Genomic DNA, 96692 nt, shown 5'->3' with positions numbered 1-96692 from the left:
GAACTGATCGGCCTGGCGGCCCTGAGTCAGATTGAGCAGTTGATCGCGCGTCAGCACCCGCTGCGGATGATCGAGGAACACGCGCAGCAAGCGATATTCGGCGCCGCTCAACGCGACCATCGTGCCTTCCGCATCGAGCAGATGGCGCGCGGTGGTATCGAGCCGCCAGTCGCCGAAGCACAGCATTTGCGCCGATTCAGTCACCTCCATGCCAGGCGGCAGCATCCGCGCGCGGCGCAGCACCGAGCGAATCCGCGCGAGCAGTTCACGCGCGGCAAACGGCTTGGGCAGGTAGTCGTCGGCGCCCATTTCCAGACCGAGGATCCGGTCCGCTTCTTCGTTGCGCGCCGTGAGCATCAGCACGGGCACGGCGCGGAATTTGCCGGCGCGCAGTTCACGGCACAGCACGAGACCGTCCTCGCCCGGCAGCATCAGGTCGAGCACGATCAGATCGGGTGCGCCCTGTTCCAGCGCGGCGCGCATCTGGCGTCCGTTGGCCGCGAGCGACACGCGCATGCCGTTTTTCTCCAGGTAGCCGGCGAGCAGTTCGCGGATGCCGCGGTCGTCGTCGACGATCAATACGTGGTCGGTCGTTTCCATTACTCGGGTCTCGTACAGGATGGTTGCTAGCGTTTTCAACTGCACCCGGCTCCTACGAGGAAGCGAATCACGCACCGGCTGCACCATATTTCTGGCGATGCCCGCTTTATAGCCTGCCTCGTACGGCGAATTGTGTCGCAGTGTATCCCGAGCTTCGCCAGACACAAAACATTGCAGGCGCGCGGTATTGCCGACATAAGCCAGATACGTGCGGACGTTCCAATATGGCCATACCAGCTCACGGAGTGTCCACCATGCACAGCCCCTTCGAAACACCGCTCGCCTTGCTGGCCGGGCTGCTGACCATCGCGTCGCCCTGCATTCTGCCGGTGATGCCGATTCTGCTCGGCACCTCGGTCGAACGGCCGAGCCGCGTGCGTCCGCTCTTCATTATCGCCGGCTTCATTCTGACCTTCGCGTCCTTCGCGATGCTGCTGGGGGCGGTGTCCAGCACCGTGCATGTCGCCCAGCAAGCACTGCGCAATACCGGCATCGCGTTGCTCGCGCTGTCGGGTCTGCTGCGCCTGTGGCCGCGCCCTTACGACTGGCTCGTCGCGCAATTGGAGGCGCCGCTCGCGCGCATCGGCGCGGTGATGGCGCCGGGCGGGCAGCCCGGCAGCGGCAACGCCGGCGGCTTCCTGCTCGGCATGTCGCTGGGCGCGGTCTGGACCCCATGCGCGGGGCCCGTGCTGGCATCGATCCTCGTGCTGGTGGTCAAGGCGCAGGACCTCGGATGGTCGGCGCTGCTGCTCACCTCGTATGCGATCGGCGCCGCCATTCCGATGCTCGCGATCATTTACGGCGGCCATTACGTGACGCAACGCGTGCGCGTGGTGGCGCGCCATGCCCAACTGCTGCAACAGATATTCGGCGTACTAGTGATGCTGACCGCTCTCGCCATCTATCTGCAATACGACGTTCTGGTCTACGCCCGCATCGCTGCGATTTTCCCTTCTCTCAAAGGACTCTGACATGCTCTCTCAACTCAAGACACTCGCTATCGCCGCGACTTTCGCCGCTACGGCCGCCACCGGCACCGCCGCCCTCGCCGCGCCGTTGCAGAGCGGGCCGCCCGCACCGGAATTCACCGGCATCAACCAATGGCTCAACAGCGAGCCGCTCACGCTTCAGCAATTGAAGGGCAAGGTGGTGCTCGTCGATTTCTGGACTTACACCTGTATCAACTGCATCAACACGCTGCCGTACGTGAAAAGCTGGAACCAGAAATACAAGGATCAAGGACTGACGGTAGTTGGCGTACACACGCCCGAATACCCGTTCGAGCGCAACACCGATAACGTCAAGACCGCGATCAAGCGCTTCGGTATCACCTATCCGGTCGCGCAGGACAATCAGTACGCGACGTGGAGCGCTTACAACAACCAGTACTGGCCCGCGTTTTATCTGCTCAACAAGAAGGGGCAGGTCGTGTACACGCACTTCGGTGAAGGCGATTATGCGAAGACGGAAGCGGCGATTCAGGCGCTGCTCGCGCAGAAGGATTGATGGGGTACTTTCTGGTGGATCACCTGCACCGGCCGCGGCAATGCGAAGACATTGCCGCGGCCTTTGTTCTGTATGACGAAGGATGCGACCTTACGTGTACACGCATGCGATCCCTCAAGTGACTACGGGACGCCCGTCATAGTTTTGTATCGCAATGTATATGTCGATCGGGTTGATACATAGCATTGCAATAGTCCGATCTCCCGACACAAGCCAGATACCTCCGCCAGTTCTAATACATCAACGACGGACGCTGATGAAGATCTTGCCGCAGACCTCAACCCGAGTGCGGCGCTTCCCCAGATCAACCGACGGATTCTCTTCACCAATCCAGCTTCAGGAGAACGACATGAAAGTATCGATGATCGCTTTGGCCTTCGCCGCATTCGCCACGACGGCTACCGCGTACGCAGTCCCTTCGGCCGACGCCAACGCAGTCAGCAACGACGCCCAGCAAACACAGCAGTGGACACCCGGCCAGGCCAACGCGACGGGCAAGACCCGCCAGGAAGTTCGTCAGGAACTGGTGCGCGCGCAGCACGACGGTCAGCTTGCCGCGCTCAACAAGTTCTATCAGGGAAGCTGATCGCTACGCGAGCGTATCGCGCCGCTGCTGCGGTGAAGGCGCAGACGGTTCGCACCGCGCAGGCGCAGGCCATCGCCAACGTCAACGCCGAGACCGCGACGCAGTCTTACGGCGGCGTGCGCGATACGGCTTCCGAATCGGGAGCACGCGTCGCACTGAACGCATCGCTTTCCACCTACTCGCATCACTAAACCCATCACGCAAGGATATCGATCATGACCCGCATAGAAAAAGTGCTTTACACCGCCAACACCCACACCACCGGCGGCCGCGACGGCGCGTCGCGCAGCAACGATGGCCGGTTGGACGTCAAGCTGTCGCCTCCGGGCAGTTCCGCCGCTGGCACGAATCCGGAGCAGATGCTGGCCGCGGGCTGGTCGGCGTGCTTCATCGGCGCAATGGGACTCGCCGCGAAACAGTTGAAAGTGGCGCTACCCGCCGATACCGCCGTCGACGCAGAAGTCGATCTGGGCATGAACGGCGATGCTTACCTCCTGCAGGCTCGCCTGAACGTCAGCCTCCCGGGTCTCGACCGCGAAGTCGCGCAGGAACTGGCGAACAGGGCTCATCAAACGTGTCCGTATTCGAAAGCGACGCGCGGCAATATCGACGTCGTCATTACCGTTGTCTAAGCTGCGCTGCCTCGCGCTATTGCCTGACGCCGACTGCATGGTCACGCGCCCGGCGCGATAGCGCTTGATCTTCGCAAGCAGGCCGGCGCATTCCGATAGGGTGCGCCGGCTTTTTTCGCTGGGCTGTGATCGTCGCCGCCAAGCTTAGCGAGTGCGTGCTGATGCGAATGACGGATAGCTTTATCTTCCCGACCGAATTCGACCGACGTCATACATACCGATCTTTGTCGCGCGGCAAAGCCAGGTAGACGACATCAAACAAGGAACAACGTCGATGACTGGAGCAGACTTAGCCAAAGCCGTACGATCATGAGCCGGCTCTCGCGGGCTCGCGGGGCCATCGGCGCCCTGTTCAAAGACTAGATCAAGAAACGCGCCGGCAACGATCCTGCTCCACGCTTGCGCCATCGTGACATCGCCGCCCGCTTGAGCCACACTTCGTGTTCCCACCGTTTCAGGAGAAATCGCAGATGGACGCCGCACAGCGACGCACGGAAACGAGCCTGCGCACCGATCCCGGCTTTTTCAATCTACTGTCGAACAGCTACTCGCGTCTGCTCGGCAAGCCGCTTGTCCCCGAGCACGTGTCGATCGAAGACGCGCCACGCTGGCTTTACGAGAGCGCGCCGTTCGGCCTGCTCGCCCACAACACCATGGCAGACCCGGTGTTCGTGTACGGCAACATGACGGCGCAAAAACTGTTCGAATACGATTGGGACGAACTGACCGGGTTACCTTCCCGCTTGTCGGCGCAAGCGCCCGATCGCGACGAACGCCGGGCCTTCCTGGAGCAGGTGGAACGCGACGGTTTTGTCTGCGCGTATCGCGGCATGCGTGTGACGAAGTCGGGCAAGCGCTTCTGGATCGATAACGTGGTGGTCTGGCAATTGCACGATGACGCAGGCGTTTATTGCGGCCAGGCGGCGCTCATTCCGTGGACGTCCGGCGTGTGAGATCGCGTCATAGCCGGCACGAACAGAAGCGTGATGATCGAAGGTATCGATCATCACGCTCAGTTCCCGCCAACCTCATGTAGCCGTGTGCGCCCCTGCAATCAAACGCAACATCACGCCGCGAAATGCGTGAAAACGTAGTCGCGGCTTTTCACGCGTGCTTCGTGACACGCAAAACACGTTTGATGCTGCGCCAGATCGGCGGGCTGTCCGTTAATGAAGCGGCCATAACCCCAGCCGCCCGTCGACGCGTATCGGCGCGAGTCCTTCACCATCACCTGCACCGTCGTCGCCTGGTCCGGGATAGTCGCCGTTTCGAAGTCGGGGGACTGTTTCCGCTTATAAGCGAGCTTGACCAGAATAGCCCCGTCCGGAAACGGCACCGTCGAGTTCTCGATCGCCTTCACGGCCGCAGGATTGCCGAGGACAACGCGAAGTTCGTCGAGTGGCGCGGCTTCTTCGGCTGGCGCGATCATTTCCCACTTCCGATAGCCTTCGGGAATCGTCACGCCATAAATTGGCGAGCGCGCGCGTGAGCATCCTGCGCCATGACCTCGCTGGGTAGTGCATAAAGCAGGAGTGCCATTTGCGCTACCGCGCATGCTGTCCGGATCGTTCGCATCCAGATTCCTCGAGGTCTAGAGACGCACGACGTCGATGATCGCGTCGGCGAAGGCCTTGGGCGCCTCCTGCGGCAGGTTGTGCCCGATGCCGCCCGTGATGTTCCGGTGCTGGTACTTGCCCGTGAACTTCTTCGCGTAAGCCGCCGGGGCCGGATGCGCCGCACCGTTCGCGTCGCCTTCGAGCGTGATGGTCGGCACCGAAATGGGCGGCGCCAGCGCCAGACGCCTTTCCAGGTCGTCGTATTGCGGCTCGCCCTTGACCAGCCCCAGGCGCCAGCGGTAGTTGTGAATCACCACCGCTACGTGGTCCGGATTGTTGAACGATTCCGCCGAACGCTCGAACGTCGCATCGTCGAAATTCCATTTCGGCGACGCCGTATGCCAGATCAGCTTGTTGAAGTCGTGACGGTTTGCGTCGTAACCGGCCTGGCCGCGCTCGGTGGCGAAATAGAACTGATACCACCACGTCAGCTCCGCCTTCGGCGGCAGCGGTGCACGGTTGGCCTCCTGGCTGCCGATCAGATAGCCGCTCACCGACACCATCGCCTTGCAGCGCTGCGGCCACAGCGCCGCCATGATGTTCACCGTGCGCGCGCCCCAGTCGAAACCGCCTAGCACCGCCTTGTCGATTTTCAGCGCATCCATCAGCGCGATGATGTCGACCGCGACCACCGCCTGCTGACCATTGCGCGGCGTGTCCGCGGACAGGAAGCGCGTCGAGCCATAGCCGCGCAGATACGGCACGATCACGCGGTAGCCCGCGGCGACCAGCAGCGGCGTGACGTCGGCGAAGGCGTAGATGTCGTACGGCCAGCCGTGCAGCAGAATGACGACCGGGCCGTTCTGCGGGCCTGCCTCCGCATAGCCGATGCTCAGCGTTCCGGCGTTGATCTGCCGAAGATTCTCGAACGATGCAACGCGCGTGGCCGTCTTCGCGCCGCCCGTGGTTTCGGCGGACTGCGCATGCGCGAGTCCGCTCAGTCCGAACTCCAGCAAACTGAAACCCGCAACCGTGGTACCTAGCAAACGGCGACGCCGCGTATTAATCTGGTCCGACATGATCATTCTCCTTATTCTGGGTCAGGCGAGCTTGACTGAGTTCGCGCGAAGGGGGAGCGGGCTCGCATCGCGAAGCCCGGCATGGCGCACGGCGGTCAGTACCGCGATGCGCATGGACAGGGCCGACTGGCGCCTCGATTGAGGCAATCAACCGGCTCACTGCTTAGGGCTTTGCGTAAATCGGACCGAGGCCGATAACGTCCGCTGGCGTACCACGTGACCCCGCGGCCGACGTACCGGCAGTCGAAGGACCATACGACGACGCCGACAGGCTCTTCTGTGCATTCAGGCGCGCCTCGGCTGCTTCGATATTCTTCGGATATTGCGTTTCATCACTGGCGGGGTTGTAGCCGACGCTTTGCAACTCGACCAGTTGTGCGCGCACGTCGGCGCGAGTCAGCGGCTGGTTCGATTGCGCGAACGACAAAGCCGGCACGGCGAGGACAGCGGCAACGACGAGCGATTGGATCAGTTTCATGATGTCCACCTCAAAGAGAATTTGATTTGCGCAAACACGTGTCTGCGTTCTGGTCTGCTAGCCAGGTCATCTGGCTTGGAAGTATTAGACTTCGCTGACGTATCTGGCGTGTGTCGGCGAATACCGGCGGTGCAACGTTATGTACCCATGCAGGGCGCAGATACATTGCGATACAAAAGAGCGCGCCGCCGCTTCGAGATCATCGAAGCATTGCTCCGTGACCGGCGCATGGGCAAGACCTATCTGCAAAGTGTGCGCGCACGTTATGGCGACGACACGGCTCAGCAGCCTGTCTTTCAGGCGTTGAGCCGCACCTTCCTGATGATGAATCCGCCTTTGCATACGCGCCTGAGAGCGCTGCTGATGACGGCCTTCAATGGAAGGCGGATCGGCAAGTTGCGGGAGATCGTCGAGCCGACGGCGCGCGAACGGGTCGAACGCATCGGGGCAAAGACCGAATTCGACCTGGTCAGTGAATCTGCATTGCCGCTGCCAGTCGAGATCATCTGCCGTCTGCCGGATAAATCCGGCCTTGATCCCGCAGGCGGTGACGGAATGCATGCGCTATGAAGGTTCGGTGCAGATGGTCGTGCACACGGTGCTCGAACAAGTGGTGATCGATGGCGAGACGCCTTCAATTCGAAGAGAACGAGAACCTCGGACTGCTTTCGCTGAAGTGACAGGCGGCAACGTAAGTCGCGCGCCGTCAATTAGCGCCGCGCAACGGCTTCTGACAAGCGGCCAACACCGCACCGAGCCCGAGCAGCAACGCGGAATAAACCAGCCCGCGCGCCAGCCCCGCTCCATCCGATACCCACCCGATCACCATGGGCCCGACGATCTGCCCAAACGCGAACACGATCGTGAATGCGCTGATCCCCTTGGCCCAGTGACTCGCGGGCAGATTGTGGCGCACGAAGGCCGTCGTCGAAGCCACCGCCGACAGAAACGTCGCGCCAAACAGCACGCCCGACACGAACGCCACCCACGGCTGCGCGAACAGCGCGGGCAGCAGCGTCGCCACCGCGAGCAAGGCGTTGAGCACCGCGAGCGCCTGGCCCCCGCGCATCCGGTCGAGCAGCCCGGACCACACGCGAGCCGACACCACCGTCGCCACGCCGAGCAGCAGATAGAAACCCGTCACAACCGCCGCGCTCATGCCCGCGTTGCGCAGCAGCGCAACGATGAAAGTCATGTAGCCGATATAACCGACGCCGAACAATCCGTAGCCCGTCAGCGCCGCGCTGAAACGCGGCCAACGCGGCGCGTCGGCGGCGGCGCCCGCGCGTGCGGCCGAGGCTCCGCTCGCATGCACGCTCTCGATTTTGCGCGCTGCGCCGATCGCCACCGCCGAGAATGCCGCGCACGCCGCCGCCAGCGCGAACCACGCGAATTGCCAGCCGTGCGCGACGTTGAAGATGGTCAACGGCACCAGCACCGACGATGCCACGATGCCCCATCCCGTGCCGCCGTAGTACAGGCCGAGCACGAGCCCTGCGTCGTGCGGCCTCGCCGACGCCAGCCGCGCGGCCAGCACGCCGCCGCTAATGAAGATCGCCGCGCTGCTCGCACCCGTGATGACGCGCAAGACGAGCAGGGAATTCGTGTCGGCGAGCAGTCCGCTGCCGGCCATCAGCAGCGCAGTGGCGGCACAGCCGCCGCCGAACAGCGCACCGGCGGACCAGCGGCGTGCGAGTCGCGGGAACGCCAGCGCGCCGAGCAGATAACCGAGCGCATTGGCGGTGTTCATTGCGCCGGCTTGCGCGAAGCTCCAACCGAGATCGAGTTTCATCGACGGCAACAGCAGCGCGTATGCGAAGCGCGCGAGCCCCAACGCAATCGCGCTTCCTAGCGACAGCGCAGCGGCAAGCATCAAGGTGGGCAGGCGTTGCGCCGCGTCGGTGGAAGCGGGGTGCGAGGCGGTGTCGAGTGAACTGGGCGGCATTGGCTGACGTGAGTGGGCAGACATCCTGCGAGACGGTTTGGCGGTGAGGCTTCATGCGGCACGTCGTCATCATATCCGGGAGTGGCTCGCGCGACTGACCGTTAGTTGCTTTATTGATCACGGATGCGCGCTCAGGCCAAGACGGCCGGCATCTCGCGACCTCGGCTGACGAACATCCGGGCGAAGTGCGACGCGGCGCCCCGCCGCCAGGCCAAAGGTCAAAAAGTAACCATGCCCATCTAAATGAGAATGATTTGCATTCACGAACGATTTGGCTCATGATTCACCCCATGCCATTCGCCGAACAAGAAATCATGACGATGCTCGACCTCAGCCGCGCCGAAACTGAAACCACCCGCTCAACGACAGCGGCGCCCGCCATCACGACCTCGTCCGATGCGTCCGCAGCGCTCGACGTATTGCTCTCGCGCCGATCCCATTGGCCGCTCGCCGAACCCGGCCCGCGCGACGCCGAGCTCGACCTGATCGTCGATGCCGCCTTGCGCGCGCCCGATCACGGCAATCTGCGGCCATGGCGATTCGTGACGATTCGCGGCGACGCGCGCGGTCCTCTCGGTGATCTGCTGGTCGACCTCGCGTGCGCCCGCGCGCCTGGCGAGCCGCGCTCCGCGCACGCGCATCGTCGGCAGAAGGCGTTCGCGGCGCCGCTGGTGATCGCGCTCGGCGCGGCGCTGAAGCCGCATCCGAAAGTGCCCGAGATCGAGCAGCTGCTGTCGGCGGGCGCGGCGGCGATGAACATGCTGAACGCCATTCACGCGCTCGGCTATGGCGGTTTCTGGGCCACAGGGCCGGACAGCTACGAAGCGCGTCTGCACGACGCGCTGGGCTTCGCGTCGAACGAGCGCCTGCTGGGCTTTCTGTTCGTCGGCACGCCGAAATCGCCGGGACAAGCTTCCGCGCGAGCGTCACGCAGCGACCATGTGCGTGAATGGCGGCCGCCGCAGCCGGCCTGACTGAAAAACGCCTCGACCGCACCGGCATCGCGCCGATGCCGGCCGTGCGCCCCACGCATCCGATATGACGCACGCATGCGTCATCGCCGATCCGTCGCACGCGACATGCGCTGGCCTGCGACGCGGCACCGTTCCATCTGGCCGGCGCGACTCTTTGGACTGTGTCCATTCAGGAGCATCGATGAACTTTCGCTCTCAATACAGCAGCCGTCCCGAATTGATCGACGATCATCAGCCCGACACCACCGATGCGCCCGAGCGCACCGTGCTGAGCGCCGTGCGCACCTGGCTGCGGCCGGCGTGCGAGAGCGCGCGCGGCGGCGTGCACTGGCGCGACATTCTGCGCGGCGCCGGCTTGCGTCAGGACGGCATCGAACATTTCGATCTGCTGATGCGTTCGCTGATGCACGTGTCGTACCGGCCGCTCGACATGCGTTGCCGTTGCGCGAGCGATCTCGGCAAGGACGAAGCGGTGATTCTGCAAACCATCGCCTTGCTGCAGAAAACGCATAGCGGCGCGGCGTTGCGCATGCTGGCTGAATGGCTGCCCGCGCCCGCGGTGAGCGGCGTGTTGAAGCTGATTCGCTGGTTCGCCATCGATCTGCTCGACGCCGGTGTCGAACTCGACGTGCAAGCACGCCGCGTCACGTATATGCATTGAGGACGCACGCCCATGTCATTGGAACTGGATCTGGGTGAACCGGCGACTTCGTCCGCGCCGGTGCGTGGGAGCGGCGACGCATGCGCGTTTGAAGGCACGGTTCAATCCGCAGCGGCACGCGCGTTCGCCGAACACGTTCAGCAGCCTGCTCGCGTCGAGCACGCCATCGTCGATGCAGCCGCCCCCACCTTCCTGTCGCATCCGCTGACGCGCCACTATCCGCGCAATGTCGCCGCGCCGCGTGCGGGCGAACTGCATCTATGGCGCTTTCGTTGCGAATGGTTGCCCGTACCGGTACAGGAAGGCGATAGCTGGCTGTCGACGACAGAGCGCGAGCGCGCGCGGCTGCATCCGAGCGCCGCACTGCGCAAGCGCTTTATCGGCGCGCGCGTGGTAGTGCGCTGGATCGTCGGCCATCTGTTCGACTGCGAGCCGCATGCGGTCGACCTGCAAGACGACGGCAACGAGAAACTGCAAGCGCGCCATCCTTGCGATGGTCGCGGCGTCACCATCGATATCGCGTATGTCGGCATCTGGATCGTGATCGGGATGGCGTCCGCGACGCTCGGCCTGAGCGTCGTCGTGCCATCGCCCGGCGCCGCGTCCGACGAGACGCCGGACAAATCGCGCCGCCGCGCTCGCTATGGCAGCCTTTGCAATGCGCTGCGTTATGCGCCCGTCGATATCGACGGCGATCTGCTATCGAGCGATATCGCGAGTTGCGCATTCGATCTCGCGGAACACGGCCGTTGGCATGTGCTCGATCTACCGATGAGCGGCAAGATTCGCGCGGCGGTCGCGCTCGCGCAGCCGCTCATGCTAGTACGCACGTTCGGGTGGCCGAAGGGTTTGGCATTGGGCAATTGACGCATTAGCGCATGGCGAGCGCTTGCCGCTGATTAGGGATGCAAACGTGTTGGCGGCCTGCCGGACATCGAAAGCAAAATCGAGGCGCCACAGAATGAAATGCCGAACGGACCGTCGTGCCGCAGTGGTGCTGATTCGATCGAGTACAGCTTCAAGGCGCGGACGGCCTGGGCGGATTCGCTGAAGAATAGGCGCGGCTCGGCTGCCAGGCGTGCTGCTTTCATCGCGTAGATTCAAGCCGCCAGCGAATGCGCCTGCGCGCCTCGCACAGAAACATCCGCCGCGCCTTCACGCGCATGTTGCATCGCTTCGATCAGCGTCGCGTGATCGCCGATATGATTGGCGAGCAGCAGGATCAATTGCGCATTGGCCGACTGGCTCTGCGCGTCATCCAGATCGCGATGCATGTCGATCAGCGCCTCGTAGAAATCATCGGGGCGAGCGAGGTTCGGTTGCGTATTCAGTGCCATGTCTGTCTCCTGCTTTTCTTCGCTGATGCGTTCAGGCCGTGCCTTCGATACACAGCGCTCGCCTTAACGCATGTCCCACGGCGTCCACGTCGACTTGCCGCCAACGCGCGCACACATGCTGGTCCGGCCGGACCAGATAGAACGTGCCGTGCATCGCGTCGTAGCGCGCGCTAGCGAGGCCCTCGGTGTCGTGGACCACATCCATGCCCGGCCACGCCGCGACTTGCGCATCGCTGCGCGTCACGATGACGAGCTTCAACGGTATCGGCCCCGCACGCAGCGCATCCAACGCGGCCAGCGTCGCTGGATCGATGCCCTGCTCGCCGCAAAACAGCGCGCCGGTGAATTGCTGTCCGAGGTGCTGCAGCAGCCAGGCCGGCTGTCCGCCCGCCTGCACCGGCGCATCGACGCACGACGCGCCCGGCACCATCGCGCCGTCGAAGCTGTCACGGTCCGCTGTATTCAACGGGGAATCGCGCAACACCGCCGGCACCGAGAGACGCCCGCTATTGGCCAACTGACGCGCGAAAGGATGATGCCGCGACAGCTTCAGCACGGCATCGCGAAACACGCGGCTTACCGGGCTCTTCGGCGTAATGAAATCGGTGGAGCGGGTCGAGTTGCGGATGTTTTCATCGGCGGCGAATTCGCGTTCGCTTGCATACGTGTCGAGCAATCCATCGGACGCTTGGCCTGCGAGCACCATCGCCAGCTTCCACGCGAGGTTTTCCGCATCCTGCACGCCACTATTCGCGCCACGCGCGCCGAACGGCGACACGCCATGCGCGGAGTCGCCGGCAAACAATACGTTACCGTGACGGAAGCGCTCCATCCGCGAACACGAGAACGTATAGACGCTGACCCATTCCAGCTCGAACTTCGCGTCCTGCCCGAGCAGTGCGCGCACTCGCGGAATGACGCGCTCCGGCGTTTTTTCCAGCACGGGATCGGCGTCCCATCCCAACTGGAAATCGATCCGCCACACGTTGTCCGGCTGACGATGCAGCAACACGGATTGATTCGGATGAAACGGCGGATCGAACCAGAACCAGCGCTCGGTCGGAAAGTCCGCTTCCATCTTCACGTCGGCGATCAGGAAGCGGTCCTTGAACGTCACGCCCTTGCTGTCGAGTCCCATCAGCTTGCGCATCGGACTGCGCGAGCCGTCGGCGGCGACCACGTAACGGCCGTACAGCGGATACTGTCCGGTGGGCGTTTCGACCGTCAGCGTCACGCCGGCCTCGCCCGTGCCGGCCGTGCCGTTCTGCTCGACGCCGACCACCTTGCTCTTCCAGCGAATCTCGAGGTTCGGCATTTCCTGCGCGCGTTCGAGCAGAAAGCCTTCGACGTAGTACTGCTGAAGATTGATGAACGCGGGCCGGTGGTGCCCCGCTTCTGGTTGCAGGTTGAACGTGTACACCAGCTCGTCTTTCAGGAATACCTTGCCGACGTTCCAGCTAATGCCCTTGTCGACCATCCGCTGGCCGCATCCCAGGCGGTCGAAGATATCGAGCGAGCGCTTTGAAAAGCAGATCGCCCGCGATCCCGTGGACAACGAACAATCGTCGTCGACCAGCACGACCGGCACGCCCTGCTGCGCGACATCGATCGCGGTAGCAAGGCCCACCGGCCCGGCGCCAACCACGATGACAGGATGGAGCGCCTGCTGCGCAGCAGATGGTTCGCGCTGTTCGCGGCACGGCTGATACTCGAACGACAGCGTCTGATAGTTGATGCTCATGTCATGTCTCCGTCCATCTCTGCGTTGCCGTCAGGCTTGCAGCGCGTCCCACATCTCCTTGTCGCGCTGCGCGGTCCAGATGCGCGGATGCGTGATGCCGCTCGCTTCGTCGAAAGCACGCGATACATCGAACGGCAGGCAATGCTCGTAGATGAAGACGTGGCCGAACTTCGGATCCATGGCCTGACGCGTGAGGGCCATCGCGGCCTTCAGATCCAGTTTCTGCGCGACAGCTTCCCGGCCCTGTTGCAAGAGCGTGGTGACGAAGTCCTTCGTGTAATCAAGACCCTTGTCGACATCCTCAGGCGTGGTCAGCGCGGGGCCGCGTCCCGGCACCAGCTTGTCGGCCTTCAGCGCGCGCAATGCTTCGAGCGTCGCCGGCCATTGTTCGAGCTGTGCGTCGCCGCAATAGCAGGCTGCGTCGTACTCGACGAGGTCGCCGGAAAACAGCACCTTCTGCGACGGCAGCCACACCACGGTGTCGCCCTTCGTGTGACCCGCGCCGAGGTGCGCGATGCGCACTTCGAGCTTGCCGAGGAACAGCGTGATTTCCTTTTCGAACACGAGCGTCGGCCAGGTCAGGCCCGGCACCGTTTCGACGCCGGCGAACAGACGCGGGAAGCGTTCGATCTCCGACTTCATATCGGCCTCGCCGCGCTCGACGATCATCTCGTATGTGCCGCGGCTCGCGATCACCTGCTGCGCGCCCTCCGCGAAATACGCCGACGCGCCGAGCACGCGCACCGCGTGGTAGTGCGACAGCACGACGTATTTGATCGGCTTGTCGGTCACGCTGCGAATCTTGGCGATGAGGTCTTGCGCCATGGCGGGGGTCGCGGTGGTGTCGACGATCAGCACGCCGTCGTCGCCGATGATCACGCCCGAGTTCGGGTCGCCCTCCGCGGTGTACGCGTAGGCGTTGTCGGACAGCTTGGTCCACGTGACCTGCTTGACTTCCAGGTCGGCCTGCGATGCGAATGCCTTTGCCATGCTCGTCTCCCTCAAAAGTTGGATGTGAGGCGAGACGACGGCCGGCTGCGCACGGAAAGCGCGCGCTGACGGTATTGGAAGATTGTCTCGCCCCGTTTTTGGCTCTATGACTGCGTCGGTGTATCGGGGGTGAATGCATCTTATGGCTCGCCGCGATTTTTTGTCAATAGCGAAATGTATCGCTATACGCAAATCGCAAGACGCCTAAGATGAAAGCTGGCAGGAACGGCCATTCGATTAAGATGGACGCTTTTTACGGACGAGCGCAGGAGTGAGCAAAGCAGCAGACCCGGCCACAGGCAAAGGCGCGCGCGGCGACGAGCCAGCGCACGGCGGTAAAACGCAGCGTGGCATTCAGAGCGTCGAGGTGGGCGGCCGGGTGTTGCTCGCGCTTGCCCAGGCACGCACGCCACTGGCGCTCTCCGATCTCGCCGGCGCCGCGCAAATCGCACCGGGACAGGCGCATGCCTATCTGGTGAGCCTGAGTCGCCTGGGTCTCATCAAGCGCGATGAACTGTCGGGCCGTTATGAACCCGGACCGCTGTCGCTGCGGCTAGGCTTGCTGCACCTCGACAACCAGCCGGCGTTTCGCGCCGCCGTGCCGCGCGCCGCGGCGCTGGCGGAAACGATCGGATTCAGCGTCGCAATCTGCATTGCCGGGCCACAGGGGCCGACCATCGTCCGCTATGAGCATGCGGGCTTTCCGCTGCACGTCAATCTGCATGTGGGCACCGTGATGTCACTGCCGGCCACGTCGACGGGGCGCGTATTTTGCGCGTTTTTGCCGCGCGACAAGCTGGCCGGGATGTGGGCGAATCAATCAGGCGCGGCGGATGACGCGATGACACCACCCGACGAAAGCGCCGCTTTCGCGGCAGCGTTGAACGGGATTCGCCAGCGCGGATTGGAGGCGAGCGTGGATGCGCCGAGCCCTGGCATCAGCAGCCTGAGTGCGCCGGTCCTGGACGGCGACGGCCGTTTGCTGCTCGCGCTGACGGTGATCGGCTCGACCGGCGTGATCGATGTCACCGCCGACGGCCCGACCGCTCGCGCACTGCTTGCCGCAGCCCACGACATCGGCGCCGAGCTGGCGGCCGCACCTTCTCTGACAGTTTCTTCCGCATCGTGACCGACTCTCCCGACCGATCTCCCCCTTCAGGCACCGATGCGAAGCCGCAGCGCGGCATCCAGTCGCTCGATAGCACGGGCGAATTGCTGACCGCACTGGTCACCGCGGCGCGCCCCTTGAGCTTGCGCGATCTGGCGGCGGCAGCCGGCATGCCGCCGGCGAAGGCATTCCCGCACCTGGTGAGTCTGCTGAAAATCGGCCTGCTCAATCGCAATGCGGCCGGCTGTTTCGAAGCCGGGCCGCTCGCGCTGGAACTAGGTTTGATCGGCTTGCAAAGACTGTCGCCGACGCGTGAAGCAGAGCCCGAAGTGGTCGAACTGGCGGCATCGACGGCAATGAGCGTGGCGATGGCGGTGCTCGGGCCGCTCGGGCCGACCGTCGTGCGGCTGGAGGAATCGGCGCGACCGTTGCATGTGAGCCTGCGGGTCGGCACGGTGCTGTCGTTGGTGAACACCGCGATCGGCCGCGTGTTCGCGGCCTATGTCGCGGATGATGTTCGCGCGGGTCTGCTCGCCCAGGATCACTTGCGGCTGGCGGGGGCGGGGACCGGAGCCCCCGTTGCGGACAAGCCGGAATTCGCGCCGGCGAGCCCACCCTACGCGCAACGGCTCGCGCGGATCCGGGCGAACGGCATCGATACGGCATTGAGCCGCCCCGTGCCCGGCATCAGCACCCTGGCTGCGCCGGTGTTCGACCATACCGGCAGCATCTGCCTCGTGCTGGCGTTAATGGGGCCGAGCGGGAGTTTCGATAGCGAACTGGCGGGCGACCCTGCGCAGACGTTGCGTGCGGCGGTGTCGAGGCTGTCGCGCAGGTTTGGCTGGATGCCCGCAACCGACGGGAGTTGAAGAAGAATGGGCCGGCGCAAGGCCACCGGCTTCCGAACAAACCACACAACAGCACTCAATCGCCCGCGTCCTGGGGCCCATGCGATGCCAGCCTCGCCTTCGCATGCCGCATCTTCTCGAGTGTCTTCGGCCCGGCCTTCAGCGCGACGCCAATCGCTAGTGCATCCATGATGCACAGATGCACGAGCCGCGACACGCCCGGCGTATTCGGATCGACCGGACTCGGCACGCGCAGCAGCAGCGCAATATCGACGAGCCATGCGAGCCGGGAACCGACATTGGTCAATGCAATCGTGGTCGCGCCGCGCTCCTTGGCAATCTGAATGCTCTCGTTCACTTCGACGCTGCGGCCCGAATGCGAAATCGCAAAGGCTACGTCGCCCGGTTCCATCAGGCCCGCGTACAGCCGCTGCAAATGACCGTCGGTAAACGCCGTGGACGCAATATCGATTCGCAAGAACCGCAACGCCGCATCTTGCGCGACGAGCCCCGAGCCGGAACCCACGCCGAAGAAAAACACCCGCCCTGCGCTCGACAACGCCGCAATCGCACTTTCGACCACCGCCGGGTCCAGCGCGCCGCACGCATGCGTTATGCCGTCGATCGCCGCCTCGCCGACCTTGCCCATCAAGGTTTGCACGTCGTCGTCGCGCGCCACCGCCGTCGATGCGTACGGCATTCCGCCCGCGACGCTCTGCGCCAGTTGCATCTTGAAGTCGCGCAGCCCATGCGCGCCGATCGCGCGGCAAAAGCGCGTGACGGAAGGCTCGGACACCTCCGCGCGCTGCGCCAGTTCGGTGATGCTCGCGCGCATCGCGAAGTCGACGTCGCTCAACACCATGTCGGCGACCTTGCGTTCGGCGGGCCGCAAACTGGCAAGTGCGCTGCGGATGTGGGGAATCAAGTTCGGTGCGGACACCCGGTGTTCCTCGAGGGTTAAATGAATCCGCGTCGCTCGCAGCTTCGATCAGCTTGAATGGAGTTCAAGCGGCAACACGCGGTTCAGACCAGCCTGCGTCCACTCTCCGTATCGAACAGATGAATATGCTCGGCCGGCAAGCGCAGCGTTACGCGCTGGCCAGGCTCGACTTTCGAGCGCTGGCGCGTCGTCACGCACCACGTATTGCCGCCTATTTTCCCGTACAAGTGCGTCTCCGCACCGGTCGGCTCGACCACTTCGACTTCGAGCACGGCGTCCGGCGTCTGCGTGACGGTTTCGATATGTTCCGGCCGCACGCCGAGCGTGACCTTCGCGCCGGCCGTGGCCGTGGCGGGCACGCTCTCCAGCACGATCTCGGCGCCGTCCGCGAGTTTCAATGCAAGGCCCTGCCCTTGTGCGCGATTCACGATCACGCCCTCGGCAAAATTCATCGACGGCGAGCCAAGGAAGCTCGCGACGAACAGGTTCGCCGGATGATCGTACAGCTCCAGCGGACGCCCGATCTGCTCGATGCGCCCCGCGTTCATCACGACGATGCGGTCGGCCATCGTCATCGCTTCGATCTGATCGTGCGTGACGTAGATCACCGTATTCTTCAGCCGCTGATGCAGCGCCTTGATCTCCGTGCGCATCTGCACGCGCAGCTTGGCGTCGAGATTTGACAGCGGTTCGTCGAATAGAAACAGCGACGGCTCACGCACCACCGCGCGCCCCATCGCCACGCGTTGCCGCTGACCGCCCGACAGCGCGCGCGGCAAGCGGTCCAGATAGCCGCTGAGGTTCAGCATCTTCGCGGCGGCTTCGATGCGCGGCTTGAAACTCGCCGAGGATTCCTTACGAATACGCGGACCGAACGCAATGTTCTCGTAGACGGACAGATGCGGATAGAGTGCGTAACTCTGGAACACCATCGAAATATTGCGCTGCTGCGGCGCGAGCGAATTCGCCCGCGTGCCGCCGATCATCAGATCGCCGCCGCTGATCTCTTCGAGTCCGGCCACCATCCGCATCAGCGTGCTCTTGCCGCAGCCCGACGGCCCGACCAGTACGACGAACTCGCCGTCGTCGATGTCGAGATCGATGCCGTGCACCACTTGCGTGTCGCCGTAGCGTTTGAAGATGCCGCTCAGTTGCACTGCTGCCATGCTGTCCTCATTGTCTTGCTGCGTTGATGCGGAGTGTGTAGCGGTTCAAAGCGATTCGAGCGTCAGTTCTTCCGCCATCAGACGATTGCCCGCCATCAGACCGCCGTCGACCGGCAACGCAACGCCGGTAATCACGCGCGCCATCGGCGACGCGAGAAACAGCACCGCGTCGGCGATGTCGTCGGGTGTCGCGAAGTCGCGCAACGGGTACCACTTCTTCAGATCCTCGAAGACCTGCGGATTCTTGTCGACACGCGCCTGCCAGGCCTGCGTCTTCACGGTGCCCGGACACACGATGTTGGCGCGAATGCCATAACGGCCCAGTTCGATCGCGAGCGCCTTCGTGTAGCTGATCAGTCCGGCCTTCGCCGCGCTGTACGCCGGATGACCGAGCGCGGCCATGCCGTTCACCGAACCGATCAGCACCAGCGCGCCGCGCTGCCGCTCGATCATCGACGTCCGTACCGCCTCCACCGTGTGATACGTGCCGTTCAGATTCAGATGAATATCGCGCTGCCAGCTCGCGGCATCGGTGGTGGCGAGCGTCGTGCCCAACGCCGCGCCGGCGTTCGCGACCAGCACGTCCACGGGACCGCGTGTCTCGACGGCGGCGACCACCGCTTGCTGCACCGCGGCGGCGTCGCCGAGATCGACGGCGATCGGCGTGACGTGCGCCGCGCCGAGTTGCGCGGCCAACGCGCTCAGCGCGGCCGCGTCGATGTCGAGCGCGAACACCGTATCGCCCTCTTCCACGAAGCGCTTGCACAACACGCTGCCGATACCGCCGCAAGCGCCCGTTACCAACACCACACGATTCATGTCCGCCTCGCTCCTCGATCGCCGCCCGCCAGCTTCGCAGCGTGTAAATTTCCTACAAAACTAACGGCAAGACAGTTGACTAGTCATCCCGAAGATTGGGTATCCATGACATCGCGTGATAAGAATACCCCTGTTTTAAAGCATCATATGCACAAAACCAGCTTGGAAAAATATCGCAGACCCTACGTGACAAGCAATTTTGCGTCATGTAGGATTTTTTCAAACAATTCATCCCAAGCGGCCGGCGACGGCAGCAGACCACCCCACCATCGTTGGATGGGACCGGAGCAAACGCGAAAGCGCCCACTCCGTTCGACACAGGAGAGAGAAATGTCGTTGCATGCCCGTGCTTCCCTCGCGCTCGGCAAAGTTGCCGTGGCGCTCGCGTTTGCAGGTATCGCCGTCGCGGCTCACGCCGACACGGTCCGCGTCACCGTCGCCCACTACAGCGACGCGACTGCGCCGTACTTCGAAAAAATGGCCCGCAACTTCGAGAAGGCCAACCCCGGCACGACCATCAAGATCGAAGACGTGAACTGGGACACGCTGCAACAGAAGCTGCAAACGGACATCTCGGGCAACGCCAACGCCGACCTCGCGATCGTCGGCACGCGCTGGCTGCTCGACTTCGTGAAGGACGACGTGGCCGAGCCGCTCGACGGTTATATGGACGCGAACTTCAAGGGCCGCTTCATCGGTCCGTTCCTGGCGCCTGGTCAGATTAACGGCAAGACCTACGGCCTGCCGATCGCCGCGTCCGCACGCGCGTTGTACTACAACAAGGATCTGCTCGCGAAGGTCGGCTACCCCGACGGTCCGAAGACCTGGGACGACGTGATCAATGCGTCGAAGAAACTGAAAGCGCAAGGCATCGCCGGCTTCGGTCTGCAAGGCAAGGAAATCGAAACCGACGTCTACTATTACTACGCGCTATGGACCAACGGCGGCGACGTGGTCGGCAAGGACGGCAAGGCGGCGTTCAATTCGCCGGCCGGCATCAAGGCGGCCACGCTGTACAAGACCATGATCGATCAGGGCCTCACGCAACCGGGCGTGACCGGCTACAGCCGCGAAGACGTGCAGAACCTGTTCAAGCAGGGCCGCGTCGCGATGATGATTTCTGCGCCGTTCCTCGCGAAGCAGATCAAGAAGGAAGCGCCGAATCTGAAGTACGGTATCGATCCGATTCCGATGGGCACCACGCACGCCACCTATGCCGTCACCGATTCGATCGTGATGTTCAAGAACTCGAAAGTGAAGAAGTCGGCATGGAAGTTCCTCGACTATCTGTTCACGAAGGAACCGCGCGTCGAGTTCACGACGACCGAAGGCTTCCTGCCGACCACGAAGGCCGAAGCGACCGATCCGGCGTTCAACGATCCGGATACCAAAGCATTCGTCGCGCTGCTGCCGACGGCCCACTTCGCACCGACCGTGACCGGCTGGGAAGACACCGCGAAGGCCGTAACCGACGCGATGCAGTCGATCTACCTCGGCAAGGCGCAGCCGGCTGCTGCGCTCAATGCGGCGGCCGCGCAAGCGAACAAGTCGCTCGGTCATTGATCGCGTCGTCGCTTCGCGGTGGGATTTGTTGAACCCGGAACGCGCGCCGCCGTTGCCAAAGGCGGCGCGCGTTCCGGCTGTGACGCACCTGATTGCACCTGATCGCACCTGATGTTTTCGGCCCATCCCGTCGCGCCCGCTGCATAACGCGGGCGCGTCTCACGATCGAGCACGCATGAGCCGTTCCGCTTCTTCGCGCTTGCAAGCGCCCTGGTTGCTGATTGCGCCGAGTCTGATACTGGCGCTTTTCATCATCAGCTATCCGATTTTCAACATCGTGTGGCAATCGCTGCACGAAGTCTCACGCTTCGGCGCGATTCGCGATTTCACCGGCCTGCAGAATTTCTATGCGGTTTTCAACGACCCCGTGTTCATCGCGTCGACCCAGCGCACGATCATCTGGACCGTCTGCGTGGTGGGCGGCACGGTGCTGATTTCGGTGCCGGTCGCCCTGGTGCTGAATCAGGATTTTCATGGGCGCGGCGTGGCGCGCACCATCGTGATGCTGCCGTGGTCCGTCTCGCTGACAATGACCGCCGTGGTCTGGCGCTGGGCCTTCAACGACGACTACGGCATGGTCAATGTCACGTTGCAGCGGCTCGGCTTGATAGGCGGACCCATCCATTGGCTCGCGACGCCGGAGCTCGCGTTCCCGGTGGAGATCGCCGTCGGCATTCTGGTGTCGATTCCCTTTACTGTGACGATCCTGCTGGGCGGCCTGTCGTCGGTGCCCGGCGACATCTACGAAGCCGCGCGAATCGACGGCGCGAGCGCGTGGCAACAGTTCCGCAAGCTGACGATGCCGCTGCTGCGCCCGTTCATCAACATGACAATCCTGCTGAACGTGATCTACGTGTTCAACTCGTTCCCGATTATCTGGGTGATGACGCAAGGCGGCCCCGACAACAGCACGCACATTCTCGTCACGTACCTGTATGAGCTGGGGTTCCGGCTCGGCCGTCCCGGCGAAGCCGCCGCCGTCTCGCTGATCATGCTCGTCATGCTGTTTCTTTTCTCGATTGCCTATCTGCGCCTGCAGCCCGCGAAAGAAGGAGAGCCGTCATGAGTTTCGACGCGAAGATGAAGCGCTCGCTGTGGTGCTGGCTCGCGCTGTCGCCGCTGGTGGTGGTCGTGCTGTTTCCGTTCGCCGTCATGTTCTTCACGGCGTTGAAGCCGGCTTCCGAGATCTTTGTCTATCCGGCGCGCTGGCTGCCTGTGCAGTGGCAGTGGCGCAATTTCATCGACATGTGGGAAGCGGCCAACTTCGGCGTGGCCCTGCGCAATAGCACGATCATCAGCTTGCTGTCGACGATGCTCGCCCTGGCTGTGAGCTTGCCTGCCGCTTATGCGCTCGCCCGCTTTCCGTTTCGCGGACGTGGCCTGTATCGCCAGTTTCTGCTCGTCACGCAGATGCTGTCGCCCATTCTGCTCGTGGTCGGTCTGTTCCGGCTCGCCGCGATGATTCCGTTCGGCGATGGCAACCTGGTCGACTCCAAGATCGGCGTGATCGTTTCGTACGCGGCCTTCAACATCGCGTTTGCGGTGTGGATGCTGTCTTCGTACTTCCAGACGGTGCCGCGCGATCTGGAAGAGTCGGCCTGGCTCGAAGGATGTGGGCGCACCAAGGCGGTGTTCAAGGTGTTCCTGCCGCTGGCGGTGCCGGCGATCGTCGTGACGGCGATCTTCACGTTCATCAACGCGTGGAACGAGTTCGCCGTGGTTTATACGTTGATCCGGTCGCCGGAGAACAAGACGCTCACCGTGCAGGTGACGGATATGGTCGCAGGGAAATACGTCGTCCAGTGGCACCTGGTGATGGCCGCTACGCTCTGCGCGACACTGCCGGTTTCGATCGTGTTCGCGTGGTTGCAGAGGTATCTGGTGAAGGGGCTGGCGTTGGGGGCGGTGAAGTGAGCTGGCGCGGGCCGAAAACCGGTGGTGGCTTGCTCTCGCGGCGAGCCGTCAATCCAGTTCTGTATTGACGGCCCAACGCCTCACTACTGCATATCAGTGCGATAGGGCATTGGCTTGCCCACTGCATCCACTGCGTTAGTCCGTGCCGCGAACAATGCGCAAATCGCGCTCGACGCCGTCACCCAGCGCTTCGAGCGCTTTCTTGTAGGCTTCGCTTTCGTAAGCGGCGACCGCCTGCTCGTAACTCGCAAACTCGATGACGACAGTGCGCTCCTTCAGGCCCTGCTCGCGCGCCTCATCAGCCACACCGCGCACGATGAACTTGCCGCCGGCAGCCGCCACGGCAGGCGCGGCGAGTTGCGCGTAAGCGGCCAGCTTCGACGCGTCGTTGGTCTTGCGGTAACTCGTTACCCAATATCCTTTGCTCATTTGCCTCTCCTTTCTACGGTTCAAAAGCGGTCGCGGGCTACATAGTAGCAAAGACAGATCGTTGCGTTGGTCGGCGGGTCGAGCGTCCAAGGAAAGTGACCGGGTGGCGGAAAACGCTTTTCGCGCGCTAACCAATATAGTCACGCAGCAAAGTGATTAGCTCCGCTTGACCCCAACACGGCTACATCCCCTTCTGTTGTCGGTCCGTTTCTTTCACATACATTACTCGCTTGTACGCTGCAACCGCCCGCAAGGGGTGCCTGGTGCGCGCCCTCATCGGCAATTGCCGGCATGTCCCTCATTTCAGCGGAATGTAAGACTCGTCAATACGCCTTCGCTTGAAAAAAGTTTGGAATAAGCGGCGGCTCGACGTGTTTGCCTCTACAAGAACGGCTGTTGATACCTGCGACGCGAATGCCCAAGGAAGTACCTGTGCCTAGCTTCAATCACAAACGATTTGCCAGGGCAGGCAGGTAGACCGAGACGTATCTTTTATCACTCGGACAGGTTTTCTCATTCACCTTTACTTAGCCATCCAGATTAAATAGCCGTTTCGTTGAACGTCCCTGCATCGACCGGCGGCGGCACTCAGGTCTCTACCGGCAAGTACAGAATCGCAACCATGACCTGTCATGGTCATCACATTTATTAAAAGGATTTTCATCATGAACAAGACTCTTGCTGGCATCGCTCTCGTTATCGGCACATTGGCCGTCCCCGCACTGAGCTTCGCACAATCGAATGCTCCGTTGACTCGCGCCGAGGTGCGCGCCGATCTGGTTCGCGTCGAGCAGGCTGGCTTTAGCCCCTCCGCTGGCAGCGACACCACCTACCCGGCCAATATTCAGGCTGCCGAAGCGAAGATCGCCGCAGAAACTACTTCGCAAACGACCCAATCAGGGTACGGCGGCGTGCCGCAGAACGGCAGTACTTCATCGGGCGCACACGCGCGCAAGTCGATGGGCTCCGACTGTGTAGGTCCGGTCAGCTTTTGCAACCTCTTTTTCGGTAGTTAAACAGTGCGTGCACGGATGCCAATCCGAGCTTCCATGAGGAGCGGCTTCCGACTGTTACTGGTTAATCACCTGGATCTGTTCAAAAGTAATCTCTATTCGCATATCGGAGTTGTCATGAAGTTTCTGCCCCTCGTCGCCACGGCCCTGTCATTGTCGGCGTCGCTCTTTGCATCGACTGCCGCGATGGCGCAGGACACCCAGTCACACAACGCGCCTGTGCGCAACATCGTTCTCGTTCATGGCGCATGGGTGGACGGATCGGGTTGGCAGCCGGTCTATAACCGGCTGACCAAAGACGGCTACCACGTCACCATCGTGCAGGAACCGCTGAGTTCGCTCGACGACGACGTCGCCGCGACCAAACGCGTTCTCGACCAGCAGAGCGGTCCCACGATTCTCGTCGCGCACAGTTACGGCGGCTCCGTGATTACCGAGGCCGGCGTGCATCCGAACGTCGTCGGCCTCGTGTACGTGGCCGCGCATGCGCCCGCCGTCGGCGAAGATGAAAGCGACCTCGGCAAGCGCATGCCGAGTTATACGTCGAAGCAGTCAGGCGCAATCATGAAGACAGCCGATGGCTACACCTCGCTGAATCCCGCAGACTTCCCAAAGGATTTCGCCGCCGACCTGCCACTCAAGCAGGCCCAATTCGAATCACACGCGCAGATTCTGACCGCGGCAAAGGTCTTCTCGACACCGCTCACGGCTGCCGCGTGGACCAGCAAGCCGAGCTGGGGCATCGTCGCGGCGGAGGACAGGATCATCAATCCTGATCTCGAGCGCTGGTACTACACGCGGGCGCACAGTCACACGACCGTGCTTGCAGGTGCGAGCCATTCAGTCTACGAATCGCGCCCGAAAGAAGTAGTGGCTGTGATCGAAGATGCGGCTAAGCATGCCGAACAGTGATCAACCGGCATCGCGCGCGCGAGCGAGCGATGCCGGCACAACACAGAGCCCCACTCTCCTGACACAGAACGACGACTTAGCTATTAAGCGTTTTGTGCACTACGATTGCCTGTGCACGTTTAGAGCTTGACGACGTGACTATCAGGCCGATCAAACAGGAGACACCAAATGAGCGAGCAATATGGGGCGTTTTGTCCGTGCTGTGGCAGCGCGGAGCATCGGGCAATGAGTCGTCGAACGTTCATGAGTCTTATCGCCGGCACCGCGGCCGGATTCGCGATGCCTGCGGCATTCGCGGACACGCAAGACGTGCCGGCCATCGCTTACGATTCGGTTGCCAATCCCGTTCAGTTACCTAAAGACACCTATTTCGGCGAATGCTCCGGCGTCGCGCTCAACTCGCACGGACACATCTTCGTGCTGTCGCGCGGCAACACCAACGGCCCCGCGTATGGCGCGGCCGCCGCGCAGCTGTTGGAGTTCGCGCCCGACGGACGCTTCGTGCGCGAGATCGGCCATCACCTTTATGCGTGGTCGTTCGCGCACACGGTCAAGGTGGACCGGCAGGACAACATCTGGGTGACGGACAAAGGCTCCGACATGGTGATCAAGTTCACACCGGATGGACGGGTTGCGATGGTATTCGGCCGCAAGCAGGAAGCCGCCGACGAGGAAACCGGCCCGCTCAAGCATCCCAATCCGCCGCTGCCCTCCGAGCCCGGGCGTTTTCGTCAGGTCACGGACGTCGCGTGGGACGCCGCGGGCAACACGTACATCAGCGACGGCTATATCAACTCACGCGTGGCGAAAGTCGATCCCGACGGCAACTGGATCAAGTCGTGGGGCGACCGCGGCACGGGTCCGGGCCAGTTTCATACGCCGCACAGCATCGCTGTGGATGCGCACGAAAACGTCTATGTCGCCGACCGCAGCAACCGCCGCATTCAGGTGTTCGACACCGAAGGCACTTTCCTGCGGCAATTCACCATCGACGTGCCGGTGCCACCGGATGCGCGTCCGGCGATCGGCAACATGCCCGACGAAGCGGCGATCGCAGCCGGCACGTTCGCGCCCGGTTCGCCGTGGGCCATCTGCATTTCGCCGGGGCCGAACCCGGTGCTTTATAGCGCCGATGCTTTTCCGGGGCGCATCTACAAGATGACGCTCGATGGGAAAGTGCTCGGCGTGCTCGGCAAGGCGGGCAAACAACCGAAGCAGTTCGGCTGGATTCATCAGATGGCGTGCCCATCGGAGAATGTGCTGTTCGTCGCGGAACTGCTGAACTGGCGCGTGCAGAAACTGATTCTGCATGCGTGAGCGACGACCGTAACATCACATGCACGCGAGTGTCTCACTGAAACGCGGCCAGCGTGACAGCAGACACCGCGTGCCAACCCGCTACGATTCGACACTCACCCTTCCCGGCGGCATCCCCCCACATCACCGATATCATTGACGACATCGGCCACGGCCCATTCGCCGCCGCCCATTCCACCGCGCCCATCCCTTCGAACAAGACACAGTCTGGAGTTCGTTTTGAAATTCGACACGACAACCGTTCGGCTGGTCCTCGCTATCGTCGAGGAAGGCAGCATCTCGCGCGCCGCCGACAAGCTCAATCTGGCCGTGGCCGCCGCATCGCGACGCGTGTCGGACCTCGAAGAGCAACTCGGCGCGAAGCTCTTCAACCGTGTGCCGCACGGCGTCGAGATCACTGAATCAGGCGCCAAGCTGCTGCAATACGTCCGGCAGATCGACAACCTCATCGACCGGCTCGAAGGCGACGCGCTGGCGCTTAATCATGGGCTCGACGGCCGCATCATCATCGGCGCGCCGAAGGCGGTCGTGATCCAGTTCCTCGCTCGTGAGATTGCCGGCATCCAGCGCAAATATCCGGGCATCACGCTGAAGATCGTCGAAGAGAACAGCAAGATCGTCCAACAGCTGCTGCGCGACAAAGTGATCGACGTAGGCATCTATGAGAAGAAGAGCGGCTTTCTCGATCTCGCCAAGTCGCCGTACCGCGACGACCGGCTCGTGCTTGTCTATAGCCGCGCGCATTTCCGGTTTCGTGACGAACCGGTTGGGATCGACGACATTCTCGATCTGCCCATCGTGAGTCTCGGCAAGGGCTCCGCAGTGCTCTCGGCCGTGCAGCGCGCGTATCGCAGCCGCGGACGCCTGTTCGCCAACAACTTCACCGCCAGCGGCTTCGACACCATGCTCGCAATGGTGCGCCATGGGCTCGGGGTCGGTCTGATGCCACCCGACGTACTGCGCAGTTTTCATCCGGAGAAAGCGCTCGCGTCGGCCGAGTTGCAAGGGGACTGGCATCAGCGCAGCTATGTGCTCTCGTGTGTCGAAGGACACGCGCAGGAACAGACGCTGCGCAACGTGGTGGTCGAATTGCTCGGCCACCCGGCGTAATCGTTCAACTCCCTCCGGTTTCGCCGCTCGCGAAACCAGACATGACGCGGTCATTCTTGCGGCGGCCTTTGCAGTCGGCGACAGTGGGGCATAACGATTAGCCGGAGACAAATCATGCCCCGTGGCCCTTGCGCGACCGACAGCATCGCGCGATGCACTCCTACGAAAAGCGGTCAATGCACCGCCTCGCGGACTCCCCAAACGTTCTCATTCGCGCTGGCGCATTCCAGGCAACCTTCGGCAGCCATGCGTCTCAGCGTCTCGCGCTGACAGCCGCCCACCCCACACGCCTCGTTGCCCATTGACGCGAGCAGGCAATCCTCCCGCCACCTCGAAACGACGAATCAACGTACCAAAGGAACCTCGATATGACCGAATCGAAACATCTGCCGCTGCAAGGCATCCGCGTGCTGGACGTGAGCCAGGTCATGGCGGGCCCGTTCGCCTGCATGCTGCTGGCCGACCTGGGCGCGGACGTGATCAAGGTCGAGCCGCTGGAAGGCGATCAGACCCGCGGCGCGATGGGCTTCAAGATGAAGGGCCCCGACAGCATGGGCTTCCTGAACATGAACCGCAACAAGCGTTCTCTGACGCTAGACCTCAAGAGCGACGAAGGCCGCGAGTTCTTCTACAAACTCGCGAAGACCGCCGACGTGATCGTTGAAAACTACCGTCCCGGCGTGGTGCAGCGCCTGCATATCGACTACGAGTCGATCAAGGCAATCAATCCGAAGATCGTCTACGTGAGCATCTCCGGCTTCGGGCAAAGCGGCCCCTGGGCCTCGCGCCCGGGCTTCGATCTGATGGCGCAGGCGATGTCCGGCGTCATGAGCGTGACCGGCTACAAGGGTGGCAAGCCCGTGAAGGCAGGCGTGCCGGTGGCCGATATCGGCTGCGCGCTGTTCGCGGTGTATGGCCTGCTGTCGGCCTACATCGGCGCGCAGAAAACCGGCGAGGGTCAGCACATCGACGCGTCGCTGTTCGATTCCGTGATGGCCTTTTCGATCTGGGACATGTCGGAGTACTGGGGCACAGGCGTGCCGCCGACGCCGCTCGGCACCAGCAACAAGATGAGCGCGCCCTATCAGGCAGTGAAAGCGCGCGACGGCTACTTCGTCATGGGCGCAACCAATCAGAAGCTGTGGACGAAGCTGTGCGAATTGCTACAGCGGCCGGACCTCGTCGCGCACGCCGACTATGCAACTGTCTCGCTGCGCCTGAAGAATCGCGAAGCGATGATCGAAGTACTGGAGCAGGAATTTGCGAAGCGCGACAGCGCCGAGTGGGTCGAGGCGATGCTCGCGACTGGCATTCCGGCCGGCCCGATCCTGTCCTATCCGGAAGCGTTCGAAAGCGAGCATGCCACGCACCGGCACATGTGCATGGAGATCGACCATCCACTTGAAGGCAAGGTCAGGAACATCGGCTTTCCGGTCAAGATGCTCGGCACGCCGCAAACGGTGCGCCGCCACCCGCCGCTGCTCGGTGAACACAACGATGAAATCTTCGCCGAAATCAACGGGACGGCATCATGAACGAACCCGTCACCCTCACAGTGCATGCTTCGGGCGCAGCGGAGATCGTGATCGATCGGCCCGAGCGGCACAATGCCATGACGCTCGCCATGTACGAGTCGTTGCTTGCGCTCATCGGCCAGTGTGAACGCACCAGCGGCGTGCGCTGCATCCTGTTTCGCGGCGCGGGCGGAAAATCGTTCATTGCCGGCACGGACATCGCGTATTTCAAGGACTTTCATGACGGCCGCGATGGCGTGGCCTACGAGGCCTTCGTGGAACGCGTCATCGATACGGTCGAACGTATAGCGATGCCCACCATCGCCGTGATCGACGGCTGGGCGGTGGGCGGCGGCCTCGCGCTCGCGACAGCGTGCGACTTCAGACTGTGCAGCGATGCATCGCGCTTCGGCGCGCCGATCGCGAAGACGCTGTCGAACACGCTGTCCTCGCGCAACATCGCGCGGCTTCAGGCTGCCCTCGGCGTGCCGCGCGTCAAGAAGATGCTGATGCTCGCCGACTATCTGAGTGCCTCGGACATGCTGGAATGCGGGTACGTCCACGACGTTTGCTCGCCCGGCGCGTTGCAGGAGGCGGCGCATGCGCTCGCGCAACGGCTCATGGCGTTGTCGCCGGTCACGCAGAAAGCGGTGAAGGAGAGCTTACGCCGCATCGTCGTCGAACAGCGGCTCGACGACGAAGACCTGATCGACGAGGTGTACGGCAGCACCCGCTTCAAGGACGCCGTGATCGCCTTCACCTCGGGTGCGTCGAAATAACAATAAACGAACAACGTGGAGTGAGACATGAAACGATTGCAATTCAAGGCGACCACCACCGTCCTGCTGATGTTGTGCCTGATGTACTTCATCACTTACGTCGATCGCGTCAACATCAGCACCGCCGCCGGGCAATTCAAATCGGAACTCGGACTGAGCAACACACAGCTCGGCTTCATCTTCTCGGCGTTTGCGTATCCGTACGTGGTGTTCCAGTTCATCGGCGGCTGGGTGAGCGACCGCTTCGGCGCGAAGCGCACGCTGATCGCCTGCGCGTTCATCTGGGCCGTGGCGACCACGCTGACGGGACTCGCGGGCGGTTTCGCGACGCTCGTCGCGGCGCGCCTGCTGCTGGGTCTCGGCGAAGGCGCGACCTTCCCCGCCTCTACCAGCGCGATGGCGTCGTGGGTGAAGAAGGACCGGCGCGGTTTCGCACAAGGCATCACGCATTCGTCGGCGCGGCTTGGCAACGCCATCGCGCCGATACTCGTGCTGGCGCTGATGACCGCGTTCGACTGGCGCTTTGCGTTCTATCTGCTCGGTGCGCTGAGTTTCGGCTGGCTCGTGTTGTGGTACATCACGTACACCGAGAAACCCGCGGATCATCCGCGTATCACCGCCGAAGAAATTCATAGCCTGCCGCCGCCGAGAGTTCGTCCGGTGGAAGCGCCCGGCACCTGGGCGCGGCTTTATCGGCGCCTGTTGCCGGTCTCCGCCGTGTATTTCTGCTACAACTGGATTCTCTGGCTGATGCTGGACTGGATGCCGCTCTACTTCATGCACAGCTTCCATCTGAACATCAAGAAGGCGGTCATTTTCACGTCGGGTGTGTTCATTGCCGGCGTGTTCGGCGATCTGGCCGGCGGACTGATCAGCGATCGGCTGTTGCGCCGCACCGGCAATCTGAGACTCGCGCGCAGCGCCCTCGTTGCGTTCTGCATGACGATGACCGGCCTCTCGCTGATCCCCGTCGTGCTGATTCACGACCCGATGTACTCGCTGGTCTTCCTCGCCGCCGCGATGTTCTTCAATGAAATGAATATCGGCCCGATGTGGGCCATTCCGATGGACATCGCCTATGACCGCTCGGGCACGGCGAGCGGCATCATGAGCGGCACGGGCTTCACGGCGGCGATCGTGAGCCCGGTGTTGGCCGGTTATCTGATCGATCGTCTGGGCAACTGGAACGTCACCTTTCTGTTGTCGATCGGCGTGATGGCTTGCGGGGTGCTGCTGACTTTCGTCATGAAGCCGGATGCGCCGTTTATCGGCAGTCTGAAGCCTGCGACGCCTTCGCCGCGTGCGGGTCGCGACGCTGCGTTTCCACTCGCGGACAAGTAGTAAAGCGCCTTATCGGATCTCCGCCCCGCGAGCGCGGCCGGATCAACGCCGTGCTCGCGACCTTACGCTATCGAACGCGATAGTCAATTCCCGCGCGAGCGGCCGAGCACCTTGTCGAAATCGACATCCAGCTTCGCCAGCGATCCGTCGATATGCGCCCGGCTCTCCTTGATCCACCGATCCTGCTGCGCCACGCGCGCGTTCGCTTCCTTCAGCATGCGCGCCATTTCAGCCGGTTGCGGACCGCCCGTCGTCGCGCGATTGTTCACGATCGACACCGGATTGAGCGTCGCACGGAACTCGGCTTCGCTCATCGGCAGATCACCGGCATACGGCGTGCCTGCCACCGTCTCCCGATAGATGCGTTGCGCGTCGGCGTATGGAAAGTCGAGCGGTTTGATGTCCTTCTGCCGCGCGTACTCCACGACATTCGACGCAAAATGATGGCCGACCCGGAACGGCAATTTGTATTTGCGCATCAGGACATCGGCGACTTCCTGCGACGCGGTCCAGTCGCTATTCAGTTCTTCGAGCGCGCGTTCGGGGTTGATCACGAGCGCGTTCATTACCGTCTGCCAGCCTTTGAGCGCGGCTATGCCGCTGTCGATCATCTCCGTGTTCGCCTTCACGTCCTTGGGATCGCTCATGCCGGGCGGCAGATTGTGCGCCTCCAGCACGACACCCTCGGCCTGCGCCAACGCAGTGGACGCGTCCGTGCGCGTGCGGATCAGCAGGCCGGGGTTGCGCTTTTGCGGCATCGCGCTCGACACGTACGTGTTGACGCCGCCTTCCTGCAGCAGAATCCACGGCCGAGACTCGGCGTATTGCGTCATCACGTCCTGAATGAAACTGCCGGTGTGCAGCGCCACGCTCGTGACGATCGCGCTGGTTTCGACCGGTTCGTCGACAGAGGAGATTTGTGAAGCGTCATACGCGTTATCGACGATCGCGTTGAAGCCGAGATAATGCGCCATCCGCTCGCGGTTCAACGGCCAGCTCGTGCCATTGAGCACCGTCGTGCCCATCGACGAACGGTCGACACGCTTATACGCTTCACGAATGCGCTGCGCGTCGCGATCCAGTCCCGCGGCAAAGCCCAGCAAGTAGTGGCCGTAGCTGTTCGGCTGCGCCGCCACACCGTTCGTGTAGTTGGGCACGATGGTCGCCGAATATTGGCCGGCAAGACGCACCAGCGTCGCGGTCGTGCGGTTCAGCTGATCGGCGAGGTTCAGCAGGTCGCCACGCAGAATCGCCGAGCGATACGTGGCGTGCATATCCTGGCTGGAGCGCCCTGCGTGCAACAGCGTCACGTCTTCGCCGGCCGCTTTGATCAGCAGCGGCTCGAACGTGATTACCGTGGCCGGACGTTTCGCGCCGGGCTGATTGCCGTCGGCAATGACCTTCGCCACACCCGCGGCGAGACGCGGGGCCATCGCCTTGTCGAGCAGCCCTTCGTCGGTGTTGATGACGACCGTGGCCTTGTTGATTTCGCCGAGCCAGAAGAATTCGTCGCGCGGCGGCGCCGATTGGGCGAAGGCGGGAGAGGCGGTAACAAGAACGACAGCGGGGATAGTCCAGGCGAGTAGTCTCATGTCGGGCGCGCGTGAGTTCAAATGCGCCTGATTATATGATCGCCGTGGATTCGGTATGAATCGGAAACCTGGGCTCCGATTCACGCATCCTGATGAACGCAACGTCTGCTCGCGGCCTATGTGAATTCAAGCGCGAGCGTGACGCGTTCAGTCGTAGTGACGATGCTTGTGATGACGCTTGCCGGAGCGGTAGCCGCGCGAATAATCGTCGGCGTACGAGTTGGAGCGCGAGACGTTGCCGCCGAGCGCCGAGCCCGCGCCACCGCCCACTGCCGCGCCGATGAGGCCGCCCGAGCGGCCGCCCATCGCATTGCCGGCTGCCGTGCCCGCACCGCCGCCGAGCGCGCCGCCAATGATCGCGCCCGTGCGCTCGCGGCGATTCGACGTCACTGCACCGCCGGCGCCACCGCCCACCGCACCGCCAATAACCGCGCCCGTGCTGCCGCCCACTGCGCCACCGAGCGCCGCGCCGGCCACACCGCCGAGCGCGCCGCCGAGCATGTTGTTCATATCGCCGGCCACTGCCGACAAAGACGCAGCAGCGGTCAACACAGCAACCGCAACCACCTGGATGATTTTCTTCGACATAACTGGTGTTTTGTTTTCTTGAGACGGCGCCGAGTATAACCGGCCTGACGAAAGGCGTTTGTAACCACGCCGGACCAACCCGGTAAGACGTGTAACAAAATGACCGGGCGATTTGAGCGCAGTGGGTTACGCAGTAGGAGAGTGATCGAAGCCGGCGGCTGCAACGTGCGTGGAAATGCCCGGCACTGCATGCGGCATACTCGAGAAGAGCGAAGCGAAGAGGCGAAGACTGGCCCGCTGAAGTTATCCGGTTGACCGGGTCATATGTTGTGCAACCCGGTGGCGGGTCGACGAATCACGGTACTCCGTTGTCTCGCCGACCCGCCGCTCATGCTCATTCAGCGCTCAACCACGGCGCTTCTTCTTCAACTCGATCGTCTCGAACAACTCGTAGTTCGGCGTCGGCGTCTGGTCCGCACCGGGCGCGTGATAGTAGTTCATCGTGATCGTCGTTTCGCCGCCGCGATGTCCCGGGTCATGATCGAACACCGCGATACCGTAGCCCGTGCCGGTGTCGCGTTGCGCCGACCAGATCGCGTCCTCGACGGCGTCCGCGCTGGCGCGTGCGAACGTCCCTGCCGTCGTCCCCGCAACCGGGCGATTGGGTCGCGTGAAAATCCGCGCTTGCGGCAGCCCCGTGCCGATATCCACACCGTACACATCGAGCGGCGCGCTCGTGCCGCCGCCGCCGAGAATCAGGTGAATCGTGCCGTGGCTCGTGTCGAACGTCGACGCGCCCGACGATACCGCCGACATCACCGGCTTCGGCTGCAATGTATCGACTGGCCGGCCAGTCGCGATGTCGGTGCCCTTGTGATGATTGCAGCCGCGCACGGGATAGCTGCGCTCGTAGTCGTGATCGTGGCCGCACAACACCAGGTCGACACCGTAGCGGTCGAACAGCGGCAGCCAGGCCTCGCGGATGCCCTTATCGGAACCGTTGCCGGTCTGCGACGAACTCAGCGCGTCCTGATGCATCTGGACGATGATCCAGTCCACTTCGTCGTCCTGCGCCGCGTGGTGCAGGACTTTTTCCAGCCAGCGGGTCTGCTCGCCATTGCTATATCCGCGCACGTATAACGAGGTGCCCGGTTGAATCGGCGGATTGCCGGTGCTCGCGACCGGTACTAGCGGCGCCGGCCCGGCCACGAATGCTGCCGCGTCCTGATAGACGACGTCGTCCGCATCGAGCGAGATGAAGAGCACGGAGCTCACGCGGAAGCTGTACCAGCGGCCCTGGAAGCGCGAATGATTATCCGGCAGCGTATAGCGCGCGAGATACGACGCCAGTCCCTGTTCGCCGTTATTGAATTCGAGTTCGTGATTGCCGGGACAGGGCATCCAGGGCCGGTTCGACGCCGACGTCTGCGCGTTGTTGCCGAAGTCGCGCCACACCGCCGGCTGTTGCAGCGGATTCAGGTTGGCATAGCAAAGGTCGCCGTTGAGCAGGTGGAACAGCGGCTGGAAGCGCTCGACCGCCTGCACCGCGAAGCGGCTTTGCGGCGACGACAACACCCAGCCGGTATTCGGCGTCGCGAGGTCGCCGTAGCTCGTCCAGCGAAACGGCGCGCGTCCGCGCGGCGCCGTGCGAAAGCTCGCGGAAAAAGGCTGGGCCGCATTGCCGTCGTTCTCGGCCGTCACCTCGTACTGGTAATTCGTATCGGCCTTCAGATCGCGCAGACGCGCGTGATAGGCAAACACGACCTCGCCGTTAATGCCGTCGGTGTACGTGCTTTGCACCGCGTGCACGGTGTGCCGCTTCGAATCCGCGCCGCTGAAACGCACCTGTGGATTCACCGCCGGCGCAAGCGACGCCCACGACACCGTGACTTCGCTCGTCGGATCGTTGCCCCAGGTCAGGTGAACCTGCTCCGGCGTGCCGTCCGGCGGATTGCCGTTGGCGGCCCGCGCCGCCGACGCCAGCGTGCCCGCCGCCGTGGCGAGGCTGGAGGCGCCGGCAAACTTCAGGAACCCGCGACGCGAGACGATGGAAGCGCCCTGATCATCGGGCGGTGATGCCTTGACGATTTTTTTGTTCGACATGTCCGGTGGTGTTGTATGGGGGATCGAGGAACGCCAGCGCCGATGCCGGGCGCGTGTGGCTACTCGCGCTGAAGTGCGCGCTGCCGGCGCAGTGTGTGACGGCTACGAGCATCGATCCTAGCCGTGAAGGTGTGACACCCGGATGAAAGGATGGGCCGTGCGTGGGCGGCGTCGCGGTCGTTGCGCGTGACGCCAAGAAGATAACGTGGAAAAGGGATGAGAACGGCGCGTGGCAGAAAGGCCTGCCATGTGCGGATTGATTGCAGCGGGGTTACTTTCTCTGCCGCCTCGGCGGCGGCTAAGCGCAACCGCTAGCGCACAGGCGGCTGCGGATTGTTCGCCGGATTCGTATCGAACCTTGAAACGCGGCTAACGCCATCTGCATCGACCAGTTTCAATAATTCGGCTTCCATCGAATCCGCGACGTCCTTGCCATAGACCTCGTCGCCGTTCACATAGATCGTGAACGACTGCAGATACTTCGCTTTCTTCTCCGGGTTCTCGATGGTGTCCCGCGTCCATTGATAGAGTGGATAGTTCTCGGTCCCGAGTCTCTCCGCCTCGCTAACGTATTCGGCGAATGCATCGAACTGGCACTTCAACGACGCGCCGTGCCTGCGCAAAATGTCACGAAGCGCGGCGTGCGAGGCATTCGTCGGGTCGCTGCGCAATGCATCCGCGAGTTCAGGCGAGACGGTAATCCGCAGCTGGAATTGCAGTGTAGAGTCCATTGCCACCTCGATGCCGGTCTTCAGGAACGCGCGCTCACGGTCAGTTGCCCGTCGATCTGCTCGATCTCACTGCCGCGCAGCGGCTTGCCCAACAAAAAGCCCTGCGCGTGCCTGCAGCCGCACACACGCACGAAATCCAGCTGCTCCTGCGTTTCGATACCTTCTGCCGTGGTCGGCATGCCGATTTCGCGAGCCAGCGCGACGATCCCGCGCACCACCGCCGCGGATTCGCGCCCGTGCACGGACTCCTTGACGAACGAGCTGTCGATCTTCAGCTTGTCGAACGAAAAACGCACGAGCGTCGACATGGTCGAGAAGCCGGTGCCGAAATCGTCCAGCGCCATGCCGATGCCTAGCGCACGCAGCCTCGCGACGTTGCGCTGCGTGACGGCATCGTCGTTCAATAGCACCGTTTCCGTGACTTCCAGGTTCAGGCGCGTCGGCGGCAGCCTCGTTTTCCGAAGAATCGCCGCAACCGTCGACGCAAACGACTCCTCCCGCAACTGCACGGGTGAGACATTGACGGCGACGGTGACCTTGTCCCGCCACGTCGCAGCTTCCGTGCACGACCGCAACAACGCCCATTCGCCGAGAGCGAGAATCAGGCCGGTGCGTTCGGCGGTCGGAATGAACGCGGACGGAGGCAGTTCGCCGCGGTTCGGATGAGTCCAGCGAATCAGCGCCTCGCGGCCGGAAATTGTGCCGTCGCTGAGATCGATGATCGGCTGATACTCCATGCGCAGGCCGTTGAACGACTTCAGCGCTCCTTCCAGGTCGCTACGCAGCAGGCTCAGGCTTTCATCGGAAACGTGCTTGTCGGTATCAAAGATGACAAACGCGCTTTTTCCGCTGCGTTTGACCGCATATAACGCCCGGTCAGCACAGATTAGCAATTGCGGCCCCGTCTTCGCGTGCTCCGGATAAAGCGAAACCCCCACGCTCGCGCCGATATGCACGAGCGCCTCGCTCAACACGAACGGGCGCGCGAGCGTCTTGACGATGCGGTCGGCCAGCACGCGAATGTCGCGGATCTCGCTGATACCGTCGGAAATCGCGACGAATTCGTCACCCGCGAGGCGTCCGACCTGATCACCGCCCGGCAGGATTTCACGCAAGCGGATCGCCGCCTCCTGAAGGATCTGATCGCCCGCGGCATGGCCGAGGCTGTCGTTGATCGCCTTGAAGCCGTCCAGATCGATCAATAGAACAGCGAACGACTGTTTCTCACGCGACGCGCCCTGCCCGGTGCGCTCGAGCAGCAATTCGCTGATACGCGCGCGATTGGGCAGGCCGGTGAGGCTGTCCTGACGCGCGAGGCGATGGGCATTTTCACGCGTCAGCAACAGGGCGACGGTGTCGCGATTGCTGCGCAACGCCACAGTGAAGAAACCGGCGGCACAGAAAGGCGCCTGAAACAGCAGCACGAGCTTGCCGTTGCCTGGCGACATCGCCGCGCCGAGACCCAACAGGCTCAGGATGAAGGAGATCTGCAGCATCGCGAGCTTGGGCGTGCCGGCATTGCGGCCGGCCAATCCGCCGATCACACCGACCGCGCAAACGTTGCCGAGCAGGAATAGCGTTGGATCTCCGCTGATATTGCACAACAACGTGCCGAAACCGAACAGCACGCTCCACAGCAGACTCGCCAGCAAAAACGCGGAGGTCGGCGTTGGCCGATGTTGCGCGCTGCGCTTGCGGCACAACCAGATCAGCGCAAGGCGCGCGAGCAGGAGCGCGACGACAGCGATGCCCCACGCTGCATAGAGCGGGATCGGGTAAAGATAGAAGGCGGTGGCGCAGACGCTGATTTCGCAGATCGACGCGAATATGATCGACGACGTTCGCGTGAATAGATGAGCGAGCAGGATTTGGCGATTTTCCGGACTGAGTTCCTGAGCGGAAGACACGACCCACCTGAAAAATGGAGACCTTGGTTCGCTAAAAGCCATGACCTGCACATTTGACGGTTGGTGGAATTCAAACGGGGCGTGCGCAGCAATTATTACGTAAACTTCAATTACATAGCCTCAAAAATCTCAGCTTATTGCGGAAAAAAGCGCTATGCACGACGATTCCGCCTGTTGACTGCATGAGCAAATAACCAATATGGATTTGTGCGGCCCAAAGGTCCGGCGTACGATGGCGCCTTTTTGCCGGTCGTCTTTGTATGTCAACTACCTTTGCGCCCACCGCGTCCGCTGCGTCGGCTGCGTCCACAACCGGGCCCGCAAAGCCTGTCATCCGTTCGGCTTCTGATGTTTCCGACCTCGTCAACCGCGGCGCAGCGGCCGGCAGCGACGCCCGCATCGTCGTTGCCATCGCGCTCGGTGGCGTTTTTCTCGATGCCTATGATCTCGGCGCACTCGCGTTCGGCCTCAAGGACGTCTCGCGCGAATTTTCGCTAACGCCTGCGGGCACCGGGCTCGTCGCGTCGGCGATCACGTTCGGCGCGATTTTCGGCGCTTTTTTCGGGGGCTTTCTCACCGACAAGATCGGCCGTTATCGCGTGTTCATGGCCGACATGTTTTTCTTCGTGGTCGCGGCGCTGGCATGCGCATTTGCGCCCAACGCCTGGGTGCTCGGAGGCGCGCGCTTCGTCATGGGGCTCGGCGTGGGTATCGATCTGCCTGTCGCGATGGCTTTTCTGGCCGAGTTCTCACGCCTGTCGGGACGCGGCAACAAGGCTGCGCGTATCGCCACGTGGTGCCCCGTCTGGTATGCGGCGATCAGCATCTCATACCTGCTCGTGCTGGGCTTCTATTCGACATTGCCGGCCAGCCACTCGGGCTTGCTATGGCGTCTGATTCTCGGCTTCGGCGCGGTGCCGGCGATCATCATCATTGCCGTTCGCAGCCGATACATTAGCGAATCGCCCGTTTGGGCCGCCAATCAGGGCGACCTTGAAGGTGCAGCGCGCATTCTGAAGCGTTCGTACGGAATCGATGCGGAGCTCGCGCCGGAAGTCGGAACTCTCGCCGATCGTGCGCCCGTGCGCACAGGTTCGTGGCGCAATTACGGCGCGCTGCTGCGCGGCGTCTATTTGCGGCGAACAGTTCTCGCGACCGTCATCGGCATTGCTTCGGCTTTCGCCTATAACGCCGTCGCGTTCGGATTGCCTGTCATCATTTCGAGCTTCCTTGCACAGTCGATGCTCACGACGATTCTCGCCTCGCTCGCGCTGAATCTCTGCTTCGCTTTCGTCGGCGGGCTGATCGCGGTGCGCATCGTGCCGGCGGTCGGCGCGTGGAAGTTGACGGTACTGGGCTATGCACTCCAGTTGATCTCGCTGCTGGGTCTTGCCGTCGTGGGGCGTCCGTCGTCGGTACCCGAGGTGGTCGCGGCCGTTGCGTTGCTCGCCTTGTTCCTGCTGGGCCAGGGCATCGGACCCGGATCGCACAGCATGACCTTCGCGTCGTTGAGCTACCCGACGTCGCTGCGCGGGGTCGGCGTGGGCTTCAACCAGACGCTGATGCGCGCCAGTTCGGCCGCGTCGCTCTTTCTCTTTCCGGTGCTGGCAGCTGCGCTGAGCACGCGCGTTTTCTGGGTCATCGCGTTCGCACCGTTGTGCGGATTGCTGGCGTTGCTCGCAATTCGCTGGGAGCCGTCGGGGTATGACGTCGATGCGGAGGATTTCCGCCGCGGCGTGTGACTCCGGGACGGGTGCTGAGTACTTCAACGCCTCGTCCCATCATCCACCTCCACCGCATCGACCTGAACCGCAGGCAGCCCGGAAGGCACGGCGGTCTGTCCTACCCGGCCCGTCACATGAACGCGCCGGCCCTGCAAGCGAAGCGCCGTCGCGCGCTCCACGCCCACGAGTTGCCACATCGTCTTGCCGTCGGAAACGACGGCATACGTAAACGGCTCATTGCCGCGAAGCACCAGCGTACCGCGCAGATCGACCGGATCGCCGGGACGCGCTACGCCCGCGCACGCAACACCGGCACAAAGAACGAATGCAGACAGCAGAAGTTTTCGAAGCATAGCGGCAGCCGAGTCAAACCGTACGTGTGCAGTGGTGATCAACTTCGATCAGCCAGCAGCATGCGCGAAGAAATCCGTCCAGGGAAGGGGACGGCTTCTTCAATCAAGTCCACGCGATGCCGCCGCGCGACCAGGTCACTGCACGATGACCGACAGCGTCACGCCAGGCGGCAAGGTCACCGTTTCCTGGTAAGTATTCGCGACGTGCGAACGCACTACCGGGAAACTCGCGTAGCCCAATAGAATGCCCGGCAAGGCCGACGGCAGCAAACGGACCATCTTCGAAGGATCGATGGACGGCAGCGCGAAGCCACCTTCCGCCCGCGACGGGAAGCTGTACTGCGCCATGTTCGCCGTGAGCGGCACCTGAGCGCTTGCGGCAGCGGTGAAGTGGCGCAACTCCTGAGCGACGCTCGAATCCGGACGAACCTGCTTGATGGCGTCGTTCAGAATAGCCGTCGACGTCGTCGCATTCTTGTCGTTCAATAGGGCCTTGTAAAACGCGAGGCCGAGTTGCCGGTTCAGGAAGCCGCCAAACGAGCCGTTGGTCGTGTAGCTGTCGCACGTCGTGTCGCCCACGTCCCACGTCGTCAGACCGCAGCTATAGCTGCCCTGGTTGTTGTACGTCAGATAGCTGATGAAGCGGTTGTCGCGAACGGCGTTGTAGGTGGAGTCGATGTTGAAACTGACCCAGTCCTCCATCATCATCGCGGTCGTTTCTTCGAGCCACGTGTCGTACGCGTACTGCGCCCCCATCAGCATGTCACGTCGGTAGAAGTTCTGCATGTGGGTACTTTCGTGCGCCATCACGGTCTGCATCGACTTCATGCCGGCCGAGCCGGCCAGATACAGCGTCTCCGAATCCAGATACAGCGACAGGTCCGCATTGCTGTAAGCCGTCAGGCCGCTGCCCTGGTTGACGAAATTGTTCAGCGACCAGAAGTAGCCCACCATGCCGTACGGCTGCGCATCGTGATCGAAGTTCGCGACGACGAGGTCGACCGGTTGCGATGCGCCAATCATGCCGGCCGTGCCGACCGTGCCCCAGAAGGGCCCACCCACGCCCGTGACCATGTCGTATACGCCGCCCGTGCCCGCATAGTTCTGCAAAAGGCTACTGACGATTGCCGGCGTGATCTTGCCCGTGCCGTATTCGGAGGTCTCGACCCAGATATTGACCTTCGTGCCGTCTGTGGTCGTGCCCACAGCCTGAAGCGTCATGTGGCGCTGCGTGTAGTCCGCGAGCCAGAAGTCGCGCGTATCGCCGATGTTGTAGGTCACCAACGAGCGCTGCACGCGGCCGACGATGTCAGCGGAGAAACTCGAAGCCGCCGACGAAGCCGCGCTCTGCTGCACGAGCGTCTTCCAGCCGGTCGAGTTGAATTCGTGAATCCGTTGCACGAGCGCGTCTTCTCCGCCTGTCGATGTCCCCGAAGCCTGCGCTTTCACTGAAACGACATCGGCCGCCGAAGCCGCCACGCTCGCGTTGAAGGCAACCGGGGTTGCCAGCTCATTGGTGAAAACGAGCGTGACGTTGCGGCCCGTCGTGCCTTTGAGCGACACATTGACGGTGTCGGGCTGCGCGCCCGCGTTGAGCGCTTGCCACAGGCCGACGCCGCTACCCGTGTAGGTCGAGTCGTCGGCCGCGCCGCAGTTCGAGCAGGCCACGTGCAGTTGGCCGTCGTCAGTCGGTGTCTGGGTGATGATTGGTGTGTTGCCGGCGGTGTTCGTGCCTGTGTTGGTGTTGGTGCCGCTGTTCGTGCCGTTGCCCGTGTTCGTGCCGGTGCTGGCCGTGCTGTTCGTGCCGACGTCACCGCCGCCACCCCCGCCGCATGCAGCCAGACTCGCTGCCAGAGAGAGCGCAACGATTAACCCGAAAGCCGATTTCTCTCGCTTGATACGCATATTCTTTTTCTCCACCACCGGTTTTGGTGCCGAGTAAAACTCGTTGGCTGTATTGTGCGCCGGCTTGAGATGACCTCCAGGCACGCATAAAAACACACCGCCTGTTATCGGCAAAAAGGTTTGTAAATTTAGGGGTATTGAATTCCGTTCAATCAAACATAAATCAGAAAACCGCACGAACGAATCCCAATGCTTTCGCGATACCCTCGAGCAATGGCTTGCGCGGGTCGCGGAGGCGACAGGTTCTAACCGGGAGAATGCATTGGCATAAGCGCCCGCGCTTGTTCCTCGCTTCACAAAGGCAACGCTGGTCACAGACGGTATGTCCGCTGATTGCCCGGTATCCGAAATCATGCCCGATTCCCGATCGATACCGAAGACATTCACTTTGCCGCTACGTTGATTAGCAACCAGCAGCCATTTGCCTGATGAGTCGATAGCGAATCCCCATGGCTTCTCGCCGCCCGAGGCAATGCGCTGAACGAAAGCAAGCTCGTCCGATTGCGGGTCGACGCGATAGACGACCAGCGCATTCTCTCCGCGGTCCTCGACGTAGACAAAGCGCCCGTCATGGCTGAGCGCAAGTTCGGCTCCGCTCTCCACGCTCTGAAAGTCCTGACTGCTCGTCCGCAGCGATTGCACCAGCGTCAATTGCCCTTTCGACGCATCCCCGCGCAGAACCACGATCTCCGCGCCGTCTGTTCGACGTGCCACAGCAGCACGCCTTCCGCCCGGTCTCCACGCAACTTTACTTGACATCTAAACTATCTAGACCTAAATTACCCCAAAGCAGAGTCCACATTGGGGGAGCAAGCATGCGCATTGTCTGTATCGGCGGCGGCCCGGCCGGGTTGTACTTCGGCCTGTTGATGAAGAGCCGCAACCCCGATTACGAAGTCACGGTCGTCGAGCGCAACCGTCCCTATGACACTTTCGGCTGGGGCGTCGTGTTCTCCGACCGGACGCTCGGCAACCTGCGCGCCGCCGACGCCCCGAGCGCGGACGCGATCCTCGACGCGTTCAACCACTGGGACGACATCGAGATCCATTTCCGCGGCCGGCAAATCCGTTCGTCGGGTCATGGCTTCTGCGGCATCGGCCGCAAGCGCCTGCTCAACATCCTGCAGGCACGCTGCGAAGAACTCGGCGTCAAGTTGGTATTCGAAACTCAGGTGACGGACGACAACGTCTACGAAGCCGACCTGATCATCGCCTGCGACGGCCTGAACAGCGCGATCCGGCAAAAATACGCGGCCACCTATCAGCCCGACATTGACACGCGCGACTGCCGCTTCGTCTGGCTCGGCACCAAAAAACTCTTCGACGCGTTCACCTTCGCGTTCGAAGAAACCGAATTCGGCTGGTTCCAGGCGCACGCCTACCGTTTCGACGATCAGACTTCCACCTTCATCGTCGAGACGCCCGAGCGCGTGTGGCGCGCCGCCGGGCTCGACGAAATGAGCAAGGAAGACAGCATCGCCTTCTGCGAAAAGCTGTTCGCGAAGTACCTCGACGGCCACGCGCTGATGTCGAACGCCGCGCACTTGCGCGGCTCGTCGCAGTGGATCCGTTTTCCGCGCGTGGTCAACGGCGAATGGGTGCATTGGCGCCGCAACGCCGACGGTTCGCAAACGCCGATCGTGCTGATGGGCGACGCCGCGCATACCGCGCACTTCTCGATCGGCTCGGGCACCAAGCTCGCGCTCGAAGACGCGATCGAACTCGCCAACAGCATCGGCGCCCATCCCGGCGATCTGCCCGCCGCGCTGCGGCACTATACGCAAGTGCGCAGCATCGGCGTGCTGCGCATCCAGAACGCCGCGCGCAATTCGACGGAATGGTTCGAGCACGTCGATCGCTATACATCGTTCGAGCCGGAACAGTTCGCGTATTCGCTGCTCACGCGCTCGCAGCGCATTTCGCACGAAAATCTGCGCGAGCGCGACGCGCGCTATCTGTCGGGTTTCGAAGACTGGCTCGCGCAGCGCTCAGGTGTGCAGCGCGCGCCGGACAAGCACTCGGTCCCGCCGATGTTCACGCCGTTCACGCTGCGCGGCGTGACGCTGAAAAATCGCGTAGTGGTCTCACCGATGGCGCAATACTCGGCGGTGGATGGCATCGCTGGCGACTATCACCTGATGCACCTCGGCGCGCGCGCGATGGGCGGCGCCGGGCTCGTGATGACCGAGATGACCTGCGTGTCGCCCGAAGCACGCATCACACCCGCGTGTCCCGGCATGTATGCGCCCGAGCATCTGAGTGCATGGAAGCGCATCGTCGATCTCGTGCATCGTCAGTCGGACGCGAAGATCGGCATTCAACTCGGCCATTCGGGCGCCAAAGGATCGACGCGCGTCGCGTGGGAAGGCATCGACCAGCCGCTCGCCGAAGGGAATTGGCCGCTCGTTTCGGCTTCGCCGCAACAATATGTGCGCGGCGTCAGCCAGCACTCGCGTGAAGCCACGCATGAAGAGCTGCGCGAAATCGAAGCGCAATTCGTCGACGCGACGCGCATGTCGGCGCAAGCCGGCTTCGACTGGCTCGAACTGCACTGCGCGCACGGCTATTTCCTGTCGAGCTTCCTGTCGCCGCTGACCAATCAACGCACCGACGAATACGGCGGCTCGCTCGAAAACCGTTTGCGCTATCCGCTGCAGGTTTTCAAGGCGATCCGCGCGACATGGCCACAAGACAAGCCGATTTCCGTGCGTATCTCCGCGAACGATTGGGTCGAAGGCGGCACCACGCCGGACGACGCCGTGCAGATCGCCCGTGCCTTCAAGGCAGTTGGCGCGGACATGATCGACGTATCGTCGGGTCAGGTCAGCAAGGAAGAGAAGCCCGTGTACGGCCGCATGTTCCAGACGCCGTTCGCGGACCGCGTGCGCAACGAAGCCGGCATCGCGACGATCGCTGTCGGCGCGATTTCGGAAGCGGATCACGTGAACAGCATCATCGCGGCAGGCCGTGCGGATCTATGCGCGATTGCGCGCCCGCATCTGGCGAATCCGTCGTGGACGCTGAACGAAGCGGCGAAGATCGGCTACTTCGATGTCGCGTGGCCGAAGCCCTACACCGCCGCGAAGTCGCAGCTCGAACGCAACCTCGAACGCGAGCGCGCACAGGCCATCGCGAACGCGGGGCTGTCGCCGCAAGAACGCGCGCAACGCGCAGAAGGAACCACGTGAGCCACGTGCATACCCCCCTCTCCCCGCTCGCGGGCCAGCACGCCGTCGTCACCGGTGGCGGCAGCGGCATCGGCGCAGCCATCGCGCAAGCGCTGTTGCGCGCTGGCGCACGTGTCACCTTGGCGGGCCGCAACGTGCAGCGACTCGCCGCGCAGCAGGAAAAATGCAACGCGCTGGGCGACGTGACGTATCTCGGCGTGGACGTGACGCAGGAAGAGTCGGTCGCGAACGCGTTCAGCCAGGCGGGCGCGGTCGATATCCTCGTCAATAACGCGGGCCAGGCGCAAGCTGCGCCGTTCATGCACACCGACATGGCGCTGTGGCAGCGCATGCTCGACGTGAACCTCACCGGTGTCTTTCTTGGCACGCGCGCGGTGTTGCCCGGCATGCTCGAACGCGGACGCGGTCGCATCGTCAACGTCGCGAGCACGGCGGGGCAAATCGGCTACGCGTACGTCGCCGCGTATTGCGCGGCGAAACACGGCGTGATCGGTCTCACGCGCTCGCTCGCGCTCGAAGTCGCGACGAAGGGCATCACGGTCAACGCCGTGTGCCCCGGCTACACGGAAACCGAACTACTGCGCGCGTCGCTCGAACAGATCACCAGCAAGACCTCGCGCACCGAACAGCAGGCGCGCGAAACCTTGCTGCGCTCGAATCCGCAACATCGCTTCGTGAGTCCCGAGCAGGTGGCCAACAGCGTGCTGTGGCTGTGCCAACCGGGCTCGGAGGCCATTACGGGGCAATCCATTTCCATCTCCGGTGGAGAAGTGATGTGACCAAGTCATCGAACGTCAAGAAGCCCGCTGCGGCGGGCGAAACGAAGCCGACGCGCAAAGGCGTGGCCCAACCCGCGGAGAACGTCGTGGACCTCGAAATGAGCACTGGCGTGGACAGTCACATGGGCTTGCGCCTGTGGCTGCGCATGCTGACCACGACGAACCTCGTGCAAGCCGAGTTGCGCAAGCGTCTGCGTAGCGAATTCGACACGACGTTGCCGCGTTTCGATCTGATGGCGCAGCTCGAACGTCATCCGGAAGGACTAAAGATGACCGAGCTGTCGCGCCGGTTGATGGTGACGGGCGGCAATGTCACCGGCATTACGGATCAGCTCGAAAAAGAAGGGCTGGTGTCGCGCGATACGGACCCGAACGATCGCCGTTCGATCAGCGTGTGTTTGACGCCTGTCGGCCGCAAGGCGTTCGACAAGATGGCGGCCGCGCACGAGCAATGGGTCGTCGAACTGTTCGGCGGGTTGAGCCTCGACGAAAAGTCGCGCACGCATCAACGGCTTGGGAAACTCAAGCAGCATTTGCTCGACAGTCTGAAAGATTGAACCAGTCCGAAATATCGAAACGTACCGAACCGTGGGAGACACCATGACACGATCCAACGCCGACGCACTGCTGGCCGGCAACCGCCTGACACTCGCCGGCTATGAAGCGCGTCACTTCGGCTGGTCAGTGACCAGCAAGGTCGCGACCATCACGCTGAACCGCCCCGAGCGCAAGAATCCGCTCACCTTCGAATCGTACGCGGAGCTGCGCGACCTGTTCCGGCAACTGGCCTATGCGACCGATGTGAAAGCGGTCGTGATCCACGGCGCGGGCGACAACTTCTGTTCGGGCGGCGACGTGCACGACATCATCGCGCCGCTGATCGATCTGCCGATGCCGGAACTGCTGCTGTTCACGCGCATGACCGGCGATCTCGTCAAGGCGATGCGCCATTGCCCGCAACCCGTCATTGCAGCCGTCGACGGCGTCTGCGCCGGCGCCGGCGCAATTCTCGCGATGTCCTCGGACATGCGCCTCGGCACCGCGCGCAGCAAGCTCGCCTTCCTGTTCTCGCGCGTGGGTCTCGCTGGCTGCGACATGGGCGCTTGCGCGATCCTGCCGCGCATCATCGGCCAGGGCCGCGCCGCCGAACTGCTCTTCACGGGCCGCTCGGCAAGCGGCGATGAAGGCCACGCGTGGGGCTTCTACAACCGCCTGTGCGAACCGGCCGCCCTCGTCGAAGACGCGCAGAAGCTCGCCGCCGATCTCGTCGCCGGTCCGACGTTCGCGCACGGCATCACGAAGAAAATGCTGCACCAGGAATGGAGCATGAGCATCGACGAAGCGATCGAATCGGAAGCGCAGGCGCAGGCGATCTGCATGAGCACACGCGATTTCGAGCGCGCATACAGCGCGTTCGCCGCGAAGTCGCGTCCCGTGTTCGAAGGAGACTGAGTTGAGCGTCGATAACGCAATGGATTGGCATAGCGCACTCGCGTGGCCGTTCTTCGAGCCGCGTCATCGCGAACTGGCCGCCGGCATCGAAGCATGGTGCAGCGCGAATCTCGGACACGAAGATCACGCGGACACCGACGCGACGTGCCGGCGCCTCGTGCGTGAACTCGGTACCGCGGGCTGGTTGAAATACGGCGTAGGCGGTGTCGCCTACGGCGGCCACGGGGACACGATCGATACGCGCGCCGTGTGCTTGCTGCGCGAAACGCTCGCCAAACATTCGGGCCTTGCCGACTTCGCGCTGGCGATGCAGGGCCTCGGCTCGGGCGCGATCTCGCTCGGCGGCACGCATGAACAGAAGGCCCGCTATCTGCCGCGCGTCGCGAACGGCACGGCGCTCGCCGCGTTCGCGCTGTCGGAACCGGAAGCGGGCTCCGACGTCGCCGCGATGGCGCTCTGCGCCCGTGAAGACGGCGACGCCTACGTGCTCGACGGCGACAAGACGTGGATCTCCAACGGCGGCATCGCCGACTTCTACGTGGTGTTCGCGAGAACCGGCGAAGCGCCGGGCGCGCGCGGCATCAGCGCATTCATCGTCGATGCCGACACACCGGGGCTCGAGATTGCCGAGCGCATCGACGTGATCGCGCCGCACCCGCTCGCGCGTCTGCATTTTGCAGGCGCTCGCGTGCCGCGCAGCCAGATGCTCGGCGCGCCCGGCGAAGGCTTCAAGCTCGCCATGCGCACGCTGGATATTTTCCGCACGTCGGTCGCCGCCGCATCGCTGGGATTCGCGCGTCACGCAATGGTCGAAGGTCTCGCGCGCGCCGCGTCGCGCAAGATGTTCGGGCAGACGCTCGGCGATTTCCAGCTCACGCAGGCCAAACTCGCGCAGATGGCGTTGACCATCGACAGCAGCGCGTTGCTCGTTTATCGCGCCGCATGGCTGCGTGATCAGGGCCAAAGCGTCACGCGCGAAGCGGCGATGGCGAAGTGGCACGCGAGCGAAGGCGCGCAGCAGGTGATCGACGCCGCCGTGCAGCTGTTCGGCGGCATGGGCGTGCAAAGCGGCACTGCCGTCGAGATGCTGTATCGCGAGATTCGCGCGCTGCGCATTTACGAAGGCGCGACTGAAGTGCAGCAGTTGATCATCGGCCGCGATCTGCTGAAGGCGCATGCTGCCGCCGCGGAGCAACGATGATGACCGCAACCTTCGAGAGGCCCGTGCGCATCCGCTTCTCGCACTGCGACCCGGCGGGCATCGTGTTCTTTCCGCAGTATCTGGTGATGACCAACGCCCTGGTCGAAGACTGGTTCAACGAAGGCCTGCATGTCGACTACGCGCACATGATCGCGCAGCGCCGCGTCGGCTTGCCGATCGTCAAACTCGACTGCGAGTTCTCGCGGCCGAGCCAGATGGGCGAAACGATCACACTGACCCTTAGTGTGAGCGCGCTCGGCCGGCGCTCGATCAGCATCGACATCGTCGGCCATTGCGGCGGCGAGACCCGCTTTCGCGCGAAGCAGGTGCTTGTGACCACGTCGTTCGACAGCGGCAAATCCATCGACATTCCCGCCGACATCGCGAGTGCGCTCGCGAAGTTCGCGCCCCAAACCGAATCCATCGAGGCGCATCGCTCATGAAACAGGCTCTCCTTCCCGCTGGCTGGATCAAACCGCGCGGCTACGCGAACGGTGTCGCGGCTCGCGGCACGCAGGTCTTCATCGCCGGACAGATCGGCTGGGACGAACAGGCGACATTCCAGACCACCGACTTCGCCGCGCAAGCCGTTCAGGCGCTCAAGAACGTGGTGGCCGTGCTGCACGAAGCGGGCGGCAAGCCTGAGCACCTCGTGCGAATGACGTGGTACGTCACCGACAAACGCGAGTATCTCGCGGCGCTGAAAGATATCGGCCGCGCGTTTCGCGAGCTGATCGGCGACTACGACATCGCGATGAGCGCGGTGCAGGTCGTCGCGCTGATCGAAGACGAAGCGAAAGTCGAGATCGAAGCGACCGCCGTGATTGCGCAGTAAGCATCGAGCGAAAGCAGCCCACGCCACCACTCACGCCAACCGAAGCGCATTTAGCCGGCTCAACGCCCGGGAGACCCAGATGGAACCGTCAGCACACGTCGATACTTTCGCGCGCGACAATCTTCCACCGCAGGACCAATGGCCCGTCTTCCTGCTCGACAACCCGGACGTGGCCTACCCGGCGCGCCTGAACTGCGCGACCGAGCTGCTCGAGCGCACCATCGAAGCGGGCCATCGCGACCGTCCGGCGATCTGGTCCGATGTCGATGGCGTAGCGCGCGCCACCACCTATGGCGAACTGCTTGGGCTGGTCAACCGCAGCGCGCACGTGCTGGTCGATGAAATGGGTTTGCGGCCCGGCAACCGCGTGCTGCTGCGCGGGCCCAACACGCTGCAGATGGCCGTCACCGCGCTCGCCGCGCTGAAGGCCGGCCTGGTCGTGGTACCGACCATGCCCTTGCTGCGTGCGAAGGAACTGAAGCAGATCATCGACAAGGCGCAGATCAGCGCGGCGTTGTGCGACGCGCGCCTGACCGAAGAGCTTGCGCGCTGCGCGAATCCTCAGGAGGAGTTCTACTGCGCGAACCTGAAGCAAACGCGCCTCTTTCACGATGCGGCCGCCGATTCGCTCGACACCCTCGCGATCAACAAGCCCGAGCACTTCGTCGCATGCGACACCGCCGCCGACGACGTCTGCCTGATCGCCTTCACCAGCGGCACGACCGGCGCGCCGAAAGGGTGCATGCACTTTCACCGCGATGTGCTGGCGATGTGCGATCTGTTTCCGCGTCACGTGCTCAAGCCGTCGTCGAGCGATGTGTTTTGCGGCACGCCGCCGCTCGCGTTCACGTTCGGCCTCGGCGGCCTGCTGTGCTTTCCGCTGCGGGTGGGGGCGTCCACGGTGCTGATCGAGAAGCTCACGCCCGAGACCCTGCTGCAAACGGTCGAACGATTTCACGCGACCATCATGTTCACCGCGCCCACCTTCTATCGGCAAATGGCGCCGCTCGTTGCGCGTCATGACTTGTCGAGCTTGAAGAAGACCGTGTCGGCAGGCGAAGCGCTGCCTGATTCCACGCGGCGTCTGTGGCGCGACGCGAGCGGCATCGACATGATCGACGGCATCGGTGGCACCGAGCTAATCCACATTTTCGTTGCCGCGCAGGGCGATGAGATTCGTGCGCACGCAATCGGCCGCGCGGTGCCGGGCTACGTCGTTCAGGCCGTGGATGACGCCATGCAACCGGTGCCGCCCGGCACGATCGGCAAACTCGCGGTGCGCGGCCCGACCGGCTGCCGCTATCTCGCCGACGAGCGGCAAGCGAAGTTCGTGCGCGATGGCTGGAATCTGCCGGGCGATTCGGTGTATCTCGACGCGGACGGCTACGTGTTCTACCAGGCACGCGCCGACGACATGATCGTCTCGGCCGGCTACAACATCTCCGGTCCGGAAGTGGAAAGCGTGCTGCTGCAACACGAGGCGGTGGCCGAATGCGGCGTCATCGGCCTGCCGGACGAAACACGCGGACAGATCGTCAAGGCATTCGTCGTGCTCAACCCGGGCTACGCCCCGGATGACAAACTGGTCGCGCAATTGCAGGATTTCGTGAAAAATAGCGTGGCGCCGTATAAATACCCACGCGTCATCACGTTCGTCGATGCGTTGCCGCGTACCGAAACCGGCAAGCTCAAACGCTTCGAGTTGCGCACGATGACGTGACCCACCTGACAGGACTGGAGGCATACCGCATGGCTGACTCTTTCATCGAAGTCGTCGCCAAGGATGGCGGCCGTTTCAACGCCTATGTCGCGCGTCCGGCGCAAGGGTCGGGCCCGGGGCTCGTCCTGTTGCAGGAGATCTTCGGCGTCAACGACTCGATGAAGGCCACCGCCGAGCGCTACGCCGAAGAAGGCTACGTAGTGCTGGTGCCCGATCTGTTCTGGCGCATCAAGCCGGGCATCGACCTCGGTTACGGTGAAGCCGATATGCAACAGGCGCTCGCCTATCTCGGTCAGTTCAACGTCGACCTCGCTGTCGACGACATCGCCGCGACCATCGCCGCATTGCGCGCGCTGCCCGAGCAGGCCGGCAAGGTCGGCGCGGTGGGCTACTGCCTCGGCGGCAAGCTCGCGTTCCTGAGCGCGGCGCGCACCGATGTCGACTGCGCGGTCAGCTACTACGGCGTAGGCCTCGACGCGCATCTGGACGAAGTGTCCGCCGTGCGCTGCCCGATGGTGTTCCACTTCCCCGAGAACGACGCGCACTGCCCGCCGCAAACGCGCGAGCAGATCAGCGCCGCCTTGCGCACGCGAGCGCAAATTGAGCAATACGTGTACCCCGGTTGCGATCACGCGTTCGCGGCGCCCGCGCGTGCGCAGTACGACAAACCCGCCGCGATGATGGCGTATTCGCGCACGCTCGCGCTGCTGCGCAAAGTGCTCGGCCCGGTCTACGATCTGAACGCGTTGTGGGAAGCGCACTGCTACCACGAGTTCGCCACGCGCGACGTGGACGCGGTCATGCCGACCATGGTCGCCGAGCCCTACGTCAACCACGTGCCGACCATGACCGGCGGCGTCGGCCATGAGCGGCTCAAGCGCTTCTACACCCATCACTTCGTCAACTCGAATCCAGCCGACACGAAGCTGATTCCGATTTCGCGCACGATCGGCGCGGACCGCATCGTCGACGAGTTCATTTTCAGTTGCACGCATAGCTGCGAAATCGACTGGCTGTTGCCGGGCGTCGCGCCGACCGGCAAGTATTTCGAAGTGCCGATGCTGGCGGTGGTGTGCTTCCGTGGCGACAAGCTCTATAACGAGCACATCTATTGGGATCAGGCATCGGTGCTGGTGCAGGTGGGCCTGCTGAATCCCGAGGGACTGCCGGTGGCCGGGATCGAAAGCGCTCGCAAGCTGCTCGACGAAACCTTGCCGTCGAATCGACTGATGGGCAGCAAGGCGCGGGTCTGATTCGTGCGGGGTGGGCATGGGCCACGAGGTGCGGCTAGAGTCACACCTCGGCACAACATCCCTATGATCTGATGCTCCACTGTCCAACGCCCATCGACCCATGCTGACCGTCCATCATCTGAACAACTCCCGCTCGCAACGCGTGTTATGGCTGCTCGAAGAACTTGGCGTGCCGTACGAGATCAAGCGTTACGAGCGCGATCCGAAAACGATGCTGGCGCCGCCCGAACTGCGCGCGGTCCATCCGCTCGGCAAGTCGCCGGTGATTACCGATGACGGCTTCACGATCGCCGAGTCGGGTGCGATCGTCGAGTATCTGATCGGCAAATACGGTGAGGGGCGTTTCGCTCCGGCGCCCGGTACGCCCGAACGACTGCGTTACACCTACTGGCTGCACTATGCGGAAGGCTCGGCGATGCCGCCGCTGCTGCTGAAGCTGGTGGCGCTGCGCATTGCCAGTGCGCCGATGCCGTTCTTCGCCAGGCCGATTGCGCGCAAGATCGCGGCGACGCTGCAAGCGGGTTTCATCGAACCACAACTGAAATTGCATCTCGGCTATATCGACAAGGAACTGAGTGCAACCGGCTGGTTCGCTGGCAACGACTTCACGGCTGCTGACGTGCAGATGAGCTTCCCCCTCGAAGCCGCGACGGCGCGCGGCGGCTTGAGCGGCCAGATTCCCGCGATAGCCGGCTTCCTGAAGCGCATTCACGCGCGGCCGGCCTATCAGCGCGCGCTCGAACGCGGCGGCAGGTACGACATACTCGGCGGCCACTGACGCAACTCGCGGTTTGCAGACCCGGGGTTTCGTAGTGTGCCGCGAAACGCCCGAGTGCTAGACTCAAAAGCTCATTGCCTTCGACGAATTCGTGCCGCCGGTGTCCACCCGGCGGCGGCATATCCGGCAACGGCTCACATCCCTCGAATCCGCTGGATTCCGCCCGAAGCGAACCCGCACGATCGCGGCACAGGAGCGCCCGCATGACTCATCATTCCATTCACGGCAAGCAACGCTGGCTGGCGCTGATCGTGCTTTGCATGGGCGTGTTGATGATCGTGCTCGACACCACCATCGTGAACGTCGCGCTACCGTCCATCGCGGCGGACCTCGGCTTTACCGAAACTTCACTGGTCTGGGTCGTCAACGCCTACATGCTCACGTTCGGCGGCTGCCTGCTGCTCGGCGGACGGCTCGGCGATCTGTATGGACACCGAAAGCTGTTTCTCGGCGGCATTACGCTCTTCATCCTGCTTGTCGCCGCGCGCGCCGTGCAGGGTTTGGGCGGCGCCATCGTTTCGGCGGTGTCGTTGTCGCTGATCATGAATCTGTTCACCGAGCCCGGCGAGCGCGCGAAAGCCATGGGCGTGTACGGCTTCGTCTGCGCCGGCGGCGGCAGCATCGGCGTGCTGCTCGGCGGCCTGCTCACCAACCTGTTGAGCTGGCATTGGATCTTTCTCGTCAATCTGCCGATCGGCATCGCCGTGTACGCACTGTGTGTCGCGCTACTGCCGTCCGCGCGCGGGCATGCTCACGGCGAGCGGCTCGACGTGGCCGGCGCGGTCACGGTCACCGCGTCGCTGATGCTCGCCGTCTACGCGGTCGTCAACGGCAACGAAGCAGGCTGGACCTCGGCGCAGACGCTCGGCTTGCTGTTCACCGCGCTCGCGTTGATGGGCGCGTTCCTGACGATCGAAGCGCGGGTCCAACATCCGCTGATGCCGCTCGGCCTGTTCCGCCTGCGCAATGTCGCGACAGCGAACATAGTCGGCGTGCTGTGGGCCGCCGCGATGTTCGCGTGGTTCTTCATCTCCGCGCTGTACCTGCAGCGCGTGCTCGGCTACCGGCCGTTGCAGGTCGGGCTCGCGTTTCTGCCCGCCAATCTGATCATGGGATTCTTTTCGCTCGGTCTGTCGGCACGCGTGGTGATGCGTTTCGGTCTGCGTCGTCCGTTGGCTATGGGTCTGCTGGTCGCCGCGTGCGGTCTCGCGTGGTTCGCGCGCGCGCCGGTCGACGGCAGCTTCGTGCCCGACGTGCTGCCCGGCATGATCCTGCTCGGCTTCGGTGCAGGCATCGCGTTCAATCCGATGCTGCTCGCCGCCATGAGCGACGTCGATCCGGCCGATTCGGGCCTCGCGTCCGGCATCGTCAACACGTCCTTCATGATGGGCGGCGCACTCGGCCTCGCGGTGCTCGCGAGTCTCGCGGCCGCGCGCAGCGACGCACTGCAAGCCTCGGCCGGCGCGATAGCGGCGCTCAACAGCGGCTATCACGTGGCGTTTCTGTGCGGGGCGATTTTCGCGGCGGCGGCCGGCGTACTCGGCGGCTTGCTGCTGCGGCCGGGCCAAGCCGGCGGCGCGGGCGCTCAGGCCGCGCCGGCATCGGCGCCTTCGGGCGCGGCGGGCAACGAGGCGGCGACAGAAAACTACTGAGCCGCGCGCTGCAACGCTGGATCACACTCCGCGCCGCCAATGCCCCTATTACCTACTATGCCAGTTTGCCGTCACTGCCGGCATTGCCAGATGTCTATAAGAATCAGATAACACGGCAACTATTTTCAGGCGGCGGGCTTGAGGGACAACCGAAACGGACTGTTGCCAATGCGCACGTTTGGGCGAGGCAACCTGGCTCGGATTCGCGTTGGTGGTATATGCGTGCGACCTCGGTACACACAGGCCAAGATATTCACATCGGCCAAGGCACGCCGATGGTCCGTGCTCGACGAGCTTGCGCGACTGGACGGCATTCTGAATCGTGCGCTCGATGCACTAAGCTAGCGTCGCCGCTCCCAAGCCATTGCAACCCAGGAGCGCCCCGATCACAAGCCTACGGGTCAGCCGATCACACGCCGTCCTTCGACAGGATAGTTCGGGTCTGTATAGCCGGGCGTCGACGCATGACCCGGGGGCACCAGACTGTCGACGAACTTTTCGTCGTCCGGTCCAAGTTGCAGCGTCAGCGCTTCGAGATAGCTGTCCCAGTGCGCTTCCGTACGCGGGCCTGCGATGGCGGAACTCACGAGCCTGTTCTGCAGCACCCACGCAATCGCGAACGCAATCGACGTCGTACCGCGTTCAGCAGCATGCGCCGCCACTTTCTGCGCAATGGCCAGCGACTCGGGACGCCACTCGGTCTGCTGGATACGCTTGTCGCCGCGTCCGGCGCGGGAGTCGGCGGGCGGCGCGCCGTCGAGCGCATATTTACCCGTGAGCACCCCACGCGCGAGCGGGCTGTAAGGCACCACGCCGATGCCATAGTGTCCGGCTGCGGGCATCAACTCGACCTCAGCCGTGCGATCGACCATGTTGTACACCGGCTCGATCGCCACGGGGCGATCAATCCCAAGCTGATCGGCAAGGCGCACGACCTCCGCGATGCGCCAGGCGCGGAAGTTGGACAGACCGAAATAACGCACCTTGCCCTCGCGGATCAAATCGCCGACAGCACGCACGCCTTCCTCGAGCGGCGCATCGATGAGCGAGCGATGGAAGTAAAGGACATCGATGTAGTCGGTGGCAAGCCGCTTCAGGCTGGCATCGACCGTCTGGAAGATCCACTTGCGCGATTGGCCCTGCTGGTTCGGACGCGCGTCAGCCGAAGCGGGATAGCCGAACTTCGTCGCGACGACCCAGTCGTCACGTCGTTGCGCAATCGCACGGCCGACGATTTCTTCGGAGCGCCCGGCGTGATAAACGTCGGCGGTATCCAGGAAGTTCACGCCCTGCTCGTACGCCTTGTCGATCATCCGGCGGGACGTGGCTTCATCCGTTTCGCCGCCGAACATCATCGCGCCGATGCACAGCGGCGAAACCTTGAGGGCGCTACGGCCGAGATATCGATAGTCCATCATCTTCTCCATGCAGGCCGGGCCTGCGGTTGCTATCGAAGAGATGATAGGCAGTTGGCATCTAGCGATAAAGCCCCTCAAACCGCTAGGCTTTATGAATCGTGTTCATGAATGAAACAGGCCTTACGGTTTGGTGTCCTCCGGGCGGTAACGCAATGCGTCGATGACAACGGTCATCGCTCGCGAAAACTCCCGCCGGTTGGCGTAATACGCATGCAAGCCGGGGAAAGTCGGACACCAGTCCTCCAGCACCCGGACGAGGCGCCCCGCCGCGACATGAGCCTGCACCAGATCAGCCGGCACATACGCGAGACCGTATCCCGACAGGGCTGCATCGAGCATCTGATAGGTTCCATTGAAGGCAAACTGACCTTCCACCCGCGCCTGAACCGCACGACTGCCCTTTTTCAGTTCCCATGGATAAAAGCCACCGAGAGTTGGCAAACGGAGATTGATGCAGTTATGCGCGGTCAGGTCTTGCGGCTTCCTCGGCAATTCCCGCTCTGCCAGATACCCCGGCGAGCCGACGATCGCCATGCGCATATCCGGCGCAATGCGGACTGCGATCATGTCCTTGGCGACCTGATCGCCGGTGCGAACGCCGATGTCATAACGCTCGGCCACGATATCGGACAGGCCGTAGTCCGTCATGATTTCGACCTTGATCTCAGGATACTTGCGCAGGACTTTCGACAAGCGCGGCCATAGGATGGTTTTGGTCGCGTAGTCGGTGGCGGTGATGCGAATGGTGCCCGCGGGTTTGTCACGAAATTCGGTCACAGCCGCCAGTTCGGATTCGATCTCTTCGAAACGCGGCGCGACAGTGAGCAGAAGACGCTCGCCCGCCTCGGTCGGCGCGACGCTACGTGTGGTGCGGGTCAGCAGGCGCAGCCCGAGCCGGGATTCGAGTGAGCGAATGGTGTGGCTCAAAGCGGATTGCGACACGCCCAGCTGCGCCGAGGCCCGCGTAAAACTGCGCTCGCGCGCGACGGCGATGAAGGCGAGCAGGTCGTTATAGTTTTCGCGGCGCATTAATGAACTCGTTTCATAGGTGTTTGCCGATTCTAGCGTCTAGTCGCGACGGGGTGCCAGAGTTAGATTGGTCAATGTCGCGAAACATCGCTCGCGCCAACGTCGCTCACAAGCGGCTCGTGGCGCGACGGAGCTTCGCAGGCCTGTCAAAAGAGACCTTCGGGCAGAAGGTCGTTTAGCGCCGCCCGCGCTCCGCTGAGGAAATGTTCCATGAAAACTGTCGCTCTGGCGATGCTGGTGCTTTCTCTCGGTTTCGCGGGCTGCTCGCCAATCGAAAGGAAACCAGCTATGCAATCCGATTCCCGTTCCCCCGCCAATTTGCTCGACGGCATGCGTGCGGTGTCGCCCGCCCTCGAACGCTACACGGCCGAGGTCGTGCTGGGCGATCTGTGGAAGCGTCCCCAACTGTCCGCGCGAGACCGCAGTATCGTCACGCTTTCGGTCCTGATTGCACGCAATCAGAGCGCGGAGATGCCCTATTACCTCGACCTGGCGCTCGACAGCGGCCTCAAACCCAGCGAGATTTCCGAGATCATCACGCATCTGGCGTTCTACTCGGGCTGGGCGAATGCGACGTCGGCGGTGAAGGTGACGAATGCTGTCTTCGAGCGACGCGGCATCACGGCAGCGCAACTTCCGCCCGCCTCCGGCGAGCTTCTCCCGCTCGACGAAGCTGCCGAAGCGCAGCGCGATAAAACGGTCGCGCAGAACTTCGGCGCCGTGGCGCCGGGGGTCGTCCAGTTCACGCGAGACGCGCTGTTCCTGGACCTCTGGCTAAGGCCCGAACTCGCGCCGCGAGATCGCAGTCTCGTGACCGTCAGCGCGCTCGTTGCCGCAGGTCAGGTTGCGCAACTGACCTATCACCTCAACCGGGCCATGGATAACGGCCTGACCCCGGCGCAGGCTTCGGAAGCCATGACGCAACTGGCGTTCTATACGGGTTGGCCCAACGTCTTTACCGCACTGCCTGTCGTCAAGGACGTCCTGGAAAAGCGGCCCGGTTAGGAGTTAATACGGGAACCTGACCAATTGCTCGATGGCGAGCTTTGCCTCGCAGATTCAGCACCGGCTCGCACTTCGTCAAAGTGGACACACTCCGCCGTTGGGACTTTCCGGCGGCATCAACCCGATCTCATGACGTGCGCGTAGCGCCGACGGGATCAGCAGCATGCGCAGGATGTGCACGGTGTTGGTCAGCGGCGTCGGGTTTTCGAACGGATGCGGCGTTCATGCCGAAGAAGCCACCGCCGTCCGCGCCGAGGTGAATAAAAACGACATGCGAATGTCAAACCGGAGCGCGGGCTCCGCAAAAGGCGTGGTCGCCGTCGCCCATAAAAGCATCGTTATCGGGCTCGCATCTGCATCGGCACACACTACACTTGGAGACGGATCAACCGGTTGATCGTCGGCGCGCCGCGTCGAGTCGAGCTTATTCACCCGTCACGGAGGAAGAATATGTGCCCGGTATTCGTCGATGTAGCGGAGCAAAAGCGCCTGAACGACTCGCGTGAGTCGCACGTACCGTGGAAGAAATGGGGCCCCTATCTCAGCGAGCGGCAATGGGGAACGGTGCGCGAGGACTACAGTGACAACGGCGATGCCTGGAACTACTTCACCCATGACCATTCGCGCTCCCGCGCCTACAAGTGGGGCGAAGACGGGCTAGGCGGACTGTGCGACGACCAGCAGCGGCTATGCTTCGCGCTCGCGTTATGGAACGAGCGCGACCCGATACTGAAGGAGCGGCTCTTCGGCCTCACCAACAGCGAAGGCAATCATGGTGAAGACGTGAAGGAGTATTACTTCTACGTCGACAGTACGCCCACGCATTCGTACATGAAGTACCTCTATAAATATCCGCAGCGGGAGTATCCGTACCGCGATCTGGTCGAGACCAACCGGACGCGATCGCGCGAGGAGATGGAATACGAACTGCTCGACACCGGCATCTTCGACGATGACCGCTATTTCGACGTGTTCGTCGAATATGCGAAGGCAGCCCCGGAAGATACCCTCGTGCGGATTACCGTGCACAACCGCGGACCGCAGGCGGCGCGGCTGCAGGTCTTGCCGACGCTCTGGTTCCGCAACACATGGTCGCGAGGCGAGGACGATCGCAAGCCGTCGCTGCACGACGCGGGCGCCGGCGTCATTCAGGCCATCCATCATGATCTGGGCGAATACTGGCTTCATTGCGAAGGCGCGCCGCAGACGCTGTTCACCGACAACGAAAGCAATGCGCAGCGCCTGTGGAATCAGCCCAACGCTTCGCGCTTCGTGAAGGACGCGTTCCACGACTACGTGATCTCGGGAAAGCGCGACGCCGTCAATCCCGCCGGTACGGGGACCAAGGCCGCGGCCCATTACACCTGCGACGTGCCCGGCGGCGGCAGCGCGATTATCCGCTTGCGCCTCGCCCCAACCCGGCTCGACGACGCCTTCGGCGACTTCGAGCAGATCTTCGATAGCCGCCTCGCCGATGCCAACGAGTTCTACGAACGCATTACGCCCAGATCGCTAACCGAAGATCAGCGGCGGGTGCATCGCCAGGCTTTGGCGGGCATGTTATGGGGCAAGCAGTACTACTACTTCGATCTCGAACTCTGGCTGCGCGAGCACGGCAGTCACCCGTTGCTCGACTCCGCGCGGCGCGATGTGCGCAACACGGAGTGGTTCCACATGTTGAATGCCGATGTGATCTCCATGCCGGACAAGTGGGAGTATCCGTGGTACGCGGCCTGGGACCTGGCCTTCCATACGATCGCGCTCGCGCAGGTCGATTTCGATTTCGCCAAAGAACAGTTGCTGCTGATGCTGCGTACCCTGTATGTGCATCCGAGCGGCCAGATTCCCGCCTACGAGTGGAACTTCAGCGATGTGAATCCGCCGGTCCACGCCGCCGCCACGCTCTGGCTGTACAAGTACGAGAAAGAACTGGGACGCGCCGACCCGCGTTTCCTGGAGCGCTCGTTCCAGGGGCTGATGCTCAATTTCAACTGGTGGGTCAATCGCAAGGACCCGACGGGCCGCAACGTGTTCGCCGGCGGCTTTCTAGGTCTCGACAACATCGGCGTGTTCGATCGCAGCGCGCAGCTTCCCACCGGCGGATCGCTCGAACAGGCGGATGGGACGGCGTGGATGGCGTTCTATTGCCAGACCATGCTGGAGATGGCCATCAATCTGACCGACTACGACGCAATCTACGAGGAAGTCGCGTTCAAGTTCGTGCAGCATTTCATGTGGATCGCCTACGCGATGGACCGGCGCGGCGAACATGAGGACGAGATGTGGGACGAGCAGGACGGCTTTTTCTATGACCTGCTGCGTCTTCCCGACGGGAAGACGCAGCGCCTGAAGATAAGGTCACTGGTTGGGTTGCTGCCGCTGTGCGCGTCGACGGTATTCGAAGCGCACTCCCTCACGCGCTATCCGAAGCTGGTGGAGCTGATCGCGCAGTTTCGCAAACGCTACCCCGAGCTGATCGCCCAGGTTACCCCGACCGACGCCGGTTTCATCGGCTACAACGAACGCAGGCTTCTGTCGATCCTGAACAAACGCAAGCTCGAACGGGTGCTCGCCTACATGCTCGACGAGAAGGAGTTCCTCGGGCCGCACGGCATCCGTTCGCTCTCGCTGTATCACCTGGAACATCCGTACGTGATCCACCTCGGCGGACAGGACTACACGGTGCAGTACCTGCCGGCCGAATCGAATACGGGCATGTTCGGCGGCAACTCCAACTGGCGCGGACCAGTATGGATGCCGGTCAATCTGTTGATCGTCCGCGCGCTGGTGAACCTGTACAGCTTTTTCGGCAATGACTTCAAGGTCGAATGCCCGACCGGCTCGGGCCAGCACCTGACGCTCTTCGAAGTGGCGCAGGAAATCGTGCGCCGCCTGACGAGCACGTTCCTGCGCGATGCCGACGGCAAACGGCCGGTCTATGGCGGCACGCAGAAATTCCAGAACGATCCGCACTGGCGCGACCTGATCCTGTTCTATGAATATTTTCACGGTGACAACGGCGCAGGACTCGGCGCCAGTCATCAGACGGGCTGGACGGGTCTTGTCGCACCGATGCTCGACCTGTTCGGGCGCGTCGACGCCAAAACCGCGCTGGAAATCGATCGTGGCCGCGTGATGTCGCAGGTCGTCAGGGAACAGGTGGGCGGAGAGGACAGCGGCCAGCAATGAGGAAAGCAAAATGTCCGACGTACGCTACCCGTCGCTGTACCAGATCAACACACGCGTCTGGCTGACCGATCTGTCTCGCGCCCTCGGCAGGCGCGCGACACTCGACGATATTCCGGATGCCGAACTGGACCGCCTCGCCGAGCTGGGCTTCGACTGGGTCTGGCTGCTGAGCGTCTGGCAGACCGGCCCGGCGGCTCAGGCGATCTCGCGCGCGCATGCCGGGTGGCGCCGCGAATTCGCCGAGACGCTGCCGGATCTCGCAGACGACGACATCGCCGGGTCCGGGTTCGCCATCCAGGCCTACACGGTTCATCGCGATCTGGGCGGCGCCGAGGCGCTCGCCCGCTTGCGGCAGCGCATGCAGCAACGCGGCCTGAAGCTGATGCTCGACTTCGTGCCGAATCACATGGCGCCGGACCACGACTGGATCGACACGCATCCGGACTATTTCGTCCCCGGCAGCGAGGCGGACCTGGCTCGCGCGCCGCACAACTATTGCCGGGTGCAGACGAAGAACGGACCGCTGATATTCGCGCACGGCAGGGACCCGTACTTCGACGGATGGCCCGACACGCTGCAGCTCAACTACGGCAATCCGGCGTTGCAGCAGGCGATGATCGACGAGTTGAAAAGGATCGCCGGGCAATGCGACGGCGTGCGTTGCGACATGGCGATGCTGGTTTTGCCCGACGTGTTCGAGCGGACCTGGGGTATCCGCACCGAGCCCTTCTGGCCGAAGGCGGCCGAAGCCGTGCGACGCGAGCATCCACGCTTCCTGCTCATGGCGGAGGTGTATTGGGATCTCGAATGGACGATGCAGCAGCAGGGTTTCGATTACGCCTACGACAAGCAGTTGTACGACCGCCTGCGCGATACGCATGCACGACCGGTGCGTGAGCACTTGTACGCCGGGCTCGATTACCAGGACAAACTGGCCCGCTTCCTCGAAAACCACGACGAGCCCCGCACCGCGGCCACCTTCGAACCCGCCATGCATGAGGCAGGGGCCATCGTCACGTTTCTTTCGCCCGGTTTGCGCTTCTTCCACCAGGGGCAATTCGAGGGCCGCAAAAAGCGGATTTCGCCGCATCTGGTGCGCGCGCCGCAAGAACCTGTCGACGCAAGCGTGCAGGGGTTCTATGTGAAGCTGCTGGCGGCGCTGCGGCAGCCGGTCTTCCGGGACGGCACGTGGAGCCTGATCGAACTCGTGCCGGCATGGGATGGCAACTGGACTTCGGATTGCTTTATTGCGTGGTGCTGGCAGCGGGACGATGGTGAGCGGCGGCTCGTCGTGGTCAACTACGCCGGTAACCAAAGCCAGTGCTATATCCGGATGCCGTTTGTCGACGTGATCGGCCGTACGGTGCGGCTAAGGGACTTGATGGGATCGGCGAGTTTAGATCGCGACGGTGATGAGGTCGCCACGCGTGGCCTTTATCTGGATCTGCCGCCTTGGGGTTATCACGTCTTCGAGGTGACTGCCGCCACCTAAAGAAAGTTGCGCCGATAACGCAAATGCTATCGGCCCATCCAGTTTCGGCATTGGAGTCGAAACACTTCCGCCCGTACACTTGCCATTGAGTACTTACGTAAGCGAGCGTCGCGCAACGTGAGGCAGGCAACCCTAACGATGAATGGCCGCCCAAGGCCATCTGGACGGAGACACGCGTTGGACAAACCCATCCTTTCCGTATCGGCCACCGCGACACAACCCGCTCGCATCGGTTACCGCTGGCACGTACTGTTCTGGCTGCTCGTCGGCGGCATCATCAACTATCTCGATCGTGCAAGCCTGTCGATCGCCGCACCCGGCATGATTCAGGAGCTTGGCCTGACGCGGACCCAGATCGGACTGCTGGGGAGCGTGTTCGCGTGGACCTATGCATTGATGCAACTGCCGGCAGGATGGTTGATCGATCGATTCGGCGCGAAGCGGGCGTACGCGCTCGGCATGATCTGGTGGAGTGTCGCCACCTGGTTGACCGGCGTGGTGGGTTCGATCTCCGCCTTGCTGGTGATGCGCGCGTTGCTTGCCGTGGGCGAGGCACCCTGCTGGCCGACCGCGGCAAAGATCACCGCCGCGTGGTTCCCGGCCAAAGAGCGCGGTTTCGCGACGGGCATCTGGGACTCCTCATCGAAGTGGGGACCCGCGCTCGCGCCTGCCGTGCTCGTCGCTCTGATGATCGCGTTCGGCTGGCGCTCGCTATTTCACGTGACGGGCGCATTCGGGATCGCGTTTGCGCTCCTGTTCCTCGTGCTGTATCGCAATCCACGCGACAGCAAACGTTTATCGAAAGGCGAACTCGCGTATATCGAGGCGGGCGGCGGCGGTCACGAACGCTCGCTGGCGAGTTCTTCGCTCAAGTGGCGCTGGCTATTCGTGCGCCGCAGCGTGTGGGGCATGATTCTCGGCTATTTCTGCGTGATCTGGCTCTGGAACATCTTCCTCGTGTTTCTGCCTCTGTATCTTCTCGACCGCTTTCATATCTCGTTCGCGCAACTCGGCGTCGTCGCGGGCATCCCTTGGGTGGGCGGCGCACTGGGCGAAATCGCGGTGGGCTACCTGGCGAAGAAGCTCGTCGATCGCCAGCTCGCGTCGCCGATCGGCGCGAAGCGGCTGTTGATCGCGTGCTGCGCGGTGGGTGCCGGCGTGTGTGCGATGGCGCTGCCTTTTTCCCATTCGCTGAATGCGACACTCGCGCTGTTCACCGTAGGCCTCGCCTTCCTTGCCGCGATGATCGGATCGGCATGGGCGCTCGCGGCAGATATTGCGCCGTCGTCGATGGTTGCGTCGGTGAGCGCGATCCAGAACTTCGGCGGCTATTTCGGCGGAGCGTTTTCGCCGCTCGTCGCGGGCTTTATCGTCGACACGACGGGCTCTTATGCGCTCGCCTTCATCTCGGGCGGCATCATCGTCGTCTGTGCGGCGCCGTTCTACTGGTTCATGGCTCGCAAGCCGATCGTTGAAGATGTCGCTGTGGCGCAAGGCTGATTTTTAAGCGCTATCAACAGGCGCGACTGCTGCTGGCGCTCAGGCGGCTCGCGCATGGTGAAAAGATCATCCCGGTCGCGATGGATCATGGCTACACAAGCCGAGCGCTTTCGCCGCCATGTTCAAGCGACCCTTCGGCGTGGGGCCATCGGCGTTTTATGCATGGCGGCGAAGCACACTGCCTCATACTTTCGATGCCACTGGGGGCGGCAATGCAGCCAGCCTCAAATACTCGACACCGTCCGCGAATGCCAACGTGGACTGACGTCCATCGCGCAGCCGGATACTGATCGTCCGATCACGCTCATCGCGCGAGCCGAGCACGACGAGGATCGGCACCTGCTTCTCGCGCGCATCGACGATCTTTTTTTCCAGGCGTTCGGGGCGACTGTCGAGCAGCGCTCTGATACATGCATCGTCGAGCGCCTGCATGAGCTCCTCGGCGTAGGCGAGGTTTGCATCGCTAATCGTCGCGATCGCAACCTGCTCGGGCGCGAGCCACACCGGCAGCCCGCCTTCGTGATGTTCTAGCAGCATCGCGATGAAGCGCTCCATGCTGCCGAGCACCGCGTGATGGATCAACACGGGCCGCTCGCGTTCATTGCGCTCGTTGACGAATTCCGCGTCGAGCCGCTCGGGCAGCACGAAGTCGAGTTGGATCGTGCCGCATTGCCAGCTTCGCGCGCGGCTGTCCGTCAGATGGAATTCCAGTTTCGGCCCGTAAAACGCGCCCTCTCCTGCGCGCACGTCGAACTCCAGACCGGCCGCGCGCGCCGCCTTCGCCAACGCGTCTTCCGCGCGATCCCACGTTGCATCGCTGCCCGCTCGCAATGACGGCCGCGTCGCAAGCGCAACCTTGAAATCCGGAAAGCCGAGGTCCGCATACATCGCTCGCAACAGCGAACAGAAGCGCCCCACTTCGGCTTCGATATGCGAATGCGCGCAGAACACATGCGCATCGTCCTGAACGAAAGCGCGCGTACGCTTCAAGCCTTCGAGCGATCCCGAAGGTTCGTCGCGATGACAGGCGCCGAACTCGCTATAACGAACCGGCAATTCGCGGTACGAACGCACGCGCTGATTGAACACCTGCACATGGCAAGGGCAACTCATCGGTTTCAGACAGAGCGCGCGTTCTTCCTGCGCATCGTCGAGCGAATACATCGCCGCACCGAACTTCTCCCAGTGCCCGCTCTTTTCCCACAGCGAACGCGCGAGCAACTGCGGCGTGCGAATCTCACGAAAGCCGGCGCGCCGCATGCGCACGCGCACATACTCTTCCAGCACGCGATACAGCACCCAACCCCGCGGATGCCAGAAAACCATGCCGGCGCCTTCTTCCTGCTGATGAAAAAGGTCGAGTTTGTTCCCGAGTACACGATGATCGATGTCGTTCACAGTCCTGCTCCGTTTGCTCGAATACCGTCGATGAAAGCCGCAAACGGAGGGTCAGAAATGCCAAAGGCCCCGTCCGTTTCCGGCGGGGCCTTTGGTGGTTTGCCACTGCTTTCTACTGCTAGCGCGTGCAACCTCCAGACGACCCGCCTGTGAAGGTGGTCGTCGGGGTGGTAACGGCAGCGAGGAGAATCGGGTGGAAGTCCATGGGCTCACAGTAATCCATCTTGCGACGGCGCGTCAATCGCCATCACGGCACGCGCTGGCCACAACCATACGATAGACGCTACGATATGCGTTTGGTCCGCCATCCCCCTCACTTCATCGAGCGTTGCCTTGACTATCCACATCCGCCCCGCGACCGCAGCCGACGCTGCCCTGATTCTTCGCTTCATCACCGAACTCGCGGTGTACGAGAAGGCCGAACACGAAGTCGTCGCCAACGTCAAAGATATCGAAGCGAGTCTGTTCTCCGCCGATGCACCGGCGAAGTCGCTCATTTGCGAAATGAACGGCGAGCCGGTCGGCTTCTGCGTCTACTTCCTTTCGTACTCCACGTGGCTCGGCAAGCAGGGGCTTTATCTGGAAGACCTGTACGTATCGCCGGCATCGCGCGGCAGCGGCGCGGGCAAACAGATGCTGCGCCACCTCGCGCAGATTGCGTGCGACACCGGCTGCGGCCGCTTCGAATGGAGCGTACTCGACTGGAACGAGCCGGCCATCGGCTTCTATGAATCGATCGGCGCGAGCGCGCAAAGCGAATGGGTGCGCTACCGCCTGGCCGGCGATGCGCTGAAGGCGTTCGCCGAAGGCGACGCGTAGAAGACGGAAAGTGTCTGCGATGCAAACAGGCGGCGTGCCAACGCCGCCGGTCGAACATCACTGCGCCGAACCGCTCGCCGGCGTCACTTCGAACCCGTCGCCAGTGGCGAAGAACGTTCCACCGGCCACGTAATGACAGGTGCGCAGATCGGGGTCGTCGCCGAAATGCCAGCGGTTATTCGAGTACACGCGGCTGTCCGCATACGCGGCGACCACTTCACCGATGATCAGATCGTGCCGTTGGCTATCGTCCGGAATCACCTTGCACTCCATCCACGTGATACAGCCGGCCACCATCGGCACGTCGATATTTTGCGCGGGGAAGGTGTCGAGGTCGAATGCGGAAAACTTGTCGACGTCGGCGCCCGCGTTGCTGCCCACTGCCAGCGTCTGCGCGGCGAATCCGCGGCTCGGCAGTTGCAGCCCGAACACGCCGCTCGCTTCGATCAATTGCCGCGTGAGCGTACGGCTGTCGACCACGACGACCACCTTCGGCGGGTTGAAGTCCAGCGGCATCGCCCACGACGCCGCCATCACGTTGGAGCGGCCGCCGTGCGCGCTGGTGATGATCGTGACCGGTCCATGATTCAGCAACTGCGTCGCCCGCGACAACGCCACGGGTTCTCGGGTGACTTTCATACGTCCTTGTTTGTGTCGAACTGGGATGACGGGAATTGTAGCGGGGTCATGGGGTGCGGGTGTGGGGCGCTGCATGGTCTATGGAGCCTCTTCCGGGCCCCGGTTCCAGGCGAGAATGTGCCACCACCCGCAACTAGAGAGAAGCCATGCGCATCGCCTGCCTGCATACCGCCGACAGCCATATCGCCCTGTTCGACGCGACCGCGCGCGCCGTCTCGCCCACGCTCGAATTGACGCATGAGGTGCGCGCGGACCTGCTCGCAGCCGCGGAGCAAGCCGGCGGCTTGACCGAAGCCATCGCGATGCAAACACGGGCATCGCTACTCGCGCTGCGCAGCGGCTCACATGCTGTGTTGCTCACCTGCTCGACGCTCGGTCCAGCCGTGGATGACGCGCTCGCCAAACAATGCGCACCGGTGCCCGTCGTGCGAACCGATGCGGCCCTCGCGCAGCGCGCGCTCGCGCACGGCGGCAAAGTCGTCGTGCTATGTACCGCCTCGACTACGCTCGAACCCACTGCGAGCCTTTTTATCGAAGCCGCAAAGGGGACCGCCGCGGAGGTCGACGTTCGTCTGATCAGCGGCGCGTGGGATCTGTTCAAGGAAGGAGCTTTGCCGGCGTATTTCTCGGCGATCGCCGCCGCAGCGGACGCCGCTTACGCAGATGGCGCAGATGTCATCGCGCTGGCGCAAGCATCAATGACAGGTGCGGCGGAGCGCGTCACGCGCGGCGCGATACCGCTTACCAGTCCGCAATCCGGCCTTGCCGCCGCCATGGCAGCAGCCGCGCTCGCCGCCGAGGCACTCGAACCGAAGTAAAGACAAGCCCAACCGCCAGGACGGCAGCCCGCGAGCGGCCGCCCCGCGCGTCAATCAATGCGGTGCTTTACCGTTGGGCACGGCGTCGAGCGGTTTGTGCTGTTCTTCGCCGAGTCCCGGGAAGAACGCGTTCCATGCGGCACGCACGCCTTGGGCCGCGGTGGCTTCGGCGGCGATCGAGTCGGTCTCGCCCTCGGCGGCTCCCGATGGGTCCGCGGACAAGCCGCGCCAGTGCGTGAACACCAGCAACGGTTTTTCGGTCCACGTGCCTTCGCCAAATTTCGCAAACGCCGTGTCCCCGCTCGTCAACTGCACCTCGTACCAGCCGTCACGGACGGGTGCGTGGGCGGCAAGCTCAAACCACGGGGTCGGTTCGATTTCCTTCATGTCGTCTCCGGTCAGATGAATCGTCAAAGATTACCAACAACAAAAGCTTTCTTCGCGCCCGAGCCTGACAGCGGCCCGCGACGCGCCGCTCGCGCGATGGTGCGATGCTGCGCACCGGGCATGTCCTGCGGGCGATCCGCCAACGTCGGACAATGTCCGACGCGTCGAAATCGCCGCGCATAAACGACACGATAGCGCGACATGGGGCACGCGGACAAACGCAAAAACTCACTTGCGCGAGATGGCGGCCGGCACGACCGTCGAGACGCCCGTCAGGCGGCTGTCGACGCGGTCTTTGACCCATGTTTCAGCGCGCGCCGCGGCTTGCCTTCCAGTTCGCGAGCGAGCGTGGCCAGCGCGTCGACAGCGGGCGCCAGCCGCTCGGCGGGCGTGTTGCCGTAGCCGATCACCAGTCCGTTCGTTTCAACCCGCTGCTGCAATGCGAAACCGGAAAGGGCACGCGGATTGAGCCCCTTAGCGAGCGCGCGTTCGACGAGGGTTCGATCGGCCACCTGCGCAGGCAGGCGCAACGTCAGATGCATGCCACAGTCGCCGCCCAGAATCCGTGCCCGCGCGAAGTGCGCGGTGAGCGCATCGCGCAGCGCCTGCTGGCGCTCGCGGTATAGACGCCGCATCCGCCCGAGATGCCGCCCGAACTCGCCGCTGTCGATGAAATGCGCGAGCGCCAGTTGCTCCAGCCGATGCCCGCCGCGCAGCATCTCCTGCAACGCGACGGCGGTGTGCTCGGCAATCGCCCGCGGCAACACCACGAAGCCGATGCGCAGCGCCGGAAACATCGTCTTGCTGAACGAGCCGACGTACAGCACCGGGGCGTCGTCGACGAGGCCTTGCATGCTGGCGATCGGCTCCCCGGTGTGGCGGAATTCGCCGTCGTAGTCGTCCTCGATCAGCCACGCGCCGCAGCGCCGCGCCTGCGCGATCAGCTCCAGACGGCGCGCCACCGACAACACCGCCCCCGTCGGATACTGATGCGCGGGTGACGTGTAGATCAGTTTCGGCGGCTGCGCGAGCCACGCGCTGGCAGGCGCGGCCATGCCTTCGGCGTCGACGGGCATTGGCAGCGTGCGCAGATCGCCGAGATTGAACGCGGCCTTCGCGCCGCGATAGCCGGGGTCCTCGACCCACGCGAGGTCGCCGGGATTGGTGAAGAGCCGTACGCACAGGTTCAGCGCCTCCTGCGCACCCTCGGTGATCACCACCTGTGCGCCGTCGCAGCGCACACCGCGCGCCATGCGCAGATGCGCGGCGATCGCGTCGCGCAGCGCCGGTTCGCCGGCCGGCGTGCCGTAGCCAAGGGCGAGCGGCAATGCGCGGTCCATCGAACGTTCGAGCGCGCGCCGCCACGCGCCCAGTGGGAAGCGGTCCAGCGCGGGCGTGCCCGGCGTCAGCGGAAAAGTGTTGTCGGCATGGGTGCGGGTCGCCGCGAACTGGGCGACGCGCGCCGCGTAAGCCACGTCTGGCGCGGCCGATCGAACCGGCGCTTCGCCGCGCGCGGCCGGGCTGGAAAGCGGGCTCACGCGGGTGCCCTTCTTGTCCGCGACCACGTACCCGACGGCGGCCAGATGCTCGTAAGCGATCACTACCGTGTTGCGCGACACGCCCATTTCCGCAGCGAGCAAGCGTGACGATGGCAGCAGGGAGCCGGCGGCGAGGCGCCCCGTGAGGATCGCCTGCTGCAAGCGCTCGATCAACTGCTTTTGTAGCGGCGCGGGCTTCGTCGCGCCGCCGTCGGCACTGCCGGCTTCGGGCGGGCGAGCAAGCGGGCCTATGATCTCGATCATCGCGGGCTGGATCTATCGAAAGGGCTTGTGTTGGATCTTTTTAACATACCACGTTTGCCGTATCGTTCATGATCATCGACACGCACTCACGAACCTTCACGAACCACGGAGAGCAGACATGGAACCCAGACGTAACGCGTTCGACCAACCGATCGGCATGCCCGTGCCGAACTGGAACGGCGCCCGGGCGCCCGGCCGCGAACCGCTGGTCGGCCGCTATTGCCGGATCGAGCCGGTGGACGTCGAGCGTCATGCCGAAGATCTGTACGACGCGTACAGCTCGGCCGCCGATGGCCGCGACTGGACCTACCTCGCGGTGGGTCCGTTCGACAGCCTCGCCGCGTACCGCGAGCATCTGACGCGCGCCGCCGCGTCGACGGACCCGCTGCATTACGCGGTCATCGACCTCGCGACCGGCAAGGCGGTCGGCACGCTGGCGCTGATGCGCATCGATCGGGCGAACGGCGTGATCGAAGTCGGCCACGTCACGTATTCGCCGCGCCTGAAGCGCACGCGCATTGCCACCGAAGCGATGTTCCTGCTGATGAACCACGTGTTCGATGCGCTCGGCTACCGGCGCTTCGAATGGAAATGCGATTCGCTGAACGAGCCCTCGCGCGCCGCCGCGTTGCGCTACGGCTTCACGTTCGAGGGGATCTTCCGCCAGGCGATCGTGTATCGCGAACGCAATCGCGACACCGCGTGGTTCTCGATCATCGATGGTGAATGGCCCGCGCTGCGAGCCAGCTATACGCGTTGGCTCGACACGGGCAATTTCGATGCGCAGGGGCGGCAGGTTGAGCGGTTGGTGGATCTGATCGGGCGGGAGCGGGCGGCGGGTGGCTGAGCGTTGACGCACGCGGTGCGTGGTACCAGCATAACGGGTGGCGGCGCACGCCGCACGCCGCAAAGCATGGCAGGCGAACGGACTTCGCCCTACACTGCGCCGATACGTTTGCACGAGTTTGCGTGAGCGCGTCTCGCGCCTCCTTGCCCCGTCCGTCACCACCCCAGCCGATGAAACCCCGCCTGCGCTACCTCAGCGCACTGCTCATCAACGTCGCCCTGCCCTGGCTCGCCTACCGGCTCGCGCTCCCGCACTGGGGCCAGCTCGGCGCGCTGAGCGCGTCGGCGCTGCCGCTGATCGCCTGGATGAGCTTGGACCTGCTGCGCTACCGTCATTTCGACGCACTCAGCGCACTCGTGCTGGCGGGCATCGCGCTATCTCTGCTGGCGCGGCTCATCCGCGGCGATGCCCGCATGCAGCTGATCGAAGACCCAATGGTGTCGGGACTCGTCGGCGCGTCGTTCCTCGCATCGCTCGTATTGCGGCGGCCGCTGGTGTTCTATCTGGCCCGCTCGACGATGTCGCGCGAAGACCATCGCAGCGCCGCGAGCTTCGAGCGGCACTGGCGAGAGCGCCCGACCCTCGCCGCCTATATCCGCCTGATGACGCTCGTGTGGGGCATCGGCATGGTCGGCGAAAACCTCTTGCGCAGTGCCATCGTGTGGCAATGGCCGAACGATCCGCGTTCGGCGCTCGCCTCAAACCTGCTGCGTTACGGCGTCTATGCCGCGCTGACGCTGTGGACCTTCTGGCTGCGCCGCCGCATCAAGCAGGACGCGCTGCGTTATCCGCGCGATGACGAAGCCCCCGCCAGTCCGCTCGCCAGCCCTTGAACTTCACCGTCACGCCAGTTCAAGAAACCGCGTGAGGCAAGGATTGCGGTTCGCGGGCGACCACGCCAACACCTGTTCGATCAGCGGCGCGTCGACCAACGGCCTGAACACCACGCCCGCGAGTTGCGCCTTGCGCATCGACGACGGCACCAACGCGACGCCCACGCCTTCGTCGACGAGACTCAGGACCGTCTGCTGCAACTGCACCTCGAAGCGGATATCCGGCTCGAAGCCGCCCGAGCGGCAATGTTCGAGGATCGTCGCGCGCAGACTCGGCGCGACGTCCTCGGACGCGAGCACGAACGGCTCGCCCGCCAGTTGCCCGATCTTCAGACGCCGCGCGCGGGCGCGTGGATGGCTGCGCGACAGCGCGACGCACAACGGCTCGCTGAGAATCGTGCGGGTGGCAAGGCCCTTGTCGGGCACGTTCGGGAACATGATGGCCGCGTCGATCTGACCGGCGAGCACCTGCGCGGCGAGATCGTTCGACACGACTTCGCGCAGATTCAACGCAACCTCCGGATACGCGACGCCGAAGACCCGCGCATAGCCGGGCACGACGCTATACGCGGAACACATCGTGAAGCCGATCGAGAGCTTGCCCGCGTCGCCGTGCGCGGCGGCCTGCGCATTGCTGACCGCCTGTTCCACCGACGCGAGAATCGCCTTCGCGTCGGCGTAAAAGCGCTCGCCGGCCGCGGTCAGCGTGACGCTGCGCGGGCTGCGCTCGATCAACGTCACGCCGAGATTCGCCTCCAGCGCCGCCAGTTGCCGGCTCAACGGTGGCTGCGACAGGTTCAGACGCGCCGCCGCACGGCCGAAATGGCGCGTCTCGGCCAGTATCACGAAGTAGCGCAGCGGCTTGATATCGATCACGATGCACTCCTGCCGGATGCCGATGCAAAAAAGGTATTGTCGGAGCCAGAAAACAGTATTGGATTGTATCAACGCAAGCCACTACGCTCGCGGATTGTCTGTCCGATCACACTTTCCGCACCGATGTTAGCCACCCTCGAGATTCTGCTTCCCGTCTTCGGCCTGATTTTCGCGGGCTTTGCATGCCGCCGCAGCGGCGTGCTCGGACCGAACTCTGCGTCGGAACTGAATCGCTTCGTGGTCTGGCTCGCGCTGCCCGCCCTGCTGTTCGACACGATGGCGCACGCCACCTGGCGGCAGTTGTACCAACCCGCCTTCGTCGCGACCTTTTCGATTGCGTGCGTCAGCGTGTTCGTGCTGATCCTCGCAACGCGGCTGCTGAGCGGCCAGCATCTCGCCGACGCCAGCGTCGATGCGATTGCGGCGTCGTATCCGAACACCGGCTATATCGGCTTTCCGCTCGGCATGATCGCGTTCGGCCAGGCGAGCCTGACGCCGACCACGATCGCGACGATTCTCGTCGCTTGCGTGCTGTTCGCGTTGGCGATCGTGCTGATCGAAGTCGGCTTGCAGACCGAACGCACACCGCACAAGCTCGGCCTGAAAGTGCTGGGCTCGCTCGCGCGCAATCCGCTGATCGTGTCGCCGATCGCGGGCGTGCTGTTTGCGAGCCTGCACGTCGCGATGCCGGCGAGCGCGGAGACATTTCTGAAACTGCTGGCCGGCGCGGCGAGTCCGTGCGCGCTGGTGAGCCTCGGCCTGTTCCTCGCGGAGAAGCGGCCATCGGGTGCTGGTGCTGGTGGCGTTTCGCTGCTGCTGAGCGGCGTCAAGCTGCTGGTGCAGCCCGCGCTGACGTGGTGGCTCGCGGCGCGTGTGTTCGGGCTATCGTCGATGCTGGTGGAAATGGCGGTCGTGCTGGCCGCGCTGCCGACCGGCACGGGACCGTTCATGCTCGCGGAGTTCTACCGGCGTGAAGCACACATCACGTCGCGAACCATTTTGCTGTCGACGGTGGGCTCGGTGGTGACGTTGTCGTTGCTGCTGCTGGTGATGGGCCATCGCACCTGAGCCGCCGCGTACGGTGCGTGAATCTTGCTCGCCGTCAATCGAAGCACGGGCTGCAACTGGTACGCAGATCGGCGGCACGCACCTAGGCGCAGCACGCCGACGCTATCGCCCGAGCGCTCCCGCCGGCACGCGCGACGCGGTTCCTGCGACGACGTACACCTCATCCCCACCTCGCGCTATGCTTCGCACACGGGCCGGCCAGGCCCGCGATCCCGACACGCGAAGCGCGACCTTCTCGACCCGCCGTGCCCAAAGCCCGCCCACCCGAACTCCACGACGATGCCGACGCCCGCTCGCTCGCGCGTCACTATCCGCGCGGCCTGCGCATCGACCCACATTCGCACACGTGGGCACAAGTGCTGTATGCGGTATCCGGCGTGATGTGGGTCGAAGCCGGCCGGGAAGCGCTCGTCGTGCCGCCGCAGCGCGCGGTCTGGCTGCCGGCCGGCACGGTCCACTCGATCCACATGATGAACGACGTGGAGATGCGCAACCTCTATCTGCATGAGCGCAATGTCGGTCATCTGAGCCGGCGCAGCGACGTGTTCGAGGTCAACAGCCTGCTGCGCGAGCTGATCACGTCCATTGCCGACCATGAGCGCACCCGCGCGCGCGATCAGACCTATCTCGACGCCGCCTACCGTCTCGCCATGCTGGAACTCGCGCACGCGCCGCGCTCGTCGCTGCGCATCGCGCTGCCCGATGCGTCGGACCGGCGGCTCGAAGCACTATGCCGCGCGGTGATCGACAACCCGTCGATCGCGATCAGCTTCGAGCAGCACGCGGCGTCGGTCGGCGCGAGCGTGCGCACGCTCGCGCGGCTCTTCACGCGTGAACTCGGCGTGGGCTTTGCACAATGGCGGCGCCAGGTGCAACTGGCGGTGGCGGTGTCGGGGCTCGCCGAGGGACGCCCGGTTAGCAGCATCGCGCGCTCGCTTGGATTCCAGCCAAGCAGCTTCAGCGACATGTTCCGGCGTGAACTGGGCGCACCGCCGACCGGCTTCGGCCCTGGCGGGACGTTGAGTGAGGCGGCAACCGAGGAGTCGCGGGAAGAGGCGGGAAGAGGCGGGCAACAGCAAGCGTTGAAGAGGCCGCGCCCTGCACATCACCGCAACCACCCATTGTCCGAAATTCGAAAGCGCTTGTCCTGACGCCCGCGTGCCAGTCACCTAGACTACGCTCATCCCGCCGCACGGCGCAGCGTAAATACCCACCTGGAGCGACCCGCGATGAAAGCGATTCAGTTCAAGTCTTTTGGCAATCCGGAGGTGCTCGACTACGTCGACCTGCCGACGCCGCAAGCCGACGCAGGCAGCGCCGTCGTGCGCATCATGGCGGCCTCGGTGAATCCGAGCGACGTCAAGAACGTGTCAGGCCATTTCGAGCACACGGTCCTGCCGCGCACGCCGGGGCGCGACTTCAGCGGCGTGGTGGTCGATGGTCCGCCGGCGTGGCTCGGCGCCGACGTGTGGGGCACCGGCGGCGACATCGGCTTCACGCGCGACGGCACGCACGCGGAGTTCATCCGCATCCCGCTCGCCGGGCTGTCGCGCAAACCGGCCGCACTGACCCACGCCGAAGCGTCCGCGATCGGCGTGAACTTCGTGGTCGCATGGCTCGGCACCGTCGAGTACGCGCAATTGCGGGCGGGCGAAACCATCGCGGTGATCGGCGCGGGCGGCGGCGTCGGCGGCGCGGTGGCGCAGATCGCGAAAGCGCGCGGCGCGCGCGTGATCGCCGTCGATCGTCATCCGCTCGACCCGAACACGCCGGCAGGCCGCCTGACCGACGACTACGTGCCGTTCGACGAACACGTCACCGAGCGCCTGCGTGAGTTGACCGGCGGCGCGGGCGCGGACGTGGTCTACGACACGGTAGGCGGCGTCGCGTTCGAGACCGCGCTGAGCCTCGTCAAACGGCGCGGCCGCGTGCTGGAAATCAGCGGGACGGGCAAGCGTCGCGTCGAGTTCGATCTGATCGACTTCTATCACAATGAGACCCAATTGCTCGGTGTGGACAGCGCGAAGCTCGGTGTCGCGGAATCGGCGCCGTTGATGACGGCACTCGTCGAAGGCTTCGAAAGCGGCAAGCTGACCGGGCCTGCCATCGCGCAGGAGTTTCCGCTCGAACAGGCGCGCGAAGCCTATCAGGCAGTGGCCGGCGGTACGCGCGGCCGCGTCGTCATCCGCATGTGAGCGCCATGGCGGCCCGCCTCCCGCAGAAGGACAACGGAAATGAAAGCCTATTTGCTCTCGCTCGCCGCTGGGGTGGTGGTCGGGCTGCTCTACAGCATGATGGAAGTGAAGTCACCCGCGCCGCCGGCCGTCGCACTGGTCGGGCTGCTCGGCATGCTCGGCGGTGAGCATGTGATTCCACTCGTGCGGACGTGGCTCGCGTCGGGTATTCACTAGAGCGCTTGCGCCTGTGCTGACACCCATCCCTTTTCCGTCGCCGCGCGCCACACGTTAAGATTGAGCCCCTTGCGCCGGCGCCCGGCCCGGTGACGAAGAAAAGCATTGCCTCGGAGAACTGCATGTCAGCAGAATATGAAGTGCATGGTCCGCACGACCATGCCGTCGAACACGCCGGCCGCCACGACGCGGACCCGTTTGCAAGCCGCATGGCCGTGATGACGGCGATCCTCGCGACGATCGGCGCGCTGTGTGCGTACCAGAGCGGCAACAGCGAAAACCTGGCGCTGTTCTACAAGAACGAAGCCGCGATCAAAAAGACCGAAGCGTCGAATCAGTGGAATTACTACCAGGCGAAGGGCGAGAAACAGAACCTCGCCGAACTCGGCGCGGCGCTCTCGGCGGGCAATAGCGACGCCCACGCGAAATTCCTCGCCGACGTCGACAAATACAAGCAGCAGAAAGCGCCGATCCGCGAGAAGGCCGAAGCAATCGAAAAGGAAGTCGTGGACAATGACAGCCGAAGCGAAACGCTGCTGCACGGCCATCATCGCTGGGCGCAAGCTACCCTGCTGATCCAGGTGGCGATTGCGCTATCCGCGATCACCTTGCTGACGCGCAAGAACTGGCTGCGCAATCTGTCGTTCGCCGTGGCGGCGGCCGGTGTGGTGACTGCCGGCGTCGCATTTCTGGCAGCTTGAATTTCACTCGGGCCTGCGCTGCGCACGCGTGGTTCGCTCGGCGCGCCGTGCCGCAGGTGCGCAATCGGGAGTGTCGTATGGTTGATGGTTCCGCCGTTCTCGGCGTTTTCTCGGTGTACATCGCCGGCGTGGTGATTCCCGGCCCGAACTTCGTCGCGGTCGCGCACAAGGCTGCGTCAGCTACGCGTCTCGAGGCGCTGGCTGTGGTCGCCGGCATCGTGCTGGTGAATCTGTTCTGGGCGACTTGCGCGATCCTCGGCGTCGGCATCGTGTTCGCCGCGTTCCCGTGGCTCGCGCTCGCGGTCAAGGTGGCCGGCGCCGCTTACCTGATCTGGTTCGGCGGACGGTTGATCGTCAATGCGTCGGCGGGCAAGCCGGCCCCCACGGTCGATGCGCCGGCAGGCGGCTTCCGCCAAGCATTCGCGCAAGGTTTCGCGACCAACATCGCGAATCCGAAATCGATGGCATTCTTCGCCGCGGTGTTCTCGTCGGCGGCGCCCGCGCATGTGAGCGTCGGCACGTTTGCCGCGATGCTCGGCATGGTGTGCGTCGTCGCGAGCAGCTGGTACGGCTTCGTCGCGCTGACGCTGTCGCATGCGCGAATCGCGTCGGCGTACCGGCGCAGCAAGGCGTGGGTCGATCGAGTGTGCGGCGGCCTGATCGTTGCACTGGGCGTGCGTCAGTTGATCCGCTAGCCCGCTCGCCGACGCTTCAATACGGTTTTCAATGCGCGAGGCCGCGCGCGCGTTCGAGCAGCAAGTCGCGCTCGCGTGCATTGCGCGTCATCGTGGCGGCGCGTTCGAACTCGGCGCGCGCTTCTTCAACGCGTCCGAGTTTCATCAGCAGATCGCCGCGCACGCTGGGCAGCCAGTGATAGTTCGCGAGCGCCGCATCGGCGGCAAGCGCGTCGACGATCTCAAGACCGGCAGCCGGTCCGAACGCCATCCCCACCGCGACCGCGCGGTTCAGCTCGACCACCGGCGACGGCGCCACCTGTGCAAGCGCGTCATATAGCGCGACGATCTGCGCCCAATCGGTATCTTCGGCGCGGCGGGCGCGCGCATGACACGCGGCCAGCGCGGCCTGCAACGCGTACGGACCGCTCGCGCCGCCCAGCGCGTGCGAGTGGTCGAGCGCGGCGAGTCCACGTCGGATCAGCAACGGGTCCCAGCGGCTGCGATCCTGATCGAGCAGCAGCACCGGACGGCCCTGCGCATCGGTGCGCGCGTGCGTACGCGAGGCCTGGACCTCCATCAACGCAACGAGGCCGTACACTTCGCTCTCGCCTGGCACGAGGCCGACGAGCACGCGTCCGAGCCGCAACGCTTCCTCGCATAACGCCGGACGCATCCAGTCGTCACCGGCCGTGGCCGAATAACCTTCGTTGAAGATCAGATAGATCACCTGCAGCACCGACGCAAGCCGCGGCGCGCGCGCGTCCGCTTGCGGCACCTCGAACGGCACCTTCGCCGCGGACAGCGTGCGCTTCGCGCGCACGATCCGCTGGGCGATGGTCGGCTCGGGCACGAGAAACGCGCGCGCGATTTCGTCGGTGGTCAGGCCGCCGAGCAGGCGCAGCGTGAGCGCAACGCGCGCGTCCGTCGACAGCACCGGATGGCACGCGGTGAACACCAACCGCAGCAGATCGTCGCCGATATCGTCGGCGCGCGCGGCGTCGAGGCTATCGACGAAGTCCGGCACGACGTGCGCCTCGCGCGCGTCGAGATCGTGGCCCAGCTCCTCGCGCTTGCGCGCATGCAGCGCTTCCTGCCGCAAGCGGTCGAGCGCACGGTTCTTCGCGGTCGCCATCAGCCACGCTCCCGGATTGTCGGGCACGCCCGCAGCGGGCCAATGTTCGAGCGCGGCCACGAGCGCGTCCTGCGCGAGTTCTTCGGCAAGGCCCACGTCGCGCACGATCCGCGCGACGTGGGCGATGACCTTGGCGGACTCGATCCGCCAGACTGCCTCGATGGCACGATGGGTGGCCTGCGTCGTCACGGCCTCAACCCGCTGCCTGCGCGTTCGGGTCCATGTAGATCAGCTCCCAGATATGCCCGTCGATGTCTTCGAAGCCATGCCCATACATGAAACCGTAGTCCTGTGGCGCGCGCGGCACCGTGCCGCCGGCGAGCGCCTTGGCGACCAGCGCATCCACCTCGCCCCGGCTCTCGCACGACAGACCCACCAGCGCCTCGGTGCTTTCCTTTGGATTGCAAAGCGACTTGCGCGTGAAGGATTTGAACAGGTCCTTGACCAGCAGCATCGCGTAGATGTTGTCGCCGAGGATCAGACAGGCCGCCTGCTCGTTGGTGAACTGCGGCTCGAAGCTGAAGCCGATCGTGCTGAAGAAGGCCTTCGAGCGTTCGAGATCGTCGACGGCGAGATTCACGTAAATCTGCTTGTGCATGACGAAGTCCTTTCAATGCTTTGTGGGCGGGGCCGCCTTGGGCCGAGAATCAGCCGGCCCCGTTCGACTCAGCTCGCCTCGGCCAGCGTCTTCAGCTGGCTCAGGCCATTCTCGAAGTCCTTGCCGACCATCCGGTCCATGCTGACGAACACCTGCGCCAGCTTCGACAGATACGGCGCGGGACCGTGCATCGCCCAGGTCACCTCGGTGGCGTCGCCCTCCGGCCTCAACGTGAACTCGGCCACGTTGTGCGCTTCGAATGGCGTGAGGATATCGAGCTTCATCGTCACGTTCGACGCGGCCGTCGTATCGACGATTTCCATCTGCCCCTCGCCGAGCTTTTCGCCCTGCCACGCATAGCGCGCGCCCTTGCCGTCCGGCGTGCCGCTGTACGTGCCTTGCGCCGTGGGGTCCTTGCGCAGAAACGGATTCCACAGGTTGAACCGGTGCAGGTCGTCGATCAGCGCATAAATCCGCTCGGGCGGCGCCTGAATGCGCACGCTGCGTTCGATCCGGAAGCTGTCGGGCCGGGTCGCCGCGTACGCGAGCAGCAGGGCCACTGCCACAAGCACGACGAGCGGCGAGTTCTTGAGCATGATGGTTCCTTTCGGAGGCGTGGTTCGGCTCCATGTGGAATTCGCACAGGAGCGGCGCGCCGATCGGCAAGCACGCCGGCTCGCGGCTCAGCGCCGCGACGCTTCCAGACCACGAAACCGATCCACCTCGGGACCGGGTTCGAAATCGTCGAGTTCGAACAGTTGCCGCACTTCGATTTCACCATCGGCCTGCTCGCCGAACGGCGCCGGAAAACGCCGCGCCCATTCCATCGCCTCTTCTCGCGAGCGCACCTGGATCAGCGTATAGCCCGCGATCAGTTCCTTGCTCTCGGCGAACGGGCCGTCGACGACGGTGCGGCTGCCGCCGCTGTAGCGGATCCGCCAGCCTTTCGAACTGGGCTGCAAACCCGTGGCGTCGAGCAGCACACCGGCTTTGGCGAGTTCTTCGTGATACGCGCCCATCGCGGCCATCAAGGATGGTTCCGGCATTTCGCCGGCTTCGCTGGCGGCCGTCGCTTTAACCAGGATCATGAATCGCATCGCCGTTGCTCCTTTTTTATCGGGTGAAGAGCCTTGTGCATGGCCGGCTCCTTACACACACGACGAGCAATACGCGGCAAGATCGACACTGTTGCCGACACCCCAGGGAAAACCCCGGGCACGAGGCAGCCGCGAGACGTTGTCGATTACATGAAACACGGTCCGAGCTTGCGGACTTCCACCGTACACCACGACGCCGCCGGGCAGGCTTGCGCGATCGCCACCGCTTCTTCGCGGGTTTCACAATTGAGCAGGAAGAAGCCGCCGATCATTTCCTTCGCTTCGGCGAACGGGCCGTCGAGCAGTTTCGGCTGTCCGTCACGAACCTGCACGCGCACGGCATCGCTCTGGGAAGTGAGGGATTCGACCGCGAGCAGTTTGCCGCGCTCCTTGAGGTCGGCGGCGAAATGCACCATCCGGTCATAGACTTCGCGCCCCGCCGCTTCACCGCGCTCGACACGTTGATTAGGGGGTTCGACGATGAGCAACATGTAAGACATGGTGTCTCCGATTGATCACACCGCTCACGGCACCCTCCGGCGGGAGCCGGGTGGCAACACACGCGCTGGCGGCAAAGAGGGGAGAGCCAGTCTAGCAAGCGCGGATGACACCCGCAAACCGGATGCGCCGCGCGCACCGCCGTTCGGCGTGCTCGTTACGGAGACTCGTAGCGATCAGAGCGGTACCGCGTATGCAGATCTGACATACGACGACTGATGCGCGTCGAGCGCGGGAAATGCAATCGGCGAATACAAAAAACGCCCCGTGGGGCGTTTTTTTGCTGTGCCGTGCTCTGCTTTGCAGGGAGCACTACGGCGTCTCCGACTTTCAGACCGCCGCTTCCGCCAGAACCTGCGCCTGCGCGGAGCGCATCAAGCCTTCAATCATTCTCGCTTCCGCGCTCGCAATCTCGCTCAGCGAGGCAGCCGACAGTTGCTCGTCGAGAATCGCCAGCGCCGTACAGAGCCGCGCGTATTCGTGGTCCTCGAGAGTCCACTTACCGCCTTCGTGTTCGCGCGTGTCGAGCCGAACCATCGCTGCATGGGCGCTCTCGATGTCCGCAAGCACGTCCTCGCCGACGCCAAGACGCGCCAGTTCCTGCGACACCAGCAGATGCCGGCTCAACGTCGTGTGGAGCGCCCGCGAACCTTGGCCGCGTTGGAACGCGTCGAGGGCCGCATAGCTCTGCAGCAGCATGGCCGCGGTGACCGGTTCGTGCGCCGTACGGCTAAAGGTCAGCGCACGCAACAGCGGGGACATGGCCGATTGGCCGTGTTTGCGGGCTCGCGATTTACTGGACATATCGATTCAACCTCCTTCACTCACTTCGTGCTTCGCCACCGAATTCTCGTGCCCCGGTCATCGACCACCGATGCGCTTGCGGCTCGACAGGCTCTAATGTGAGTCTGCATCGCCGTCGTGGCAAGCAACTTTTCGTCTTACGTGCCGCAATCCGACGTCGGATTGCGCGCGGCGGCTTGCGACGCGCGGCCGACCGATGCCGAACCGCATCGCGAACTGCAATGCCCGCATATCGGTTCGAAGCCCGCAAATACAAGTGCGCGATGCATACCGGCGAAAAAAAACCCTGTTCCCGCAAAGGAACAGGGCCGGACAGGATGGAACAGTCGTACATGCGCGTGGATGCCTGTCGACCTCTAACCACCTAAACCTTATCGAGCTGTTGCTACGTAAATTGCTGTCTTACCGCCAATGCCGGTCCTGCGTGAACCGCTGTTACTTGAGGATGCTGCCGCTCCGATCACCAGCGTTATTGCTTTTGCTATCGTTGTTTCCGCTGCGACTTTCACTGCCACTGCTGATGCTGTCTGAACGACAACCGCATCACAGCCCGGTCCTTCGACTTCGACTACACCTGGCTGCAAACCCCCTGCTGCTTCGCGCATATCGTGTGGATTGCGCGTTGTTGCATTGCTTCTACTGCCTACTGCCTTACTGCCCTGCCGCGTTCGACGACCACGGCAAACTGCCATCAACGGTACGGTTCAAAACAACGCGGGGGATGACCGCGTCGATGGGCTCGGTGTTTTGTCGCGCCATGGAAAACAGTGTATGCGAGTGCATCCGCACGCAATTGCGCGAACCGAGGGGCTTTGCCGGCCTAATTTGGCGAATCGATGTAACAGGGGGTTTTGGTCGGAGGTGTGCGGCGGCCGACGCTCTGGCGCAGACGGCGACTGGTGGCAGCGATGGGACCGGGCGGGCGAAAAGGAGTACGACAACAAACACACGTGCGACGGCACGATCGCCGTCGCACGCTTTCAGTTCAAACGCGCGCGCAAAGCGGGCTCCCCAACAGGCCACCCCACCGCGCGCATGAGATCGACCCGAAGAACATCAACCGCGCGCGGCAAAGTCGCTGATCGTCAACAACACCTTTTCGCCGGGGCGCGCGAGCAGTTTTCTCTCCGCGACCGCTGTGATGCGTTTGCGTCCGTCCGCGAATGTCTTCAGAACCCGCGCCTCAGCCGCGCCGCGTTGCAGCCAGAAATGCGCTTCCAACGCCTCACGCGTGACGGCGCATTCGAGGTCCCGTCCTCGCGTCGAAAGCTGGAAAATCACCGCACGTCCGTCCGCAGAGACGCTGGGTTCAAGTTCGACAACTTCCATGGCTCACCTCGCAAAGTTCGTTAAACCGTTCGCCGTATTGAACGAACGTCACCGAAAAAACCGAATGAAACGAATACCGCCACCGCACGTGATCGCCCATCACAGCGGCCCATGAACAGGCGGACGAGCCGTCACGCATGCGGCGGCCACCGCTCGCGGCAAACGCCACACGTCTGCGCAAAGCGCAAACCACCTCTGTGTCAGGACAAAAGACGGACGTGACGCTTTGCCATCGACTCCGCGCATGTCAGCGTGTGATTTCGGGTTCCGCATTTTTCGTTCTTATGCAAGCCGGCACCGCTTCCCTACGTTCCGGCGCCTGCCTGCGAGAAGCGGAACCGGCTCGGGCCAGCATGACGCGGATGAGACAGAAGCAAAGCACATGCCACCTACCCTTGCCCGCCTCACGTTGCCGGCCGCGCGATCCATGCCTGACGCCCGCGCGCCCAACATGTCGGCTCGCAAACATCGGCCGCGCCTGAAACAGCGCAGCTCGACCAGCACCGCTCCCGGTCGGGCGGACGCCTGTCCGCGAGAGCGAGCGTTCGCATGGATCAGTGAAGTGGAAAGACGAAAACATAACCGCGTGGTAAAAAAGCGCTGCTGGCGCGACAATTCACGACCATTCTTACTCACCGCCCGCGCGGGAAACGTGCGCGTGGCAACGTTACCGACATGTCCGTTCAAGAACCTGCCCTGACCCTGCGCCCTGCGCTTGGCGACGACGAGAGCTTTCTGTTCGAACTGCGCAAGGCGACGATGACGGAACACCTCGCGCGCGCCGGCGAACCGACGGACGACGTCGAACATCGCGCGCGTCTGCTGCATCGGTATGACACGGCGCGGGTCATCTGTATCGACGGGGTGCCGGCCGGCCTGCTGAAGGCGCATCGCACCGACACCGAATGGGTGGTCGTGCAACTGCAGATCACGCCGGCGCTGCAAGGCCGCGGCATCGGCGAACGCGCGCTGCGTACGGTCTTGCGCGCCGCTCAGGACGATGCGTTGCCGGTCACGTTGAAAGTGCTCAAGGGCAATCCCGCGAAACGTCTGTACGATCGGCTCGGCTTCGAGATCGTCGGCGAGGATGATGCACAGTTTTACATGAGGCGCGCAATGCGCGCGTCCACGGATACCGAAGCAGAATGAATGTCGGATAAAGACTGATGCCAGCCGATACCGACTCTACGTGATGGACTCAGATATGACCTTTCGCGACACCTCCGCCATCGACAGCTGGCACGCCCATATCTATTTCGATGCGAACAGCCGCGACGCCGCCTGGACCTTTCGCGAGCAGATCGAAGCGCATTGGGGCGGCCAGTTGCAGATCGGCCGCTTTCACGAGCGCCCGGTCGGCCCGCATCCGATGTGGTCGTATCAGCTCGGCTTCACACAGGCGCAGTTCGCCGATGTGGTCGGCTGGCTCACGCTGAATCACGGCGCGCTCGACGTTTTCCTGCATCCGAATACCGGCGACGCGCTGCGCGATCACCGCGACGCGGCCGTGTGGATCGGCCGCTCGTACGAGCTGGTGTTGAAGTCGCTGATGTGAGCCGCGCCACACCGACCCGCACGCTCAAGTGCTCACATAGTCGAATACGAACTGCACCAGCCGCGCGCGGCGACCTGCTTGTCGCCGAATAGCGTGCAGCCGCCATAGGCGTCCGTCGCCGCGCCCTGGAACAGCGAGCAGCTGGCGCACGTTTGTCCCGCAGCGAAGCCGGGAAATTTCGCTTTGTCGACCTTCGAGGCGTCTTCCACATAACCCACGGCTTGTGCCTTGGGATCGGTTTCGCCGAGCCGGTTCACGGTGGCGGAAAAAGCGGCTTGCGACAGCACGAGCGATGAGCCGACGCCCGCGCTCAGCAGCAGAAAATGGCGGCGCGATGTTTTCATGATGTTCCGATGGAAAGTGGGGGGCGCTAAGCAGACGTTTTTTATTTGCCGATCAATCGAGAAATCGCGTGAACCGTTCGACCGGTTCGCGCTCGGTGCGCAGCGTATTGACGAGAGCGGCTTCGTCGGCGAAACCGAGCGACATGCCGCACACCAGCTGCTCGTCTTCCGGCAAGCCGAGATGCTCCGCAATCACCCGATGGAACTGCGTGAACGCGGCCTGTGGGCAGGTATGGAGACCACGCCCGCGCGCGGCCGTCATGATCGCCTGCAGGAACATGCCGTAGTCGAGCCAGCTGCCGCGCTCCATCACGCGATCGATCGTGAAGAACAAACCCACCGGCGCGCCGAAAAAGCGATAGTTTTGCGCATGCTGTTCATGCATGCGCGCCTTGTCACCCTTTTCGATGCCTAGCAGACCATACAGATCCCAGCCGATCTTGCGGCGCCGGTTGAGATACGGCGACACCCACCGCTGCGGATAGTACGGATATTCCTCGTGATACAGCGCGTCGCGCTGCGGATCGTCGTAGGCGGCGAGCAGATCGCGCGACAGACGCGCGAGCGACTCGCCCGTCACGACATACACCTTCCAAGGCTGCGTGTTGGTGCCCGAGGGCGCGCGGCTGGCGGCTTCGAGAATGGCCTCGATATCGGCGCGCGGCACCGGTTCGGGCAGAAACGCGCGAATCGAACGCCGCGTCATGAGCGCGGCATCGACGGGATTGGCAGGTGTGGGCATCGGCGGATTCCGGCAGAGGCGGCAACATGACGGTTTGCGAAGATTCTAGCGCGAGCGCACGCTGTTCCGCTTTGGCGCCGGCAAGGCATGCATGCGTGCGTGGACCGGCGTCGCTCGTTGGCGCGGCTAGCTCAGCGGCGCCTTCAGCGCATCGATCAGATCGAGCACCTCATACGGCTTGCGCAACGAGATCGCGTGCGGCAAGACCTTGCGCTGCTCCGGCGTGAGCGCGAGATCGTAGCCCGTCAGAAAGATCACGCGCAGATCGGGCCGCTCGCGGCACACATCCATCGCCAGATCGACGCCCGACTTGCCGGCCAGCCCCACGTCGGTCAGCATCACGTTGATCGCGTGCTCGTTGAGAATCCGCTTCGCATCCTGCTCGCCTTCGGCTTCCAGAATGTCGAAGTCGAAGGTCCGCAGCAACTCGGCGGTGCTCATGCGGATCATCTCGTCGTCTTCCACGAGTAAAATCCGCATGCGTGCCCCCACGGCAAAACGATCGGCGTCCGCCGCCGCAAGCGGCGCATCGATGTGCAGAAGCTGGCGCTCGGCCTCGGAGAATTCAGCCGCCTGCGGGTTCTGCGACTGCAGCACGTAACGGAACTTGCGCGCCAGCGCTTCGTGCGTGTACGGCTTGCTGAGCAGTTCGATGCCCTCGTCGAGCCGCCCGGCATGCACGATCGCGTTGTCGGTGTAACCCGATGTGAACAGCACCGCGATCGTGGGCAAGCGTTCACGGGCCTTGCGGGCCAGTTCGGTGCTGCGCAACGGACCCGGCATCACCACGTCGGTGAAGAGCATGTCGATCGGCACGCCGCTTTCGACGATCGCCAGCGCGCTCTGCGCATCCTTCGCCTTCAGCACGCGATAACCAAGATCCGACAACATCTCGACCACGGTAGCGCGCACTTCCTCGTCATCTTCGACGACCAGGACCGTTTCCGTACCGCCCTTCGAGGGACCGGCATCGACATTCGTTTCGAGGTCTTCTTCCTCGCGCACGCGCGGCAGATAAATGCGGATCGTCGTGCCGTGCCCTTCTTCGCTGTAGATCTTCACGTGGCCGCCGGACTGCTTGACGAAGCCGTACACCATGCTCAGGCCGAGCCCGGTTCCCTGGCCTTCCGGCTTGGTCGTGAAGAACGGTTCGAACACCCGCTCGCGCACGGTCGGCGACATGCCGGAACCGGTGTCCGTGACCGCCAGCATCACATACTGGCCCGGCGTGACATCCACGTTGCGCCGCGTGTAGGCGTGATCGAGCGCGGCGTTGCCGGCTTCGATCGTGAGCTTGCCGTGGCCGTTCATCGCGTCGCGCGCGTTGATCGCGAGGTTGAGCAGCGCATTCTCGACCTGGAACGGATCGACCAGCGTATTCCACAGCCCGCCCGACACGATGGTCTCGATCTCGACGCCGTCGCCGAGCGCGCGCCGCAGCATGTCGTCGAGTCCGCGCACGAAGCGGCCGAGATTGACGACCTTCGGCGCGAGCGGTTGACGCCGCCCGAACGCCAGCAGTTGCGACGCGAGATTGGCGCCGCGCGCCACACCCGCCAGCGCATTGCGGACACGTTGCTCGGGCTTCTCGGCACCGGCGACGTCTTTCGCGAGCAATTGCAGATTGCCGCCGATCACTTGCAGCAGGTTGTTGAAATCATGCGCGACGCCGCCCGTGAGCTTGCCGATCGCTTCCATCTTCTGCGCCATGCGCAGCGCTTCTTCGGCGTGCCGCAGCGCCTCGGTGGTTTCCTTGTCGGCGGTGACGTCGCGACCCACGCCGTGAATCAGCGAAGTGGCGGGATCGAGCGCGAGCGTCCACGCGACCCAGCGCCATGTGCCGTCGATCCGCTTGAAGCGGTTTTCATAACGCACCGGCAGACCGGTGCGGCGCAGTTCGGCGAGATGCGCGCTGACGACGCCGACGTCGTCGGGATGGACCAGATCGAGATACGAGCGCGACATCAGCCAGTGCATGTGATGGCCGAGCGCGCTGCTCCACGACGGACTCACACGCTGCAGGCGTCCCTCGATATCGGCCACCACCAGCAGGTCCTCGCTCAGTTCCCAAAGGCGGTCGCGCTCGGCCACCGTTTCGATCACGCGGCGCTCGAGCGTCTCGTTCAGTTCGTGCAGTGCGCTTTGCGCCTTGGTGCGTTCGGCGATTTCCCTTTGCGCGGCCTCGTAGAGGCGTGCATTGTCGATGGCGATCGCGGCCTGCGCCGCGATGCCGGCCACGATCCGCTCCGCGCGCGGGGTGAACACGCCGGGTTCCGGATGACCGAAGAACAGCCCGCCGACCACTTCGCCATTACGCGACTGCACCGGCGCGGCCAGATAGCTGCGCACCTTCAGATGACCTTCTGGCATGCCGCGATATGGCGCGTTGTGGCCGTAGCGCGGGTCCTGCGTGATGTCGTCGACGCGCACGATGCCTTCGCCCGTGAACGTGGGACCGAACACCGCCGTGTTGCGCGGCATCGGGAACTGCTCGAACGCGTCCTGCGGCACGCCCGACAGCGTGTACAGCATGTAGCTGCCGCCGCTGTCGTCGAGCACGTTGTAGAAGAACGAACCGAACGCGGCGCCGGTCAGTTCGGTGGCGGCGTCGGTGACGATCTGCACGGCGCGTTTCAGATCGAGCTCTGCCGCCACGGTCGAGCCGACCCGATTGAGGATTTCGAGCGTGCGCGACTCCTCGCGCAGGTTCATCTCGGTCTCGCGACGCAGCCGCGCGAGTTGCAGATTGCCCGACACGCGAGCCAGCAGTTCGCGCGACGAGAACGGTTTGGTCAGGTAATCGTCCGCGCCGTGCTCGATGCCGTCGACGAGCGCTTCCTCGCCCGCGCGGGCCGACAGCATCAGCACCGGCATGTCGCGCAGGAGCGGATCGGCGCGCAGTTGGCGCAGCAGGCCGAAGCCGTCGAGACGCGGCATCATCACGTCGGACAGCACCAGATCGGGCGGCTCCGCACGCGCGGCTTCGAGCGCCGCCTCGCCGTCGGCGGCGAGGCGCACGTCGTGGCCCGCCGCACGCAGGATGCGGCTCATGTATTCGCGCAGATCCGCGTTGTCGTCGACGACCAGCAGGTGCGCGCCCACAGACCTCGATTCACCGGGGCCGACAACCGAAGCGGATGCCGAGCCCGAGGCCGCCGTCTCGTCGAGCAATTCGTGCTCCGGGCTCCAGCGCAACGCGGCATCCACATAGGTGCGCGCGTGCTGGCTCATCGCCGCATGCACGGCGGTGTCGCCGGTCGGCGCCAGCATCGCCCCGCGCGGTAGCACGACGGTGAAGCACGTGCCCTCCCCCAACCGGCTGTCGACCACCACGGTGCCGCCATGCAGCTTCACCAGTTCCTGCACCATCGCGAGGCCAATGCCGCTGCCCTCGACCGAGCGGCCCGGCGCGCCCGCCACCCGATGAAAACGTTCGAAAAGCCGAGGCACTTCTTCTGCCGCAATGCCGATACCGCTGTCGGTCACACTCACTTCGACGCCGCCGCCTTCGAGCGCGCGAACCGTCACCCTGATCGTGCCGAAGAACGTGAACTTGTACGCGTTCGACAGCAGGTTCATCACGACCTTTTCCCACATCTCGCGATCGAGCTGCACGATCACGGGACTCGCCGGCATCTCCAGTTCGAGCCGTAAGCCGGCCGCCTCGATCGCGGACTGGAATAGCGACGCGAGTTCGGCGGTGAACGACGCGATGTCGGTGGGCTGCGTGTGAATCTGCATGCGTCCCGCCTCGATGCGCGAAAAATCGAGCAGCGCATTGACGAGCTTCAACAGACGCAAGCCGTTGCGATGCGTGATCTCGATCAACGCGCGGTCGTCGACGTCGGCGCCCGGCTTGTTGTGCGCGTCCGCTTTGGCGGCAAGCTGCGGCCGCGCGAGCAGTTCTTCGAGCGGGCCGAGCATCAGCGTCAACGGCGTGCGGAATTCGTGGCTGATGTTGGGGAAGAACGTGGTTTTCGCGCGGTCGATTTCGGCCAGCGCTTCCGCGCGCCGCCGCTCTTCCTCGTAGGCCTGCGCGTAGCCGATCGCGGCGCCGATCTGGCCAGCGGCCAGGTTCAGGAAGCTGCGATACGCATCGTCGTAAAGACGGCAAGGATTGAGGCCCGCGATCAGCACCACCGCATGGGTCGTTTCGCTGCCCGCCGACACCGGCAGGATGACCGCCTGCTCCGGCGCGAGATGCCACGGACCGGCCGGCAACGCAGTGCCGAAACGCTGCGTCAGGCCACGCACCATCTGCGGCGCCTGGACCTTGAGCACGTCGGCGAGCGGCCAGCGCGCAGCGCCGTCGACGGGCATCGACTGGGGCGCGCCGGGATGCCCCGGCTCGATGCCGCTCGCGCCGACCAGCGTGGCCGTAGCGCTGCCGGGTTCGACCGCGTACAGCAAAGCGAACGGCAGGTCCTGTGCATTGGAGCGCAGCGCACGCGCGCTCAGCGCGCACGCCTCGCGCCAGTCGCGGCCATCCGGGCTCGCCGCCGCCAGTTCCTTGAGCAAGGCGAGTTGGCGCTCGCCGACCACCCGCATGGTGTCGTCGCTATTCGCGCAGATGATGCCGCCGGGTTCGCCGTCGTCGCCGGGTATCGGGCTGTACGAGAAGGTGTAATAGGTCTCCTCGGGAAAGCCGTTGCGCTCCATGATGAGCAGCTTCTGTTCGACGAAGGTGCCTTCGGCGCCCGTCAAGGCGGTGTGCAACAGCGGCTCGATGTCCGGCCAGATTTCGCGCCACACGACCCGGGTCGGCTGACCGAGCGCGACCGGATGCTTGCCGCCGATAATCGATTTGTACGGGTCGTTGTAAAAGTAGAGCAGCTCGTCGCCCCAGCCGATCCAGATCGGCTGCCGCGACGTGAGCATGATGCGGATCGCGAGCTTCAGGCCTTGCGGCCAGGTGTCGGGCGCACCGAGCGCGGTGCGGCTCCAGTCGTAGGCGCGGATCAGCGCACCGAGTTCGCCGCCGCCGGCAAGAAACGACGGCGCGGCCGGACCGGCGTGCGGTATATCCGACAGGAAGCGGTCCGGCTCTTTCAACGCGATCTCCTCGGCGCGGCAGGTCAAAATTCGTGCGACCACTATTTCAAAACCAGTGCCCGATACGACGGATGACTAACGATGGCGGCGCACTCGTAGTAGCGCGATTCTCGCATGCAGCGGGTTGCGGGAGGAAGGGAGATGAGCGCGAGGACCCGAAACAGCGGAGGTTTGAGCGCCGCGCGCCGACGCATGGGTCGGCCAAGCGGATGGCATCGGTCAATGATGCAATGCGTCGCGGGCAATGCCGGTAAAACGCAGGTAAAACGTACTTCGACGCAGGCTGCGCCCAAGGCTAACTTCACGGTCGGGCGGCGAGCGCCGCCCGCCGGTTTCCTTCAGCTTCCTTCAGACAGGCAAGGCCTGGGTCACATCAAACTCATGCACACCGCGGCGGCAATCGAGCCTAGCATCAGCACCACGGCTACCGTCTTGCGCTTGTTCAACTCCGTCCACAGCAGCACGCCGGTGAGGGACAGCAGAATGAGGCTGCCCGCGAGCGTGTCGATCAGCAGCACCCAGCCGACGCTCAAGCCGACGCCCTTGTGCAGATTCGTCAGCATCGCGAGGAAGGTGTTTTCGCTGCGCTTGACGGTCACATAGCCATTGCCGAGCCAGTATTCGGCCGACGTATTTTCATGTGGCGATGCGAAATTCAGCTGCCAGCGCTCGGGCTGGACGACGCTGCGCTCGCCCCACGCAACCGGATGCGCAGGCTCCGTCTGCACGCGCCCCGGGTTGCCGGCGATCTTCAGTTCGTGCTTGAGCCACTTGCCCAACTCACGCGGCGTGTCCGGCGCCGGTTGCGGCAACGGCACCTGCAACACCGACACTTGCGGCTCGCCCGTCGACACTCGCAGCGGGCCGCCGCGATGGTTCAGAAAGAACCCCGTGGTGCCGAACAGCAGGCCGAGCGCCGCGCCCCACAACCCCACCCAGCCATGCACCTTGCGCAGCCATTTGATGAAGCTCGCGCGGCGCGAGCGCTGCTGCCGCGACCTCAGTTCGCCGTTGTCGAGCCATTGCGGCTCGCGCGCGGCCCGATCCACGCCCGCCGTCGATTGTCTGTCGATAGTGTCGGGGACGCTCACGTTTCGCTCCAGGTACGCAGTAGATTGTGATAACAGCCGACGAGGCTGCGGCGTGCGGTGTCGTCGGCGTGGGTGGCATTCAGGCGTTGAATCGCGGTGTCCATGTCGAACAGCAGCGCACGTTGCATATCGCTGCGCACGAGGCTTTGCACCCAGAAGAAACTGGCGATGCGCGCGCCGCGCGTGACCGGCGTGACCTGATGCAGACTGGTGGCCGGATAGACGATCATGTCGCCCGCCGGCAGTTTCACCTGCTGCACGCCATAGGTGTCTTCGATCACGAGTTCGCCGCCGTCGTATTCGTCGGGTCCGCAAAGGAACAGCGTCACCGAGACATCGGTGCGCAGCTTCACGCCGTTGGGCAGCACGCGCACCGCACCGTCGACATGGCTGCCGAACTGCATGCCGCCTTCGTAGCGGTTGAAAAGCGGCGGATACACCTGGTTGGGCAACACCGCGCTGATGAAGAGCGGATTGCGCTCGATCGCCGCGAGAATCACGTCGCCGAGTTCGCGCGCCACCGGCGTGTGCTCGGCGATCTGCTGGTTGCGCTTGACCGGCGCGCCCTGATAACCGGCGGTCGCGCGACCGTCGACCCAGGCTTCGCCGGCCTGCTCTAGCCGTTCGCGCACGAAGCGCAAGCGTTCGGCGTCCAGTACTTTCGGAATCTGCAGCAACATGATGTTTCCTTTGCGTCGGGCTCGGCGGTTTTGCAAAAACCGCCGAGCCTACCGTATCCGCCCCGTCCGTATCAGAAGCGATAGTCGAACGTCGCGAGCAGCGTGCGTCCGATACCGGGCACCGAGCGGCCGCCGTCCGACGGAATCAGCGCGTCGAAGTACGCCTTGTTGGTCAGGTTCAACAGGTTCAGACGCACGTCGAACTTCTTCGCGTGATAGGCCGCGGTCGCGTCCCAGCGCGTGTAGCCCGGCACCCGCACGTAGTTGGTGTTCGACGCATAACGCGGCGACATGTAGATCGGGCCGCCGCCGATCTCCCAATGCGGCGTGATCGCGTAGGTCGTCCAGAGCGTAAGCGTGTTGCGCGGCGTGTTGGCCGGCGTGTGGCCCTGTGTGCCGTCGAGCGCCTTGAGGATCACCGCGTCCATGTACGTGTAGCCGCCGAACACCTGCCACTTGTCGGTGATGTGGCCGGTCACGCCCGCCTGGAAACCGTCCACGCGGATGTCACCGGCGAGTTCGTACTCGGTCGGCGAGACCTGCGTGCGGGCGTTGTCCATTTCCTCGCGGAAGAACGCGGAGGTCACGGAGATATTGCCGCCGAACAGATCCCACTTGCCGCCGACTTCATACGACTTGGTCGATTCCGGCGCGAGGTTTTGCGTCAGGTTCGTGACCGTCAGGTTTTCGAGCGACGGGTTGAACGACGTGCCGTACGACACGTAGTACGACTGCCAGTCGGTCGGCTGGTAGATCACGCCTGCGCGCACGCTCGTGAAGAAGTTGGTCTGGCTGGCGTAACCCGGCGCGTTGATCGAGTTGGTGATCGATGCCTGGAAACGATCCCAGCGCAAGCCGCCAATCACCTTCCAGTGCTGGTTCAGCGAGACGGTGTCGTTCAGGTACGCGCCGATCTCGGTCGCGCCGGAGTTGGCGTAGTTGCCGACCGAGGTCGTCACGTTGGACGGCGTATCCATGATCGGCGGATTCAGCATCGGCACGATCGGCAGGTTGTTGCGCGTGTATGCCTGGTTCGAATAGCTGTCGTGACCGATCTCGAAGCCGGCGATCAGGTCGTGCTTGATCGGCCCGGTGTTGAATTTGTATTCGAGCATCGTGTCGTTGTAGATCGCGCGGTTCTCGATCACACGGTCATGGCTCTGCAGCTTGATGAACAGCTGCGACGGCGACAGCGTCGTGAAGTTGCCGTTGGTCAACGCGGTGCTCGACGACAGCGGCCCCGTCAGCACCGCCTGCGGCGCGGTTTCGCGCGCATCGGTCTCCGAGTGCGAGAGCTGCGTCTGGTTGGTCAGCGTGAGCGCGTCCGAGAATTTGTGCTTGATCGCGGCGGTGAAGATCTGCACGTCCTGGATCGTGCGGTCGTCGGTCAGGCCATAGAAGGTGTTTCTCGGCACCGGCGACGGGCGGCCGTTCAACGCCTGGATGCCGTAGTCGGGCATGTCGTGGTTATGCTGGATCAGCGCGGACAGCGTCACCTCGGTCGGCGTGCCGATGCCGAAGCGGATTTCCGGCGCGATGCCGAAGTCCTTGTTCTTCATCACGTCGCGCGTCGAACCGAGGCTTTGGCCGAACGCGTTCAGGCGAATCGCCGCGGTATCCGTGAGCTTGTGATTCACGTCGACGGTGGTGCGGTAGCGGTCGTCGGTGCCGACCATTCCCGAGACTTCCGCGAAGTCTTTCAGCTGCGCCTTCTTGGTCACCTGATTGATCACGCCGCCCGTCGAGCCGCGGCCGAACAGCATCGACGACGGGCCGTACAGCACTTCGAGCGAGTCCAGATCGAAGGTGTCGCGATAGTACTGATTGCGGTCGCGAAAGCCGTCCAGATAGATGTCGTTCTGTGCGGTGAAGCCGCGCAGGTTGATGTTGTTGCCGATCTGGCCGCCTTCGGCCGCGCCGATCGTCACACCGGGCGCGTTGCGCAGCGCATCCGTGAACGACGTCGCGCCTTGCGAGGCGAGCAGGTCTCTATTGATGACGGTGACGGTCTGCGGAATATCGCGCAATGCGGTCGGCGTCTTCGCACCGACCGTCGAACGTTCCGCCTGGAAGTCCTGCTGTTCGGCCTGCGCCGCGACGCCGATGGCCGGCAGTGTGCCGCTGTCGGCGACGGTGTTGGTCGATGCGTTTGCGGGTGCGTTTGGCGGATTTTTATCGGCCGCCGGTTGCGACGCGGTTTGAGGAGCGGTCTGCGCGACAGCCGGTGTCGCAAAAGGAACGGCAAAAGCTAGCGCTAACGCAGTCGCAAGCGGCGTGTGGTCGAACATTGGAAATCCCGTCAGGTGTGCGCTTACCCGATTCGCATGTCTCCCATGGAATAGGTGGCAAGCTGCCTTTGGCTGGCTTCCGGTCGCCTGAAGAGGCAGCAGTGACGGGATCGCTGGCTAGTGGTGGTCGTTAAATGAGAATCGGTATCATTCCATATGTCCCAGCGCGCATCAATCGCGCGACGTGTTACCCCGCGTAATCGGTTTGTTTCCGCCTTTTACTAACGTATGGAATTCGTAATTTTTATTCCGGTAATGACAGCCTTTTATTACGACATGTAATTCACCATTCGCGGACTTCTAGCTCCAGCAAGCCAATATTCCAATTGGTCTTCGATCGAATACTTTCAATTTAATAACAAAAGGTGAGCGCCCACAGTCAACATTTATTTGCAACACGGTTTATCCTTTTTGCAACGCTCTCTACCCACCGCTGTACCGTTCATTTCGGAGTTGTTGACCATGCAATACCGCCAATTCGGCCGCACCGGCCTGACCGTTTCGCGTCTGTGTCTCGGCACGATGACCTTCGGCCTCCAGACCGAGGAAGAAGTCTCGCATCGCATCCTCGACACCGCGGCGCATGCCGGCGTGAACTTCATCGACACGGCCAATGTTTATCCGCTCGGCGGCAGCGAGCAGTTTGCCGGGCGCACGGAGGAGATCGTCGGACGCTGGCTCAAGGGCAAGCGCGAGCGCTTCATTCTCGCGACGAAGGCAGTGGGCAAGATGGGGCCGTCGGCGTGGGACCAGGGTGCGTCGCGCAAGCATCTGCTCGATGCGATCGACGCGTCGCTGCGTCGGCTCGGCACCGACTACGTGGACCTCTATCAGCTTCACTCCGACGACGCGAACACGCCCCTCGACGAAACGCTCGAAGCACTGGATACGATCGTGCGCTCAGGGAAAGCGCGCTATGTCGGCGTATCGAACTTTCTCGCGTACCGGCTCGCGCGCGCGTTAGGACGCGCCGACGTGTTGCGCGTCGCGCGCTTCGTGTCGGTCCAGCCGCGCTACAACCTGCTGTTCCGTCAGATCGAACGGGAGCTGCTGCCGCTGGCCGCCGAGGAGCAACTGGCCGTGATGCCGTACAACCCGCTCGCGGGCGGTTTGCTGACAGGCAAGCACCAGCTGGATGCCGCGCCGGCGAGCGGGCGCTTCACCGAAAGCGTCGGCAAGGCCGGCGCGATGTACCAGGAGCGGTACTGGCATAAGCGCGAGTTCGAGACGATCGAACAACTCAAGGCGATCGCGGCGCAGACCGGCGAATCGTTGACGCGGGTTTCTCTTGCGTGGGTGCTGGCCAATCCGCTCGTGACCTCGGCGATTATCGGCGCGAGCCGCGCGGAGCAATTGAGCGATACGCTCGCGGCATCCGAACTCGTGCTCGATACGCCGCTCAAGACGCAACTCGATGAGGCCAGCGTGCAATATCGCTGGGGGGATGCGGCCCGATAAGCCGCGCCGGCTTCACTGCAGTTTCGCGGCGGTGTGGCGGAGCGAACCAGCGCCGCCACACCGCGAATCGGGCGGCGTCAGCGTCCGTATCGCAGCACCGTGCTCGTCGCGGCAATGACGTGATCCTTGATCGCCGCGAGCAACGCATCGCGGGTCAAGCCGGTAGGCAATGCATCGGGCGGCACGTCGAGCGCGTAGACCTGGGCGACGTAGTGATGCGGCACGTCCCCGATCGGCGGACACGGCCCGTAGTAACCGGTAGCGCCCGTGCGATTCGTACCGGCGATACTGCCGGGCGGCATGGCGGCACCCGCTGCCAGCCCCGTCGTCGACGGCGCGATGCCGTACAGCACCCAATGCACGATGCCCAATCCCTTCGCACCGTCGGGATCGAAGATCGTGACCGCGAAACTCTTCGTACCCGCAGGCGCATTGCGCCATTGCAGCGCCGGCGACACGTTGCCGCCGCCGCAATTATTGGCGCTTGCCGCATGGCTCGAATCGAGCGCACCGCCGTCAGCCAGGCCCGGCGACGCGACCGCGAACGCTTGCGCCG

At 63.5% G+C, this 96692-nt stretch carries 90 protein-coding genes and 4 pseudogenes (1 of these 94 only partly in view); 52 read left to right on the top strand and 42 right to left on the bottom strand.

Annotated features, from left to right (window positions below; genetic code table 11):
• A partial coding sequence (locus HV770_RS24345; RefSeq protein WP_175163755.1) for a response regulator occupies positions 1 to 600 on the bottom strand: 600 nt, incomplete at its 3' end.
• 254 nt (positions 601 to 854) lie between these two features.
• On the opposite strand from HV770_RS24345, the gene HV770_RS24340 reads away from it, so the two are divergent.
• The 6 genes from HV770_RS24340 (at position 855) to HV770_RS24315 (ending at position 4277) form a co-directional block, all read left to right on the top strand.
• Positions 855 to 1571, top strand: a complete 717-nt coding sequence (locus tag HV770_RS24340; protein WP_175163753.1) for a cytochrome c biogenesis CcdA family protein — start codon at positions 855 to 857, stop codon at positions 1569 to 1571.
• A gap of 1 nt (position 1572) precedes the next feature.
• Entirely contained in the window at positions 1573 to 2106 is a 534-nt protein-coding gene (locus HV770_RS24335; protein ID WP_121323681.1) for a thioredoxin family protein, read from the top strand.
• Positions 2107 to 2455: 349 nt separating this feature from the next.
• Complete coding sequence (locus tag HV770_RS24330; protein WP_175163751.1) at positions 2456 to 2692, top strand: DUF4148 domain-containing protein; 237 nt, start codon at positions 2456 to 2458, stop codon at positions 2690 to 2692.
• 32 nt (positions 2693 to 2724) lie between these two features.
• Positions 2725 to 2883: a hypothetical protein gene (locus HV770_RS24325; RefSeq protein ID WP_175163749.1), complete on the top strand. Its 159-nt coding sequence runs from the start codon at positions 2725 to 2727 to the stop codon at positions 2881 to 2883.
• Between the two features lie 24 nt (positions 2884 to 2907).
• The gene (locus HV770_RS24320) at positions 2908 to 3324 is read left to right on the top strand and encodes an organic hydroperoxide resistance protein (protein WP_121323684.1); all 417 of its coding nucleotides are present in this window, start codon (positions 2908 to 2910) and stop codon (positions 3322 to 3324) included.
• Between the two features lie 470 nt (positions 3325 to 3794).
• Positions 3795 to 4277, top strand: a complete 483-nt coding sequence (locus HV770_RS24315; protein WP_175163747.1) for an MEKHLA domain-containing protein — start codon at positions 3795 to 3797, stop codon at positions 4275 to 4277.
• A 113-nt stretch (positions 4278 to 4390) separates the two neighbouring features.
• Here the strand turns inward: HV770_RS24315 and HV770_RS24310 are convergent, their stop codons facing one another.
• From HV770_RS24310 to HV770_RS24300, 3 genes are all read right to left on the bottom strand, one after another.
• Positions 4391 to 4879: a cytochrome P460 family protein gene (locus HV770_RS24310; protein ID WP_175163745.1), complete on the bottom strand. Its 489-nt coding sequence runs from the start codon at positions 4877 to 4879 to the stop codon at positions 4391 to 4393.
• Between the two features lie 36 nt (positions 4880 to 4915).
• The gene (locus HV770_RS24305) at positions 4916 to 5959 is read right to left on the bottom strand and encodes an alpha/beta fold hydrolase (protein ID WP_175163743.1); all 1044 of its coding nucleotides are present in this window, start codon (positions 5957 to 5959) and stop codon (positions 4916 to 4918) included.
• Positions 5960 to 6122: 163 nt separating this feature from the next.
• Positions 6123 to 6437, bottom strand: a complete 315-nt coding sequence (locus HV770_RS24300; RefSeq protein ID WP_175163741.1) for a DUF4148 domain-containing protein — start codon at positions 6435 to 6437, stop codon at positions 6123 to 6125.
• Positions 6438 to 6584: 147 nt separating this feature from the next.
• Between HV770_RS24300 and HV770_RS24295 the strand changes: the two genes are divergently transcribed.
• A complete protein-coding gene (locus HV770_RS24295) occupies positions 6585 to 7007 on the top strand; it encodes a cytochrome P450 family protein (protein WP_246291132.1) in 423 nt (140 codons plus the stop codon).
• 136 nt (positions 7008 to 7143) lie between these two features.
• On the opposite strand, the gene HV770_RS24290 is transcribed toward HV770_RS24295, so the two are convergent.
• Positions 7144 to 8382, bottom strand: coding sequence for a YbfB/YjiJ family MFS transporter (locus HV770_RS24290; protein WP_175163739.1), 1239 nt, complete (start codon positions 8380 to 8382; stop codon positions 7144 to 7146).
• 320 nt (positions 8383 to 8702) lie between these two features.
• On the opposite strand from HV770_RS24290, the gene HV770_RS24285 reads away from it, so the two are divergent.
• From HV770_RS24285 to HV770_RS24275, 3 genes are all read left to right on the top strand, one after another.
• Positions 8703 to 9356 carry a nitroreductase family protein gene (locus HV770_RS24285; RefSeq protein ID WP_425497472.1) on the top strand — a complete coding sequence of 218 codons (654 nt, stop codon included), beginning with the start codon at positions 8703 to 8705 and terminating at the stop codon, positions 9354 to 9356.
• A gap of 181 nt (positions 9357 to 9537) precedes the next feature.
• Positions 9538 to 10017: a hypothetical protein gene (locus tag HV770_RS24280; RefSeq protein WP_175163737.1), complete on the top strand. Its 480-nt coding sequence runs from the start codon at positions 9538 to 9540 to the stop codon at positions 10015 to 10017.
• A gap of 12 nt (positions 10018 to 10029) precedes the next feature.
• Positions 10030 to 10884 (top strand): 4'-phosphopantetheinyl transferase family protein, encoded by an 855-nt coding sequence (locus HV770_RS24275; protein WP_175163735.1) that lies wholly within the window; start codon positions 10030 to 10032, stop codon positions 10882 to 10884.
• 233 nt (positions 10885 to 11117) lie between these two features.
• Here HV770_RS24275 and HV770_RS24270 read toward each other — a convergent pair whose 3' ends face one another.
• From HV770_RS24270 to HV770_RS24260, 3 genes are read right to left on the bottom strand one after another with little or no spacing between them, the layout of a single operon-like run.
• Positions 11118 to 11354: a DUF2783 domain-containing protein gene (locus tag HV770_RS24270; protein ID WP_121323688.1), complete on the bottom strand. Its 237-nt coding sequence runs from the start codon at positions 11352 to 11354 to the stop codon at positions 11118 to 11120.
• A 31-nt stretch (positions 11355 to 11385) separates the two neighbouring features.
• Positions 11386 to 13095 carry an FAD-dependent oxidoreductase gene (locus tag HV770_RS24265; protein ID WP_175163733.1) on the bottom strand — a complete coding sequence of 570 codons (1710 nt, stop codon included), beginning with the start codon at positions 13093 to 13095 and terminating at the stop codon, positions 11386 to 11388.
• 30 nt (positions 13096 to 13125) lie between these two features.
• A complete protein-coding gene (locus HV770_RS24260) occupies positions 13126 to 14085 on the bottom strand; it encodes an MBL fold metallo-hydrolase (protein WP_121323690.1) in 960 nt (319 codons plus the stop codon).
• A gap of 271 nt (positions 14086 to 14356) precedes the next feature.
• On the opposite strand from HV770_RS24260, the gene HV770_RS24255 reads away from it, so the two are divergent.
• A complete protein-coding gene (locus HV770_RS24255; protein WP_175163731.1) occupies positions 14357 to 15214 on the top strand; it encodes an IclR family transcriptional regulator in 858 nt (285 codons plus the stop codon).
• Positions 15211 to 16062, top strand: coding sequence for an IclR family transcriptional regulator (locus tag HV770_RS24250; protein WP_175163729.1), 852 nt, complete (start codon positions 15211 to 15213; stop codon positions 16060 to 16062). Before HV770_RS24255 ends, HV770_RS24250 begins: the two co-directional genes overlap by 4 nt.
• Positions 16063 to 16117: 55 nt before the next feature.
• On the opposite strand, the gene HV770_RS24245 is transcribed toward HV770_RS24250, so the two are convergent.
• The 3 genes from HV770_RS24245 to HV770_RS24235 form a co-directional block, all read right to left on the bottom strand.
• Entirely contained in the window at positions 16118 to 16981 is an 864-nt protein-coding gene (locus HV770_RS24245; RefSeq protein ID WP_175163726.1) for a MurR/RpiR family transcriptional regulator, read from the bottom strand.
• An 83-nt stretch (positions 16982 to 17064) separates the two neighbouring features.
• Positions 17065 to 18147 (bottom strand): ABC transporter ATP-binding protein, encoded by a 1083-nt coding sequence (locus HV770_RS24240; protein WP_175163724.1) that lies wholly within the window; start codon positions 18145 to 18147, stop codon positions 17065 to 17067.
• A gap of 45 nt (positions 18148 to 18192) precedes the next feature.
• Positions 18193 to 18966 (bottom strand): SDR family oxidoreductase, encoded by a 774-nt coding sequence (locus HV770_RS24235; RefSeq protein WP_175163722.1) that lies wholly within the window; start codon positions 18964 to 18966, stop codon positions 18193 to 18195.
• Between the two features lie 330 nt (positions 18967 to 19296).
• Here HV770_RS24235 and HV770_RS24230 point away from each other — a divergent pair, with 330 nt between their 5' ends.
• The 3 genes from HV770_RS24230 to HV770_RS24220 all read left to right on the top strand — a co-directional run bounded on the left by HV770_RS24230 (position 19297) and on the right by HV770_RS24220 (position 22443).
• Entirely contained in the window at positions 19297 to 20529 is a 1233-nt protein-coding gene (locus HV770_RS24230; protein WP_121323696.1) for an ABC transporter substrate-binding protein, read from the top strand.
• Between the two features lie 175 nt (positions 20530 to 20704).
• Complete coding sequence (locus HV770_RS24225) at positions 20705 to 21595, top strand: carbohydrate ABC transporter permease (protein ID WP_175163720.1); 891 nt, start codon at positions 20705 to 20707, stop codon at positions 21593 to 21595.
• Complete coding sequence (locus HV770_RS24220; protein ID WP_121323698.1) at positions 21592 to 22443, top strand: carbohydrate ABC transporter permease; 852 nt, start codon at positions 21592 to 21594, stop codon at positions 22441 to 22443. The genes HV770_RS24225 and HV770_RS24220 overlap by 4 nt, the downstream gene beginning before the upstream one ends.
• A 135-nt stretch (positions 22444 to 22578) precedes the next feature.
• On the opposite strand, the gene HV770_RS24215 is transcribed toward HV770_RS24220, so the two are convergent.
• A complete protein-coding gene (locus HV770_RS24215) occupies positions 22579 to 22872 on the bottom strand; it encodes a DUF1330 domain-containing protein (RefSeq protein ID WP_121323699.1) in 294 nt (97 codons plus the stop codon).
• 665 nt (positions 22873 to 23537) lie between these two features.
• Between HV770_RS24215 and HV770_RS24210 the strand changes: the two genes are divergently transcribed.
• From HV770_RS24210 to HV770_RS24180, 7 genes are all read left to right on the top strand, one after another.
• Positions 23538 to 23888, top strand: coding sequence for a DUF4148 domain-containing protein (locus tag HV770_RS24210; protein WP_175163718.1), 351 nt, complete (start codon positions 23538 to 23540; stop codon positions 23886 to 23888).
• Positions 23889 to 24002: 114 nt separating this feature from the next.
• Positions 24003 to 24797 carry an alpha/beta hydrolase gene (locus HV770_RS24205; RefSeq protein WP_175163716.1) on the top strand — a complete coding sequence of 265 codons (795 nt, stop codon included), beginning with the start codon at positions 24003 to 24005 and terminating at the stop codon, positions 24795 to 24797.
• Between the two features lie 168 nt (positions 24798 to 24965).
• A complete protein-coding gene (locus HV770_RS24200) occupies positions 24966 to 26114 on the top strand; it encodes a peptidyl-alpha-hydroxyglycine alpha-amidating lyase family protein (protein ID WP_175163714.1) in 1149 nt (382 codons plus the stop codon).
• Positions 26115 to 26333: 219 nt separating this feature from the next.
• On the top strand, positions 26334 to 27224 hold the full coding sequence (locus HV770_RS24195) for a LysR family transcriptional regulator (protein WP_175163712.1): 891 nt from the start codon (positions 26334 to 26336) through the stop codon (positions 27222 to 27224).
• A gap of 368 nt (positions 27225 to 27592) precedes the next feature.
• Positions 27593 to 28759, top strand: a complete 1167-nt coding sequence (locus HV770_RS24190; RefSeq protein WP_121323702.1) for a CaiB/BaiF CoA transferase family protein — start codon at positions 27593 to 27595, stop codon at positions 28757 to 28759.
• On the top strand, positions 28756 to 29517 hold the full coding sequence (locus tag HV770_RS24185) for an enoyl-CoA hydratase (protein ID WP_175163710.1): 762 nt from the start codon (positions 28756 to 28758) through the stop codon (positions 29515 to 29517). Before HV770_RS24190 ends, HV770_RS24185 begins: the two co-directional genes overlap by 4 nt.
• A gap of 27 nt (positions 29518 to 29544) precedes the next feature.
• Complete coding sequence (locus HV770_RS24180) at positions 29545 to 30858, top strand: MFS transporter (protein ID WP_175163708.1); 1314 nt, start codon at positions 29545 to 29547, stop codon at positions 30856 to 30858.
• Between the two features lie 83 nt (positions 30859 to 30941).
• Here HV770_RS24180 and HV770_RS24175 read toward each other — a convergent pair whose 3' ends face one another.
• The 5 genes from HV770_RS24175 to HV770_RS24155 form a co-directional block, all read right to left on the bottom strand.
• On the bottom strand, positions 30942 to 32450 hold the full coding sequence (locus HV770_RS24175) for an argininosuccinate lyase (RefSeq protein WP_175163706.1): 1509 nt from the start codon (positions 32448 to 32450) through the stop codon (positions 30942 to 30944).
• Positions 32451 to 32597: 147 nt separating this feature from the next.
• Positions 32598 to 33038: a hypothetical protein gene (locus tag HV770_RS24170; protein ID WP_175163704.1), complete on the bottom strand. Its 441-nt coding sequence runs from the start codon at positions 33036 to 33038 to the stop codon at positions 32598 to 32600.
• A 345-nt stretch (positions 33039 to 33383) separates the two neighbouring features.
• A complete protein-coding gene (locus HV770_RS24165) occupies positions 33384 to 35081 on the bottom strand; it encodes a purple acid phosphatase family protein (RefSeq protein WP_175163702.1) in 1698 nt (565 codons plus the stop codon).
• Positions 35082 to 35392: 311 nt separating this feature from the next.
• Positions 35393 to 35812, bottom strand: coding sequence for a hypothetical protein (locus tag HV770_RS24160; protein WP_175163700.1), 420 nt, complete (start codon positions 35810 to 35812; stop codon positions 35393 to 35395).
• A gap of 20 nt (positions 35813 to 35832) precedes the next feature.
• Positions 35833 to 37761, bottom strand: a complete 1929-nt coding sequence (locus tag HV770_RS24155) for a putative bifunctional diguanylate cyclase/phosphodiesterase (protein WP_175163698.1) — start codon at positions 37759 to 37761, stop codon at positions 35833 to 35835.
• 218 nt (positions 37762 to 37979) lie between these two features.
• Here HV770_RS24155 and HV770_RS24150 point away from each other — a divergent pair, with 218 nt between their 5' ends.
• On the top strand, positions 37980 to 39461 hold the full coding sequence (locus HV770_RS24150) for an MFS transporter (RefSeq protein ID WP_175163696.1): 1482 nt from the start codon (positions 37980 to 37982) through the stop codon (positions 39459 to 39461).
• A gap of 23 nt (positions 39462 to 39484) precedes the next feature.
• Here HV770_RS24150 and HV770_RS24145 read toward each other — a convergent pair whose 3' ends face one another.
• The 3 genes and pseudogenes from HV770_RS24145 to HV770_RS38840 form a co-directional block, all read right to left on the bottom strand.
• The gene (locus HV770_RS24145; RefSeq protein WP_175163693.1) at positions 39485 to 39796 is read right to left on the bottom strand and encodes a hypothetical protein; all 312 of its coding nucleotides are present in this window, start codon (positions 39794 to 39796) and stop codon (positions 39485 to 39487) included.
• Between the two features lie 135 nt (positions 39797 to 39931).
• The gene (locus tag HV770_RS24140) at positions 39932 to 41701 is read right to left on the bottom strand and encodes a M30 family zinc metallopeptidase (RefSeq protein WP_246291134.1); all 1770 of its coding nucleotides are present in this window, start codon (positions 41699 to 41701) and stop codon (positions 39932 to 39934) included.
• Between the two features lie 309 nt (positions 41702 to 42010).
• Positions 42011 to 42460: pseudogene (locus HV770_RS38840) on the bottom strand (lactonase family protein); the annotation flags it as partial.
• A 56-nt stretch (positions 42461 to 42516) separates the two neighbouring features.
• On the opposite strand from HV770_RS38840, the gene HV770_RS24135 reads away from it, so the two are divergent.
• The 11 genes from HV770_RS24135 to HV770_RS24085 all read left to right on the top strand — a co-directional run bounded on the left by HV770_RS24135 (position 42517) and on the right by HV770_RS24085 (position 54559).
• Positions 42517 to 44889, top strand: a complete 2373-nt coding sequence (locus HV770_RS24135; protein WP_175163689.1) for a bifunctional salicylyl-CoA 5-hydroxylase/oxidoreductase — start codon at positions 42517 to 42519, stop codon at positions 44887 to 44889.
• A 5-nt stretch (positions 44890 to 44894) separates the two neighbouring features.
• Positions 44895 to 45668: an SDR family NAD(P)-dependent oxidoreductase gene (locus HV770_RS24130; RefSeq protein ID WP_175163687.1), complete on the top strand. Its 774-nt coding sequence runs from the start codon at positions 44895 to 44897 to the stop codon at positions 45666 to 45668.
• A complete protein-coding gene (locus tag HV770_RS24125; protein ID WP_175163685.1) occupies positions 45665 to 46225 on the top strand; it encodes a MarR family winged helix-turn-helix transcriptional regulator in 561 nt (186 codons plus the stop codon). Before HV770_RS24130 ends, HV770_RS24125 begins: the two co-directional genes overlap by 4 nt.
• 43 nt (positions 46226 to 46268) lie before the next feature.
• The gene (locus HV770_RS24120; protein WP_175163683.1) at positions 46269 to 47120 is read left to right on the top strand and encodes an enoyl-CoA hydratase family protein; all 852 of its coding nucleotides are present in this window, start codon (positions 46269 to 46271) and stop codon (positions 47118 to 47120) included.
• 19 nt (positions 47121 to 47139) lie between these two features.
• The gene (locus tag HV770_RS24115) at positions 47140 to 48321 is read left to right on the top strand and encodes an acyl-CoA dehydrogenase family protein (RefSeq protein ID WP_425497471.1); all 1182 of its coding nucleotides are present in this window, start codon (positions 47140 to 47142) and stop codon (positions 48319 to 48321) included.
• Positions 48321 to 48764: an acyl-CoA thioesterase gene (locus tag HV770_RS24110; protein WP_121323989.1), complete on the top strand. Its 444-nt coding sequence runs from the start codon at positions 48321 to 48323 to the stop codon at positions 48762 to 48764. The genes HV770_RS24115 and HV770_RS24110 overlap by 1 nt, the downstream gene beginning before the upstream one ends.
• Positions 48761 to 49156, top strand: a complete 396-nt coding sequence (locus tag HV770_RS24105) for a RidA family protein (RefSeq protein WP_175163679.1) — start codon at positions 48761 to 48763, stop codon at positions 49154 to 49156. The genes HV770_RS24110 and HV770_RS24105 overlap by 4 nt, the downstream gene beginning before the upstream one ends.
• A 79-nt stretch (positions 49157 to 49235) precedes the next feature.
• Positions 49236 to 50876: an AMP-binding protein gene (locus HV770_RS24100; protein WP_175163677.1), complete on the top strand. Its 1641-nt coding sequence runs from the start codon at positions 49236 to 49238 to the stop codon at positions 50874 to 50876.
• Positions 50877 to 50905: 29 nt separating this feature from the next.
• On the top strand, positions 50906 to 52129 hold the full coding sequence (locus HV770_RS24095) for a dienelactone hydrolase family protein (protein ID WP_175163675.1): 1224 nt from the start codon (positions 50906 to 50908) through the stop codon (positions 52127 to 52129).
• 100 nt (positions 52130 to 52229) lie between these two features.
• Complete coding sequence (locus HV770_RS24090; RefSeq protein ID WP_175163673.1) at positions 52230 to 52907, top strand: glutathione S-transferase; 678 nt, start codon at positions 52230 to 52232, stop codon at positions 52905 to 52907.
• A gap of 203 nt (positions 52908 to 53110) precedes the next feature.
• Positions 53111 to 54559 carry an MFS transporter gene (locus HV770_RS24085; RefSeq protein ID WP_175163671.1) on the top strand — a complete coding sequence of 483 codons (1449 nt, stop codon included), beginning with the start codon at positions 53111 to 53113 and terminating at the stop codon, positions 54557 to 54559.
• Positions 54560 to 54960: 401 nt separating this feature from the next.
• Here HV770_RS24085 and HV770_RS24080 read toward each other — a convergent pair whose 3' ends face one another.
• Positions 54961 to 55974, bottom strand: coding sequence for an aldo/keto reductase (locus tag HV770_RS24080; protein WP_175163774.1), 1014 nt, complete (start codon positions 55972 to 55974; stop codon positions 54961 to 54963).
• A gap of 123 nt (positions 55975 to 56097) precedes the next feature.
• On the bottom strand, positions 56098 to 57006 hold the full coding sequence (locus HV770_RS24075) for a LysR family transcriptional regulator (RefSeq protein ID WP_175163669.1): 909 nt from the start codon (positions 57004 to 57006) through the stop codon (positions 56098 to 56100).
• A 288-nt stretch (positions 57007 to 57294) separates the two neighbouring features.
• Between HV770_RS24075 and HV770_RS24070 the strand changes: the two genes are divergently transcribed.
• Positions 57295 to 58011, top strand: a complete 717-nt coding sequence (locus tag HV770_RS24070) for a carboxymuconolactone decarboxylase family protein (RefSeq protein ID WP_246291128.1) — start codon at positions 57295 to 57297, stop codon at positions 58009 to 58011.
• Between the two features lie 141 nt (positions 58012 to 58152).
• Here HV770_RS24070 and HV770_RS24065 read toward each other — a convergent pair.
• Positions 58153 to 58270, bottom strand: a pseudogene (locus HV770_RS24065) (potassium-transporting ATPase subunit KdpA); the annotation flags it as partial.
• Positions 58271 to 58461: 191 nt separating this feature from the next.
• On the opposite strand from HV770_RS24065, the gene HV770_RS24055 reads away from it, so the two are divergent.
• From HV770_RS24055 to HV770_RS38835, 4 genes and pseudogenes are all read left to right on the top strand, one after another.
• Positions 58462 to 61200: an MGH1-like glycoside hydrolase domain-containing protein gene (locus tag HV770_RS24055; protein ID WP_175163665.1), complete on the top strand. Its 2739-nt coding sequence runs from the start codon at positions 58462 to 58464 to the stop codon at positions 61198 to 61200.
• Positions 61201 to 61210: 10 nt separating this feature from the next.
• The gene (locus HV770_RS24050) at positions 61211 to 62692 is read left to right on the top strand and encodes an alpha-amylase family glycosyl hydrolase (RefSeq protein WP_175163664.1); all 1482 of its coding nucleotides are present in this window, start codon (positions 61211 to 61213) and stop codon (positions 62690 to 62692) included.
• A gap of 177 nt (positions 62693 to 62869) precedes the next feature.
• Complete coding sequence (locus HV770_RS24045) at positions 62870 to 64192, top strand: MFS transporter (RefSeq protein WP_175163662.1); 1323 nt, start codon at positions 62870 to 62872, stop codon at positions 64190 to 64192.
• A gap of 8 nt (positions 64193 to 64200) precedes the next feature.
• Positions 64201 to 64355 (top strand): annotated as a pseudogene (locus tag HV770_RS38835) (helix-turn-helix domain-containing protein); the annotation flags it as partial.
• 20 nt (positions 64356 to 64375) lie between these two features.
• Here HV770_RS38835 and thrS read toward each other — a convergent pair.
• Positions 64376 to 65596 (bottom strand): annotated as a pseudogene (gene thrS / locus HV770_RS24040) (threonine--tRNA ligase); the annotation flags it as partial.
• A 327-nt stretch (positions 65597 to 65923) separates the two neighbouring features.
• Between thrS and HV770_RS24035 the strand changes: the two are divergent.
• On the top strand, positions 65924 to 66409 hold the full coding sequence (locus HV770_RS24035; RefSeq protein ID WP_175163658.1) for a GNAT family N-acetyltransferase: 486 nt from the start codon (positions 65924 to 65926) through the stop codon (positions 66407 to 66409).
• Positions 66410 to 66466: 57 nt separating this feature from the next.
• Here HV770_RS24035 and HV770_RS24030 read toward each other — a convergent pair whose 3' ends face one another.
• Positions 66467 to 67048: a flavin reductase family protein gene (locus HV770_RS24030; RefSeq protein WP_175163656.1), complete on the bottom strand. Its 582-nt coding sequence runs from the start codon at positions 67046 to 67048 to the stop codon at positions 66467 to 66469.
• Positions 67049 to 67194: 146 nt separating this feature from the next.
• Between HV770_RS24030 and HV770_RS24025 the strand changes: the two genes are divergently transcribed.
• The gene (locus tag HV770_RS24025) at positions 67195 to 67866 is read left to right on the top strand and encodes an aspartate/glutamate racemase family protein (RefSeq protein WP_175163654.1); all 672 of its coding nucleotides are present in this window, start codon (positions 67195 to 67197) and stop codon (positions 67864 to 67866) included.
• Positions 67867 to 67920: 54 nt separating this feature from the next.
• Here the strand turns inward: HV770_RS24025 and HV770_RS24020 are convergent, their stop codons facing one another.
• Together HV770_RS24020 and pdxR are read right to left on the bottom strand one after the other, a co-directional pair.
• Complete coding sequence (locus tag HV770_RS24020) at positions 67921 to 68253, bottom strand: hypothetical protein (RefSeq protein ID WP_175163652.1); 333 nt, start codon at positions 68251 to 68253, stop codon at positions 67921 to 67923.
• Between the two features lie 272 nt (positions 68254 to 68525).
• On the bottom strand, positions 68526 to 70055 hold the full coding sequence (pdxR, locus tag HV770_RS24015) for a MocR-like pyridoxine biosynthesis transcription factor PdxR (protein WP_175163650.1): 1530 nt from the start codon (positions 70053 to 70055) through the stop codon (positions 68526 to 68528).
• A gap of 118 nt (positions 70056 to 70173) precedes the next feature.
• Here pdxR and HV770_RS24010 point away from each other — a divergent pair, with 118 nt between their 5' ends.
• A complete protein-coding gene (locus HV770_RS24010; protein ID WP_175163648.1) occupies positions 70174 to 70902 on the top strand; it encodes a GNAT family N-acetyltransferase in 729 nt (242 codons plus the stop codon).
• Between the two features lie 170 nt (positions 70903 to 71072).
• A complete protein-coding gene (locus HV770_RS24005) occupies positions 71073 to 71735 on the top strand; it encodes a VC0807 family protein (RefSeq protein WP_175163646.1) in 663 nt (220 codons plus the stop codon).
• A 9-nt stretch (positions 71736 to 71744) separates the two neighbouring features.
• Here the strand turns inward: HV770_RS24005 and HV770_RS24000 are convergent, their stop codons facing one another.
• Positions 71745 to 72611: a LysR family transcriptional regulator gene (locus HV770_RS24000; RefSeq protein WP_175163644.1), complete on the bottom strand. Its 867-nt coding sequence runs from the start codon at positions 72609 to 72611 to the stop codon at positions 71745 to 71747.
• A 123-nt stretch (positions 72612 to 72734) separates the two neighbouring features.
• Between HV770_RS24000 and HV770_RS23995 the strand changes: the two genes are divergently transcribed.
• The 6 genes from HV770_RS23995 (at position 72735) to HV770_RS23970 (ending at position 77486) form a co-directional block, all read left to right on the top strand.
• On the top strand, positions 72735 to 73679 hold the full coding sequence (locus HV770_RS23995) for an AEC family transporter (protein WP_175163643.1): 945 nt from the start codon (positions 72735 to 72737) through the stop codon (positions 73677 to 73679).
• A gap of 245 nt (positions 73680 to 73924) precedes the next feature.
• Positions 73925 to 74830, top strand: a complete 906-nt coding sequence (locus HV770_RS23990; protein ID WP_246291127.1) for an AraC family transcriptional regulator — start codon at positions 73925 to 73927, stop codon at positions 74828 to 74830.
• Between the two features lie 78 nt (positions 74831 to 74908).
• Complete coding sequence (locus HV770_RS23985) at positions 74909 to 75874, top strand: quinone oxidoreductase family protein (RefSeq protein ID WP_175163641.1); 966 nt, start codon at positions 74909 to 74911, stop codon at positions 75872 to 75874.
• A gap of 39 nt (positions 75875 to 75913) precedes the next feature.
• Positions 75914 to 76090 (top strand): DUF1427 family protein, encoded by a 177-nt coding sequence (locus tag HV770_RS23980; RefSeq protein ID WP_121319541.1) that lies wholly within the window; start codon positions 75914 to 75916, stop codon positions 76088 to 76090.
• Positions 76091 to 76212: 122 nt separating this feature from the next.
• Positions 76213 to 76791: a DUF4337 domain-containing protein gene (locus HV770_RS23975; RefSeq protein WP_121319543.1), complete on the top strand. Its 579-nt coding sequence runs from the start codon at positions 76213 to 76215 to the stop codon at positions 76789 to 76791.
• A gap of 77 nt (positions 76792 to 76868) precedes the next feature.
• Positions 76869 to 77486: a LysE family translocator gene (locus tag HV770_RS23970; protein WP_175163639.1), complete on the top strand. Its 618-nt coding sequence runs from the start codon at positions 76869 to 76871 to the stop codon at positions 77484 to 77486.
• 28 nt (positions 77487 to 77514) lie between these two features.
• Here the strand turns inward: HV770_RS23970 and HV770_RS23965 are convergent, their stop codons facing one another.
• The 7 genes from HV770_RS23965 to HV770_RS23935 form a co-directional block, all read right to left on the bottom strand.
• Complete coding sequence (locus HV770_RS23965; RefSeq protein WP_175163637.1) at positions 77515 to 78789, bottom strand: RNA polymerase sigma factor; 1275 nt, start codon at positions 78787 to 78789, stop codon at positions 77515 to 77517.
• Between the two features lie 4 nt (positions 78790 to 78793).
• Positions 78794 to 79198, bottom strand: coding sequence for a VOC family protein (locus HV770_RS23960; RefSeq protein WP_175163636.1), 405 nt, complete (start codon positions 79196 to 79198; stop codon positions 78794 to 78796).
• Positions 79199 to 79266: 68 nt separating this feature from the next.
• Positions 79267 to 79794 carry an SRPBCC family protein gene (locus HV770_RS23955; RefSeq protein WP_175163634.1) on the bottom strand — a complete coding sequence of 176 codons (528 nt, stop codon included), beginning with the start codon at positions 79792 to 79794 and terminating at the stop codon, positions 79267 to 79269.
• A gap of 87 nt (positions 79795 to 79881) precedes the next feature.
• On the bottom strand, positions 79882 to 80295 hold the full coding sequence (locus HV770_RS23950; protein ID WP_175163632.1) for a YciI family protein: 414 nt from the start codon (positions 80293 to 80295) through the stop codon (positions 79882 to 79884).
• A 146-nt stretch (positions 80296 to 80441) separates the two neighbouring features.
• Positions 80442 to 80795 (bottom strand): YciI family protein, encoded by a 354-nt coding sequence (locus HV770_RS23945; RefSeq protein WP_121319555.1) that lies wholly within the window; start codon positions 80793 to 80795, stop codon positions 80442 to 80444.
• A gap of 328 nt (positions 80796 to 81123) precedes the next feature.
• Positions 81124 to 81597: a hypothetical protein gene (locus tag HV770_RS23940; protein WP_175163630.1), complete on the bottom strand. Its 474-nt coding sequence runs from the start codon at positions 81595 to 81597 to the stop codon at positions 81124 to 81126.
• A gap of 1056 nt (positions 81598 to 82653) precedes the next feature.
• A complete protein-coding gene (locus HV770_RS23935) occupies positions 82654 to 82926 on the bottom strand; it encodes a DUF1488 family protein (protein WP_175163629.1) in 273 nt (90 codons plus the stop codon).
• Between the two features lie 675 nt (positions 82927 to 83601).
• Between HV770_RS23935 and HV770_RS23930 the strand changes: the two genes are divergently transcribed.
• Positions 83602 to 84075 carry a GNAT family N-acetyltransferase gene (locus HV770_RS23930; protein WP_175163627.1) on the top strand — a complete coding sequence of 158 codons (474 nt, stop codon included), beginning with the start codon at positions 83602 to 83604 and terminating at the stop codon, positions 84073 to 84075.
• 55 nt (positions 84076 to 84130) lie between these two features.
• Positions 84131 to 84481: a DOPA 4,5-dioxygenase family protein gene (locus HV770_RS23925; protein ID WP_175163625.1), complete on the top strand. Its 351-nt coding sequence runs from the start codon at positions 84131 to 84133 to the stop codon at positions 84479 to 84481.
• A gap of 32 nt (positions 84482 to 84513) precedes the next feature.
• Here HV770_RS23925 and HV770_RS23920 read toward each other — a convergent pair whose 3' ends face one another.
• From HV770_RS23920 to HV770_RS23895, 6 genes are all read right to left on the bottom strand, one after another.
• Positions 84514 to 84825, bottom strand: coding sequence for a high-potential iron-sulfur protein (locus HV770_RS23920; protein ID WP_175163623.1), 312 nt, complete (start codon positions 84823 to 84825; stop codon positions 84514 to 84516).
• A 52-nt stretch (positions 84826 to 84877) separates the two neighbouring features.
• Positions 84878 to 85567 (bottom strand): nitroreductase, encoded by a 690-nt coding sequence (locus HV770_RS23915; protein ID WP_175163621.1) that lies wholly within the window; start codon positions 85565 to 85567, stop codon positions 84878 to 84880.
• Between the two features lie 126 nt (positions 85568 to 85693).
• Entirely contained in the window at positions 85694 to 90619 is a 4926-nt protein-coding gene (locus HV770_RS23910) for a response regulator (RefSeq protein WP_246291126.1), read from the bottom strand.
• A 368-nt stretch (positions 90620 to 90987) separates the two neighbouring features.
• Complete coding sequence (locus HV770_RS23905; RefSeq protein ID WP_175163619.1) at positions 90988 to 91710, bottom strand: PepSY-associated TM helix domain-containing protein; 723 nt, start codon at positions 91708 to 91710, stop codon at positions 90988 to 90990.
• Positions 91707 to 92390, bottom strand: a complete 684-nt coding sequence (locus tag HV770_RS23900) for a Fe2+-dependent dioxygenase (RefSeq protein ID WP_175163617.1) — start codon at positions 92388 to 92390, stop codon at positions 91707 to 91709. Before HV770_RS23900 ends, HV770_RS23905 begins: the two co-directional genes overlap by 4 nt.
• 71 nt (positions 92391 to 92461) lie before the next feature.
• Complete coding sequence (locus tag HV770_RS23895; protein WP_175163615.1) at positions 92462 to 94678, bottom strand: TonB-dependent receptor; 2217 nt, start codon at positions 94676 to 94678, stop codon at positions 92462 to 92464.
• 462 nt (positions 94679 to 95140) lie between these two features.
• Between HV770_RS23895 and HV770_RS23890 the strand changes: the two genes are divergently transcribed.
• A complete protein-coding gene (locus tag HV770_RS23890; RefSeq protein ID WP_175163613.1) occupies positions 95141 to 96136 on the top strand; it encodes an aldo/keto reductase in 996 nt (331 codons plus the stop codon).
• Positions 96137 to 96213: 77 nt separating this feature from the next.
• Here HV770_RS23890 and HV770_RS23885 read toward each other — a convergent pair whose 3' ends face one another.
• A protein-coding gene (locus HV770_RS23885; RefSeq protein ID WP_175163611.1) for a YbhB/YbcL family Raf kinase inhibitor-like protein crosses the window boundary here: on the bottom strand, positions 96214 to 96692 show its 3' portion. Its footprint extends 82 nt past the window's final position; 479 of the gene's 561 nt are visible here — the last part of the coding sequence; its start codon lies beyond the right edge, outside the window; it ends in the stop codon at positions 96214 to 96216.

This window comes from Paraburkholderia fynbosensis (assembly GCF_902859935.1).
Lineage (GTDB): Bacteria > Pseudomonadota > Gammaproteobacteria > Burkholderiales > Burkholderiaceae > Paraburkholderia > Paraburkholderia fynbosensis.
The sequence above is the reverse complement of the archived record's forward strand: the minus strand, read 5'-3'. Positions and strand labels throughout refer to the sequence as shown.

Excerpts from the sequence above, each read along its gene's own strand:
- HV770_RS24340 (WP_175163753.1), top strand. The coding sequence starts at position 855 with ATGCACAGCCCCTTCGAAACACCGCTCGCCTTGCTGGCCGGGCTGCTG.
- HV770_RS24335 (WP_121323681.1), top strand. The coding sequence starts at position 1,573 with ATGCTCTCTCAACTCAAGACACTCGCTATCGCCGCGACTTTCGCCGCT.
- HV770_RS24330 (WP_175163751.1), top strand. The coding sequence starts at position 2,456 with ATGAAAGTATCGATGATCGCTTTGGCCTTCGCCGCATTCGCCACGACG.
- HV770_RS24320 (WP_121323684.1), top strand. The coding sequence starts at position 2,908 with ATGACCCGCATAGAAAAAGTGCTTTACACCGCCAACACCCACACCACC.
- HV770_RS24315 (WP_175163747.1), top strand. The coding sequence starts at position 3,795 with ATGGACGCCGCACAGCGACGCACGGAAACGAGCCTGCGCACCGATCCC.
- HV770_RS24310 (WP_175163745.1), bottom strand. The coding sequence starts at position 4,879 with ATGCGCGGTAGCGCAAATGGCACTCCTGCTTTATGCACTACCCAGCGA.
- HV770_RS24305 (WP_175163743.1), bottom strand. The coding sequence starts at position 5,959 with ATGTCGGACCAGATTAATACGCGGCGTCGCCGTTTGCTAGGTACCACG.
- HV770_RS24300 (WP_175163741.1), bottom strand. The coding sequence starts at position 6,437 with ATGAAACTGATCCAATCGCTCGTCGTTGCCGCTGTCCTCGCCGTGCCG.
- HV770_RS24295 (WP_246291132.1), top strand. The coding sequence starts at position 6,585 with ATGCAGGGCGCAGATACATTGCGATACAAAAGAGCGCGCCGCCGCTTC.
- HV770_RS24290 (WP_175163739.1), bottom strand. The coding sequence starts at position 8,382 with ATGCCGCCCAGTTCACTCGACACCGCCTCGCACCCCGCTTCCACCGAC.
- HV770_RS24285 (WP_425497472.1), top strand. The coding sequence starts at position 8,703 with ATGCTCGACCTCAGCCGCGCCGAAACTGAAACCACCCGCTCAACGACA.
- HV770_RS24280 (WP_175163737.1), top strand. The coding sequence starts at position 9,538 with ATGAACTTTCGCTCTCAATACAGCAGCCGTCCCGAATTGATCGACGAT.
- HV770_RS24275 (WP_175163735.1), top strand. The coding sequence starts at position 10,030 with ATGTCATTGGAACTGGATCTGGGTGAACCGGCGACTTCGTCCGCGCCG.
- HV770_RS24270 (WP_121323688.1), bottom strand. The coding sequence starts at position 11,354 with ATGGCACTGAATACGCAACCGAACCTCGCTCGCCCCGATGATTTCTAC.
- HV770_RS24265 (WP_175163733.1), bottom strand. The coding sequence starts at position 13,095 with ATGAGCATCAACTATCAGACGCTGTCGTTCGAGTATCAGCCGTGCCGC.
- HV770_RS24260 (WP_121323690.1), bottom strand. The coding sequence starts at position 14,085 with ATGGCAAAGGCATTCGCATCGCAGGCCGACCTGGAAGTCAAGCAGGTC.
- HV770_RS24240 (WP_175163724.1), bottom strand. The coding sequence starts at position 18,147 with ATGGCAGCAGTGCAACTGAGCGGCATCTTCAAACGCTACGGCGACACG.
- HV770_RS24235 (WP_175163722.1), bottom strand. The coding sequence starts at position 18,966 with ATGAATCGTGTGGTGTTGGTAACGGGCGCTTGCGGCGGTATCGGCAGC.
- HV770_RS24230 (WP_121323696.1), top strand. The coding sequence starts at position 19,297 with ATGTCGTTGCATGCCCGTGCTTCCCTCGCGCTCGGCAAAGTTGCCGTG.
- HV770_RS24225 (WP_175163720.1), top strand. The coding sequence starts at position 20,705 with ATGAGCCGTTCCGCTTCTTCGCGCTTGCAAGCGCCCTGGTTGCTGATT.
- HV770_RS24220 (WP_121323698.1), top strand. The coding sequence starts at position 21,592 with ATGAGTTTCGACGCGAAGATGAAGCGCTCGCTGTGGTGCTGGCTCGCG.
- HV770_RS24215 (WP_121323699.1), bottom strand. The coding sequence starts at position 22,872 with ATGAGCAAAGGATATTGGGTAACGAGTTACCGCAAGACCAACGACGCG.
- HV770_RS24210 (WP_175163718.1), top strand. The coding sequence starts at position 23,538 with ATGAACAAGACTCTTGCTGGCATCGCTCTCGTTATCGGCACATTGGCC.
- HV770_RS24205 (WP_175163716.1), top strand. The coding sequence starts at position 24,003 with ATGAAGTTTCTGCCCCTCGTCGCCACGGCCCTGTCATTGTCGGCGTCG.
- HV770_RS24200 (WP_175163714.1), top strand. The coding sequence starts at position 24,966 with ATGAGCGAGCAATATGGGGCGTTTTGTCCGTGCTGTGGCAGCGCGGAG.
- HV770_RS24190 (WP_121323702.1), top strand. The coding sequence starts at position 27,593 with ATGACCGAATCGAAACATCTGCCGCTGCAAGGCATCCGCGTGCTGGAC.
- HV770_RS24185 (WP_175163710.1), top strand. The coding sequence starts at position 28,756 with ATGAACGAACCCGTCACCCTCACAGTGCATGCTTCGGGCGCAGCGGAG.
- HV770_RS24180 (WP_175163708.1), top strand. The coding sequence starts at position 29,545 with ATGAAACGATTGCAATTCAAGGCGACCACCACCGTCCTGCTGATGTTG.
- HV770_RS24175 (WP_175163706.1), bottom strand. The coding sequence starts at position 32,450 with ATGAGACTACTCGCCTGGACTATCCCCGCTGTCGTTCTTGTTACCGCC.
- HV770_RS24170 (WP_175163704.1), bottom strand. The coding sequence starts at position 33,038 with ATGTCGAAGAAAATCATCCAGGTGGTTGCGGTTGCTGTGTTGACCGCT.
- HV770_RS24165 (WP_175163702.1), bottom strand. The coding sequence starts at position 35,081 with ATGTCGAACAAAAAAATCGTCAAGGCATCACCGCCCGATGATCAGGGC.
- HV770_RS24160 (WP_175163700.1), bottom strand. The coding sequence starts at position 35,812 with ATGGACTCTACACTGCAATTCCAGCTGCGGATTACCGTCTCGCCTGAA.
- HV770_RS24155 (WP_175163698.1), bottom strand. The coding sequence starts at position 37,761 with ATGGCTTTTAGCGAACCAAGGTCTCCATTTTTCAGGTGGGTCGTGTCT.
- HV770_RS24150 (WP_175163696.1), top strand. The coding sequence starts at position 37,980 with ATGTCAACTACCTTTGCGCCCACCGCGTCCGCTGCGTCGGCTGCGTCC.
- HV770_RS24145 (WP_175163693.1), bottom strand. The coding sequence starts at position 39,796 with ATGCTTCGAAAACTTCTGCTGTCTGCATTCGTTCTTTGTGCCGGTGTT.
- HV770_RS24140 (WP_246291134.1), bottom strand. The coding sequence starts at position 41,701 with ATGCGTATCAAGCGAGAGAAATCGGCTTTCGGGTTAATCGTTGCGCTC.
- HV770_RS24135 (WP_175163689.1), top strand. The coding sequence starts at position 42,517 with ATGCGCATTGTCTGTATCGGCGGCGGCCCGGCCGGGTTGTACTTCGGC.
- HV770_RS24120 (WP_175163683.1), top strand. The coding sequence starts at position 46,269 with ATGACACGATCCAACGCCGACGCACTGCTGGCCGGCAACCGCCTGACA.
- HV770_RS24115 (WP_425497471.1), top strand. The coding sequence starts at position 47,140 with ATGGATTGGCATAGCGCACTCGCGTGGCCGTTCTTCGAGCCGCGTCAT.
- HV770_RS24110 (WP_121323989.1), top strand. The coding sequence starts at position 48,321 with ATGACCGCAACCTTCGAGAGGCCCGTGCGCATCCGCTTCTCGCACTGC.
- HV770_RS24105 (WP_175163679.1), top strand. The coding sequence starts at position 48,761 with ATGAAACAGGCTCTCCTTCCCGCTGGCTGGATCAAACCGCGCGGCTAC.
- HV770_RS24100 (WP_175163677.1), top strand. The coding sequence starts at position 49,236 with ATGGAACCGTCAGCACACGTCGATACTTTCGCGCGCGACAATCTTCCA.
- HV770_RS24095 (WP_175163675.1), top strand. The coding sequence starts at position 50,906 with ATGGCTGACTCTTTCATCGAAGTCGTCGCCAAGGATGGCGGCCGTTTC.
- HV770_RS24090 (WP_175163673.1), top strand. The coding sequence starts at position 52,230 with ATGCTGACCGTCCATCATCTGAACAACTCCCGCTCGCAACGCGTGTTA.
- HV770_RS24085 (WP_175163671.1), top strand. The coding sequence starts at position 53,111 with ATGACTCATCATTCCATTCACGGCAAGCAACGCTGGCTGGCGCTGATC.
- HV770_RS24080 (WP_175163774.1), bottom strand. The coding sequence starts at position 55,974 with ATGGACTATCGATATCTCGGCCGTAGCGCCCTCAAGGTTTCGCCGCTG.
- HV770_RS24075 (WP_175163669.1), bottom strand. The coding sequence starts at position 57,006 with ATGCGCCGCGAAAACTATAACGACCTGCTCGCCTTCATCGCCGTCGCG.
- HV770_RS24070 (WP_246291128.1), top strand. The coding sequence starts at position 57,295 with ATGCAATCCGATTCCCGTTCCCCCGCCAATTTGCTCGACGGCATGCGT.
- HV770_RS24055 (WP_175163665.1), top strand. The coding sequence starts at position 58,462 with ATGTGCCCGGTATTCGTCGATGTAGCGGAGCAAAAGCGCCTGAACGAC.
- HV770_RS24050 (WP_175163664.1), top strand. The coding sequence starts at position 61,211 with ATGTCCGACGTACGCTACCCGTCGCTGTACCAGATCAACACACGCGTC.
- HV770_RS24030 (WP_175163656.1), bottom strand. The coding sequence starts at position 67,048 with ATGAAAGTCACCCGAGAACCCGTGGCGTTGTCGCGGGCGACGCAGTTG.
- HV770_RS24025 (WP_175163654.1), top strand. The coding sequence starts at position 67,195 with ATGCGCATCGCCTGCCTGCATACCGCCGACAGCCATATCGCCCTGTTC.
- HV770_RS24020 (WP_175163652.1), bottom strand. The coding sequence starts at position 68,253 with ATGAAGGAAATCGAACCGACCCCGTGGTTTGAGCTTGCCGCCCACGCA.
- pdxR (WP_175163650.1), bottom strand. The coding sequence starts at position 70,055 with ATGATCGAGATCATAGGCCCGCTTGCTCGCCCGCCCGAAGCCGGCAGT.
- HV770_RS24010 (WP_175163648.1), top strand. The coding sequence starts at position 70,174 with ATGGAACCCAGACGTAACGCGTTCGACCAACCGATCGGCATGCCCGTG.
- HV770_RS24005 (WP_175163646.1), top strand. The coding sequence starts at position 71,073 with ATGAAACCCCGCCTGCGCTACCTCAGCGCACTGCTCATCAACGTCGCC.
- HV770_RS23995 (WP_175163643.1), top strand. The coding sequence starts at position 72,735 with ATGTTAGCCACCCTCGAGATTCTGCTTCCCGTCTTCGGCCTGATTTTC.
- HV770_RS23985 (WP_175163641.1), top strand. The coding sequence starts at position 74,909 with ATGAAAGCGATTCAGTTCAAGTCTTTTGGCAATCCGGAGGTGCTCGAC.
- HV770_RS23980 (WP_121319541.1), top strand. The coding sequence starts at position 75,914 with ATGAAAGCCTATTTGCTCTCGCTCGCCGCTGGGGTGGTGGTCGGGCTG.
- HV770_RS23975 (WP_121319543.1), top strand. The coding sequence starts at position 76,213 with ATGTCAGCAGAATATGAAGTGCATGGTCCGCACGACCATGCCGTCGAA.
- HV770_RS23970 (WP_175163639.1), top strand. The coding sequence starts at position 76,869 with ATGGTTGATGGTTCCGCCGTTCTCGGCGTTTTCTCGGTGTACATCGCC.
- HV770_RS23960 (WP_175163636.1), bottom strand. The coding sequence starts at position 79,198 with ATGCACAAGCAGATTTACGTGAATCTCGCCGTCGACGATCTCGAACGC.
- HV770_RS23955 (WP_175163634.1), bottom strand. The coding sequence starts at position 79,794 with ATGCTCAAGAACTCGCCGCTCGTCGTGCTTGTGGCAGTGGCCCTGCTG.
- HV770_RS23950 (WP_175163632.1), bottom strand. The coding sequence starts at position 80,295 with ATGCGATTCATGATCCTGGTTAAAGCGACGGCCGCCAGCGAAGCCGGC.
- HV770_RS23945 (WP_121319555.1), bottom strand. The coding sequence starts at position 80,795 with ATGTCTTACATGTTGCTCATCGTCGAACCCCCTAATCAACGTGTCGAG.
- HV770_RS23940 (WP_175163630.1), bottom strand. The coding sequence starts at position 81,597 with ATGTCCAGTAAATCGCGAGCCCGCAAACACGGCCAATCGGCCATGTCC.
- HV770_RS23935 (WP_175163629.1), bottom strand. The coding sequence starts at position 82,926 with ATGGAAGTTGTCGAACTTGAACCCAGCGTCTCTGCGGACGGACGTGCG.
- HV770_RS23930 (WP_175163627.1), top strand. The coding sequence starts at position 83,602 with ATGTCCGTTCAAGAACCTGCCCTGACCCTGCGCCCTGCGCTTGGCGAC.
- HV770_RS23925 (WP_175163625.1), top strand. The coding sequence starts at position 84,131 with ATGACCTTTCGCGACACCTCCGCCATCGACAGCTGGCACGCCCATATC.
- HV770_RS23920 (WP_175163623.1), bottom strand. The coding sequence starts at position 84,825 with ATGAAAACATCGCGCCGCCATTTTCTGCTGCTGAGCGCGGGCGTCGGC.
- HV770_RS23915 (WP_175163621.1), bottom strand. The coding sequence starts at position 85,567 with ATGCCCACACCTGCCAATCCCGTCGATGCCGCGCTCATGACGCGGCGT.
- HV770_RS23900 (WP_175163617.1), bottom strand. The coding sequence starts at position 92,390 with ATGTTGCTGCAGATTCCGAAAGTACTGGACGCCGAACGCTTGCGCTTC.
- HV770_RS23895 (WP_175163615.1), bottom strand. The coding sequence starts at position 94,678 with ATGTTCGACCACACGCCGCTTGCGACTGCGTTAGCGCTAGCTTTTGCC.
- HV770_RS23890 (WP_175163613.1), top strand. The coding sequence starts at position 95,141 with ATGCAATACCGCCAATTCGGCCGCACCGGCCTGACCGTTTCGCGTCTG.